This window comes from Kitasatospora sp. NPDC048715 (assembly GCF_043198905.1).
Classification (GTDB): Bacteria; Actinomycetota; Actinomycetes; order Streptomycetales; family Streptomycetaceae; genus Kitasatospora; species Kitasatospora lactacystinica.
Genome location: NZ_JBICVH010000002.1, coordinates 576,262 through 682,274, shown reverse-complemented (window position 1 = coordinate 682,274; position 106,013 = coordinate 576,262). Strand labels below are relative to the sequence as shown.

Annotated in this window: 92 protein-coding genes and 3 riboswitches (1 of these 95 running past the window's edge); of the genes, 31 read left to right on the top strand and 61 right to left on the bottom strand. The window is 75.0% G+C overall.

All coding sequences use genetic code 11. From position 1 onward, the window contains the following. Nucleotides 1-184 precede the first annotated feature (184 nt). Nucleotides 185-829, bottom strand: a complete 645-nt coding sequence (locus ACGFSC_RS06675; RefSeq protein ID WP_359915162.1) for a response regulator transcription factor — start codon at nucleotides 827-829, stop codon at nucleotides 185-187. After that, nucleotides 817-1,986 (bottom strand): histidine kinase, encoded by a 1,170-nt coding sequence (locus tag ACGFSC_RS06670; RefSeq protein ID WP_359915164.1) that lies wholly within the window; start codon nucleotides 1,984-1,986, stop codon nucleotides 817-819. Before ACGFSC_RS06670 ends, ACGFSC_RS06675 begins: the two co-directional genes overlap by 13 nt. A 113-nt stretch (nucleotides 1,987-2,099) precedes the next feature. On the opposite strand from ACGFSC_RS06670, the gene ACGFSC_RS06665 reads away from it, so the two are divergent. The 4 genes from ACGFSC_RS06665 to ACGFSC_RS06650 all read left to right on the top strand — a co-directional run bounded on the left by ACGFSC_RS06665 (nucleotide 2,100) and on the right by ACGFSC_RS06650 (nucleotide 6,031). Next, a complete protein-coding gene (locus tag ACGFSC_RS06665; protein WP_359915166.1) occupies nucleotides 2,100-3,335 on the top strand; it encodes a serine hydrolase domain-containing protein in 1,236 nt (411 codons plus the stop codon). A 72-nt stretch (nucleotides 3,336-3,407) separates the two neighbouring features. Beyond that, nucleotides 3,408-3,776 (top strand): hypothetical protein, encoded by a 369-nt coding sequence (locus ACGFSC_RS06660; protein ID WP_359915167.1) that lies wholly within the window; start codon nucleotides 3,408-3,410, stop codon nucleotides 3,774-3,776. A 68-nt stretch (nucleotides 3,777-3,844) separates the two neighbouring features. Continuing rightward, nucleotides 3,845-5,152 carry a M64 family metallopeptidase gene (locus ACGFSC_RS06655; protein ID WP_359915168.1) on the top strand — a complete coding sequence of 436 codons (1,308 nt, stop codon included), beginning with the start codon at nucleotides 3,845-3,847 and terminating at the stop codon, nucleotides 5,150-5,152. A 276-nt stretch (nucleotides 5,153-5,428) separates the two neighbouring features. Further along, nucleotides 5,429-6,031 carry a hypothetical protein gene (locus ACGFSC_RS06650; protein WP_359915169.1) on the top strand — a complete coding sequence of 201 codons (603 nt, stop codon included), beginning with the start codon at nucleotides 5,429-5,431 and terminating at the stop codon, nucleotides 6,029-6,031. 70 nt (nucleotides 6,032-6,101) lie between these two features. Here the strand turns inward: ACGFSC_RS06650 and ACGFSC_RS06645 are convergent, their stop codons facing one another. The 5 genes from ACGFSC_RS06645 to ACGFSC_RS06625 form a co-directional block, all read right to left on the bottom strand. Then, nucleotides 6,102-8,498: a lamin tail domain-containing protein gene (locus ACGFSC_RS06645; RefSeq protein WP_359915171.1), complete on the bottom strand. Its 2,397-nt coding sequence runs from the start codon at nucleotides 8,496-8,498 to the stop codon at nucleotides 6,102-6,104. A 296-nt stretch (nucleotides 8,499-8,794) separates the two neighbouring features. Beyond that, the gene (locus tag ACGFSC_RS06640; RefSeq protein ID WP_359915173.1) at nucleotides 8,795-9,178 is read right to left on the bottom strand and encodes a hypothetical protein; all 384 of its coding nucleotides are present in this window, start codon (nucleotides 9,176-9,178) and stop codon (nucleotides 8,795-8,797) included. 289 nt (nucleotides 9,179-9,467) lie between these two features. After that, complete coding sequence (locus ACGFSC_RS06635) at nucleotides 9,468-9,983, bottom strand: anthrone oxygenase family protein (protein ID WP_359915175.1); 516 nt, start codon at nucleotides 9,981-9,983, stop codon at nucleotides 9,468-9,470. Nucleotides 9,984-10,255: 272 nt separating this feature from the next. After that, nucleotides 10,256-10,903 carry a hemerythrin domain-containing protein gene (locus ACGFSC_RS06630; RefSeq protein WP_359915177.1) on the bottom strand — a complete coding sequence of 216 codons (648 nt, stop codon included), beginning with the start codon at nucleotides 10,901-10,903 and terminating at the stop codon, nucleotides 10,256-10,258. Between the two features lie 82 nt (nucleotides 10,904-10,985). Next, a complete protein-coding gene (locus ACGFSC_RS06625) occupies nucleotides 10,986-11,822 on the bottom strand; it encodes an NmrA family transcriptional regulator (protein ID WP_380355196.1) in 837 nt (278 codons plus the stop codon). A 773-nt stretch (nucleotides 11,823-12,595) separates the two neighbouring features. On the opposite strand from ACGFSC_RS06625, the gene ACGFSC_RS06620 reads away from it, so the two are divergent. The 6 genes from ACGFSC_RS06620 (at nucleotide 12,596) to ACGFSC_RS06595 (ending at nucleotide 20,408) form a co-directional block, all read left to right on the top strand. Beyond that, nucleotides 12,596-13,801 (top strand): Rieske 2Fe-2S domain-containing protein, encoded by a 1,206-nt coding sequence (locus ACGFSC_RS06620; RefSeq protein WP_359913708.1) that lies wholly within the window; start codon nucleotides 12,596-12,598, stop codon nucleotides 13,799-13,801. 123 nt (nucleotides 13,802-13,924) lie between these two features. Next, nucleotides 13,925-15,526: a serine/threonine-protein kinase gene (locus ACGFSC_RS06615; protein ID WP_359913705.1), complete on the top strand. Its 1,602-nt coding sequence runs from the start codon at nucleotides 13,925-13,927 to the stop codon at nucleotides 15,524-15,526. 349 nt (nucleotides 15,527-15,875) lie between these two features. Further along, nucleotides 15,876-16,694, top strand: coding sequence for an AfsR/SARP family transcriptional regulator (locus ACGFSC_RS06610; RefSeq protein WP_359913702.1), 819 nt, complete (start codon nucleotides 15,876-15,878; stop codon nucleotides 16,692-16,694). A gap of 59 nt (nucleotides 16,695-16,753) precedes the next feature. Then, complete coding sequence (gene fabG, locus ACGFSC_RS06605) at nucleotides 16,754-17,542, top strand: 3-oxoacyl-ACP reductase FabG (protein WP_359913699.1); 789 nt, start codon at nucleotides 16,754-16,756, stop codon at nucleotides 17,540-17,542. A gap of 63 nt (nucleotides 17,543-17,605) precedes the next feature. Further along, nucleotides 17,606-19,906 (top strand): condensation domain-containing protein, encoded by a 2,301-nt coding sequence (locus tag ACGFSC_RS06600; protein ID WP_359913697.1) that lies wholly within the window; start codon nucleotides 17,606-17,608, stop codon nucleotides 19,904-19,906. A gap of 67 nt (nucleotides 19,907-19,973) precedes the next feature. Continuing rightward, nucleotides 19,974-20,408, top strand: a complete 435-nt coding sequence (locus tag ACGFSC_RS06595) for an SRPBCC family protein (RefSeq protein WP_359913694.1) — start codon at nucleotides 19,974-19,976, stop codon at nucleotides 20,406-20,408. 75 nt (nucleotides 20,409-20,483) lie between these two features. Here the strand turns inward: ACGFSC_RS06595 and ACGFSC_RS06590 are convergent, their stop codons facing one another. From ACGFSC_RS06590 to ACGFSC_RS06565, 6 genes are all read right to left on the bottom strand, one after another. Continuing rightward, a complete protein-coding gene (locus tag ACGFSC_RS06590) occupies nucleotides 20,484-21,650 on the bottom strand; it encodes a YncE family protein (protein ID WP_359913692.1) in 1,167 nt (388 codons plus the stop codon). A 399-nt stretch (nucleotides 21,651-22,049) separates the two neighbouring features. Further along, nucleotides 22,050-22,697 (bottom strand): hypothetical protein, encoded by a 648-nt coding sequence (locus ACGFSC_RS06585; RefSeq protein ID WP_359913689.1) that lies wholly within the window; start codon nucleotides 22,695-22,697, stop codon nucleotides 22,050-22,052. Next, nucleotides 22,697-23,329, bottom strand: coding sequence for a hypothetical protein (locus ACGFSC_RS06580; protein WP_359913686.1), 633 nt, complete (start codon nucleotides 23,327-23,329; stop codon nucleotides 22,697-22,699). Before ACGFSC_RS06580 ends, ACGFSC_RS06585 begins: the two co-directional genes overlap by 1 nt. 150 nt (nucleotides 23,330-23,479) lie before the next feature. After that, a complete protein-coding gene (locus ACGFSC_RS06575; protein WP_359913683.1) occupies nucleotides 23,480-24,505 on the bottom strand; it encodes a helix-turn-helix transcriptional regulator in 1,026 nt (341 codons plus the stop codon). A 166-nt stretch (nucleotides 24,506-24,671) separates the two neighbouring features. After that, a complete protein-coding gene (locus ACGFSC_RS06570) occupies nucleotides 24,672-25,553 on the bottom strand; it encodes a hypothetical protein (protein ID WP_359913680.1) in 882 nt (293 codons plus the stop codon). Between the two features lie 124 nt (nucleotides 25,554-25,677). Beyond that, nucleotides 25,678-26,619, bottom strand: coding sequence for a TIGR01777 family oxidoreductase (locus ACGFSC_RS06565; RefSeq protein ID WP_359913677.1), 942 nt, complete (start codon nucleotides 26,617-26,619; stop codon nucleotides 25,678-25,680). A 296-nt stretch (nucleotides 26,620-26,915) separates the two neighbouring features. On the opposite strand from ACGFSC_RS06565, the gene ACGFSC_RS06560 reads away from it, so the two are divergent. After that, nucleotides 26,916-28,166: a cytochrome P450 gene (locus ACGFSC_RS06560; protein ID WP_359913675.1), complete on the top strand. Its 1,251-nt coding sequence runs from the start codon at nucleotides 26,916-26,918 to the stop codon at nucleotides 28,164-28,166. Nucleotides 28,167-28,193: 27 nt separating this feature from the next. Here the strand turns inward: ACGFSC_RS06560 and ACGFSC_RS06555 are convergent, their stop codons facing one another. Continuing rightward, on the bottom strand, nucleotides 28,194-31,460 hold the full coding sequence (locus ACGFSC_RS06555; RefSeq protein WP_359913672.1) for a BTAD domain-containing putative transcriptional regulator: 3,267 nt from the start codon (nucleotides 31,458-31,460) through the stop codon (nucleotides 28,194-28,196). Between the two features lie 248 nt (nucleotides 31,461-31,708). Between ACGFSC_RS06555 and ACGFSC_RS06550 the strand changes: the two genes are divergently transcribed. Then, nucleotides 31,709-32,560 carry a class I SAM-dependent methyltransferase gene (locus ACGFSC_RS06550; protein WP_359913669.1) on the top strand — a complete coding sequence of 284 codons (852 nt, stop codon included), beginning with the start codon at nucleotides 31,709-31,711 and terminating at the stop codon, nucleotides 32,558-32,560. 100 nt (nucleotides 32,561-32,660) lie between these two features. On the opposite strand, the gene ACGFSC_RS06545 is transcribed toward ACGFSC_RS06550, so the two are convergent. The 6 genes from ACGFSC_RS06545 to ACGFSC_RS06520 all read right to left on the bottom strand — a co-directional run bounded on the left by ACGFSC_RS06545 (nucleotide 32,661) and on the right by ACGFSC_RS06520 (nucleotide 42,483). After that, nucleotides 32,661-34,349, bottom strand: a complete 1,689-nt coding sequence (locus ACGFSC_RS06545) for a hypothetical protein (protein WP_359907868.1) — start codon at nucleotides 34,347-34,349, stop codon at nucleotides 32,661-32,663. 433 nt (nucleotides 34,350-34,782) lie between these two features. Continuing rightward, the gene (locus ACGFSC_RS06540) at nucleotides 34,783-35,631 is read right to left on the bottom strand and encodes an ECF transporter S component (RefSeq protein WP_359907871.1); all 849 of its coding nucleotides are present in this window, start codon (nucleotides 35,629-35,631) and stop codon (nucleotides 34,783-34,785) included. Beyond that, entirely contained in the window at nucleotides 35,628-37,271 is a 1,644-nt protein-coding gene (locus ACGFSC_RS06535) for an ATP-binding cassette domain-containing protein (protein ID WP_359907874.1), read from the bottom strand. The genes ACGFSC_RS06540 and ACGFSC_RS06535 overlap by 4 nt, the downstream gene beginning before the upstream one ends. A 4-nt stretch (nucleotides 37,272-37,275) precedes the next feature. Beyond that, complete coding sequence (locus tag ACGFSC_RS06530) at nucleotides 37,276-38,466, bottom strand: CbiQ family ECF transporter T component (protein WP_359907962.1); 1,191 nt, start codon at nucleotides 38,464-38,466, stop codon at nucleotides 37,276-37,278. Nucleotides 38,467-38,476: 10 nt separating this feature from the next. After that, the gene (locus ACGFSC_RS06525) at nucleotides 38,477-39,514 is read right to left on the bottom strand and encodes a hypothetical protein (protein ID WP_392862583.1); all 1,038 of its coding nucleotides are present in this window, start codon (nucleotides 39,512-39,514) and stop codon (nucleotides 38,477-38,479) included. 68 nt (nucleotides 39,515-39,582) lie between these two features. Next, the gene (locus ACGFSC_RS06520; protein ID WP_359907877.1) at nucleotides 39,583-42,483 is read right to left on the bottom strand and encodes a prenyltransferase/squalene oxidase repeat-containing protein; all 2,901 of its coding nucleotides are present in this window, start codon (nucleotides 42,481-42,483) and stop codon (nucleotides 39,583-39,585) included. A gap of 180 nt (nucleotides 42,484-42,663) precedes the next feature. Beyond that, a riboswitch (cobalamin riboswitch) is annotated at nucleotides 42,664-42,805 on the bottom strand. Nucleotides 42,806-42,888: 83 nt separating this feature from the next. Further along, nucleotides 42,889-42,966: riboswitch (cobalamin riboswitch) on the top strand. A 198-nt stretch (nucleotides 42,967-43,164) separates the two neighbouring features. Between ACGFSC_RS06520 and ACGFSC_RS06515 the strand changes: the two genes are divergently transcribed. Next, on the top strand, nucleotides 43,165-44,529 hold the full coding sequence (locus ACGFSC_RS06515; protein ID WP_359907968.1) for a hypothetical protein: 1,365 nt from the start codon (nucleotides 43,165-43,167) through the stop codon (nucleotides 44,527-44,529). A gap of 185 nt (nucleotides 44,530-44,714) precedes the next feature. Here the strand turns inward: ACGFSC_RS06515 and ACGFSC_RS06510 are convergent, their stop codons facing one another. The 3 genes from ACGFSC_RS06510 to ACGFSC_RS06500 all read right to left on the bottom strand — a co-directional run bounded on the left by ACGFSC_RS06510 (nucleotide 44,715) and on the right by ACGFSC_RS06500 (nucleotide 48,096). Continuing rightward, nucleotides 44,715-45,194 (bottom strand): flagellar hook-length control protein FliK, encoded by a 480-nt coding sequence (locus ACGFSC_RS06510; protein WP_359907880.1) that lies wholly within the window; start codon nucleotides 45,192-45,194, stop codon nucleotides 44,715-44,717. Between the two features lie 29 nt (nucleotides 45,195-45,223). Beyond that, complete coding sequence (locus ACGFSC_RS06505; RefSeq protein ID WP_359907883.1) at nucleotides 45,224-46,300, bottom strand: prenyltransferase/squalene oxidase repeat-containing protein; 1,077 nt, start codon at nucleotides 46,298-46,300, stop codon at nucleotides 45,224-45,226. Between the two features lie 96 nt (nucleotides 46,301-46,396). After that, nucleotides 46,397-46,518: riboswitch (cobalamin riboswitch) on the bottom strand. 189 nt (nucleotides 46,519-46,707) lie between these two features. After that, nucleotides 46,708-48,096 (bottom strand): MBL fold metallo-hydrolase, encoded by a 1,389-nt coding sequence (locus tag ACGFSC_RS06500; RefSeq protein ID WP_359907886.1) that lies wholly within the window; start codon nucleotides 48,094-48,096, stop codon nucleotides 46,708-46,710. Between the two features lie 343 nt (nucleotides 48,097-48,439). Here ACGFSC_RS06500 and ACGFSC_RS06495 point away from each other — a divergent pair, with 343 nt between their 5' ends. From ACGFSC_RS06495 to ACGFSC_RS06475, 5 genes are all read left to right on the top strand, one after another. Continuing rightward, a complete protein-coding gene (locus ACGFSC_RS06495; protein ID WP_359907888.1) occupies nucleotides 48,440-48,844 on the top strand; it encodes a rhodanese-like domain-containing protein in 405 nt (134 codons plus the stop codon). Continuing rightward, nucleotides 48,841-49,590: a sulfite exporter TauE/SafE family protein gene (locus tag ACGFSC_RS06490; protein ID WP_359907890.1), complete on the top strand. Its 750-nt coding sequence runs from the start codon at nucleotides 48,841-48,843 to the stop codon at nucleotides 49,588-49,590. The genes ACGFSC_RS06495 and ACGFSC_RS06490 overlap by 4 nt, the downstream gene beginning before the upstream one ends. A gap of 149 nt (nucleotides 49,591-49,739) precedes the next feature. Then, nucleotides 49,740-50,306: a rhodanese-like domain-containing protein gene (locus ACGFSC_RS06485; protein WP_359907893.1), complete on the top strand. Its 567-nt coding sequence runs from the start codon at nucleotides 49,740-49,742 to the stop codon at nucleotides 50,304-50,306. A 226-nt stretch (nucleotides 50,307-50,532) separates the two neighbouring features. After that, nucleotides 50,533-52,968, top strand: coding sequence for an RICIN domain-containing protein (locus tag ACGFSC_RS06480; protein WP_359907896.1), 2,436 nt, complete (start codon nucleotides 50,533-50,535; stop codon nucleotides 52,966-52,968). Between the two features lie 114 nt (nucleotides 52,969-53,082). Then, complete coding sequence (locus tag ACGFSC_RS06475; RefSeq protein WP_359907898.1) at nucleotides 53,083-55,131, top strand: alpha-galactosidase; 2,049 nt, start codon at nucleotides 53,083-53,085, stop codon at nucleotides 55,129-55,131. A gap of 10 nt (nucleotides 55,132-55,141) precedes the next feature. Here ACGFSC_RS06475 and ACGFSC_RS06470 read toward each other — a convergent pair whose 3' ends face one another. Continuing rightward, nucleotides 55,142-55,585 carry a hypothetical protein gene (locus tag ACGFSC_RS06470; RefSeq protein WP_359907901.1) on the bottom strand — a complete coding sequence of 148 codons (444 nt, stop codon included), beginning with the start codon at nucleotides 55,583-55,585 and terminating at the stop codon, nucleotides 55,142-55,144. Nucleotides 55,586-55,793: 208 nt separating this feature from the next. Between ACGFSC_RS06470 and sigJ the strand changes: the two genes are divergently transcribed. Next, nucleotides 55,794-56,750, top strand: a complete 957-nt coding sequence (sigJ, locus tag ACGFSC_RS06465; protein WP_359907904.1) for an RNA polymerase sigma factor SigJ — start codon at nucleotides 55,794-55,796, stop codon at nucleotides 56,748-56,750. A 9-nt stretch (nucleotides 56,751-56,759) separates the two neighbouring features. Here the strand turns inward: sigJ and ACGFSC_RS06460 are convergent, their stop codons facing one another. Further along, nucleotides 56,760-57,962, bottom strand: a complete 1,203-nt coding sequence (locus ACGFSC_RS06460; RefSeq protein WP_359907907.1) for a saccharopine dehydrogenase NADP-binding domain-containing protein — start codon at nucleotides 57,960-57,962, stop codon at nucleotides 56,760-56,762. 6 nt (nucleotides 57,963-57,968) lie between these two features. Beyond that, nucleotides 57,969-59,006 (bottom strand): serine aminopeptidase domain-containing protein, encoded by a 1,038-nt coding sequence (locus ACGFSC_RS06455; protein WP_359907969.1) that lies wholly within the window; start codon nucleotides 59,004-59,006, stop codon nucleotides 57,969-57,971. A gap of 111 nt (nucleotides 59,007-59,117) precedes the next feature. On the opposite strand from ACGFSC_RS06455, the gene ACGFSC_RS06450 reads away from it, so the two are divergent. Beyond that, on the top strand, nucleotides 59,118-59,861 hold the full coding sequence (locus ACGFSC_RS06450; protein ID WP_359907910.1) for an SOS response-associated peptidase: 744 nt from the start codon (nucleotides 59,118-59,120) through the stop codon (nucleotides 59,859-59,861). 20 nt (nucleotides 59,862-59,881) lie between these two features. Further along, a complete protein-coding gene (locus ACGFSC_RS06445) occupies nucleotides 59,882-60,247 on the top strand; it encodes a nuclear transport factor 2 family protein (RefSeq protein WP_359907913.1) in 366 nt (121 codons plus the stop codon). A 66-nt stretch (nucleotides 60,248-60,313) separates the two neighbouring features. Here ACGFSC_RS06445 and ACGFSC_RS06440 read toward each other — a convergent pair whose 3' ends face one another. Then, on the bottom strand, nucleotides 60,314-60,679 hold the full coding sequence (locus ACGFSC_RS06440; protein ID WP_359907916.1) for a DUF1801 domain-containing protein: 366 nt from the start codon (nucleotides 60,677-60,679) through the stop codon (nucleotides 60,314-60,316). Between the two features lie 194 nt (nucleotides 60,680-60,873). Here ACGFSC_RS06440 and ACGFSC_RS06435 point away from each other — a divergent pair, with 194 nt between their 5' ends. Together ACGFSC_RS06435 and ACGFSC_RS06430 are read left to right on the top strand one after the other, a co-directional pair. Next, nucleotides 60,874-61,701, top strand: coding sequence for a creatininase family protein (locus tag ACGFSC_RS06435; protein ID WP_359907919.1), 828 nt, complete (start codon nucleotides 60,874-60,876; stop codon nucleotides 61,699-61,701). A 73-nt stretch (nucleotides 61,702-61,774) separates the two neighbouring features. Then, on the top strand, nucleotides 61,775-62,137 hold the full coding sequence (locus tag ACGFSC_RS06430; RefSeq protein WP_359907922.1) for a S26 family signal peptidase: 363 nt from the start codon (nucleotides 61,775-61,777) through the stop codon (nucleotides 62,135-62,137). A 60-nt stretch (nucleotides 62,138-62,197) separates the two neighbouring features. Here ACGFSC_RS06430 and ACGFSC_RS06425 read toward each other — a convergent pair whose 3' ends face one another. The 15 genes from ACGFSC_RS06425 to ACGFSC_RS06355 form a co-directional block, all read right to left on the bottom strand. Next, nucleotides 62,198-62,632 (bottom strand): hypothetical protein, encoded by a 435-nt coding sequence (locus ACGFSC_RS06425; RefSeq protein ID WP_359907924.1) that lies wholly within the window; start codon nucleotides 62,630-62,632, stop codon nucleotides 62,198-62,200. 13 nt (nucleotides 62,633-62,645) lie between these two features. Then, entirely contained in the window at nucleotides 62,646-64,319 is a 1,674-nt protein-coding gene (locus tag ACGFSC_RS06420; protein WP_359907926.1) for a thiopeptide-type bacteriocin biosynthesis protein, read from the bottom strand. 80 nt (nucleotides 64,320-64,399) lie between these two features. Then, nucleotides 64,400-66,358 carry a TOMM precursor leader peptide-binding protein gene (locus tag ACGFSC_RS06415; RefSeq protein ID WP_359907929.1) on the bottom strand — a complete coding sequence of 653 codons (1,959 nt, stop codon included), beginning with the start codon at nucleotides 66,356-66,358 and terminating at the stop codon, nucleotides 64,400-64,402. Next, complete coding sequence (locus ACGFSC_RS06410; RefSeq protein ID WP_359907931.1) at nucleotides 66,355-68,052, bottom strand: hypothetical protein; 1,698 nt, start codon at nucleotides 68,050-68,052, stop codon at nucleotides 66,355-66,357. The genes ACGFSC_RS06415 and ACGFSC_RS06410 overlap by 4 nt, the downstream gene beginning before the upstream one ends. Further along, nucleotides 68,049-69,269: a lantibiotic dehydratase C-terminal domain-containing protein gene (locus ACGFSC_RS06405; RefSeq protein ID WP_359907934.1), complete on the bottom strand. Its 1,221-nt coding sequence runs from the start codon at nucleotides 69,267-69,269 to the stop codon at nucleotides 68,049-68,051. The genes ACGFSC_RS06410 and ACGFSC_RS06405 overlap by 4 nt, the downstream gene beginning before the upstream one ends. Then, entirely contained in the window at nucleotides 69,262-71,904 is a 2,643-nt protein-coding gene (locus ACGFSC_RS06400) for a lantibiotic dehydratase (protein WP_359907937.1), read from the bottom strand. Before ACGFSC_RS06400 ends, ACGFSC_RS06405 begins: the two co-directional genes overlap by 8 nt. 222 nt (nucleotides 71,905-72,126) lie before the next feature. Then, a complete protein-coding gene (locus ACGFSC_RS06395) occupies nucleotides 72,127-72,300 on the bottom strand; it encodes a thiazolylpeptide-type bacteriocin (RefSeq protein WP_359907940.1) in 174 nt (57 codons plus the stop codon). A 401-nt stretch (nucleotides 72,301-72,701) separates the two neighbouring features. After that, nucleotides 72,702-75,257, bottom strand: coding sequence for a class IV lanthionine synthetase LanL (gene lanL, locus ACGFSC_RS06390; RefSeq protein WP_359907943.1), 2,556 nt, complete (start codon nucleotides 75,255-75,257; stop codon nucleotides 72,702-72,704). Between the two features lie 55 nt (nucleotides 75,258-75,312). Then, complete coding sequence (locus tag ACGFSC_RS06385) at nucleotides 75,313-75,480, bottom strand: SflA family class IV lanthipeptide (protein WP_359907946.1); 168 nt, start codon at nucleotides 75,478-75,480, stop codon at nucleotides 75,313-75,315. 124 nt (nucleotides 75,481-75,604) lie between these two features. Then, nucleotides 75,605-75,772: an SflA family class IV lanthipeptide gene (locus ACGFSC_RS06380; protein WP_359907948.1), complete on the bottom strand. Its 168-nt coding sequence runs from the start codon at nucleotides 75,770-75,772 to the stop codon at nucleotides 75,605-75,607. A 220-nt stretch (nucleotides 75,773-75,992) separates the two neighbouring features. Then, entirely contained in the window at nucleotides 75,993-76,904 is a 912-nt protein-coding gene (locus tag ACGFSC_RS06375) for a squalene/phytoene synthase family protein (protein ID WP_359907951.1), read from the bottom strand. A 100-nt stretch (nucleotides 76,905-77,004) separates the two neighbouring features. Then, complete coding sequence (locus ACGFSC_RS06370; protein ID WP_359907953.1) at nucleotides 77,005-77,508, bottom strand: hypothetical protein; 504 nt, start codon at nucleotides 77,506-77,508, stop codon at nucleotides 77,005-77,007. Between the two features lie 196 nt (nucleotides 77,509-77,704). Next, on the bottom strand, nucleotides 77,705-78,943 hold the full coding sequence (locus ACGFSC_RS06365; protein ID WP_359907956.1) for a styrene monooxygenase/indole monooxygenase family protein: 1,239 nt from the start codon (nucleotides 78,941-78,943) through the stop codon (nucleotides 77,705-77,707). Nucleotides 78,944-79,104: 161 nt separating this feature from the next. Continuing rightward, a complete protein-coding gene (locus ACGFSC_RS06360; protein ID WP_359907959.1) occupies nucleotides 79,105-79,755 on the bottom strand; it encodes a pyridoxamine 5'-phosphate oxidase family protein in 651 nt (216 codons plus the stop codon). Nucleotides 79,756-80,037: 282 nt separating this feature from the next. Beyond that, on the bottom strand, nucleotides 80,038-81,228 hold the full coding sequence (locus tag ACGFSC_RS06355; RefSeq protein ID WP_392862568.1) for an MFS transporter: 1,191 nt from the start codon (nucleotides 81,226-81,228) through the stop codon (nucleotides 80,038-80,040). 207 nt (nucleotides 81,229-81,435) lie between these two features. Here ACGFSC_RS06355 and ACGFSC_RS06350 point away from each other — a divergent pair, with 207 nt between their 5' ends. Further along, nucleotides 81,436-82,206, top strand: coding sequence for a slipin family protein (locus tag ACGFSC_RS06350; RefSeq protein WP_359898434.1), 771 nt, complete (start codon nucleotides 81,436-81,438; stop codon nucleotides 82,204-82,206). Between the two features lie 116 nt (nucleotides 82,207-82,322). Beyond that, on the top strand, nucleotides 82,323-83,687 hold the full coding sequence (locus tag ACGFSC_RS06345; protein WP_359898433.1) for an FAD-dependent oxidoreductase: 1,365 nt from the start codon (nucleotides 82,323-82,325) through the stop codon (nucleotides 83,685-83,687). Between the two features lie 154 nt (nucleotides 83,688-83,841). Here the strand turns inward: ACGFSC_RS06345 and ACGFSC_RS06340 are convergent, their stop codons facing one another. The 3 genes from ACGFSC_RS06340 to ACGFSC_RS06330 form a co-directional block, all read right to left on the bottom strand. After that, on the bottom strand, nucleotides 83,842-84,408 hold the full coding sequence (locus tag ACGFSC_RS06340) for a DUF6529 family protein (protein ID WP_359898432.1): 567 nt from the start codon (nucleotides 84,406-84,408) through the stop codon (nucleotides 83,842-83,844). Nucleotides 84,409-84,412: 4 nt separating this feature from the next. After that, nucleotides 84,413-84,979: a hypothetical protein gene (locus ACGFSC_RS06335; RefSeq protein ID WP_359898431.1), complete on the bottom strand. Its 567-nt coding sequence runs from the start codon at nucleotides 84,977-84,979 to the stop codon at nucleotides 84,413-84,415. 153 nt (nucleotides 84,980-85,132) lie between these two features. Beyond that, the gene (locus ACGFSC_RS06330) at nucleotides 85,133-85,750 is read right to left on the bottom strand and encodes a TetR-like C-terminal domain-containing protein (protein ID WP_359898430.1); all 618 of its coding nucleotides are present in this window, start codon (nucleotides 85,748-85,750) and stop codon (nucleotides 85,133-85,135) included. Between the two features lie 399 nt (nucleotides 85,751-86,149). On the opposite strand from ACGFSC_RS06330, the gene ACGFSC_RS06325 reads away from it, so the two are divergent. Then, complete coding sequence (locus ACGFSC_RS06325; protein ID WP_359898429.1) at nucleotides 86,150-86,356, top strand: hypothetical protein; 207 nt, start codon at nucleotides 86,150-86,152, stop codon at nucleotides 86,354-86,356. A 165-nt stretch (nucleotides 86,357-86,521) separates the two neighbouring features. Here the strand turns inward: ACGFSC_RS06325 and ACGFSC_RS06320 are convergent, their stop codons facing one another. From ACGFSC_RS06320 to ACGFSC_RS06300, 5 genes are all read right to left on the bottom strand, one after another. Then, entirely contained in the window at nucleotides 86,522-88,579 is a 2,058-nt protein-coding gene (locus ACGFSC_RS06320; RefSeq protein ID WP_359898428.1) for a histidine kinase, read from the bottom strand. 149 nt (nucleotides 88,580-88,728) lie between these two features. Then, nucleotides 88,729-89,406 (bottom strand): response regulator transcription factor, encoded by a 678-nt coding sequence (locus ACGFSC_RS06315; protein WP_359898427.1) that lies wholly within the window; start codon nucleotides 89,404-89,406, stop codon nucleotides 88,729-88,731. Further along, nucleotides 89,403-90,773 (bottom strand): sensor histidine kinase, encoded by a 1,371-nt coding sequence (locus ACGFSC_RS06310; protein WP_359898445.1) that lies wholly within the window; start codon nucleotides 90,771-90,773, stop codon nucleotides 89,403-89,405. Before ACGFSC_RS06310 ends, ACGFSC_RS06315 begins: the two co-directional genes overlap by 4 nt. 203 nt (nucleotides 90,774-90,976) lie before the next feature. After that, nucleotides 90,977-91,825, bottom strand: a complete 849-nt coding sequence (locus ACGFSC_RS06305) for an ABC transporter permease (protein ID WP_359898426.1) — start codon at nucleotides 91,823-91,825, stop codon at nucleotides 90,977-90,979. Then, on the bottom strand, nucleotides 91,822-92,778 hold the full coding sequence (locus ACGFSC_RS06300) for an ATP-binding cassette domain-containing protein (RefSeq protein ID WP_359898425.1): 957 nt from the start codon (nucleotides 92,776-92,778) through the stop codon (nucleotides 91,822-91,824). The genes ACGFSC_RS06305 and ACGFSC_RS06300 overlap by 4 nt, the downstream gene beginning before the upstream one ends. A gap of 315 nt (nucleotides 92,779-93,093) precedes the next feature. Here ACGFSC_RS06300 and ACGFSC_RS06295 point away from each other — a divergent pair, with 315 nt between their 5' ends. After that, a complete protein-coding gene (locus ACGFSC_RS06295) occupies nucleotides 93,094-93,486 on the top strand; it encodes a DUF302 domain-containing protein (protein WP_359898424.1) in 393 nt (130 codons plus the stop codon). Between the two features lie 10 nt (nucleotides 93,487-93,496). After that, nucleotides 93,497-94,339, top strand: a complete 843-nt coding sequence (locus ACGFSC_RS06290; protein ID WP_359898423.1) for a universal stress protein — start codon at nucleotides 93,497-93,499, stop codon at nucleotides 94,337-94,339. A gap of 46 nt (nucleotides 94,340-94,385) precedes the next feature. Here the strand turns inward: ACGFSC_RS06290 and ACGFSC_RS06285 are convergent, their stop codons facing one another. Further along, nucleotides 94,386-94,889 (bottom strand): MarR family transcriptional regulator, encoded by a 504-nt coding sequence (locus ACGFSC_RS06285; protein ID WP_359898422.1) that lies wholly within the window; start codon nucleotides 94,887-94,889, stop codon nucleotides 94,386-94,388. Between the two features lie 52 nt (nucleotides 94,890-94,941). On the opposite strand from ACGFSC_RS06285, the gene ACGFSC_RS06280 reads away from it, so the two are divergent. Further along, complete coding sequence (locus tag ACGFSC_RS06280) at nucleotides 94,942-95,808, top strand: alpha/beta hydrolase (RefSeq protein WP_359898421.1); 867 nt, start codon at nucleotides 94,942-94,944, stop codon at nucleotides 95,806-95,808. A gap of 87 nt (nucleotides 95,809-95,895) precedes the next feature. Here the strand turns inward: ACGFSC_RS06280 and ACGFSC_RS06275 are convergent, their stop codons facing one another. The 3 genes from ACGFSC_RS06275 to ACGFSC_RS06265 form a co-directional block, all read right to left on the bottom strand. After that, complete coding sequence (locus tag ACGFSC_RS06275) at nucleotides 95,896-96,879, bottom strand: alpha/beta hydrolase (protein ID WP_359898420.1); 984 nt, start codon at nucleotides 96,877-96,879, stop codon at nucleotides 95,896-95,898. A gap of 193 nt (nucleotides 96,880-97,072) precedes the next feature. After that, nucleotides 97,073-97,423: a DUF6300 family protein gene (locus ACGFSC_RS06270; RefSeq protein ID WP_359898419.1), complete on the bottom strand. Its 351-nt coding sequence runs from the start codon at nucleotides 97,421-97,423 to the stop codon at nucleotides 97,073-97,075. Beyond that, nucleotides 97,420-97,626, bottom strand: coding sequence for a hypothetical protein (locus ACGFSC_RS06265; protein ID WP_359898418.1), 207 nt, complete (start codon nucleotides 97,624-97,626; stop codon nucleotides 97,420-97,422). Before ACGFSC_RS06265 ends, ACGFSC_RS06270 begins: the two co-directional genes overlap by 4 nt. Before the next feature lie 232 nt (nucleotides 97,627-97,858). Here ACGFSC_RS06265 and ACGFSC_RS06260 point away from each other — a divergent pair, with 232 nt between their 5' ends. Both ACGFSC_RS06260 and ACGFSC_RS06255 read left to right on the top strand, forming a co-directional pair. Continuing rightward, on the top strand, nucleotides 97,859-98,641 hold the full coding sequence (locus tag ACGFSC_RS06260; protein ID WP_359898417.1) for an NAD(P)-binding domain-containing protein: 783 nt from the start codon (nucleotides 97,859-97,861) through the stop codon (nucleotides 98,639-98,641). A 172-nt stretch (nucleotides 98,642-98,813) separates the two neighbouring features. Next, nucleotides 98,814-99,902 carry a branched-chain amino acid aminotransferase gene (locus ACGFSC_RS06255; protein WP_359898416.1) on the top strand — a complete coding sequence of 363 codons (1,089 nt, stop codon included), beginning with the start codon at nucleotides 98,814-98,816 and terminating at the stop codon, nucleotides 99,900-99,902. Between the two features lie 96 nt (nucleotides 99,903-99,998). On the opposite strand, the gene ACGFSC_RS06250 is transcribed toward ACGFSC_RS06255, so the two are convergent. The 7 genes from ACGFSC_RS06250 to ACGFSC_RS06220 form a co-directional block, all read right to left on the bottom strand. Further along, nucleotides 99,999-101,597, bottom strand: a complete 1,599-nt coding sequence (locus ACGFSC_RS06250) for a long-chain fatty acid--CoA ligase (protein WP_359898415.1) — start codon at nucleotides 101,595-101,597, stop codon at nucleotides 99,999-100,001. Nucleotides 101,598-101,635: 38 nt separating this feature from the next. After that, entirely contained in the window at nucleotides 101,636-102,589 is a 954-nt protein-coding gene (locus ACGFSC_RS06245) for an alpha/beta fold hydrolase (protein WP_359898414.1), read from the bottom strand. Next, complete coding sequence (locus ACGFSC_RS06240; protein ID WP_359898413.1) at nucleotides 102,586-103,551, bottom strand: beta-ketoacyl-ACP synthase 3; 966 nt, start codon at nucleotides 103,549-103,551, stop codon at nucleotides 102,586-102,588. Before ACGFSC_RS06240 ends, ACGFSC_RS06245 begins: the two co-directional genes overlap by 4 nt. Beyond that, entirely contained in the window at nucleotides 103,548-104,360 is an 813-nt protein-coding gene (gene fabI / locus ACGFSC_RS06235; RefSeq protein WP_359898412.1) for an enoyl-ACP reductase FabI, read from the bottom strand. The genes ACGFSC_RS06240 and fabI overlap by 4 nt, the downstream gene beginning before the upstream one ends. After that, entirely contained in the window at nucleotides 104,360-105,601 is a 1,242-nt protein-coding gene (locus ACGFSC_RS06230) for a beta-ketoacyl-[acyl-carrier-protein] synthase family protein (protein ID WP_359898411.1), read from the bottom strand. The genes fabI and ACGFSC_RS06230 overlap by 1 nt, the downstream gene beginning before the upstream one ends. After that, nucleotides 105,598-105,852, bottom strand: coding sequence for an acyl carrier protein (locus ACGFSC_RS06225; RefSeq protein WP_359898410.1), 255 nt, complete (start codon nucleotides 105,850-105,852; stop codon nucleotides 105,598-105,600). The genes ACGFSC_RS06230 and ACGFSC_RS06225 overlap by 4 nt, the downstream gene beginning before the upstream one ends. Nucleotides 105,853-105,951: 99 nt before the next feature. Further along, nucleotides 105,952-106,013: the end of a radical SAM protein gene (locus ACGFSC_RS06220; protein ID WP_359898409.1), read on the bottom strand. The gene runs 1,057 nt beyond the window's last position; 62 of the gene's 1,119 nt are visible here — the last part of the coding sequence; its start codon lies beyond the right edge, outside the window; its stop codon occupies nucleotides 105,952-105,954.

Genomic DNA, 106,013 nt, shown 5'->3' with positions numbered 1-106,013 from the left:
GCTTCGCTGCCTCGACGGCCTCGGCCGAGACGGTCACGTCCTTCATCAGGTGCTACTTCCTTGATCGGGAGTTACACCGTTCTTTGTACAGACCCTGGGCGTTCCGCGTGGGCGTTCCACCGGGCCGACAGGCGGGGCGGAGTGCGGGACGACCTGCGGGCGGCGGGCCGACCGGCCGGGTTCCTCAGCGGCGGCTGAGGTAGGTGAGGACGGCGAGGACGCGGCGGTGGCCGCTGTCGGCCGGCGAGAGGCCGAGTTTGGCGAAGATGTGGCCGATGTGCTTGTGGACGGCGTTGTCGGTGATGACGAGCCGGGTGGCGATGGTGGTGTTGTCCTTTCCTTCGGCCATCAGGGCGAGGACCTCGCGTTCGCGCGGCGTGAGGGCGGCGATCGGGTCGCGGGCGGGCCGGGTGAGGAGCTGGCCGATCACCTCGGGGTCCATGACGGTGCCGCCGGCGGCGACCCGCCGCAGTGCGTCGGTGAACTCGCTCACCCGGCTCACCCGGTCCTTGAGGAGGTAGCCGACGCCGCCGCGGCCGTCGGAGACCAGCTCGCCGGCGTACTGCTGCTCGACGTACTGGGAGAGGACGAGCACGGGCAGGCCGGGGTGCAGGCGGCGGGCGCGGATCGCGGCGTGGATGCCTTCGTCGCGGAAGCCGGGCGGCAGCCGTACGTCGACGATGGCGACGTCCGGGCGGTGCTCGGTGACGGCGGCGAGGAAGCCGGGGGCGTCCGGGGTGATCGCGGCGACCTCGAAGCCCTTGGCGGTCAGCAGGAGTTCCAGCCCGTTGGCCAGCAGGACGTTGTCCTCGGCGATCACGACGCGCACGGCAGGCTCACGGTGATCGTGGTCGGGCCGCCGCCGGGGCTGTGCAGGTGGACGGTGCCGTCGAGCGCCAGGACGCGGTGGCGGATTCCGGTGATGCCGGTGCCCAGCGTCTCGTCGGCGCCGCCGACGCCGTCGTCGGTGACCTCGATCGCCAGCCGGTCGCCGTCGCGTGCGACGCGGACGGCGGTCCGGGTGGCCCGGCTGTGCTTGGCGGCGTTGGTGAGCGCCTCGGCGATCGTGAAGTAGGCGACGGCCTCGACCGCGGCGGGGACCGTGTCGAGGTCGCCGGAGCCACCGGAGCCGATGTCGAGGGTGGTGTCGATCGCCGAGCGGGACGCCAGCGCGGTCAGCGCCCCGGCGAGGCCGCGGTCGGCGAGGATCGGCGGGTATATCGTCCGGATCACCGCTCTCAGCTCCGTCATGGCCTCCTCGGTGTTCTCGTGCGCTTCCTCCAGGAGCCCGGCCACCAGCCCGGGGTCGTCGCTCAGCAGCTCACGGGCCACGCCCAGCCGCATCGCGATGGCCACCAGCCGGGCCTGGGTGCCGTCGTGCAGGTCGCGTTCGATCCGGCGGAGTTCCGCGCCGTGCGCGTTCATGGCGTGCACCCGTGTCTCGGTCAGGGTCTCCACCCGTTGTGCCAGCCGCGCGGCGGTCGAGGGGGACAGCAGCGCGACGCAGGTCCGGGCGTGCAGGCGGGCCAGCCGGGGAGCCAGCCAGTAGGTCAGGGCCGCGAAGGCGACGGCTTGTGCGGTCCCGAGGGTCAGCGCCGTGCCCCACCCGGTCAGGGGGACACCGGCGGCGAAGCCGCCCGCGCGGGTGCCGGCGGGCAGCGCCCACCACAGGGGCACCGTGACGGCCGTGGTCACGGCGTTGCCCGCGCACAACAGCAGGACGAGGCCGAACGCCAGGGCGGTCACGGTGCAGGCGCAGAGCCAGCCGAGGAGTCGCCACGGGCCGACCCGGACCGGGCCGGAGCGCGGAGAGCCCAGCAGCCGGTCGGCGCGGCGGCGGTGCCAGGACGCCCAGGAGCGGGCCGTGACCGGGACGGCGAGTACGGGCAGCGCCAGCACGGCGACCGCAGCGGTGAGCAGGCTCCCCAACAGGTAGCCCAGACCGCGCCACATCTCCGAAAGCCGACCGGCCCCATGGTGCTTCATCCGCACCAGTCTGGACCATGGGGGCCGGGCCGGGCATTACAGCCCACTACCCTCTTTTATGACGGGTGAGCGGTATCGTCCGGCCTCCCCACCCCGACCTAGCGTCAACGCCCATGACGACTTCACCGATGCGTGCCCCGCGGCGGCGCCACCGATCCGTCCGACGGAACGTCACGCTGGCCGCCGTCGCGGCCGTGACCCTCTCCACCGGCGCGCCCGCGGCGCCGGCCGCCCCGCAGTACGACGACCGGCTCCGGATCCGGCTCCAGCGCGACGCCGACGCGCTCACCGCGGTCGGCGCCACCGGAGTCCAGGCCCGCGTGGTCACCTCCGACGGCCGGAACCTGACCGCCGTCGGCGGCGTCGCCGATCTGACGGGACGCCAGCCGGTGCCCCGGAACGGCTACTTCAGGATCGCCAGCATCACCAAGACGTTCGTGGCCACCGTGACCCTGCAGCTCGCCGGCGAGAACAGGCTCTCCCTGGACGACCCGGTCGATCGGTGGCTGCCCGGCGTGGTGTCCGGAAACGGCAACGACGGTCGCGCGATCACTGTCCGCCAGCTGCTCCGGCACACCAGCGGCATCCATGACGACTACCCGGACTACACCTCGGCGGAGGACTTCCGGCAGCACCGGTCGGACGCGTACACACCCGAGCAGATCGTCGCCCGGGCGATGGCCCACGGCCCGGACTTCGACCCCGACACGGGCTGGAACTACAGCAACACCGGCTACGTCCTGCTCGGGATGATCATCGAGCGGGTCACCGGGCGTCCCTGGCACGAGGAGGTCGGGGACCGGATCGTCCGGCCGCTCGGCCTCGATCACACCTTCCACCCGGGTACGTCCCCCACCCTGCCCCGGCCGCACGCCGAGACCTACCAGAGGTTCGCGGCCGGCGAGCCGCTCGTGGACGTCACCGAGCAGGTCGGCTCGGGCACCAACGGCGAGGCCGGGCTCGTCTCCACCACCGCCGACCTCGACCGGTTCTTCGGCGCCCTGCTCGGCGGCCGGCTCCTGGCACCGGCGCAGCTGGCGGAGATGACCCGGACCGTCGAGGTCGGCGAGAAGTTCGAGCGGTTCATGCCGGGCGCCCGGGCCGGGCTGGGGATCTTCTCGCGCCGGCTGTCCTGCGGCGGGGAGTACTGGGGCCACGAGGGCGGTGACGCCGGGTGGATCAGCACCGCCGGCGTCACCGCCGACGGCCGGCGCAGCGTCACGGTCTCGCTGTCGGGCGTCCAGGCCGCCACCGACGGGGACGTCCTGCGGGTGGCGGAGGCGGAGAACAGGCTGGTCGACGACGCGCTGTGCACGAGTCCGAAGGCGGCCGGCCCCCAGCGCCGGTGACGTCCTCCGCGCGGACCCGTCCCCCGCGTCCCGCCCCGGAACGGCGTTCCCACCGGGCTGGTTCCGTCCGGCATGGACTTCTCCTCCGCCGGAACGGGCGGGCCGCGCCTGGACGCCGCCGCCCTGGCCCGCATCGAACTCGCCGACAACGTCCGGGGATCGCTGCCCTCGGCGGCGGACGCGGGACGGGCGGCCGCGCGCTTCCACGCCGCCGGGTGGCGGGTCCGGCGGTCGGGGTGGACCGAGTTCGAGGTGGAGAACGCGTTCGCCGAGCTGGAGCTGCTGCCGCTGGAGCCCGTGACGTTCACCGGGTTCGTGGACCCCGACCGGATCGACGTCCTTCTCGCGGCGCTGGCGGAGGCGGGCCTGTCCTTCGAGGTCGAGTTCACCGACGCGGACGAACGCGAGCACCTCCATCGCTCGGCCGACTATCCGGCATGACAAATGATTGTCAGGTTATCGACATGGGAAGGGGGCTGGCCACAGACCGCACCTCCGGAAGGACACCCGTGCACCGCACCACCCTCAGGACCACCACCGCCCTGCTCGCCACCGTACTCGCCGGAACGGTGCTGGGGGCCGCACCGGCCTGGAGCCGCCCCGCGGACGGCACCCCGCCGACCCGTCAGGTGGAGGTGTTCGCCGAGGACGGCGGCATCTCCCGCGCCCAGGCCCCGGCCGCCTCCCCCTACCTCGCCGGCCACCCCCAGGGCCTGGCGCCCGTGCAGGGGGACGGCGAGGTCACGGCACTGGTCCACAACGGCGAACCGGCCACCAAGCTGGACGTGGTGGTGATCGGCGACGGGTACACGGCGCAGGAGCAGGACAAGTTCCGTGCGGACGCGGACCAGAAGTGGCGCGAGATGACCTCCGTCGAGCCCTACGCCACCTACCGCTCACTGTTCAACGTCTGGGCGGTGAACGCCGTTTCCCCCGAGTCGGGCGTGACCGGGGACCCGGACCGGGCGACGGTGCGGCACACCGCGCTGGGCTCGTACTTCTGGTGCGACGGCGTGGAGCGGCTGCTCTGCGTGGACGAGAAGGCCGTCGAGTCGTACGCGGCGAAGGCCCCGCAGGCGGACCTGGTGCTCGTGGTGGCCAACACCGCCAAGTACGGCGGCGCCGGCTACAACGACGTCAAGTCCTCGGTCGGCTACGAGGGCATCGCCACCGTGGCGGGCGGCAACGCGAAGTCCGGGCAGATCGCGGTGCACGAGACCGGGCACTCGCTGGGCAAGCTGGCCGACGAGTACGCCTACGACGGCCAGGGGACGTACCAGGGCGACGAACCCGCCGAGGCCAACATCAGCACCCTGACCGCCGACCGGATGCGCGGCCAGGGCACCAAGTGGTCGCGCTGGCTGGGGCAGGCCTCGCCGGACGGCGGCACGGTCGGCACGTACGAGGGCGGCGGCTACTACCCCACCGGGCTCTACCGCCCGACCGAGAACTCGATCATGCGCTCACTCGGACGCGAGTTCAACCTGCCCGGGCGTGAGGCGATGATCGCGGGCTTCTACCGCCACGCCACCCCGCTCACCAGCCCCACCCCCGGCGGCAGCCGGCTCACCCCCGCGGACCGCCTCACCGTCGACCTGCCGGTGCCCGCCACCCGGCTCCGCTGGTACCTGGACGGGCGCGAGCTGCCCCGGCTGAACGGCCGCACCGCGCTGGACCTGGCCGAGCTCAAGCTGACCGGGCCGCGCTCCCGGCCGCACACCCTCACCGCCGTCGCCACCGACCCGACCCCGGCCGTCGCGGACCCGGCGCTGCGCGCGAAGCTGACCGCGAGCCTGTCCTGGGTGGTCACGCGCTGAGACGGGTCCTGGCGTGCCGTTCGACCGGACCGGCACCCGACGGAACCCCGCCCCGGCCCCTGGCACTCAAGGGGCCGCGGCGGGGGTCCGGTCGGGTCGGAGTTCCGGCCGGGCCTTCACAACATCCACCCGAGTTGAGCGGTTCGTGAGGCGGCCGTGACGACACCGTGCTAAAACCTTCGGCGGGCCGCAACTCCCGTTGTCGGCCCGCACGGTACCGCATGTCCCGTTGTTCCCGCGCCGGACCCCGTGTCCGGCCACGACCCTGGGAGAACCATGCCCACCGCACACGCGCACACCCGCTTCGCCCGCCTGCTGCTCGCCGCACTGGCCGCCCTCGCCCTCCTGCTCTCGGGCGCGGTCGCCGCGACCCCCGCGAAGGCCACCACCACCGGCCTCGACGGCTCCTGGGCCTGCGAGGTCCCGGCCGGGTACGTCTACGACCAGGTGTCGATGAACCGCAGCTGCAGCGGCGGCGGCAGCTGGAACTCGCCGCAGTTCCACCTGCGGACCCCGTACGACGGCCTGACGGCCTGTCGGAGCACGCCCGGCTTCGTCTACGACAACATCACCTGGGGTCTCGCCTGCAGCCAGATCAGCGGCGTGCAGTCCAACCAGTACCACCTGCGCAAGCCGGTCGACGGCCTGGTCGCCTGCGTGGGCACCCCGGAGTTCACCTACGACTACCTCGTCTGGGGCACCGCCTGCAACCTCACCACGGGCGGCGGCCAGTCCAACGCCTTCCACCTCCGCAAGCCGTACAGCGGCCTCTGGGCCTGTGACGTCCCCTACGGCTTCACGTACAGCACGACCACCCAGAACACCGACTGCAGCACCTACCGGAACACCCCGTCCACCAAGTTCCTGCTGCTCGGCTAGCGTTCCCGCCCCCACGAACGGTGCCGGTCTCCCCGCGGTTCGGGGAGACCGGCACCGTTCGTCGGGCCCGCTACGGCAGCGGGATGCGCACCACCTGCGGGTCGTGGTCGCTGAGCTGCGTGCTGAACTCGCTGTTGATGTGCACGATGTCGTAGCTGTACGCGGTGGCCGCGAGCGCGCCGGAGATCAGGATGTGGTCCAGCACCTGCGAGTTGCCCTCGTACACGTAGGTGTAGCGCTCGGGCAGCGGCAGGGTGCGCGGCAGGTCGGTGAGCGAGCCGCCGGCGGTGAGGATGTCGGCGGTCTGCGAGAACTCGAAGTCGTTGAGGTCGCCGAGCACGATGACCGAGGCCTTCGGGTCCACGGCCAGGATCCGGTCGGTGAAGTCCTTCACCACGGTCGCCTGGTCGTGGCGCTGGCTCTCCGAGGGGTGGGCCGGCTGCTGGTAGCGGCCGAAGAGGGGCTGGTCGCCGCCCTTGGAGTTGAAGTGGTTGGCGATCACGAAGACCGGCTTGCCGTTCCAGCGGAACTCGCCGGCCAGCGGCTTGCGGCTGGAGTTGAACGCCGCGTTGGCGGGGTCGATCCGTCCGGGCGAGTAGGCCAGCTGCGGCGTGCCGCCCGCGTTCACCACGGAGTCGGCGGTGGTGGAGCCGGCGCCGGGGCGGTCGGTGAAGGAGAGGCCGCGGTCGGTGCGGTACAGGAACACCTGGCGGATGTTGCCGCCGGGCTGCCCGCCGTCCTGGCCGTCCACCGGGTCGATCTCGCGGTAGGAGTAGGAGGGCCCGCCGGCCGCGGTGACGGCCGCGGTGAGCTTGGCCAGGGTCTGGGTGGCGCTCACCGTGCCGTCGCTGGTGGCGCCGCTGTTGTCCTGGATCTCCTCCAGGGCGACCAGGTCGGGCGAGCGCAGGTTGGTGACGATGCCCGTCGCGAGGCCGTCGAACTTGCTCTGCGGGTCGGACGGGGCGAGGTTCTCCACGTTGAAGGTCGCGACGGCGAGCTGGCCGGCCGTCGGCGCGGCGGTGACCTCGGGGGTGGTGGTGCCGGGGGTGACCGTCGGGGTCGCGGTGACCTGGAGGGTGAAGTTGCCGAAGGCGTAGTCGAGGACGCCGACGGTGGCGCCGGTCAGGGTGTCGCCGACGTTGGCGGTCGGGGTGGGGGCGAGCGCCTTCCCGAGGACGACCCGCTCCGGGTTGCCGTCGTTCGCCTGCAGCAGGATGCCGCCCCGGTTGGTGCGGGTGCCGCTGCCCTGCGGGACGACGGAGAGCTCGCCGTACTTGTTGGTCGGGCCGACCACGGCCGCGTCGTCGATCTCGACCCGCATGCCCTCCAGGGACTCCCAGAAGTCCAGGCCGTCGGTGGCGGGCTGGTAGTTCCCCGCGGTCTCGACGTCGCCGGAGGTGACGCCGGAGATGACCGCGGACGGGGGCACCCGCCCGCCCTGGCCGACCAGGGTGGCGGCGGGCAGCGGCGCGTTGTGGGCGACCACCGTGACGGCGGGCGCGGTCAGTTCGGTGATCGACAGGTTGGTGGTGCCGCCGGTGCCGCCCGGGCGGAACTGGCTGACGGTGGCACTCACCGTGACCGAGTCCCCGACCGCGACCGAGGGCGCGCCGGAGGTGTAGACGTAGACGCCCTCGCTGGTGCCGGGGTCGTTGTCGGGCTGCGGGTCCTGGTACCAGAAGCCGTTGGGGCCGACGGCCGTCACCACGCCGGGCACGGCGCTGACCGCGCTGCCGGCCAGCGGGGAGACCCGGGCGGCGCCCTGGATGTCGTGGATGCGGGTGCCGCCGGGGTTTCCGCCCCCGCCGGTGGAGGAGTTGCGCGGCGCGGGCGAGCCGATCACGAAGTCCGTCGCGTTGTTGTCGGTGTCGGTGGCGCCGCCGCCCGCGCGCAGGGCCGCGGTGCCGTTCGACAGGTTGCCGGTCGGCGAGCCCTCGGCGGAGCCGGCGCCGCTGCCGTAACCGACGAAGTCCTTCACCCCGGACTGGGTCGCGCAGCCGGTGGAGCAGGTCAGCGCCGTGCCGTTGGTGACGAGGGCGATCTTGCCGGAGGTCGCGGACATCGCGATCGTGCCGGTGGCGTCCGCCGTCGGCAGCGCGGCGCCGGTTCCGGCCCCGGCGGCCTCCTGGACGAGGAAGTAGTGGCCGGGCGCGATCGTCCCGGAGAGGGTGGTCCGCGACCAGCTGGACCCGGTGGCCGAGGCGTACTGCACCGTCCAGCCCGTGACCGACACCGGCGTGGTGCCGCGGTTGTACAGCTCGACGAAGTCGTTGGCGTACGGGGCACCGGAGTTGCCGCCACCGCCGTACACCTGGCTGATCACGATGTCGGGCGACGCCGCCTGCGCAACGCCGCCGGGCAGCGCCACCAGCGCCGCCACCACGGCCGCGGCGGAGACCGCCGCCGGCGTCCGGCGCCGCACTCGCGCCGCACTCTGGGTGATCCGGGGGTTCAAGGTGCTCCGCATGAGGCTTCCTCCTGACCACCGTCCGGGCTCGTGGCCCGGCGGTGTGACCACGGACAAGAAAGGTCGGGCGCTGCGGTTCTAACAGCGCCACCAGATCCCTACCGGGCGCATCGGGCAACGGCCAGACGTACGGCGGAAGAACGTTTCTACGCGCGACAAGTGGGAGGACGAACTCCGGATGCCCGGAGGCGACTTCCGCTCCTTACGGGGCCGCCGGCCCGACCGGGACAGCGCGGAGCCCGGGCCCGGCAGCGCCTCCGCCGCCGGACCCGGGCCGGTTCCCGCCCGCCGGGTGGTCAGCCCGGACGGTGCTGCCGCGGCGGCGTCACCGTCGGCGTCGCCCGGGGCGGGCGCAGCCGCAGCGGCGCGAGTTCGCGTTCCAGGGCCCGCACGTCCAGCGCTATCCGGGACGCGATCTCGCGCGGGCCGGTGCCGGCGGGCAGCCGGCGCGACCAGGAGCGGGGCTTGGCCGGGCCGTCCTGGACCATGTCGAAGTTGAGCCGCACCACGTCGGCGACGTCGACCAGGCTCACCAGGATCCTGGTGTCCGCGAGGTCGATGCTGACTTCGTTCCCGATGCACGAGCAGGCCACCAGGCCCTCGATGTCCGCCTCCGCCAGGTATCTGGCCAGGGGGACCGCCTTCCCCCGGACCAGAAACGGACGTTCCGCCGGATTCACCGGAACCGCCTCCTCCCCCAGCAGTCGAACGGCGCCTCGGCCGCGGCGCAAGCGCACCGCAACAGACCGGGCCCGGCCTATGCTCCACCACATCCGGCCGGTTCGCCAACTCGGGGTCCCACCAACTGAATTGGGAGAACGCACCGACCCGGCGCACCGGCGCACGCCCCCGCGCACCGACCGGGTCCGACGGCCCGCGGGCAGGGGCGCGCACACGGCCCGGGAACGCGCGTGTGCCCGCCCGCACGAGGCGGACGGGCACAGCGGCGGTACGCGGGACGGGCGTGGCTCAGCGGCCGCCGCGGCCGTTCAGCACCAGGGAGCGGGTCAGGGCGAGCAGACCCCCGGTGCAGAGCGCCGTGCGGAGCATGTTCGCCGGCACCCAGCTGTCCGCGAACCTGGCCCGCACGGCGGCGAAGTCGTGGATCTGCGACGGGTCGCCGGCCGCCGCCAGCTCGTTGTTGAGCGGGATGTTGACGCCCATGGTGACGATCAGCGCCACCACGTACAGCGCCGTCGCCAGGGCCGCCCACAGCGCCGCCCGGCGCCGGCCGGCCTTGTGCAGCAGCCAGGCCGCCAGGCCGGTCGCCGCGAAGGCGCCGACGAAGACCAGGCCGAACAGCCCGTTCTCGATCGACTTGTTGATGTGCTGCATCGCCGTCACGTAGGTACGGTCGTCCCCGGCCGCCAGGCCCGGCATCACCGACACGTCGAAGGCGAAGAACAGCCCGGCCATCAGGCCCATCGCGACGGTGGCACCCACCAGCAGCGGACCCGCGGCCCGGCTCTGTCCGACGCTCTGCACGGAACTCCCCACCCCCGCAACCCCGATGGCCGACGGTGCCGTGTACGACAGCGGAACCGCGGTCTGATCCGAACGCATCTCAGGACCCTCTCACTCTTCCGGCTCCGCGCGGTGCGGCGCCGGCGAACGTGGAACACTCGACACCGCCCACCGTGCGGCGGGCCGCGCAACGAAACCGCGACAACCGGAACCCCGTTCCCCGGCAGGGCACGTGTCGCGTGCCGCGGCGCCGCGCCCGGGGCCGGGGCCGGGGGGCGAGGTTCCCGGTCTCCTCAGAGCACCGGGTCCAGGCCGCGCCGGTACCGCCGGTCCAGGACCGTCCGCCCGAGCAGCCGCACCGGGGCCGGGATGGTCGCCGAGACCGCCCGGACCGAGGCCGCGTCGGCGCCGTCGAACATCCAGGGCTGGAGGTAGGTCATCACCTGCGTCGGCGCGCTCCCGATGATCCGGCGCTCGACCCGCAGGTACTCGTCCACCGGCAGGCCGGCCAGCGCCGGGAAGACCACCGGCTCCTCGTGCCGCAGGTGCTCGCGCACCAGGCTCTCGAACGCCCGGGCCGCCTCGGGGAGTTCGGCCCGCAGGCCGGAGCCCAGAACCCCGGCCACCCGCCGCATCGAGGCGTCCAGCGCCTCGTGGTCCTCCTCCAGGACCCCGCTGCCGTCGAAGCCCGCCACCCGGCCGCGCAGGTACGGCCAGAGGATCTCGTCCTCGCTGTGGTGGTGCCAGTCGATCACCGAGCGCAGCCGCCCGAACCACTCCGCGAGCGCCGCGGAGGAGCCCGCCGTGCCGCGCTGCGCCACGGCGGTCAGCCGTGCCGCGTCCCGGCGCATCGCGACGTGCATCAGGCCGAAGCCCTTGAGCTGCTCGGGCAGGGCGCGGAGCCCGTGCTCGGTCGACCAGATCGTCGTACCGTCCGTCATGACCAGACCTCCAGAGTCCGTTCGGATTATCGACCAACGCCCGCCCGCAGGCGGCCGGTCGGAGCCGCCCGGACGGGTCGGCTCACGCGTTCCACACGCCGGAGGCGGCGGCCTCGCGGGCGTAGTCGGCGAAGTCCCGCGGCTCACGCCCCAGCGCCCGCCGCACACCGTCGCCCAGCGAGGCGTTGCGGCCGTCCAGGATCACCGAGAACAGCTCCGCGAAGTCCGCCGGCAGCCCCGCCGCCTCCAGCACCCCCCGGTACGCCTCCTCCGAAACCGCCTCGAACCGCACCTCACGCCCCGTCGCCCCCGACAACTCCACCGCCACGTCCGCGAACGACAGCAGCCGCGGCCCCGTCAACTCGTACACCTCCCCCGCGTGCCCCGCCTCCGTCAACGCCGCCACCGCCACGTCCGCGATGTCCTCCACGTCCACGAACGGCTCCACCGCACCACCCACCGGCAACGCCAACTCCCCCGCCAGCACCGGCTCCAGGAAGAACGACTCACTGAAGTTCTGGTTGAACCACGCGCACCGCACCACCGTCCACGCGGCCCCCGACTCCATCACCGCCTTCTCCCCCGCCTCCGCGGCCTCCTCACCACGCCCCGACAACAGCACCAACCGACCCACCCCGCGCTCCGCCGCCAGCCGCGAGAACGCCCCCACCGCCTCCACCGCACCCGGGAACGCCAGATCCGGGTAGTACGTCAGATACGCCGCACTCACCCCCTCCAACGCCCCCTCCCACGTCCCCTCGTCGTGCCAGTCGAACGGCACCGCACCCGAACGCGACCCCACCCGCACCCCGAAACCCCGCGCCGCCAACCGGTCCGCCACCCGACGACCCGTCTTCCCCGTCCCACCGACCACCAGCACCACACCGGACTCGACCGCGAGATCCACCACACCAGCCATCACGAACACCCTCATTCCAAGACTCGGAGGAATCACCGGAGACCGATCCTCGAAGGCGCCGGTTGCGCCCGATCGGTTCGTCGTCGTGGCACCATTCAAATCCGCCCTGCCCGGACGATCCATAGCCGCCGCTCTCAGCTCCATGCGCGAGCGTCTACGCCACCGATGCGCCACCGACCAGCGGTGCTCCGCCCGCCCCCGGTCGTCGAGCCACCCGCGGCCCGGGCTCCCCGGCACCCACCACAACACACCGCACCCCCGCCTGAAAGCTCTTTCCAGCGCCTCTCGACCCTTCTTCGACCGCGCGGCGGGAAGCGCCGCGCACGGCGGCCGGAAACGGGCCGGCGGGGAAATCGCGGAGTGGCCGGAAATGAAAGCGCCGGTCCCGGGACCGCGGAATCCGTCGCCGGCACCGATCGTCCAGAGGTACGGGCCCGAAGGGATGCCGCCCGGTGCCGACGGCCCGCCTCCGGCCCGGGCGCCGTCCGCCTCCCCGTTCGACCCGCTCGGCCCCCGCTCGGCCCCCGCGAGGCCCCCGCTCGCCACCGGATCCCCGCCGAGGTGCTCGAACACGCCCGCCCCCCGAACCGGGCGGGCGCCCGGAACCTGTCGAATCCTTGAACGCCCATACCTGACGGATCATCAGACTTGTTGCTGCTTAGGGAGATTGTCCGTGCACGGGCTCCCGTTCCGTGGATAGCATCTGAATTCCATTCTGTTCGAGCGCTAATCGCCTGGGAGGGGCGGCGCCGGACAGACCGACAGGAGACTTCATGCGCGTGTCCAAGCACGTCCACCCCGTCAGCAACCGCCCGACCGCGGCCGACGTCGCCCTGCCACCGGCGCTGCCCTATCCCGACGGCTGGTCCGCACTCGCCTTCTCCGCCGAGCTCAAGCCCGGCACCGTGCTCACCCGCCAGCTCGCGGGCGAGGACGTCGTGCTGTACCGGCTGCGCAACGGCCGCCTCCGCGCGATCCGCCCGTACTGCCCGCACCTGGGCGCCCACCTCGGCCTGGCCTCGGTCGAGGGCAACGACCTGGTCTGCCCGTTCCACCGCTTCGCCTTCGACGCCGACGGCCACTGCGTACGCACCGGGTACGGCACCCAGACGCCCAAGGCCACGCTGACGCAGCTGCCGGTGCGCGAGGTGAACGAGGCGGTCTTCGTCTGGCGCCACCACGACGGCCGGGAGCCGGACTGGGAGATCCCCGCCTGGCACCGGCTCGGCGACGGACGGCAGCCGCTGCGGCACGCCTCCTTCGAGATGCCCGGCTACGCCCAGGACGTCATGGAGAACTCCTTCGACCTCGGCCACTTCGTCACCCTGCACGGCTGGCCCGAGGGCGAGCTGGCGGCACCGGTGGAGTTCGACGGCACCGGCTTCCACATCTCGATGCTGGTCCGGGAGACCTTCCCGCTCCTCGGGATGCGCGAGGTCCACGTCGAGGTGGACGGGTACGGCCTCGCCGCCCTGCACACCGACGTCCACACGCCCTCGCTCGGCCTGGAGATCTGCTCGCTGGTCATGGCCACCCAGGTCGCCCCCGGCCGGATGCAGCTGCGGCAGGCGAGCCGCTTCGTGATGGCGGAGCCCTCCGGGCTGCCGCCGGCCGTCGCCCGGACGGTCAGCCGGGTGGTGACCAGGCTGCTGGCGGGCCCGATGTTCCGGCGCAACCTGGAGTTCACCTCGGCGGACTTCCCGATCTGGTCCACCAAGCGGTACGTCTCCCCGCCCCGGCTCGCCCAGGGCGACGGGCCGATCGGCGCGATGCGGCACTGGGCCCGGCAGTTCTACCCGCCGGACCACCAGGCGCACCTGCCGGGGCCGGCCTCGCTCGCCGACCAGAACGGGCACGGCGCCCACGAGGCGAACGGGCACAGCGCGAACGGACAGGGCACGCCCGACGGCGAGGCCGCCGCGAGCCGAACCCAGGCCGATGCCTCCGGCAAGGCGTCCAGTGGAGCCGCCCGGAGCTGAGTCGGCCCCGGCCACCCGCAGACCCGCACCCGTTCCGCGGCCATCGGCCCGAACCGGAACCGCCCGTCCCGGCGGTACCGTCTGGCGTGGAGTACGGACGGGCGCGGCGAGGGGAGAGTCGGCGTGGAGGCACTGGGGGACGGGGATCCCCGGCAGGTGGGCGAGTACCGCCTGCTGCGGAGACTCGGTGCGGGCGGAATGGGCCGGGTCTACCTGGGCCGGACGGCGGGCGGCCGCACGGTGGCGGTCAAGCTGGTGCACGAACAGTTCGCGGCGGACCGGGAGTTCCGGGTGCGGTTCCGCAACGAGGTGGCCGCCGCCCGACGGGTCGGCGGCCGCTGGACGGCCCCGGTGCTGGACGCGGACACCGAGGGCGCCCGGCCCTGGGTGGCCACCGGGTACGTCGCCGGGCCCTCGCTGGCCGCCGCCGTACGGGAGTTCGGCCCGCTGCCCGTCGCCGCCGTCCGCTCGCTCGGGGCGGGGCTCGCCGAGGCGCTGCAGGCCGTGCACGCCCAGGGGCTGGTGCACCGGGACGTCAAGCCGTCGAACGTGCTGCTGGCGCTGGACGGCCCGCGCCTGATCGACTTCGGGATCACCCGGGCACTGGACGCGGCGACCGCGCTCACCCGGTCCGGCTTCGTGGTCGGCTCCCCGGGCTACCTCTCCCCCGAGCAGGCCGAGGGGCGCAGCGCCGGGCCCGCCTCGGACGTCTTCTCGCTCAGCGCCGTACTCGCCCATGCCGCCACCGGCACCGCGCCGTTCGGCTCGGGAGTGAGCGCGCCCGTCCTGCTCTACCGGGTCCTTCACGAGGAGCCGGAACTCGACGTGTCCGACCGGGAGTTGCACGCCCTGCTGACGGCATGCCTGGCCAAGGACCCGGCCCGCCGGCCCACTCCCGCCCAACTGCGCGAGCGGCTGACGGCCGCCGACCCGACGGCGGGCGAGCGGCTGGAGCGACGGGAGTGGCTGCCGCCCGCGATCGCCGCCGCGCTGGCCGCGCTCGCGGTCGAACTGCTGGACCTGGACAGTGACTCTCCGGCCCGACCCGGCGCTCCCACCGGGCAGTTCGGCCCGGCGGAGCCGTGGCACGCCGCACCGCCGACCCCGGGGACGCCGGCCCCCGGAACGCCCACGCCCGAGCCCCCGGGCACGCCGACGCCGTACTCCCCGACGCGGCCCCCGCCGTACCGGCCCCCGTACGCGCCCCCGCCGCAGCCGACCCGCGGCCGGCCCGGCCCCGGCGTGCTGCTGGTCGCCGCCGTCCTGGCCGTCGCGGCGGCCGGCACCGCGGTGGCCCTGGCCGTGCGCGACAACGACACCGGCGGCAACGGCGGCAACGGCTCCGGCGGCACCCCGCCCGCCGCCACCTCCGCCTCCCCGACGCCGGGCGGCGAGATCCCGGCCGCTTTCCTCGGCTCCTGGCAGGGCGACCTGGGCAGCCAACAGACCCTCGTCAAGCCGGACTTCTCGATCACCATCGCCCAGGGCCGGACCAACGACCCGGTCGCGCAGATCCACAACAACGAGGGAGCGGGCACCCGCTACTGCGACGCGACCGCCAACCTGGTCCAGGCCACCGCGGACCGGGTGGTGCTGCGCACCGCCCCGATGAGCACGCTCAGCGGCTGCGCCGCCGTCCCGTACGACCAGGTGTACACCCGCAATCCGGACGGCAGCCTGCACCTGCTGGTCGGCGGCTTCTCGGGCGACCTGCGCAGGAAGTAGCCCCCGGTTCCACTCGCGGCGGGGCGGCTCCCACTCCCGGGGGCCGCCCCGCCGCTGCCGTCCGCCGGAAGCCGCCACCAGAGCGCCCGGAACCCCGCTCGACGGGCACTTGAGGAATCCGGCCACCGCCGCCGGGCGCAACTAGGGTGCGACGCGTCCACCCCACCATCCCGCTGACTCGAACGCCCTTCCGCACGAACGAGGTTGCCGTCCCCGCGGCGCACCGCTCCCTCCACCGGGTCCACGCACCACGGGTCCCCGCGGCAACGAGTCCCCGCCTTCACACGTCACCGGCTCCACGAGTCCCCGACCCCCGAGTCCCCGACCCCCGCACGAGAGGAGAACCGCCATGCACCTCAGGGTCCTCGGCCCCCTCACCGCCGACCTCAACGGCATCTCCGTCGTCCCCACCGCCGCCAAGCAACGCCAGATCCTCGCCCTCCTGGCGCTCTACCCGAACCGGATCCTGCCGACGGCCACCCTGATCGAGGAGATCTGGGGCGACGACCCTCCCAGACAGGCGCTCACCACCATGCAGACGTACATCCTGCAACTGCGCCGCCGGATCACCCAGGCCCTCGGGCCGACCCCGCACACCACCGCCAAGGACATCCTCACCACCCGGCACGGCGGCTACCAGCTCACCACCCACCCGGACAACCTGGACGTCCACACCTACAACCTGCTGACCACCCAGGGCCAGCACGCCTTCAACCACGGCCAGGACCACCAGGCCGCCACCCACTTCCGCCAGGCCCTCGCCCTCTGGCACGGACCCGCCCTGGTCGACGTCCGGCCCGGCCCGATCCTCACCATCGAGATCATGCGGCTGGAGGAGAGCCGGCTGGTCACCCTGGAACGCCGCATCGACACCGACCTGCGGCTCGGCCGGCACAACGAGCTGATCCCCGAGCTCACCCACCTCACCCACCAGCACCCGCACCACGAGGGCCTGCACGCCCAGGCCATGGTCGCGCTCTACCGGGCCGGCCGGCAGACCAGCGCCCTGACCACCTACCACCACCTGCGGCACCGGCTGACCAGCGAACTCGGCATCCAGCCCTCCCCGCACCTCCAGCACCTCCAGCACGCGATCCTCACCCTGGACCCCACCCTCAACACACCCACCACGGCGCACCCGACCACCTACAACCTGTACTCGGCCTGAGCCCCGTCCGGACGGCCGTCCCCACAGACCTCTCCCAGCCCTCACCCACAGGACGCGTCATGACCACCGCACCCGAGAAACCCCTCGCCCTGATCACCGGCGGTACCCGCGGCATCGGCCTCGCCATCGCCCGCGAACTCGGCAGCCGCGGCCACCGTGTCTTCATCTGCGCCCGCACCGCCAAGGACATCGACCAGGCCCTCGCCACCCTGCGCGACGAGGGCCACCAGGCCCACGGCCTCACCTGCGACGTCCGCGACCCCACCCAGGTCGGCGAACTGATCCGGCACGCGGTGGCCGAGCACGGCCCGATCAGCGTCCTGGTCAACAACGCCGGCCGCACCGGCGGCGGCCCGACCGCCACCACCACCGACGACCTCTGGTACGACGTCATCGACACCAACCTGAACGCCGTCTTCCTGGTCACCCGGGAGACCCTCCGGCACGGCCACATCACCACCACCACGCACCCGCGGATCATCAACATCGCGTCCACCGCCGGGAAGCAGGCCGTCACCCTGGGCGCCCCGTACACCGCGAGCAAGCACGCCGTGATCGGCTTCACCCGGGCGCTGGCCAAGGAGCTGGCACCGACCGGCACCACCGTCAACGCCATCTGCCCGGGCTACGTCCAGACCCCGCACACCGCCAGGATCCACCACGAGTACGCGACCGCCTACAACACCACCCCCGAGACCATCCACCAGCACTTCACGACGCACATCCCGCTCGGCCGCTACACCACGCCCGAGGAGGTCGCCTCGCTGGCCGGCTACCTCACCAGCCCCACCGCGGCCAGCATCACCGCCCAGGCGCTGAACGTCTGCGGCGGGCTCGCCACCCAGTAACCCCCGGCGCGATCCTGGCCGGCCCACGGGAAGGATGAGGGCTCCGGTGCCCGCTGATCAGCCATGACGAACCGTCAGTTCTCCAGCGCACCCGTCACCTTGCGGGTGACCGGCGCCCCAGCGCCCTGCCTGCCCGTCGGCCGTCCGCCCGGGCCGCTGGACGCGGGGGCGGTGCGCGCCGCGCTGGCCGGAACCGCCGCCCGGCCCCGGCAGGCCGCCCAACGGCGCGGCCGGGCACCGGAGTTCGTCCTGGTCCAGCTGCACCGGACGTACCCGGCGCAGGCCCTGCGCGCCGCGCTGCGGACCGTCGCCGCCGAGGACTCCGCCGGGCCCGCGACGGAACTGCTGTGGCAGCGGACGGTGGACGGCCCGGAGGCGCTCGACCAGCTGCTCGCCGACCTCGGGCGCAGCCTGGCCGCCGGTCCCCGGCTGCGGGCGGTGCTGGTCGAGGACGCCGGCCACGGCAGTGCCCCGGGCGGCGGCCGGCGGCTGTTCGTCGGCATCGCGTCCGGCCCGCCCGCACGCGCCGCCGGGGTGCTGGAGGAACTGCGCGAGGCGCTGGCGCACCCGCCGGAGCCGGTCACCGTACCGACCAGCGCGCTCCAGCGGGAGCTGCTGCGCCAGGTCATCGACGCGGCCGAGCCCGCCGGGCGGCACGTCGAGCAGCTGTCCTGGCACTGGCACGGGCCACTGGACACCGAACGCTTCACCGCGGCCTGGCAGTCCGTCTTCGACCACGAGACGGTGCTGCGCGCCGCCTTCGACTGGGACGAGGACGGCACCGACGACCCCTGGATGGTGCTGCACGAGCACGCCGCCCCCGAGGTGACCCGGCACCGGCACGACGCCACCGACTGGAAGGACCTGCTCGCCGCGGACCGCCGGCGCGGCTTCGACCTGCGCCGCCCCGCCCTGCTGCGCGCCACCCTCGTCGACGACCCGCCGCACGCCGAGGACGGCCCCGCCACCAGGGTGCTGCTCACCTATCACCACGCGATGCTGGACGGCTGGAGCGTGCGGCTGCTGCTCCAGTCCTTCTACCGCGCCTACCTGACCGGCGGCGTCCTGCCCGGCGGCGAGCGCCGCCCCGACCTGCGCGACCACGCCCGCTGGCTGGCCGGCCGCGGCACCGACGCCGCACGGCAGTTCTGGTCCACCCGGCCGCCCGCCACCCCCGTCCTGCCGCTCGCCCCCGATCCGCACCGGCGCGGCAGCGGCCGGGCCCGGCGCCGCCTCACCCCGTACGAGGCGGTCCGGCTGCGCGGCTGGGCGGCCGCCTGGGGCGCGGGCGAGAGCAGCGCGCTCCAGGCGGCCTGGGCGCTGCTGCTGTACCGCGCCGAGCAGAGCGACCGGCCCCGCCGCCCGGCCCGGGCGGTACGGGTCGGCTTCGCGGTGACGGTCTCCGGCCGGGGCATCCCGCTGGACGGCATCGACCGGCTGCCCGGCGCCCTGCGCAACCCGCTGCCGATCTCCGTCCGGGTGCAGCCGGGCACCACCGTGCCGCAGCTGCTCGCGGCGCTGCGCGACGGGGTGCTCGACCTCGCGGCCTACGAGTGGGTCGCACCCGGCCAGGCCCACCGCTGGACACCCGGCGCGCGCGGGCAGCGGCCGAACTCCCTGGTCGTGCTGGAGCACCGGCCCGCCACGGCGCACCACCTGCGGCTGGAGACCGACCTGGCCGCGCACGGCATCCACGTGGAGAGCCCCGTCCCGGCCGGCACCCTCACCTCCTACCCGATCACGCTCGCCGCCCACTACGACGCCACCGGCGGGCTGGTCCTCACCACCACCCACGACCGCGCCCTGCTCGCCGACCGGGACGCCGCCGAGCTGCTCGACCAGAGCACCCACCTGCTGCGCTCCTTCCCGGACCTGCCGAGCGGGCTGGGCACCACCGAGGTCCTGCGGACCACCCTGGCCGGCCGGCCGGCGCCCCGGCTGGGCGAGCCCGCGGACACCGGCTCCCCGGGCGGGGATCCGGCCGCCCCGGCGGTTCGGCTGGACATGCTGCGCCGGGCCGCCCGCCCGGGCGCGGGCTGGGTCCTGCTGCTGCCCCCGACCGGCGCCCCGCACACCCGCTACCCCGGCGCCGCCCGCGGCTGGCCGGGCCCGCAGGCCCTCGGCGTGCTGCGCCCCGCCGGGGGCGACCCGCCCGCGGCCGCGTACCGCCCGGTGCTCGGGCCGCTGCTGGAGTCCCGCGCGCCGATCGCCCTGGTCGCCCCGCCGGGGCTCGGGGTCACCGCGTGCGAGATCGCCCGGCTGGGAGCGCCGGCGCACCACCCGCCGCTGGTGGTGCTGCTCGACCGGGGCGGCGACCTGGCCGCGGTGGCGGGCCTGCTGGGCGAGCTGCCGCGACGTCGCTAGAGCCGCCGCGACGTCGCTGGAGCCGCCGCGCTGCGGCCCGGGGCCGGCCGCGGCTAGGGTGACGACCGTGGCCCGCTTCGTCCTGATCCGCCGTACGCCGCTGCCGCCCGCCGAGTGCTGGGAGCGGCTGACGGCCTGGTCCCGGCACGGGGATCGGGTGCCGTTCACCCGGGTCTCCGTGGTGCGCGGCACCGGCCGGGCGGCGGGCGACGTCGTCCTGGCCCGGACGGCCCTGGGACCGCTGCGCTTCGACGACCCGATGGAGCTCACCGGGCTGGTCGCCCCCGGCCCGGGGCGGGACGGGCGGTGCCTGCTGGTCAAACGCGGCCGGCCGGTGCGGGGCTGGGCCGAGCTGCGGGTCCGGGCGGTGGGCGGCGGCAGTGCGGCGGTCTGGACGGAGGAGCTGACGGTCGCCGGCGTGCCGCGACTGCTCGATCCCGTCCTCGCCCGGACGGGGCGCCTGGTCTTCGGCCGGGTGCTGGACGACCTGCTCGGCGCGTAGGCGGCCGGGCCGGAACGGGCACCCGCCGGGTCGTCGGGTGCCTCTGCTTCCCGGCCCGTCGGGGCCGCGGCGGTGTCAGCGGGTGATGATGTCGAGGCCGGCGCGCACCCCGACGGTCGGGGAGATGTCACCGGCGAGGTAGAGGGTGTGGCCGTCGGGGCCGAGGCTCAGGGTGGCGGTCAGTCCCACGCTCGGCGGGTAGGCGGCCTCGGCGGGGACGAGGGCACCGGCCTCGGTGTCGTAGGAGAGGATCACGCTGGAGTAGTACGGGCCGGGTGGGAACGGTGTGCCCGGGCCCATGATGCCGGAGCTCTGGCTGACCACGTAAAGGCGGCGCCCGTCCGGGCTGATCACGGGGGCCCGCAGGGATCCGTGCCCCGGCGCGAAGTGGAAGCCCGAGGTGACCGTGTCGGTCGCGGTGTCGACGATGTAGTCGGAATCGGAGCCGCCGATGCCGTACAGCGTGCTGCCGTCGGGGCTGAGGACCGCGCTGCCGCCGGCCCCGTGGCCCTCGGTGAAGGTTCGGACGGTGGTGAGCGAGGTGGGGGTGGCGGCCAGGTGGACCAGGCCGGCCGCGGTGGTGACGTAGGCGTCCTGGCCGTTGGGGCGCAGGACGATCGAGCCGACACCGAAGTCGGCGAGGTCGAGCGAGGCGGTGAACGCCCGGGCGGCGGTGGAGTAGGCGAGGACGCGGCCCGGCCGGGCGCCGTAGCGCTGCTGCGGCCCGCGCTGGGCTAGGTAGACGCCGGCGCCGTCGGGGGCGACCACGAGGGAGCCGACCGTGCCGGGCACGTACCCGTCGGGGCGCGGCTGGTCCGGGATCGGGACGTCGGCGACGACGGTGTCGTCGGCGGTGTCGACGGTGACCAGGCGGGAGGTTCCGACGGCCGCGTACAGCCGGGTGCCGTCCGGGCTGACGGCCAGCGAGCCGACGTAGGTCCACGGGGTCGTGGACAGGGTGAGTCGGGTGGTGATCGCGCCGGTCGCGGTGTCGACGACCTTGAGGACCGTCGTGCGGCCGCTGTCGTTGTCGATGACCCCGACATAGGCCTTGGCACCGTCGGGGGTGACGGCGGCGACCGGGGCCGACCACCCCACGGTGACGGTGCGGGCGGTCCCGGCGGTCACGGCGCTCCCCACGGCCCCGGCGGTCGCCGGCTGCGCCGCCGCGGCGGCCCCGGGCACGAGCGCCAGCAGCAGCCCCGCGCCGGCCGCCGCGCCCAGCCAACGGGCCCTTCTCATGAGCGATTTCACGAGTTCCTCCCCTTGTGCGCACGATGCGTTCGCATCGGCGGCCGCCAGCGTACGAGGTGGCCGGAGCGCGCCGGGGCGGCCTCGGGGGAGCTGGGCGACAAACGCCGACCCGCAGTAGACGCCGCGTCGAACGTTCCTACGGCACATGACAGGGCGCAGCACGCGCAGGCCCCTACGCCGGGACCGGCGCGGTTCGCGGCTGCGCCGCGGGCGCCCGGCGTCGCCCTCTCCCCCGCTCGGCGTCGGCGGTGCGAGACTCCCCGCTCGGCGTCGGCGGTGCGAGAATCCCCGTCCGGAACGGTCGGCTCGTCGGCGGGGCGGCCGTTCCGTCCGGCCCCTTGCGGGGGCGAAGCGGCCTGCCCCGCCGACGGTGTCACGGACGGGTGGTCAGACGGCCTGGAGGTAGAAGAGGTCCGGCTTGCCGTCCTGGACCACCTGGCGGATCTCGTCGCTGTGGTCCGAGGCGGCGACCCACTTGCCGGAGTGCTGGGCCTGCAGCGCGATCAGGTTGGTGCCCGCCACCTTCGCCACCCGGAACGACTGGTTCGCGGGGATGTCGTCGCCGCAGCCGACCGTGAGGATCCAGGTGCCGCTCTCCGTACCCCACCGGTCGACGGCCATGCACCAGCCGCGCCAGGCGTCCTGGAAGTACACCAGATCGCTGCCGTCGGAGGTGTGCTTGCGACAGACGCGCCACTTCTGGTTCGACTCGTTGCCCCAGAAGTACTGGATGATCGAGCCGTGGTTCCCGGAGGAGAGCGCGACGGTCAGCGGCCGGCTGTTGCCGGCGGTGTTGATGCGGTAGAGCCCGGGATCGCAGGAGTAGCTGCTCGCCGGATCGCCGGTGAGGGCGCCCGCCGACGCGGGGGCGGCCAGGGCCACGGGGGCGGCGGTGAACAGCAGGGCGCCGGCGGCGGCCACCGTGCCGAGGACGTTCAGCGGGCGGCCGGCGCGGGAGCGCTGACGGTGCGGGTGGGGCATCGTGGACTCGCTTTCGCAGTGGGCGGGCCGGGCGGGTTCGGTGGTTCTGGTCATCAGCAGACGAGCCGCGCGCGGGCGGCCGCGCGCAGGGAACCGGGGGTCTCCGGGTGGGCACAGGAGACGGTGCCCAGCTCCGGGACGTCGAAGGTGGTGAAGGAGCCCGGGCCGTTCGGGCTGGTGTTGATCCAGTAGCCGGTACTGCCGGCGCGGGCACAGACGTAGCGCACCCACTGACCGGTGACCTTCCGGGTGCCGCGGTAGAGGCCGTAGTAGCCGGGGCTGTTGAAGTTCACGGTCTCGCTGATGGTGGTGGTGCGGGTGGTCGACTGGGAGTCGGACACCGAGAATCCGACCTTGACGCTCACCTTGGCGAAGATCGCCTTGAATTCGGTGCCGATCTCGACGCTGGAGTTGACCGTGGTGCTCACCGAGGTGACCTCGCTGAGGGTCTTGGTGTAGCTGCCCGTGGTGCCCGGGACGATCGCGACCGCGAGGAAGTCGGTGATGGTCGGCTCGACCCGGGCCGAGACGATGTCGTCCCAGTAGACGTCACGGGCCGGGTCGCAGGTGATGGTCGGCGGTACGGGATCGGCGTGCGCGGGCGCGGCGCCGAGGCCGAGTCCGGTCACCGCGACGAGCGCGGCGACCCCCGAGGTGACGACGGTGCGCCTGGTGCGCGAACTCATGAGCATGCTCCTCCGGTGGAAGGGGTGCGCTGCGAGACGCCATGTACATGACGTGAACCTCGTGAAGGAAATCTTCACGGTCGCGGCGGGCCCCCTCCATCCCAGATTTCTGGGGGGCGCGTGGCGGGGCGCACTCGACCGGGGCGCGGGTCAGAGCCCCTCGCCGAGCATGATCCGAGCGATCAGCTCCTGGCGGCTGCCCACGCCGGTCTTGGTGAAGACCGACTTCAGGTGGTCCTGCACCGTGTACGGCGTCATCGCGAGCAGCCGGGACACGTCCCGGGTGTCGCCGCCGCGCACCAGCAGCAGTGCCACCTCCTGCTCACGGGCGGTCAGCCCGAACGCGGCCAGGTGGAGCGGTATCACCTCGGCCGGCGAGGCGAGCGAGGCCACCACCGTCACCGCGTCCTCCGCCCCGCCACCGCGCAGTGCGGCCCCGTGCAGCAGGTACCACCGCTCGTCCCTGGTCCGCACCCGCACCGGGAGCTGCGGTACGGCCAGCCCGTGCGCCGTCCGGCGGGCATGCTCGGCGGCCATCGCCACGCTGGTCGGGACGGTGAGGGAGCTCGGAGTGGGGTCGGCCAGCCGGGCGAGCAGTTCCTCGGCCGGCCCGGACCGGGCCTGCAGCCGGTTGCGGCGGTCGAGCACCAACACGGCCGGCCCGGGATCCGCCTCCACCGGCGCCCCGGCCGGCACGTGGCACGCCCTCAACGCATGGCCCAGGTGCCGGGCGGCGATGTCGGCGAGCTCGCGGTGTCGCTCCAGGTAGGGGCCGCGGTCCGGGGCCCGCAGGAAGGCCGCGCACCCCCACATGCCGCCCGCCGCGTCGAACACCGCCCGCAGCTCGTCCCCGAACCCGGCGGGCGCGACCTGCTCCCGGAACCGCACGCTCTCCTCGATCCGCCCCCGGGTCGCCCGGCTCAGCGTCTCGGCGTGCACCCCGCTGCGCCGGATCTTGGGAAAGGTCGCGACGTCGTCCGCCCACACTTCGAGGCGTACGGCGTGCTCGAACTCGTCGAGGGCGAGGTCCTCGCTCTGCACCGAGTTCACCAGCCCGGTGGCGGGGTCCGCGGTGTGCCAGCACACCGCGTCGAACTCCAGCACCGGGCGCAGCAGTTCATCCGCCCGCCGGAAGACCTCCGAAGCCGTCAGCCCCGCCCCCGCGAGCTCCCTCATCCCCTCGATCGCCGACCGTGCCGCCACCCCACGAGCCCTGCATCGCCCCATGCCGGGAAGCTAGCATGCCGTTCGCACTCGTACCCACGCGTCCGGGCACGCCGGCCTCCCGCGCACGGAGGTCCGGGTCCGCACAGGATGTCATATCGTCAGAAATGCTCATGGATCATCTGCTTCGCTCTCCGCGCCGCACTCGGGCGGAGGTCCGGCGCCAGTCCAGGTACTGCTGGCGGACGTATGCGCGCGCGTCGTCGCCGTCGGCGGTGACGCCGTCGTGCTCGGTCAGGTGCCCGGCCGCGATCCATGCCCCCACCACCTGCCCCATGTCCTCGTCACCGTCCGCCAGCGCCAGGCGGTCGGCCCGGGCGGCGGTGCGCAGCAGGTACTCGCGCCGCTTGCGGGGCGGGCTCTTGGCGGTGCTGCGGCGGGCGGCCAGGTCCTTCTCCTCCTCCTCGACGCCCGGGGCGTCCGCGTAGGCCTGGGCCGCCGTGGGCACCGGACCGGCCGGCACGGTGCGCACCGGCCGGGACGGCAGCGGCGGCAGCCCGCGGACGTGGAGCACCTCGTTCGCGAACTCCGGCCGGTCGACGGGGAGTCCGCGCCGGCCGAACACGGCGAACAGCTCGGCGAGGGCGCGCGGTTCGGTGCCGCGCGGCAGGTCGTCCCCGGTGACGCCGATCCGGCCGAGCTGCGGGCCCCAGAACCGGCCCGGCGGGTCCGCGAGGCGCAGCCGGAGGGTGACGTGGTGGCCGCTGGTCTCGACCTCCTCCCCGAACTCCATGGCCAGGCCGCGGATCTCCGACCAGGGGTAGCGGCGCGGAACCAGCAGCCGGACCAGGGTGAGGCCCTGCTCGTCCTCCCGCAGCCAGCAGGTGTGCGGCACCGCGACGGCCACCGCGACGGCGATCAGCGCCCCGATCAGGGTGGCCTCGCCCGGGCCGGTGGCACCGGATCCGACCAGCGCGGGCATCGCCACCACGGCCAGCACGAGGCCGATCCCGATGTTGCCTCCCCACTGCCGCATGAACGCCAGCCGTACCGTCCGCATCCCGCCCCCTGCTGTCCCCGGTGTGTGGCTCCACGCTCCCGGGAGCCGCCGGGCCCGGGCAAGCGTCGGCGGAGAGCTGTGACGGCCCCGTGACGAAGCCTCGGCGCCGCGCTTCGACGGCCGGCTACCGCCCGCGCAGCCGCCGGACGAGGTTGCGGGCGGCCTCCGGCCAGCTCGGGTGGTCGAAGGCGAAGCCGGCGTCGAGCAGGCGGGTCGGGACGACGCGCCTGCTCTTCAGCAGCAGCTCGGTGTCGGAGCGCAGCGCGAAGGCGCCCAGCTCGGCCATCCAGCGGGTGGCGGGCAGGGCCAGCGGCATGCCCCAGGCGGCCCGCAGCTCGCGCATGAACTCGCGCTGGGGCAGCGGGTTCGGGGCGGCGAGGTTGACCGGGCCGGTGAGGTCCTCGCGGGCGATCAGGAACTCGACGGCGCGGGCGAAGTCCCGCTCGTGGATCCAGGAGACGTACTGGGCGCCGCCCGCGACGGGGCCGCCGGCGCCGAGCCGGGCCAGCCAGGAGAGCGCGTCGAGGGAGCCGCCGCGTTCGGGGCCGAGGACGGCGGCGGTGCGCAGCGCGACCCGGCGGGTGTGCGGGGTGTCGGCCTCCGCCTGGGTGCGCTCCCAGGCCCGGGCGACGTCGATGCTGTGCCGCCAGGCGGGCGGGGCGTCGGGCTCACTGCCGCCGATCAGGCCGTCCCGCTCGTCGTTGGGGGCGTCGTGGCGGTGGGCGTAGACGGTGGCGGTGCTCATCTGGAGCCAGGACGCGGGCGGGCGGCGGGCGGCCGCGACGGCCTCGCCGACGACCCGGGTCGACCGCACCCGGGAGTCCATCATCTCCTGCCGGTTCGTCTCCGTGTAGCGGCAGTTGATGCTGCTCCCGGCGAGGTTGAGCACGACGTCGGCGCCGTCGATCTCCGCCGCCCAGGTGCCGAGGGTCCGCCCGTCCCAGCCGACCTGCCGGGGCCCGGCGGGCCTGCGGCTCAGTACGACGACCTCGTGTCCGGCGGCGGTCAGGCTCCGGTCGAGCAGCGCCCCGAGCGCACCCGATCCGCCGGGAATGACGACCTTCATGGGCTCCCCCTCGTGCCTCGGTTCCTCGGAACCAGCCTAGCCCACCCTTCTGAACGCGTTCAATTCCACTGCTCGATCCGTTGCCGCTCGATCCTTACTCGGACCCGCCGCCGACCCGCCGACCCCGGGCGACCGACCCGCCGACCGACCCGCCGACCCTGGGCGGCCCCTGGCGACCCCGGGCGACCCCGGGCGACTGAAACCGTGCTGAAACCGCGTTGAAGGCGGACCCCGGCAAGCTCCTGGCCATCGGAAAGCCCGCCACGAGGCGGCAGAGCGCTGAAGGAGCACCCGGCATGACCACCACCCCCGTCCGGCTCACCCCCGAGGACATCGAGAACCCCGCCGGCGCCTACGCCCGCTTCCGCGGACAGCGCGAACTGCCCCAGGTCGTCCTGCCCGGCCTGGACACCCCGGTCCGGCTGGTCACCCGCTACGCCGACGTCAAGGCCGCCCTCACCGAACCGCGGCTGGTCCGGGACCGCACGGGCATCGCCACCCCGGCCGGCACAGAATCCGACCCGCAGGACGAACTGATGGCCGCCGCCTTCGACGGCTTCCCGGCCGAGTACGCCAAGTACCTCTCCGGTCACCTCGCGCTGTTCGACGGCGAGGAGCACGCCCGCCGCCGCGCGCCGCTGACCCGCGCCTTCACCGCCCGCCGGATCGCCGCCCTGCGCGGCTTCGTCGAGCGCACCGCCGACGAGCTGCTGGCCGACCTCGCCGCCCGGGACGAACCGGCCGACCTCCTGGGCGAGTTCGCCTACCCGCTGACCACCCACCTGGTCTGCGAGCTGGTCGGCGTCGAGGAGGCCGACCGGCCCCGGGTCTGCGACTGGATCCGCGACTTCGCGTACGGCGACGGCAGCCGGATGATCGAAGGCCTGGTCGGCATCGTCGACCACGTCAGGGAACTGGTCGCCCGCCGCCGCTCCGAGCGCACCGAGGACCTCGTCTCCGCCCTGGTGCACGACACCCGCGAGGGCGAGCAGCCGCTGGACGAGGACGACCTGATCTCGATCGTCGTCCTGCTGATCAACACCGGCATCACCCCGCCCGCCCTGTTCCTCGCCCACGGCCTGCTCGCCCTGTTCGACCACCCCGACCAGCTGGCCCGGCTGCGCGCCGAGCCGAAGCTGCTGGAGCGGGCCGTCCCCGAACTGCTGCGCCACATCACCCTGGTCCGGATCGGCGCGACCCTGTACGCGGCCGAGGACTTCGAGTTCGCCGGGACGGCGCTGCGCGCCGGCGACCCGGTCACCGTCGCCCTGCTGGCCGCCGACCACGACCCGCAGGAGTACGGCGAGGCGCCCGAACGCCTCGACATCACCCGGGAGTTCGGACGCGGTGACGGCCACCTGGCGTTCGGCCACGGCGCGCACTACTGCCTGGGCGCGGCCCTCGGCCGGCTGGTCACCTCGGTGGTGCTGGAGCAGGTGGTGATCCGGCGGCCGGAGGCGGCGCTGGGAGTCGCCCGGGACGAGCTGGAGTTCGGCCACTGGCCGGCCGACGGCTTCCACCTGCTGCGGCTGCCGGTGCGGCTCTGAGCGGCTGCCGTCGCGGCGGGCCGGGGCTCAGGCGTCCGGACCGCACGGTCGGACGCCCGCCAGTCGGCGGGCCTCGGCCGCCAGGGCGGTGCGGTCCGCCGCCCCGTACTCGGCGATCGCCCGACGGCACTCCCCCGGGTCGGCCCGCTCGGCCTCGGCCCGGGCCTCCGCCGAGCCCATGGTCGGCCGGAAGTTGCGCAGGCAGCGGAACCGCTCGGCCAGCACGACCAGCCGCACGCCCGCCCTGGTCCGCTCGGGATCGCCGTCGCGGGCGCCCCGGTCCAGCGCCGCCAGGCCGAGTGCCAGCAGCAGCGCCCCGGCGAGCGGGCCCTCCACCAGGGCGGCCGGCCGGTCGAGCAGTTCGGTGAGCCGCTCCGGGAGTCCGGTGGCCAGGGCGGCCACCCGGTCCGGCTCGCCGTGCCGGGCGTGCGCGGCCACGCAGGCCGCCACCAGCTCCAGCGCCCAGGACGGGTCGGGGAGGGGCACCGCGGGCGGCTCCGCACCGCGGGCGAGCAGTTCCGTGGGCAGTTCCGCGGCACACGCGAGCAGTTCCGCGGGCGGCTCCGCGGCACGCGCGGCCATGGCGGCGGACCGCCGCCACAGCGCCAGCCCGGTCCGCACCTCGCCCCGGGCGAGGGCGATCTCCGCCCGGGCGCCCAGCTCGGGGGTGAGCAGGTCGACGGCATCGGCCGGCCGGTGCCGCACCGCCAGCTCCAGCCAGTGTTCGGCACCGTCCGGGTCCCCGGCCTGCAGACTGCCGATCACCATGCCCCAGCGCAGGCCCAGCATGTCGCTCCAGTCGCCGAGCCGGTCCAGCTCGGCCATCGCCGCACGCAACAGCGGCAGCGCCTCGGCGCCGCGCTCGCCCTGCAGGTGCAGTTCGCCGAGGCGGGCGAGCGCGAGCACCCGCAGCCAGGGCACCGGCAGCGCCTCGACGGCCGCCAGCGTCCGCCGCGCCGAGGCGGTCGCCCGCTCCGTCTCCTGGGCGCGCTCCCACCGGTAGCCGGCCACCGCCTCGGCCACACCGGCGAGCAGCGGTTCCGGGGCGGCGCACAGGACTGCCAGCGCGCCGCCGTCCGGGCGGCCGTCCAGAGCGCTGTCCGGACCGTCCGGCGTGGAGCCCAGCACCTCGGGGACGGCCGCCATCACGGTGGCGATCGCCCGGACCGGGGTGTCCGGCGCGGCCGGGGGCAGCCGGCGCAGGGTGGCGAGCAGGCGCAGCGCGCCGGTGCCGGTGCCGAGCCCGCCGCCCGCGGCCAGCAGGGTGTTGACGGTGCTCAGCGCGGTGAGGGTGCGCACCGGCTCCAGCAGTTCGGGCCCGGGGCGCAGCCGGGAGACCGGGCCGCCGGTGTCCTCGGCGAGGGCGAGCAGCCGGACGTAGTTGCCCTCGGCGGTCCACAGCCCGGCGAGGACGGCGGCGGTGGCGGCGACCGTCGGCCCGTCCCCGGCGGCGAGGGCCAGGCGCAGCGCGCGGACCAGGTTGTCCTGTTCGGCCCGGACCAGCCGCCACTGCGGCACGGCCGCCGGGCCGAACGGGCCGTCGTGGTGGGCGATGCCGAACTCCCGTGCCCAGGTGAGGAATCCGGCGGTGACGGTCTCGTCCTCCGCCGCCTTCGTCCGCTCGGCCGCGCCGAACTCGCGGACCGTCTCCAGCATCCGGAACCGTCCGCCGCTCGGGGTGTCGGCCAGACGCAGCAGGGACTGGTCGACCAGGTCCTCCAGGACGGTCAGGACGTCGGCACCGGTGCTGCCGGCGGCGCCGAGCAGCCGCTCCGCCGCCTCGGCGGTGAAACCCCCGGGAAAGACGGACAGCGCGCGCAGGGCGGCCCGGCCCGGCGGGTCCAGCAGGTTCCAGCTCCAGTCGACCACGGCCTGCAGGGTGCGGTGGCGCTGCGGCGCGTCGCGCGGTCCGCCGCGCAGCAGGGCGAAGCGGTCGGCCAGCCGGTCGGCGATCCCGGTCACCGTCAGCACCCGCACCCGGGCCGCGGCCAGCTCCAGCGCCAGCGGCAGCCCGTCCAGCCGGGCGCACAGCCCGGCGACCGGACCGGCGGGCAGCTCGACGTCGGGCCGGGCCGCGCGGGCCCGCTGGGCGAACAGCTCGACGGCGGCCGCCCGGTCCAGCTCGGGGAGCAGGTACAGCGATTCGGCGGAGATCCCGAGCGGCGTGCGGCTGGTGGTGAGCACCCGCAGGTCGGGGCGGGCGGCGACCAGCGCCCGCACCAGGTCGGCGACGCCGCGCACCACCTGCTCGCAGTTGTCCAGCACCAGCAGCACCGGCCCGGGGCCCAGGGCGCCGGCGATCCCCGCCCGGTCCCCCGTGCCGAGCGCGGCCGCGACCGCCCCGGCCACGTCCTGGTCGGCGGCCACTGCGGCGAGCGGCACCAGGTGCACCACCCGCTGCGTCGCCGCGCGTGCCACGGCGGCGGCCAGCCGGGTCTTGCCGAGCCCGCCGGGGCCGACCACCGACACCACCCGGGCCACGCCCAGCAGTTCCGCCACCGCGGCGAGGTCGGCTTCCCGGCCCACCAGGGCGTTCGGCTCGTGCGGCACCCCGTGCCGCACCGGCGCCGCCTCGCCGCGCAGCAACTCCTGGTGCAGTTGCCGCAGTTCGGGGCCGGGGTCGGCGCCCAGGGTGTCCCGCAGGCCGCGGCGGTAGCGGTCGTACCGGCCGAGCGCAGCCGCCGCCCCGGTCGTCCGGGCCTCGCTGCGCAGCAGTTCCAGCAGCACCTCCTCGTCCCTCGGCTGCCCGGCGGCCTCCCCGGCGAGCGCCTCGACGGCCTCCGGGTGCCGCCCGGTGCGCGCCAGCGCGAGCGCCCGGCCACGCCGCAACGCCCGGCGGGTACGGTCCCGTTCGACGCGCAGCGCGGACGCCGGGTCCGTCCCGTCGGGGTCGGCGGGCCCGCTCTCGCCTTCCCAGAGCTCCAGCCCCGCCTCGGCCTCGGCGAGCGCCCCGGCGTGGTCCCCGGCCCGCGCCTTCTCGGCGCAGGCGGCGGCGTGCAACAGCACGGCGGAGGCGTCCACCCGCTCCTCCCCGAGCCCCAGCCGGTACCCGGTCGGCGTGCTGACGATCAGGTCCGCCCCGAACTTCGCCCGCGCCCGCGACACCAGCACCTGCAGCGCCTTCTCCGGCCGCTCGGGCCCGTCCTCCGGCCACAGCCCGTCCAGCAGGCTCCCCCGGCCGCACCCGCCCCGCACCTCCCGCGCCAACAGCGCGAGCAGCCCCCGCAATCCGGGGGCGGTGACCTCCTCGCCCCTGCAGGAGACGGTGGACAGTATCCGCAGTTCGATCGTCACCGCGTCAGGCTAGCGATCACCCACGGGCCGGCGTCGCCGGGCTCCGTGACCATCCGCCCGCGCACCGGTCCTGATCCCCGGTCGGCGGACGTGGGCCTTGTGCCGCGGCACTCCGGTGCCTAGGGTCTCGATGTATCGGTTCGATACATCGCACCGATACATCGTGCCGTCCGGGTCGGGTCGACCCCGGTCGGCCGCAGCGCGCTGTGCCCCCACCCGGCACAGACCGCCGATCCGAAGGAGCTTCGATGACGGGGACCGACCGCACCACCGGGCGCCACCAGGACGCCGCACCGGGCCACCTGCGCACCGGGCAGCCGTCCGCACAGGACGAACGGCGGCTGCACAGCTCGTCGTTCGGAAGGGCGGCGGTCGCCTACGCCGAGCACCGCCCGGACTACGCGCGGGCCGCCGTGCGCTGGGCCCTCGAAACCGCGCCGGGCCCGCGGGTGCTCGACCTCGGCGCCGGGACGGGCAAGCTCACCGCCGCGCTGGTCGCGCTCGGCCACGACGTCGTGGCGGTCGAACCCGACCCGGCGATGCTGGCCGAGCTGCGCGGCACGCTGCCGGACGTGCGCGCGCTGGCGGGCAGCGCCGAGGCGATCCCGCTGGCGGACGGCTCCGTCGACGCGGTGGTGTCCGGCAACGCCATGCACTGGTTCGACATGGACGTCGCGGGCCCGGAGATCGCCCGGGTCCTCGCGCCCGCCGGCGTGCTGGCCGGACTGTGGAACGTCTTCGACGACGGAGTCGACTGGGTGGCCGGCCTCGCCCGCGTCACCGGCCCCGCCGCCATCGGTCCGCGCGACGTGCCCGCCGGCTGGCGCACCGAGACGGCGCGGATGCACCTGCCCAGGTCCGGCGGGGGCGCGTGGTTCGACTCGCCGGAGCAGGCGGAGTTCCCGCACGGGCAGCAGCGGACCGCGGAGTCCCTCGCCGCCACCCTCGCGACGAAGGCGGGCGTCCTGGTCATGCCGGAGCAGGAGCGGAAGGCCCTGCTGGACGCCACCCACGCCTATCTCGCCGACCGCCCGGAGACCGGCTCCGGCGAGTTCACCCTCCCGATGCTGACCAGTGTGCTGCGCGTCCGCCGGATGTGAGCCCCGCCGCCGCGCCCGTCCGACGACCGGCGGCCCCCGCTCTCCGGTGATCCGGGAGCGGGGGCCGCCGAAGGGGCCGTCAGCTGTCAGCTGTCAGCTGTCAGCTGTCAGCCCGGAACGCCCCGTGGACGCGCAGGTTGCCGTTGATCGCCACCTTGTCGTCGGCAGTGTGCAGGATCCAGGCGTCCCCGGTCCGGACCGACAGGTGCCCGTTGGCGTTCACCTTCCCGACGAACATCGACTCCCCACCGACCCGCAGGCCGCCGTTGATCGAGATCCGGCCGTCGTCGGTGTGCAGGACCCAGGCACCCCCGTTGCGGACCGACAGGTGCCCGTTGGCGTTCACCTTCTTCTCGAACTCCGACTCCCCGTGGACGACCAGCCGCGGCGGGCCGTCCAGCGTCTCCAGCACGTTGTCGACGGTCAGCCCGCCGTGCAGGGTGAGTCGCTCCTTGACCTGGGCCCGCTGGGTGACCAGGTCGTTCAGGTCCGCCTTGTCGGCGGCGACGGTTCCCCACTGGTTGCTTCCGGCGCCCTGGTACACGTTGAGGCCGGCGGGCGGGAACTCGATCCACCCGTCGCTCGCCGAACGCCCCTGCACCCACTTCGTGTTGACACCGTTCAGATCCGCCTTGTCAGCGGCCACCGTCCCCCACTCCTGCTGTCCGTCCTTGCGCACGTTCACGCCGGACTGCGGGAAGTCGATCCACCCCTTGCCGGAGTCGCGGTCCCCCACCCACGTGGTGTTGATGCCGTTCACGCTGATCTTCTCGGCCGTGACCGTTCCCAGGTCGTTGCCGGCGCCGTGGCCGACCTTGATCCCGTCCGACGGGAACTGGATCCACCCGGCACTGCCGTCCCGGCCCCGCACCCACGCGGCGGTCACGGTGTCGACGTCCGCCGTGGCGGCGGAGACCGTCCCGGGCGCGTCGGAGTCGTTCCGCACCTGCGCACCCTGCGCGGTGAGGACGACCCGGCCCCGGTCCGTCGTCCCCTCCACCCACGGGGTGTGCACCCCGTCGGTCGCCGTCACGCCCTCGAACTCGGGGCTGCGCAGATGGACGGTGGTGGTCAGGATGTAGCCCGGCTGCTGCCGGCTCGGCGAGGTGGCGATCAGGGTGTAGGTGGCGTCCCGCTTCGGCTCCTGGCCCGGCTTCGGCGACCACTGCCAGCCGGCCGCCGTCCCGGTCCTCGGCGGGACCGGTTCCGGGGGGCCGTCCGGGCCCTGGATCTGGTACGTGAGGTCGTCGGGGCCGCTCCACTGCAGGACGACGTCCTTGCCCGCGGCCACCAGGGACGCCCTGGGCCGGAAGTTGCGCGGCACCTTGGGTTCCCGCTTGAGCAGGCTCAGGGTCACGGGGTTCGTCTTCACCCAGGGGCCGTTCGCGGCCCGCTCCGCCACCCGCAGCAGGACCAGGCCCGCCTTGGCGGAGACCGGGAAGCCCTCCAGCACCAGGACCAGCGAGCCGCTTCCCTTGAACACGGAGCGGCCGGGGTCCCGGGCGGCCACCCTGAGGAGACCCGTCGTGGGGTCCCAGCCGACCGTCGGCTCGTCCGCCGGGTCCGTCGCGCTGTTCTGCGCGATCCGCACGGCGACCGCCTTCGGATCCGGCGTCAGGTCGCCGTCCTTCTCCCCGAAGGGCACGCGCACCTCGGTGGAGAACCAGAGCGCGTCGTCGGTGGTCGGATTGGAGACGACGAGGTAAACGGCTCCCCGCGATTCCTCACCCGCCTCCGACACCTGGAGCGGAGCCGGGTCGGTGAGGATTTCGTAGTTCAGATATGCCACCGCTGAAAACCCCCTGCTTCTGCTGTGCGGGCGCTCGCCCCCACGGGCACGGCCCCTGTACCAGCACTGTCCTGCCGGACAGAAAGCGGGGAAGCCCGATTCACCGCATGCGGCGAGAACCGGACCCGCACTGGCCGAAAGCGGGATCGCCCGATTTCCGGCCTCTCGGTTTCCCGGTTTCCCACGCGGCACTTCAGACCCGGAGAATGCGCAATCACCCGGCGGCATCAGCGGTTGTCATCGATTGTCGGCCGTTCGATCCCACTGGTCGGCCCGCAGCAGCGGGGATTCACCCTGCCGGAATTCCGTGGAGGCGCAGCCGGCCCGGGTGTCCGGGCGCGAGGACCGCTCCGGTGAGGACGACGAACCGGGCTCCGTCCATCCTCGCCGTTCGGGGCGTCCCGGGTTTGGGCACGGCATTGACCTTTCCGGTTCACGAGGGCGCCGTCTCCACCGGCCGCGCGGCAGCCGGCACCGCCACGGTGCCGGTGCCGTCCGGGGCCTCGAAGCGCACGGTGGGTTCGAAGTTGGCGCGGCGGGCCGCGCGGCGGAAGACGGTCAGGACGGCGGGCCCGACGACGAGGACGGCGGTGAAGGTGGTGACGGCGCGGCCGGTGTCCCAGCCGAGCGAGGTCGCGAGGTCGAACAGCAGGTAGCGGTGCCACTGTTCGGTGAAGGGCAGACCCGGCAGGTAGGCGATGGAGCTGTTGGGGTCGGTCGAGAACGGCCAGAAGGAGAGGTTGAGCAGGAAGCCGAACAGGTAGCCGGAGAACGCGCCGTAGGCGGCCAGCATCGGCACCTCCACGCGGCGCCGCCGGGCTTTCGGCAGCAGACCGGCGAGCATGCCGACGAAGGCGCAGCCGAACATCTGGTAGGGCATCCAGGGGCCGACGCCGCCGGTGAGCAGGGCGGAGGCGAACAGCGAGGTGCAGCCGAGGGTGAAGCCGAAGCCTGGGCCGAAGACCCGCCCTGCCAGGACGAGGATGAAGAAGACCGTCTCCACTCCGGCGGTGCCGGCGCCGAGCGGACGGAGTCCGGCGTTCACGGCCGACAGGACGCCGAGCATGGCCAGGGCCTTGGCGTCGATGCCTCCGGCGGAGATCTCGGCGATGACGACGGCGAGCACCAGGACCAGCAGGGCACCGAAGATCAGCGGTGGGGCGTAGTTGGAGCCGAACTTCCCGGGGGCGACGAGGAACGGCCAGGTGAAGGCCACGAGCCCGATGAAGGCGGCCAGGGCGACGACGATGCGGGCCCGGCCGGGGATCCGCAGGGCGGTCATCGGGCCGCCTCTGCCGGTTCGAGGGCCTCGGCGACCTGCCGGCCGGTCAGGTAGGGCAGCGGGGCGAGGATCTTGGCGGTCTGCGGGGCGAAGGTCGGTGAGGCAACGATCACTTCGGCGGTGGGACCGTCGGCGACGACCTCCCCCTCGGCCATCACGACCACGCGGTCGGCGGCGGAGGCGACGAACTCGACGTCGTGGGTCGACACCACGACGGCGCGCCCCTCGGTGGCGAGGGCGTCCACGATGCCGGTGAGCGCCTCCTTCGCCTGGTAGTCCAGGCCCCGGGTGGGCTCGTCCAGCAGCACCACCGTCGGTGCGGCGGACAGTTGGATCGCCAGCACCAGGGCCAGCTTCTGGCCCTCGGAGAGGTCCCGGGGGTGGGTGTCGTCCGGGATCCCGGGGGCGAGGCGGTCGAGGATCCGCCGTGCGGTCGGCCCGCCCCCGCGGTCGGCTTCGAGGTCGCTCTGGGCGAGTTCCTGGGCGACCGTTTCCAGGTAGAGCAGGTCGGTGGGGGTCTGCGGGACGAGTCCGACCAGCTGCCGGGCCCGGGCCGCGGGCAGGCGCTTGGGGTCCTCGGCCTTCCCGCCCGCCGTGCCGGTGACCTCCACACTGCCGCGCTGGCGGGGCCCGGAGCCCTGCAGGGCCCACAGCAGCGAGGACTTGCCGGAGCCGTTGCGGCCCATCAGCGCGGTGACCTCGCCCGCGCGCAGCGCCAGGTCGACGTCCCGGACGGCGGCCACCGGACCGTACCGGACGACCACCCCCCGGGCGTCCAGCACCCGTTCCCCCGCCACCGCTGCCCGGCGCGGCGGAGGAACGGGCACGTCGGTGAGCCGCTCGCGCAGGGACACGGCGGCGCGGCGGGCGTCCCGGACGGACAGCGGCAACGGCTGCCAGCCCGCGAGCCGGCCGAGGTCGACCACGGGCGGCGCGATCGCGGTGTCCCGGAAGACCTCCGCCGGCGGCCCGTGCACGACCGTCCCGTCACCGGGCAGGTAGGCGACCCGGTCGGCGTACTGGACCACCCGCTCCAGCCGGTGCTCGGCCAACAGGACGGTCACGCCGAGGTCGTGCACCAGCCGGGTGATCGCGGCCAGCACCTCCTCGGCGGCCGTCGGGTCCAGGGCGGAGGTCGGCTCGTCCAGCACCAGCACCCGGGGGTGTGCGGTGAGGACGGAGCCGATGGCGACACGCTGCTGCTGCCCGCCGGAGAGCTCGTGCAGGGCGCGGTGGCGCAGCTCGGCCAGGCCGAGCAGGTCGAGGGTCTCCTCGACGCGCTTGCGCATGACCTCCGGCGGGATCGCCAACTGCTCCATGACGTAGGCCAGTTCCTCCTCCACCGTGTCGGTGGTGAAGCCGGCCAGTGGATCCTGCCCGACCACGCCGACCACGTCGGCGAGTTCACGTGGCGGGTGGTGGGCGGTGTCGCGGCCGTCCACGGTTACGCGCCCGCGCAGGGTGCCGCCGGTGAAGTGCGGCACGAGGCCGTTGACGGCGCCGAGCAGAGTGGACTTGCCGGCGCCGGTGCGGCCGACCACCAGGCAGAGCTCGCCCTCCGGGATGTGGAGGTCGACGTCGCGCAGGACGGGCGTCGTCGCGCCGTCGTACACCACGCCGACCTGGTCGAATCGGATCACGTGGTCACCTCGGTGTGCGAGCGGTCGGTCCTGGTGGGAGTCGGGCGGAGGCTGCGGGTGTTCGGCCCGGCGGTGGGGAGACGATCCCCGCGGCGCCCGCCAGCAGCAGGGCGAGGACCGGGACGAGCGGCAGGGCCGGCCAGGTCAGCGGGTAGAGCGAGGGGTTCAGGTCGGTGGCGTCGTAGCCGACGGTGGCGAACAGCAGTACGGCGGCGGTCACCCCGCACCCGGCGACCGCCCACTCGGCGGCCCGCCAGCGGTCCGGGCGGTAGGTGGTGCGCCGGACGCGCCGCCCGCCGAGCAGCAGGCCGGCCACGCACAGCACGGCGCCCGCCAGGAAGGCCGGCAGGCCCAGTGCGGCGGGCGCCGTGCCGTCCAGCAGCCCGTACACTCCGGCGCACAGGCCGCACATGCCGAGCAGCATCAGCGCGCCGGTGAGCCGGCGGGAGCGGCGCGAGGCCGTGCCGGAGCGCCCGTAGCCGCGCGAGTCCATGGCGGCGGCCAGGCTGAGCGAGCGCTCCAGCGCATCCTCCAGGACCGGCACCACGATGCCGCGCAGGGCGCGAACGCCCTTGCGTTGCCCGGCGCGCAACCGCCGGGCCCGGGCGACGCGTTGGACGCTCTGCACCAGCTGCGGCGCGACGCTCAGCGACACCGTCACGGCGACGCCCAACTCGTACAGCGCACCCGGCAGGACCCGCAGCGCCCGCTTGGGGTTGGCCAGGGTGTTGGCCGCCCCGATGCAGCAGATCAGGCAGGCCAGCCGCAGCCCGTCGAAGGCCGCCGAGACCGTGGCCTCCAGGGAGACCGGGCCGCCGATCCGGATGCCCGCGTACCAGGCGGGGGTGGGGATGTGCGGCAGGGAGAAGAGCAGGTGGTCGTGCGGGGTGATGCCGGTGGCGAAGACGCAGCGGAAGACCACCCGGATCGCCACCACGGTCAGGGCCACCCACAGGTAGTAGCCGAAGCCGCGCGCCCACGGGGCTTCGCTGCGGCGGGCCGTCACCACATAGCCGAGCACGGCGAGGACGAGCAGGAGCAGCAGCGGGTTGGTGGTGCGGCTGGCCGCCGTCGCCAGGGCGAGCGCCCAGGCCCACCAGGCCAGCGGGTGCAGGTTCCGCGGGGCGCGCCCGCTCCCCGCCGCCCGCCCGGGGACGGACTGCGGGGAAGAGCCGGCGACGGCCTTGTCGAGCATGGTCACCGGATCACTCGGCCCGTCGGCGGCGCAGCCGCGCCGCGATCACGGTGGCCGCCCCGAGCACCACGACGAGGACGACCCCGACCACGGCGGGGACCATCGAGCCGGAGTCGTGCGGGGCGTCGGCCACCGGGTCGGCGTTCACCACTCCGCCGGGTACGGCGGGGGCGGGCGTCGGCGCGGCCACGGCGGGCTGCTCCGTCGGCCGGTCGCTCGGCGTGTCCGTGGGCAGCGCGGTGAGCGGCTCGACCGGTACCGGTGTCGCGGGTACCGGCGTCGACTCGGGCGCACCCGGCGGGGTGATGCCGTCCTCGGGGGTGCCGGCCGTGCCGGGGGGCGTGCCGGGCGCGGGCGGACGGGCTCCGCCCGCCGGGGGCTTGGTGGGAGCCGGGGCCCGACCGGTCCCGGAGCCACCGGTCGTGCCGGTGGACCCGCCGGAGCCGCTGCCGGAACCGCTGCCGCCGGTCGTCCCGGCACCGCCACTCGTCGACCCGCTGCCGGAACCGCCCGAGGCACCGCCGGAGCCGCCCGCGGTGCCCTGGCCCGGGTCGGCCGGCTGCCCACCGGGGCTGGAGTCGTGCGCCCGGACACTGTCGGGCGAGAAGGTCGGGCGGCCCTCGGTGCCCTCGATGTCGGTGCCGCCGAAGATCCACAGGTCGACGCTGCCCGGCTTCGGCTGGTAGAGCATCGCGCCGAGCTGGCTGTACGACCAGGTGTTCTGGCCCGGGTCGGCGTGCCAGTACGACCAGTAGGCGGTGGCCGGGGGCGTCAGGACGCACTTCTCCTGGTCCGGGGTCGGGTACTGCTTGCCGCCCTGGAACCCGCTGTAGCCGATCCGGCAGATGAAGGCCGGGCCGTCGTGGCCGGTGCCGGTGGTCTTCCAGCCGCCCTGGTTGAGCAGGGTGTAGCCGGTGGTGGGAGTGGTGCCGCAGGAGCGCAGCAGCGGACCGCCCCACTTGCTGAAGTCCACGGCGAGCACGACACCGGAGGTGGTGGTGCACTGGTCCATCGGCAACGGCGCCGCGGACGCCGGGGCGGTGCCCACGGCAACACCCCCGAACGCGACGGCCAGCGTCGTGGCGGCTGCGCCCGGCAGCCGGCCGAAGCGCCGGATCACCGGTGACGCCCCGGGCCCGAGGCGGTGCGACGGCGGGCGGCCAGGACGGCCGCGGCGCCGAGCACGGTCAGCAGACCGGCGGCCCCCGTCAGTGCGAGTGCTTCGCTCCCCGTGGCCGCAAGGCCGCCGGTACCGGACCGCCCGGCACCGGCACCGGCACCGGCACTGATGGGAACACCACCGCCGACCGGGCCACCGGCGAGCGGGGCGTCGGACGGACGGGTGGTCGAGCCGTCACCGGGACCGGGCGCGACGGAGGTCGGGGACGTCGTCGCGGTCCGCGTGCCGGTGCCCGTCGGGGTCGGCGTACCGGTCGCGGTCGCGGTGCCCGTGGGCGTGCCGGTCGGTGTCCCCGTGGGAGTCCCCGTGGGCGTGCCGGTCGGCGTCCCCGTGGGAGTCGGCGTCGGCGTACCTCCGAGGTTGCGGCTCAGCGTGCCGAAGGAGATCCCCGTGGCCCCGCCGAGCACCTGTGTGGAGGCACGGACGTCCGAGCCCTGCTGGCCGCCCGAGGCGACGTTGAACCCGCCGTCGCCGTTCTGCTGCCCGGCGAGGAAGTCGAGCGCCTTGGCGATCTGCGCACCGTGGATCGACCGACGGAGCGTCATGCCCTGGATCGCGAGCGCGGCCGAGTTGGTGGAGTCTCCGGCCGCGCCGGGGAATCCGCCGTCGGGAAGCTGCCGCGCGGCCAGCCAGGTGGTCCCCCTGTCGACCGCCTGCGCCGCCTCGTCGCCCGGAACCAGGGCCAGGGCCATGACGGCCATCGCCGTACTGTCCACATCCGAGTCGCCGGTGGCCGGGATCAGGCTCGGCCAGGAGCCGTCCGGGTGCTGCAGGCCCTTCAGGTAGGCGATCGCAGGGGCTGCGCCGGCGGCGTCGCCGGCCCGGAGCTGGGCCATGACGGCGAGCGCCTGGGAGAACACCGAGGTCGCGTAGACGTAGTTGCCGGGGGCGGCGCAGCCGGTGTCCGCGTCGGCCTTGGTGCACACCAGCGCGGCGAGGGCGGCGATCAGGTCGTGGCCGCCGAAGGCGCGCGGGTCGCGGCCCACGACCTCGGCGAGCAGCGCCTCCTTGCCGATGGACCCGCCGCCGGCGTACTCGGTGCCGATGGCCGTCCAGTCGTTGACGGTGCGCTCGCTCGCGTCCTTGCCCTGCTGGTCCAGGAAGTCGACGATCCGGCGCAGCGCGGCGTCGTCGGTGCCGGTGGCGGCCAGGGCGTAGGCGCCGTCGATGGTCAGGCCGAAGTCGGCGAAGGCCGGGAACCCCTCGTAGTAGTGACCGTCGATCAGCCGGGCCGGGTCGGTGAGGTAGGCGCTCCCCTTCGCGGCGTCGGGCTTCCTCCCGGCGGGCGTGGTCGGGGGCGTGGTGGTCGGCGTGGTCGGCGTGGTCGGCGGGGTGGTGGCGCCGTCCGGGTTGTGCCGGACGCTGGTGAGGTCGGTGTCGGTCAGGGCCAGGATGGCCTGTTCGGTGGCGGCGGCGTCCGGGTCGGTGGTCGACTCGTCGGGGCCGAAGCCGCCGTCCTTGCCCTGCCGGGCGGCGAGCCAGGCGGTGGCGGCGGCCTGTCGGGCGCCCTGGCCGGTGGCCCGGAAGGCCTGGGCGGCGCTCGCGGTGCTGGTGGTGTCGCCGGGGGCGCCGGCGTAGGGAAGGAGGGAGCCGTCGGGCTGCTGGCTCGCCGCGAGCCGGTCGGCGGCCTTCTCGGCGGCCGCCTCGTAGCCGGGGGCCGTGCGCAGGGCGAGGACGGCGATCGCGGTGGTGAGCGGGTCGGACTCGCAGTGGTCACCCGCGACGATCATCGAGCCGGCCATGCCGCCGTCGTCGCACTGGAGGACCGTGAACCGGGCGAGTGCCGGGGCGGGTGGGGTGATGCCGGCGCGCTGGAGCGCGATGACCCCGAGGGACTGGACCCAGGGCGAGGCCGCGCCGAGGAAGTCCCCGGCGGCGGTGCACTTCCCGTTCTCCCCGGCTGCCGTGCAGACGTGGTCGGTGAGCGCGGCAAGCGGGTCCCGCCCGCCGAAGGTGCGGGGGTCGCGGCCGGTGCTCTCGGCGACGAGGGCCAGCAGGGCGGCGGCTCTGGTGTCGGGTGCGCCGGCGGGGCCGTCGGGGTACAGGAAGGCATCGATGTGGTCGGCGAGGAAGCCGACCACCTTGCGCAGTGCCGGGTCCTGCGTTCCGGCGGCGGCGAGTGCGACGGCGGTGAGGGCGGTCCGGGGGTAGTCCGGCCCCGGGGCGGCCCAGTTCTCCATGTGGTCGCCGCCGACGAGCTGACCGGCCAGCCAGGCGGCCGCGGCGGCCGGATCACCGATGGGGGACGGCGTGCCGGTGGGGCTCGGCGTCCCCGGGGACGTGGCGGACGGCGAGGCGCTCGCGGAGGGGGACGAGGAAGGCGAAGGGGACGCCGAGGAGCCACCGTTCTTCGCGCGGACCGAGTCCGGGGTGAAGTCCGGCGCCCCGCTGGTGCCCCCGATGTCGGTGCCGCCGTACACCCAGGCCTCGACCTCGCCGGGCTTGGGCTGCTGCGTGCCGGCGCCGAACCGGCTGTAGGACCAGGTCTGTTGGCCGGGTGCGGCGATCCAGTACGACCAGTACGCGGTGGCCTGCGGGGTGTTGACGCACGGCTCCTCGGCCGGAGTCGGGTACTGGACACCGCCGTTGAAGGTCCCGGTGCCGAGTCGGCAGATGAAGGCGGGCCCGTCGTGCTCGGTGCCGGTCGTGGTGAATCCCGCGTTGTGCAGCAGGTTCATCCCCGTCGTCGGGTGGGCGTCACAGCCCCGGACGACCCCGCCGCCCCAGTGGCTGAAGTCGACGGCGACGATCGCGCCCGTCGTCGCCGTGCACTGCTCGATCGGATCGGCTGCCGCGGAGCCGGGGTGGCCCAGCAGGACGGTTCCTCCCGCGGCCACTGCGACGGCCGTGGTGATCAGAAGCGAGCCCAGTTCTCTGCTTCTGTGACGCGTAGGACTGCTGCTGACCCTCACCGGCGACTCCCCGATCGGTCGTCGGGGTCCCACGGCGCAGCCGACGGCTCTCCCCGGCACGGGGCGCCGTCGCGACCGCGTCGTAGTCCACGACGACGCATGTACTCATGAACAAGGCCCCGGCGCAGGCATTCCGGCTCACCGGCCCTTGCGGGCGGGTCTACGGTTGCGGGTCAGCGCCGGAATCGGACCGGCTTCCCCTGACTGCCGAGGACTAAAAAGCGGTTCATCACACCATGTGCTCGGAGTCGTCGTCAACGAGTCGTCATGTCACTTTCGCCACCTCGTAGATCCGTTCACGGGTGCGGTAACGTCCGCGGTGGCCGAGCGGGGGAATCCGGTGCGAATCCGGAGCTGACGCGCAGCGGTGTGGGGCGGTGGTTGCACCGGCCCCGAGCCCGAATGCCCGCGCGGTCGTGCAGCACCAGCACCAGCCCGCCCACGCGATCCGGGCGGCCGCCGCCCCGTACCACCGCGCTCTCGGACGAGCGCTGGGGTCCCGGGGCAGGACCGGCGCGCCCGTCACCCCAAGGAGCCCGTTCCGTGTCCGTTCCCGCGCACTCGCGCTTCGTCTCCTCACGCCTCGCTTCCGCGGCGACCGTCTCGATGGCCGCCTGCGCCCTCCTGATGTCGGCCGTCCCTGCGCACGCCACCGCCTCGCCGAGCCAGATAGCCACCTCCAGGACCACCGGCGTCACGTACCTCAAGTCCCTCCAGGCCGCCGACGGCAGTTACGTCACCGGCGGCGGGCTCTCCAACGAGTGGGCCTTCAGCGCGCTCGCCGCCGCCGGCACCGCCGCGGCCGATGTCGCCCCTGGCGGTGACACGAGCAAGAACGCGCGCCTGGTCTACCGCAACCAGCTCGCCGCGAGCAGTTGGCCGAGCACCTCGCCGGTCGTCACCGACTACGAGCGTGGCATCCTCAACTCCTACGCGGCCGGCATCGACCCCGCGCGGATCGGCCCGGGCCGCAACCTCGTGGCCGACCTCGCCGCCTACTGGCAGACCGCCGAACCCGGCTACTACGGCCCGTCCGCGAACTTCAACGGGACCGTCTTCGGCCTGCTCGCCCTCGGCGGCGCCAAGACCCGGAGCGGCGGACAACGCGTCCCGCAGTCCCTGCTGAACGCCTCGGTCGCGACCGTGCGCGCCAACCAGCACAACGACGGCGGCTGGAACTACAGCAAGGCCGCCGGCGACCCGACCGCGCTCGCCCAGGGCAGCGACATCGACATGACCGGTGCCGCCATGGCCTCCCTGTGTGTCGGCGGCGTCCCGGGCACCGACGCCGCGATCGTGGCCGCGAAGAACTTCCTCAAGGGCAAGCTCGCCTCCTCCGGCGCCTTCAACGCCATGTTCGGCGTCAACACCGACTCCAACGGCTGGGCCGTGTCCGGCCTCAACGCCTGCGGCATCAACCCCCAGGGCACCGACTTCACCAGCGGCACCGGCAAGACCCCGGTCGACTTCCTCGTCGCCCAGCAGTTCAAGCCCGGTGGCGGCTTCAAGTACCTGCCCACCGACACCTCCCCGTCCCCGTACGCCTCCGTCGACGGCCTGCGCGCCGTCGCCGGCGCCGGGTTCACCGCCACCCCGCCGGCGCCGACCACCGCGGGCGAACCCGCCTGGGCCGCCACCACCGGCTTCACCGCGGGTACGGCCGCCCGGCTCGCACTGGTCGTCGACGACGGCACCAGCAACCTCAAGGTCTGCGCCGTCACCCTCACCCCCACCGGCACCACCACGACCCTCGGCGACGTCCTCGACGCGGCGGCCACCGCCACTCCGAGCGGCTGCGTCACCTCCGTCACCCCGTCCACCGGCGGCGGCACCGTCACCGCGCTCAACGGCACCGCGAACAGCGGCTCCTCCACCTGGCAGGTCGGCCTGGACGGCGCCACCGCCACCGCCGCCACCCGGGCCGCCACCGTCCACCTCGGCGACACCGTCTCGCTGAGCTACGGCAGCTGATCCACCGACAGGGCGAAGCCGCGGCGGCAGTCCCGCGGCGGCCGTGCGTGCTCGGCTGCGGCGGTCGGCAGCGTACTGCTGCACGACCACCTCGTCCGGCGCCGGCGGTCACCTCACGCCCGACCCCTGTGCCCCGGCCTCCCTCGTCGGGGAGGCCGGGGCGTCGACGTGTACGGGCAGGCGGGTCAGGGAGCGGTGATGCCGGGTTGGGCGCCGGCGCCGAAGGACCAGCCCTCGACGTCGCCGGGGGCCGGGTTGTAGCTGCCCGCGCCGAGGCCGCTGTACGACCAGGGGCCGCCGTGCTGGGCGTGCCAGTACGACCAGTAGGCGCTGCCGGTGGGGTTGGTGCAGGTTGTCGGCAGGCTGTTGACGGTGCAGACGAAACCCGGGAAGCGCGGGTGGAAGGCGTAGCTGAATCCGGCGCCGGTCAGCGCGGCCAGGCCGCTGGCCGGGTCGCCGAGCGCGCAGCCGGTCTGGATGCCGCCGCCGACAGCGGCGAAGTCGACCACGACCGTGACGCCGGTGGTCCCGCCGCAAGCGGCGGCCCGAGCCTGCGGGGCCTGGACGGCGGAGACGCCGAGCAGACCGGCGGTGAGGGCGGCGGCCGCGGCGATCGAGCCGAGCGTACGGCGGACCGGGCGCGCCGGAGTGAGGGTGTCGCTCATCGGTGAACTCCTCCTGGTGTCGGGCGTGTTCAGTACGCGGCCGGGGCCGGGCAGGCCAGGGTGGGCGCGTCCGGGCGGGCCCCGGCCGCGGAGAGCGTGGCGAGCGGGGTGCCGGCGAGGCCGAGGACGGCCTGTGCGGTGGCCCGGGCGCCGTTGCCCGCGTTGAAGCCGGAGGCGTCGTAGGCGACCGCACCGCGCACGGCAGGGTCGGCCGAGCAGCCCTGCTGGAACTTCACCAGCCGGCTCCAGCCCTTGAGGCCGGCGCCGAAGCGCCCGCCGGCCAGCAGCGCCTGGGTGGCGAGGCCGGTGGTGTTGGCGTTGGACGTGGTCGCCCCGGCGGCCGCGAACCCGCCGTCGGCGTTCTGGTGCGCGGCCAGCCAGCCGAGGCCCGCGTTCGCCTTGGCGGTGCGGCCGGTGGCGGCGAGGGCCTGGACGGCGAGCGCGGTGGCGTCCGGGTCGCCGGTGCAGGTCGCCTGGCCGAAGGAGACGGGGAAGCCGCCGTCCGCGCACTGGCTGTTGGCGAGGTAGTCCACGGCCGCCGCCGGGGCGTCACCGGGCGTGCGGTGCAGGGCGATCAGGGCCAGCGACTGGCCGAAGGCGTTGCTGTAGTCGCCCCACTGGGAGCGGTCCGAGAAGCGGCCCTCGGCGGTCTGGAGCGAGCGCAGCCGGGCCGGCAGATCGACGCCACCGAAGGACGCCGCGTTCCCGCCGCGCACCTCGACGGCGAGCAGCAGCTTGGCCGTCGCGCCCGCGTAGGCCTCGGTGGTGCCGTCGCCGAGGTAGCCGCCGATGACCTCGGGCTTCGCCAGCCAGGCGGTGGCCTTCGCGGCGGCCTCGTCGGAGCCGTGCGAGGCCGCGAAGGCCAGCACGGCGTCGATGGTCAGGCCCTGGTCGGGGTAGGCGGTGCCGTTGAACACGGACTCGAAGTGGTCACCGTCGACGAGCTGCCGGGCCAGCCAACCGCCGGCGGCGGCGTCGGGACGGACCGTCGGCGACGAGGTCGCGGCGGCGGGAGCGGCATGGGCGGTGGCCGCCGCCGGGAACAGGGTGGCGAGGGCGAGGACGGGTATCGCGAGCGGGCCTAGGGAGCGGCGAACGGCGGGCATGGGCTGCCTTTCCGGGCCCGCGCGCAGGGGCCCGGAAGGCGTCGGCGAGCGCCGAGGGGCCAGCGGGCTCCGGCCCGCAGACCACGACGGGAGGAGGGGTGACACACCTCCGCCGACGGGTACTCGGGCTCGCCGCCGACGCGGGGTCGGCGGCCTACCGTTGCGGGTCAGCGCCGGATTCGAACCGGACTTCCCCCATCGGCGGAGTCACAACATGACGGCCCATCATGGCGATGCCCCGAACAGCGGGTCAAGAGACCCCGGGCCCGAATCCCCCGTTGAACAGTGGCCTCGTCATCACCGAGCCGAGGCCGACGAGGCCGACGAGGCCGGCCAGGCCGACGACCTGATCACCACCGACGACGGGGCCGTCCGGTTCGCAGTGAGGCTCGCCCTTGGTCCAGGCCTCATGACGCTTGAGCGGGGTGGGTAAGGGTGTGCCAGGCGCTGTAGCCGCCGAGGAGGTCGGAGACCTCGGCGTGACCGTGGTGGCGCAGCAGGCTGGCGGCGATGGAGGAGCGGTGGCCGCTGGCGCAGTGGACGACGAGGGGGCGGTCGGTGGGGATCTCGTCGAGGCGGCCCGGGAGTTCGGTCAGGGGGATGTGCAGGGATCCTTCGATGGAGCCGGTTTCGCGCTCACCGCAGGTGCGCACGTCCAGGACGGTGGGGGGCTGCGCGTCGGTGAGGGCGGTACGGAGCTGGTCGGCGGTGAGGCGGCCGGCGGGGGCGACCTCGTCGGCGAGGGCGGGCAGGGCGTTGCCGGGGTTGCGCAGGTAACCGGCGATGCGGTCGAAGCCGATGCGGGCGAGGCGGGTGACGACCTCGCCCTCGCGGTCCTGCGGGGCGATGATCGCGATGCTGCTGTCGGGGGTGAGGACGGTGCCGGCCTGTTCGGCGAAGCGGCCGTCGACGGGGACGTTGATGGCGCCGCGGATGTGTCCCGCGCCGAAGTCCTGGGGGCTGCGGGCGTCGAGGACGACGGCGCCCGCGTTACGGGCCTCCTTGAAGCCCTCGGGGCACAGCGGGCGGGCTGCGTTCGCGGGATCGAGCAGCGGGCGGTCCTGCCGGTTGAGGGCGGCGTCGTGGCCGAAGTAGGCGGGGGCGGTGGACTGGCCGGCGGTGACGATGCGGACGAAGGTGTCCTGGTCCATGGGCCGGCAGGCGTAGTTGGTCAGTCGCTGCGCCCCGATGGTGGACTGGCGGTCGGCGGAGAGGTTCTTGCCGCAGGCCGAGCCGGCACCGTGGGCGGGGAAGACGAGGGTCTCGTCGGGCAGAGCGAGCAGCTTGCGGTGGACGCTGTCGTAGAGCATCGCGCCGAGTTCGGCGGCGGTGACGCCGGCCGAGGCGAGCAGGTCGGGGCGGCCGACATCGCCGATGAACAGCGCGTCGCCGGTGAGCACACCGTACGGGACGGTGTCGTCGGGCTGCTCGAAGACCAGGATGCTGATCGACTCGGGCGTGTGGCCGGGGGTTTCGAGGACCTGGACGGTGACGTCGCCGAGTTCGATCCGCTCACCGTCGGTGAGCTTGCGGATGGGGTACTCGGTCTCGGCGCGGTGACCGTAGCCGATCCAGGCGCCGGTGCGGGCGGCGAGTTCGAGGTGGCCGGCCAGGAAGTCGGCGTGGAAGTGGGTGTTGATGACGCCGACGACGGTCAGGCCACGCGACATGGCGTCGGCGAGGTACTCGTCGACGTCCCGGCGGGGGTCGACGATCACGGCCCGGCCGGTGCGTTCGTCGGCGATCAGGTAGGAGGCCTGGGAGAGGCAGTCGAGGTAGTACTGGCTGAAGATCACGGGGTTGTCTCCTCCGGGTCGGGCCTCGGCCTTCTCCTGGTCGGCGAAGCCGGATTCCTGGGCGCCACAGCGCCATCGTGATACCCCCCTCGGTATATTTGCGAGCATACGGCTTCGGGAGCCGATACGGGCGGGGGTATGTCCGAACGATTTCGATAATACCCCCGGGGGTACTATGGTGAAGCCATCGAGGGGGCCGGCCACCGCCGCCGAGCCGATACGGGCGGGGCCGAGGACGCACCGGCCACGCCGCCGTACCGGGCCACCGGGCCCGTACGGACGCCCGCGCCGCCCCCGACCTGCCGGACCACTGCGGTCCGGTCTGCACCACTGGAGACACCGCATGCCTTTGCTGCCGCGCGCCCACGGGTCCGCTCCCCACGAACACCGCGCCCACGGACACCGCACCCCCGGGCGGACCACCCCCGCCGAGGCCCACGAGCTCGCCCGCACCGGCGCCGCCGTGCTGCTCGACGTCCGGGAGGCCGCCGAGTACGCCGCCGGGCACGCCCCCGGCGCGCTGCACCAGCCGCTGATCGGCCTGGTCGCCGGTGTCCCGCTGCCGCCCGCGGCGGCCGGCCGGACCGTGCTGGCGATCTGCCGCTCCGGCCACCGCTCCCAGCGCGCCGCGGAGTTGCTCGCCCAGCGCGGCGTCGAGGTGCTGAACGTGGCCGGCGGCATGAACGCCTGGGCCCTGTCCGGGCTCCCGGTCACCACGCCCGACGGAAGCGCCGGGCACGTGATATGACCACGCTGCTCCTGGCACTCGCCGCCGGCGCGGTGGTCGGGCTCGCCCTGGGCGGGCTGGGCGGCGGCGGCAGCATGCTCGCCGTACCCGCCCTGGTCTACCTGCTGGGCTTCAGCCCGGCGCTGGCCACGACGGCCAGCCTGGTGATCGTCGCCGCGACCTCCCTGACCGGCCTGATCGCCCACGCCCGGGCGGGCCGGGTCCGCTGGCGCACCGGCGCCCTGTTCGCCGCCGCCGGACTGCCCCTCGCCGCGGCCGCCGGGGCGCTGTCCGCCCACCTGCCGGGCGCGCTGCTGACCGGCGCCTTCGCGGTACTGGCGGCGCTCGCGGCCTTCCGGATGCTGAGGCCGCCCAAGGCCGAGGCGCAGGAACGTTCCGCCGCAGGACTCGGCCGCTCCACGGCCGCGGGCGCCGGACTCGGCGCCGTCACCGGACTGCTCGGCGTCGGCGGCGGCTTCCTCGCCGTACCGGCCCTGGTCTCGGTGCTCGCCTTCACCATGGCCGAGGCGGTCGGCACCAGCCTGCTGGTCATCACCGCCAACTCGCTCGCCGCCCTGCTGCCCCGCCTGGGCGCGACCGGCGCGATCGACTGGGCCGTGGCCGCCCCCTTCACCGGAGCCGCGATCCTCGGCGCCTGGGACGGCAAACGGCTGGCCGACAAGCTCAGCGGGCGCACCCTGCGGAAGGCCTTCGCCGTCGCCCTGCTCGCCGTCGCCGCGCTGATGCTGATCACCACGCTCGCCTGATTCACCACGCCGGGCCGATCAGCACGCCGGCCTGATTCAGCACGCTGCGCCGATCAGCACGCCGGGCCGACCACCGCGACGGGCCGACGCCCAGCCCCCGACCCCCCAACCCCCAGCCACACCCCCTTCCGGAGAGGACCCCACCCCCCATGACCACGCCGCTGACCGTCGAGCAGCTCCAGCCCCGCCTCGGGCAGCTCACCCTCATCGACGTCCGCTCCCCCGGCGAGTACGCCGCGGGCCACATCCCCGGCGCCCTCAACGTCCCGCTCGACCAGCTGGACCGCGCCCTGCCCACGCTGCGCGAGGCCGCCGCGCACGGCGAGATCGCCGTCGTCTGCGCCGCCGGGCCGCGCGCCGACAACGCGTGCCGCCAGCTGTCCGACGCCGGCATCCCGACCCTCACCCTGACCGGCGGCACCAACGCCTGGGCCGATGCCGGCCGACCGCTGGACCAGGTGGCCGGCGCCCGCCGGGTGTGGGCGCTGGACCGCCAGGTCCGCCTGGTGGCCGGCTCGCTGGTGCTGGCCGGGGTGCTGATCGACCTCGCCCTGCCGGGCGCCCGCTGGGTCTCCGCGGCCGTCGGCGGCGGGCTGGCCTTCTCCGCGCTGACCAACACCTGCGCGATGGGATCGATGCTCTCCAGGCTCCCGTACAACCGGCCCCGCCCCGGCACGCCGAGCCTGGACGAGACGCTCGCCACCCTGAAGCGCTGAACCCCGTCCCAGGACGTGAAGGCTCCCGCCCACCCCCGTCGGGCGGGAGCCTTCACCATTCGTCCCGGTCACCTCCCGGAAGCCCTTACCGCACATCCCGTTGACGCGACCGAAACAACCATGTGAAATGTCACCCATCACATGCGATGCATCATAGCTCGGCTTTCCCATCTGATTTGAACGTTCCAACGCGACCACCCACCGACCGACCGGAGGTTGCTCAGCCATGCCGCCCCGCCCCCGCGCCTTACCCACCGGTCTCGCCCTCCTGACCGTCCTCACCGCCCAGGCCCTCGGCGCCGCCCCGGCCCCGGCCGCCGCCGGAGCACCGCTCGTCGACGGCGGCAGCTACCTGCTCGGCTCCGCACTGGACGGCTCCTGCCTCGGCCCCCAGTACGCCCAGCCCGCCCCCGGCACCCCGGTGCTCGGCGCGGCCTGCGGACGGCTGCTCAGCCAGCGCTGGCAGCTGCGCCGCACCGGCGGCGAGTACCTCCTGGTCAACGCCGCCAGCGGCCGCTGCCTCACCCTCGGCGGCCCGGACCGCCGCCCCGCCACCGCCGACTGCGGCTCCGCCCCCGAGGCCGAGCGCTTCACGGTCTCCCGTGCTCCGCAGGGCACCTACACCCTCACCGTCCGCGGCACCGACGCCTGTCTGACCGCCGGCCCGGCCCCGGCGAACCGCCACTGCGACAACCGCCCCGCCCACCGCTGGACGCTCACCCGCACCGAGCCGCTGGTCCTCGCCGACCCCGGCTTCGAGCAGAGCAGCGGGAGCGGCGCCCCCACCACCGGCGCCCCCACCGCCGACGGCTCGTCCGCCACCGGCGCCCCCACCGCCGACGGCTGGACCTTCACCGCCCACACCGGCACCGCCACCAACAACCCGCACGGCGGCAGCCGCCTCGCCTACCTCGACGCCGGCCCCGGCTACACGGTGAGCCAGCAGGTCACCGCCGTCACCGCGGGCACCTACGACCTGTCCGCCTGGATCGCGACGGGCGGCGCCGGCGGCAGCCTCTCGGTGAGCGTCAACGGCACCGCGGTGCGCTCCCTGCCGCTGCCCGAGCAGTCCACCTACGCGAAGTACACCCTCCCCCGGGTGCGGGTCGCCGCCGGCGACCGGCTCACCCTCACCATCGGCTCCTCCCCGACGGGCTGGGTCAACGTCGACGACGCCGCCGTCGCCCCGTCCGCCCCCAACGACCCGGTGATCAGCTCCTCCGACCCCGAGGTCGTCGCCCTCTTCGACTGGGCCAAGACCAAGGCCAACAGCTGGGTGCAGCAGCCCGGCGCCACCGGCGTGCTCGACCAGGACGAGAACCACCCCGGCGGCACCGGCACCACCACCTACGACGCCTCCTACTGGGCCGGCTACCCGTTCCGCTCCGCCTTCTACAGCCGTGACTTCGCCCACCAGCTGGTCGGCGCCCACCTGCTCGGGCTGGACGCCGAGAACAAGACCATGCTGCGCGGCTTCGCGGCCTCCGCCACCGACGTCAACCGGCTCTACCCGGTCTGGGCGCTCAACTTCGACGCCCGCAGCTACGCGGCCATCGACTACCGCGGCCCGGACCGCTTCGTCCGCGAGCTGCCCGCGCCGTTCGAACTCGTCCAGCAGGCGGGCGAGGCCTTCCGCTGGACCGGCGACCGGGACTACGCCGAGGACCCGGGCCTGGGCCGCTACGTCCGCAACACCCTCGGCCCGTTCATCGCCGCCCGCCCCGGCCCGGTCGACAACGGCGGGGTGCCGATCCCGCAGGCCACCAGCCGCAGCATCTTCGCCGGCACCGCCAGCTACGCCGAGAACGCCACCCGCACCTACGCCGAGGCGGGCGACGCGGTCGGCGCCCAGTACCAGGCCTACCTCGCCGCCGCGACGCTGGCCGAGGCCCGGGGCGACGCCGCCTCCGCCGCCGGCTACCGGAAGGCCGCCGACCAGTTGCACACGTACGTCAACTCCACCTGGAGCGTGGACGGTTCGCAGCCCGGCGAGGTCGTCCACGGCTACGACACCACCGGCAGGCCGATCACCGGCTGGGGCTACGAGGCGAGCGTGCTGATGCCGGTCAAGCGGCTGCTCGACCCGGGCCCGCGCCGGGACGGCTTCCTCGCCGCCGTCGACGCCGCCGACTCCGGCCCGGAGCGCTCGGCCAACCTGGAGGCCTACACCTACCTCCCGGACGCCTTCTTCGCCAACCACGACGGCACCACCGCCTGGAAGTGGATGCGGCACATCTACGAGAGCACCGGCGAGCCGCACGTGAGCGGCGCGATGCTCAACGGCGACTACCCCGAGGTCCCGTTCACGCTGCTCGCCCAGACCGTCCAGGGCCTGCTCGGCGTCACCCCGGACGCCGCCGGCCACGCGCTCACCACCGCCCCGCAGCTGCCCTCCCCGATGGGCTGGCTCCAGGTCGCGGGCATCCCGGTGGGCGCCGGCACGGTGACCGTCCGCCACGACGGCACCCAGCGCAGCACCGTCACCAACACCGGCACCGAGCGGCTGACCTGGGAGGCCCGCTTCCCCGGGCAGCACGCCCGCGTCACCGTCGACGGCGCGCCGCGCGAGGCCCGCACCACGACCGTCGACGGCGTGACCTACACCTCCACCACCGTGACCCTCGCCCCGGGCCGCTCCGCGACCGCGACCGTCACCGACTGACCCCCACACCGCCCCACCCGCGGCCGGCCGGCCCCACCCGGCCGGCCGCGATCCCCTCTCCCCCCATGAGCTTTCCCGACCAACCGGTCCCCCCACATCCTCAGGAGTGCGCACATGCGCCGAACCCGCCGCCGTCTCGCGGCATCCCTCCTGTCCCTCGCCCTCGCCACCGCCGGCCTGGGAGCCGTCGGCCTCGGCACGGCCGCACCGGCCGCCGCGCTCGGCAACGGCAACGCCCTGACCCCGCCCATGGGCTGGAACTCCTGGAACTCCCTCGGCACCGAGGTCACCCAGGAGCAGGTCGTCCAGACCATCGACTTCATGGCCGCGAACGGCCTGGTGGCGGCCGGGTACGACACCGTCACCATCGACGACGGCTGGTCGCTCTGGCACCGCGACGGCCAGAGCACCGACCTGGTCCGCAACGCCGACGGCGGCATGCAGCTGTACGACAACGCCGGGAACCCGGTCAGCGGCACCGACGGCACCGGCAACGACCCCACCTCCGGCCACCTGATCCCCCGCCCCGACCACTTCCCCGCGCAGACCGTGGACGGGCGCAGCGTCAACGGCATCGAGTACCTGGCCCGCTACGCGCACGGCAAGGGCATGAAGTTCGGCCTCTACGCCACCGACACCTACCTCACCTGCCAGATGCACCCCGGCAGCCTCGGCCACGAGTCCACCGACGCGGCCGACTTCGTCTCCTGGGGCGTCGACTTCGTCAAGTACGACGACTGCCCGTACGGCCCGCAGATCGTCGGCCCGGACGGGCACAACTACTACACCCAGGGCGAGGGCAAGGAGCTGACCCGCTCGGTCTACGCCCGGGTGCAGACCTTCCAGCGCGCCCTGGACGCCGCCTCCGCCGCCCAGGGCAGGCCAAGGGTCACCCTCAGCGTCTCCGCCCAGCCCGCCCACACCGGCGTCCCGTACCTGCTCGCCGCCGACGACCCGGCCCGCACCGACCCGGTGGTCCAGGCCGCCGGGACGGCCCCGTTCCACGCCCCCGGCTACGCGCCCACCGGCGTCTGGTGCGGCCAGGTCGCCAACCTCTGCCGGATCGGCGGCGACCGGGACAGCGAGCTCGACGGGGTGCTCTGGAACGGGCAGTTGCAGACCGCGCTGCAGTACCCGGGCAACGTCCGCCCGGGCAGCTGGAACGACCTGGACATGATGTTCACCGGCTGGCAGGACGTCTACGGCCTGTGGGGCACCACCGACACCTGCGTCTGCCACAAGCCCTTCACCGACGACGAGTCCCGCACCGAGACCTCGATCCTCGCCATGCTCGCCGCGCCGCTGATCTCCGGCGCCGACCTGCGCACCGCCGCGCAGTCCCGGCACAGCGACGGCGGCTACACCTGGTCCACCGGGATCAACGACGCGAGCCTGGCGATCCTGAAGAACCGCGAGGTCATCGCGATCGACCAGGACGGCCTCGCCAAGCCCGCCACCCTGGTCGGCGCCAAGCCGGCCGACGGGCGCGCGCCGGTGGTCCTCAAGCGGCAGCTCGCCAACGGCGACACCGCCGTGCTGCTGGTCAACCAGGACCCGTCGGCCGGCCGCAGCGTCTCCACCAGTCTCACCGAACTCGGCCTCGGCGGCTCCGGCTACCGGGCCAAGGAGCTGTGGACGGGCGCGAGTTCGACCGTCACCGGGCCGATCGGCGCCTCGCTCCCGGCGCACGGCGCGGCCCTCTACCGGCTCACCCCGACGTCGACGGGCGGGCCGTCGGGCGTCGTCGACGACGGGAAGTACCACACGCTGACCAGCGGCGGCCTCGCGCTCTCGCTGCTCGGCTCCTGCACCGCGCCGATCGGCTCGATCACCGACCTGGAGCCCGCGCGCCCCGGTGACGCCGCGCAGCAGTGGACCTTCACCACCAACCCCGACGGCACCGTCCGGATCACCGACAACTGCGCCACCGCCACCCACCGGCACACCGTGCTCTCCGCCGGGAGCTCGGCCGGCTACAGCGCCTACCTGCTCGACCTGTCGCCCGGCAACCCCTGGCAGGAGTGGAAGCTGACGCAGGGCCCGGCCGGCGTCACCGTCACCAACGTCGCCACCGGCCTCGCCCTCGACGCGGGCGCCGGCACCGCCGGCACCCCCGTCACCACCCGCCCGGCCGCCGGCCAGAGCTGGACCCCCGGCTCCTGAGCCGAGCGCGTCAGGAGGACCCGGGGCCGGCCGTCCGCACGGAGCGGGCGGCCGGCATCCGGACCAGCACGGCCACGCTCAGGCCGAAGATCAGCACACCCAGCGGGACGTGGACCGACGGCACGTGCGCGACGCCGAGGACGACCTGCGCCGAGGCCAGCACCAGGAAGCCCGACGCGTGCAGGATCGGGCGGGGCGAGCCGCCGCCCGGCCGCCAGGCCAGGACGGCGGCGAGCACGTACAGCATCGAGGCCCCGTACATCACCCGCGCGCCGATGCCGTGCAGCAGTTCGCCGTAGGAGGTGGAGAGCAGCAGGCCGGCCGAGACCGCCTGGAGGAGGACGGTCGCGGTCTGGAGCGCGACGGAGACCCGCAGGAAGGCCCGGGTGCGCTGTTCCACCGCCGTTCCTGGCACCGTCCCCGTCGCCGCCCTCGCCGTGGTGCGGATGGCCATGTCGTGTGCCCCTCTTCTGCCTCGCGGCGGTTGATCGATAGTGTCCCGGTGATCCGACGACACAGGCCGGCGAAGTGTGAGGCGGGGTCCGTCCCGGGCCGGACATCGCAGGCCGGCCCGTGGTCGGGTCGCAGCGGCGGGAACGGCAGGAGCCGCGAGAGCGGCGAGAGCGCCGGCGGACGAGACGAGGCAGGGAGCGGCCCCGACCATGAACACCCCATCCGAGCCGGTGCGGGAGCGGCCCGTACCGGAGCTGAGCGTGATCGTCGGCGAGCGGCGGCAGCTGATCAACCTCGCCTACCGGCTGCTCGGTTCGCTCGCCGAGGCCGAGGACGCGGTGCAGGAGACGTACGCCCGCTGGTACGCGCTGCCCCGCCGGCAGCAGGAGGCCATCGCCTCGCCGGGCGCCTGGCTGACCACGGTGGCCACCCGGGTCTGCCTGGACCTGCTCGGATCGGCGCGGGCCCGGCGGGAGCGCTACGTGGGCGAGTGGATCCCCGAGCCGCTGCCCGACCGCAGCGAGTGGATCGGCGGGCCGGCCGGCGGCAGCGGCGGACCGGCCGACCCGGCGGACTGGGTGACCCTGGACGAGTCGGTGAGCATGGCCTTCCTGGTCGTGCTGGAGGCGATGACCCCGGCCGAGCGGGTGGCGTTCATCCTCCACGACGTCTTCCGCTACCCGTTCCCCGAGGTCGCCGGGATCGTCGGCCGGACCCCGGCGGCCTGCCGGCAGCTGGCCGCCTCCGCCCGCCGACGGATCAGGGCCGCGCAGGCCCCGGCGACGCCGACGGGCGCGCAGGCCGGTCTGGTGCGGCACTTCAAGGAGGCCTGGGAGGCCCGGGACATCACGGCCCTGATCGCCCTGCTCGCCCCCGACGCCACGATGACCGCCGACGGCGGCGGCCTGGCCGGCGCCGCCCTGCGCCCGGTCCGGGGCGGCGAGCGGATCGCCCAGTACCTGGTCCACCTCGCCGACCGGGCCCCCGGGCTCACGCTCCTCGAACGGACCGTCAACGGCCGCCCCGGCCTGGTGGCCCGGCACGGCGGCCGCACCGCGACGGTGGCGGCGTTCGAGCTGGCGGACGGCCGGATCACCCGCATCTGGGCGGTCCGCAACCCGGAGAAGCTGCGCCCGTGGACGGAGGACGACCCGCACGACGGCTGAGACCCCGGCCTACAGCTCCTCCACCACCTCCACCCCCGGGCACTCCCGCGCCAGGTCGGCGAAGAACCGCTCGCCGTCGATCACCGCCTCCGGCGGGTGCACCCCCGCCGCCCGCACCGTGCCGTCCAGCAGCTGCGCCAGCGCCAGCCCCGCCGGGACGCCCGTGGCCTCCGCCATGTCCGCCAGGAACCGCTCCGCGCCGTCCAGGCGGGCGAGCGCCGCGGCCGGTCGGCCATCGCGCGTTCCGGTGGCGGCGGCGAAGAACGGCGGGAGGGTGCCCGGCCCGCGCATCCGGGGGGCGCGGGCGGCCGCGCGCAGGGTGCGGCGCAGGGTGGGGCGGTCGAGGTCGGCGGCGGCGGTCTCGTTGGTCAGCCGTCCGGCGTCGAGGTCATCGCGCAGCACGCCCAGGTAGGCGGCGGTGCCGACGGAGACCACCATGAGGTTGGCCGCGTCGCCGCCGGGCCGCAGGCTGCGGTGCAGGGTGACCGGCTCCGGGTGGCCGACGGTGTAGGCGGTGCCGCGGTGGCCGCCGGGCAGGTCGAGGGCGACCGGGCGCAGCGGGGGCCGCCGGACCGGCCGGCCGTCCTCCACCGTCGCGACGGTGCCGCTGATCTGCTGCATCCAGTGCACGGCGGCGGCCGAGACCGCGCCGTTCGGGTCGCGCAGCGAGGTGTCGGGCCGGGAGGAGTCGGGCCGGGAGGAGTCGGGCATGGAGCCGACGTCCACCGGCCAGGCGGTGTACACGTCGGCCAGGGTGTCGAGGCGGGCGGCGGCCCGGGCGGCGAGCAGGTTGCTGACGCCGGGGCTGGCGCCCGCGCCGAGCACCGCGCGCACTCCGGCGGCGCGGGCCTCCTCGTCCAGTTCCAGCATCGCGACGGTGGGTTCCCAGTCGTCGCAGATGTCCAGGTAGTGGGTGCCGGTGCGGATCGCGGCGCGCAGCACGTCGAGGCCGTAGCGGTAGTACGGGCCGACGGTGTTCAGCACGGCGTCGGCGTCCGCGAGGGCGGCGTGCAGCTCCGGGCCGTCCGTGACGTCGACCCGGCTCGCGCGGACGGGCACCGGTGCGCCGGCGGCGAGTGCGGCGGCGGCGCGGCGGGCGGCGTCGAGGTCCCGGTCGGCGATCACCAGTTCGTGGACGCCGGGCAGGGCGGCCGCGACCCGGGCGGAGACCCGGCCCATCGCGCCGGCCCCGCCGAGGGCGAGCAGCTTCATCGTGGGTCAGCCCTTCCGGTGGTCGAGCGAGGTCAGGAAGTCCCGCATGCCGTCGAGGTAGCCGGGGGTGAACAGCGAGCGCGGGGCGGCGACGGCCAGGACGGTGCTGCGCAGTTCGGAGTCCTCGACGTCCTTGGGCACGATGTTGTGGGTGGAGTCCGGGAAGCGCAGGACCTGGAGCAGGCCCGGGGTGGTGACGAGGCGGCGGTAGCCGGCCTCGGTGTCGTCGCTGTCGACGTTGACGTCCCGACCGCCGAGGATCAGTTGCACCGGGATCCGGAGCGCGGCGAGGTCCTCGGTCGCGTCGGAGAGGTGGTTGCGCTTGTTGAACGCCCACCGCTCGGGGGTCAGCCCCTCGGTGTCGCCGCCGGCGGCCCGGTACTGCTCGAAGGTCGCACTCGCCCGCAGGGCGGCCAGGTTGCGGTCGCTGCGGGCGACGGCGGCCGCGGTCTCCTCGGGCGAGGCGTGCCGCTCGCCGAGCTCGGCGAGCAGGTTGTAGCGGCCCTGCTGGAGCCAGTTGACGGCGGTGCCGACGGCGATCAGGAACTTGACGTCCGGGGACTGCCGGGCGGCCTTGGGCATCACCCAGCCGGCCTGGCTGGCGCCCCAGAGCCCGATCCGGTCCGGGTCGATGCCGGGCTGGGCCTTGGCCCAGCGGATCGCGGCGAGGGTCTCGTCGACGCGGTCCTGGATGCTCTGGTCCAGCCAGTTGCCGGGGGCGTTGCGGACGCCGGGCTTGTCCCAGGACAGCGTGGCGTACCCGGCCTTCGCCATGGCTTCCCAGAGCGGCCGGTAGAAGGTGTCGTGGGTGGCGTCCACGGGCCCGTCGCCGTGGACGAAGACCACCAGTCCGTACGGTCCGTGGCCGCCGGTGGGGCGGGCCAGCACGCCCTGGAGCGGCTGCTTGCCGCCGGTGACGGTGACCCGCTCCTCCGTGAGGTCGTACTCGTTCTGGTACACCACCCAGCCGCCCGCGCCGACCAGCAGCACGGCCACGGACAGCAGTGATCCCCAGAGCCACCGGCGCTTGCCGAACAGCTTCATATCGTTCACTCGCCAATCGTTCGTTTCTAAAACGACCGTAGCAGATGCGAACGATATACATGGGTCACCCGGTCCCCACCGTTGTCGGTGGGACGTGGGAGGCTGGGAGGCATGTGCGGCCGCTTCGTCTCCACCACCACGCCCCAGGACCTCGTCTCACTGCTCGGAGAGCTCCGGTGGGACCCGGCCGAGACCTTCGCCCCGAGCTGGAACGTCGCCCCGACCGACCCGGTCCCGGCCGTCCTGGAACGCGTCGACCGGGACACCGGCGAGGTGCTGCGCCAACTGCGGCCGCTGCGCTGGGGATTGGTCCCGTCCTGGTCCAAGGACCCGTCCGGCGGCGCCCGCATGATCAACGCCCGCTCGGAGACCGTCGACACCAAGCCCGCCTTCCGCAAGGCCTTCACCGCCCGCCGCTGCGTCATCCCCGCCGACGGCTACTTCGAGTGGCGCGAGGTGCCCGCCACCGCCGGACACAAGAAGTACAAGCAGCCGTACTTCCTCAGCACCGGCAACGTGATGCTGATGGCCGGCCTCTACGAGTTCTGGCGCGACGGCACCCGCGCCGAGGACGATCCGCTCGCCTGGCTGGCCACCGCCACCGTCATCACCACCGACGCCACCGACTCCGCCGGCCGCGTCCACGACCGGATGCCCCTCACCATCGCCCCCGACGACCTCCCCACCTGGCTCTCCCCCGCCCACACCGACCGCGCCGAACTCCACCACCTGCTGCGCCGCCCCGCCGACGGCGACCTGCGCGTCCGCGCCGTCCCCACCACCGTCAACAGTGTCCGCAACAACGGCCCGCAACTGCTGGACCCGGCCGACGACCCGCTCGGACTGGCCGACTGAAGCCGAACCAGGGAGACCGCATGAACCGCACCCCCGCGAGCATCGTCGAGGCAGCGTTCCGCTGCTACCGGTCACAGGACCGGGAGGCGGCCGTACCGCTGTACGCCGAGGACTTCACGTTCACCAGCCCCCAGGACGACCGCATCGGCAAGGAGGCCTTCTTCCGCCGGTGCTTCCCCACCGCCGACCGGTTCACGGAGCAACGGCTGCTGCGGGTGACGCCCGCCGACGGGGAACTCGTCTTCGCCTACTACGAGTACGAGCTGACCACCGGCGACCGCTACCGCAACGTCGAGGCGATCACGGTCCGGGACGGGCTGATCCGGGAGGTGCAGGTCTTCTTCGGCGGCCGGCAGCCGGCGCCGAGCCCGCCCACGGCACCCTGAACCGGCCTCTCCGGATCGTTCCGCCTCGCCGACCCGTCCCGGGCGGCACCCCGGCGCCCGGCGGCGTCAGCAGATCCCGCCGGGCCGGGCCGCGGTGGCCCGGAGCAGGTCCCGCAGCAGGCCGAAGTCGACGTTCTCCGGCCTGCGGAACCGCAGGCAGCCCTTGCCCATGTCCTGCCCGGCCAGCCGTTCCTCGAACGCCTCACGGACGTCACCGCGCATGAGGTAGAAGGAGATGTACTGCTTCTGGCTGGCGAACGCGATCTCCGCGGCGCCGTCCCGCTCGTACGCGGGCATCCCGTACGCCATGACCTCGTCGAAGCCCACCAGTTCCTCCCGGCACAGCTGCCGCAGCGCGGCCAGCACGGCCCTGCGTTCCTCGGGAACCCCGGTCAGGTAGCCGTCGACGTCGCTCGCCCCGCTCTGCACCATTCCAGGAGGCTATGCCGGATGCGGAACCCGCATCAACATTTCAAGCTCCTCCCGGACGTTGTGGGATTCCTCCAAGATCCGGGCGGCGAGCCGGTCGGCGCCGGTGATCACGCGACCGGCCGCCCGGGCGTGAGGATCGCTTCGCAGCGGCCCGGGAAGAGGGCCGGCACCCAGTCGAGGCAAGGGGAACCCGGATGACCCACGGGTACTCGGTGTTCGCGGAGACGATGGCCGACCTCACCTGGCCGCAGGTCGAGGCGGCGGCCGCCAGGGGCGCGCGCGTGCTGCTGCCGACCGGCGTCATCGAACAGCACGGCCCCCACCTTCCGCTCGGCACCGACGCCTACGGCGCCTACCAGCTCTGCCGGCTGGTGAAGACGGAACTGGAGCGGCGCGGGGAGGAGACCCTGATCGCCCCGCCGGTGCACTGGGGGATCAACCAGGTCTCGGCCGGCTTCGCCGGAACCTTCCGCACCCGCCCCGAGACGGCGGCGGCACTGCACACCGACATCCTGGACTCCCTTGCCACGGACGGCTTCCGGCGCATCCACCTGATCAACCACCAGGGCGACCTCGCCCACAACCTGATGCTGCTGGACGTCGTGCGCGAGCAGCACCGGAAGGGCCGCACGGGCGTGGTGCTGGTCGAGCCGGACTTCGTGGCCGACCGGCTCGCCGACGCCGCCGACGGGACTCCCGCGGCCCTGGGCGTGTTCGCGATGCGGCCACTGTTCGAAGGCCTGGAGCTGAGCGGCGAATTGGGCGTGCACGCGGAGGAGATCGAGGCGGCGATGATGATGCGCTGGTTCCCCGAGACCGTCGACCACGAGGCGATGGCCGGGCTCAAGCCGACCGGCCTCGGGACGGACGACCTCGCGGAGTGGCGGAAGGGCGGCGAGCACGCCCGCCGGGTGACCCCGCAGGGCTACTTCGGCGCGCCCTTCCCCAAGGACCCGTTCCTGTTCAGGTTCCATGAGCGGATGGCCCGCGCGATGGCGGACGTGGTGTCCGCGCGGTCGTGAGTGACGGACCGGCGGGCCTGGGGGAGCGAAAAACCGGTTGGGCCCGCACGGGCGGATCTGCCACGCTCGGCGGATGGGTGCATTGGATGGGGTGGCGGCCAGGGTCGCCGGCGGAGCCACCGTCGAGTTCAGGCCGAGCGGTTCGTCGATGGTCCCGCTGATCCGCAGCCGGCAGCTGGTGGCCGTCGCCCCGGTCGACCCGTCCAAGCTGGAGCTCGGCGACATCGTTCTCGCCCGGGTCGCCGGAACCGTGTACCTGCACCTGGTGTCGGCCCTCGATCCGGCCAGGCGGCGCGTGCAGATCAGCAACAACCGGGGCCGCATCAACGGCTGGACCGGCCACGACCGGGTCTTCGGCATCTGCGTCGCCGTCGAGGGCACGCCCCGGGCCGGGGCGGCGGACAAGACCTCGGCTGCCTCCCCCGCCCGGCCCTGAGGCGCGCGGGACCGCCTCGGACCGAGGGCGTGTCTCATCCAGGAGGCCCGTTCGGGGCCGTCAGGAAGAGGTCCCGGTGCCGGGCGGCCAGCGGTGTCCGGCTTCGTGCAGGCGCTGCAGGGCCATGAGGTCGTTGGCCACCATCACCTGGGCCAGCCCGGCCGCCGCGGAGACGACGGCGGGCCAGCCCGGCGAGTCCAGGTAGTCCTCGTCGGGGGCCCGGGCGCCGACCGCCTCCTGGACCGCGCCGTAGGCCGCACCGAGCCGGGCCATCAGCTCGACCTCCTGCTCGGTGCGCAGGCTGTACCCGAGGGACCGCCCCGGATCGTTCGCGTCGCAGAAGTCGTCGAAGAGCACGTGCACGGTGTGGGCGAGGTCCTCGAACTCGTCCCGGTCGAGCCACACCTCACGCTGCCAGGTCGGGCTGGCCAGCGCCACCACGGCGGGCACGACGTGGAGGCGGAACGCGGGGAGGGCGATGCCGTGATCGGTCACGGGCCGAGGGTACTCACTCCATGATCACCGGTACAGTCCCCGGCCGGCCGAGCGGGAGCAGGTACTGGATCGGCTCGCCGAGGTCGTCCAGGCCGAGGAGTTCGTGGGCGAGGTCGTCCTGGAGGCCGCCGAGGGGGGTGGTGCCGAGGCCGAAGGCGGCGGAGGTCAGGAGCAGGTTCTGGGCCAGGTGTCCGGCTTCCAGGACGCCGAGGCGCAGGGCGCGCAGACCGTAGCGGCGGCGCAGCCGGGCGAGGTCGAGGTACACGGCGAGGACGGCGGGGGCCCGGTCGACGCCGATGGCGTCGGGGTCCTCGGCCGGGCGGGAGAGGTAGGAGGAGAGCGCCTTGAGGTCGTCGAGGGCGGGGGCCGGGCCGATCGGGCGCAGGCTGCGGTGTTCGGGGAGGCAGTGGTAGGTGCCGGCGGGCAGGCCGTCGACGGCGAGGGCGAGCAGGCGCAGCCGGACGGTGTGCAGGGCGCCCGCGCTGGGGTACGGGCGGTGGCCGGTGTCGGGGGCGGGGGCGAAGGCGGACCAGAGCAGTCCGCCGAGCGCGCCGGCGGTGAGCGGGCCGGTCAGCGGGCCGCGGGTGGAGCGGCGGGTGCGCAGGGCGTCGGCGAGGGTGACGGGCGGCAGCGGGTCGGCGGGCAGCGGGAGGTCGCCGGGGCGGGGGCTCGGGGCCGGGTCGTGCGGCAGGTCGCGCAGGGCGGTGTCCTCGCCGCGGCCGATCTGGAACTTGCTGCGTTCCAGGTACTGGTGGTCGGGGGCGTGGTGGTCGGCGGGGAAGAAGGTGAACGGCTGTCCGGTCTCCAGCAGGGTGCGGGCGGCGAGGCGGCAGACCGCCCGTTCCTCGTCGGGGCCGACGCCGAGCCGGTTGAACAGCATGTGCAGCTGGGAGGCCCAGATCCACTCCAGGTGCTCCTCGGCCTCCTCGGCGGCCGAGGCGGGCGCGGCGGCCTCGGCGGCCGCGACGGCCCGCATCCGGGCGGCGCCCTCGGCGGCCCGCGCCGCCCAGTCCCCCAGCCAGGGCGTGGCCGTGCCGGCGTCCAGTGCCGCGCGCAGCTCCCGGGCGCGGCGGGCCAGCGTCTCCCGCTGGCGGGCGAACACGGTGTTGACCCGGGTGTGCACGGCGGCGCCCGGCAGCGGCCGGAACTCGGTGACCCAGCGCCAGGCGGCGGCGTGGCGGCGCAGCCAGCGGGAGGCGGCGAGTTCGTCGAGGCCGAGCGCGTACGCGGTGGTGTGGGCGAGGTCGAGGGCGAGCTGCAACCGCTTCTCGGGGGCCGCGCCGAGGGCGTGCAGGGCGCGGACGGCGGCGCGGGTGGAGTGGGTGAACACCTCTTCGGCGATCGGCAGCAGGGCCGCGCCGCCGTAGCGCTCGGTCTCGGGCTCGTACGGGACCTCCGTCACGGTGCCGTGCCCGTCCGCGAACGGGCCGTCGGGCGCGGTGCGTCGGGTGGCGAGGCGGGTGAGGTCGGCGGCGAGGGAGGCGGGCGCCGGGCCCGGGCCGCGGTGGCGGATGCGCAGGTGGGGGCCGCCCTCGCCGTAGCGGATGAAGAACCAGTCGGTGCCGGCGAGCCCGTCCATCAGCGGGGCGAGGTCCTCGGTGAGGAAGGCGTCGGCCTCGCGGGCGGGCAGCGGCAGCGCGAGGTGCAGGCTGTGCCAGGTGGTGGCCGGCAGCGCGTGGGTGGTCATCGTGTGCTCTCCGGTGGGCCAGGGGCGTGTCTTTCGGATCACGTCGGACAAGCGGGCGGCGTGATCCGGAAGACACGCCCTCAGGGGAACGGGTGCGGGTGGAGCGGGAGTTCGTCGTGGCGCAGCGGCGCGGGGGTGCGGCCGAGGCGGTACGGGACCTCCAGCAGGCGGGACAGGCCCCGGGTGCGGCGGTTGGCGTGGCCGAAGGTCATCGGCAGCGTGCCGGGGACGACGACCTTGGCGCAGTGCAGGCCGAGCCGGTCGCGGACGCCGGGCTCGTCCTGGGTGACCACGAGGACCTCCAGGTCCTCCCCGGCCAGCCGGGTGACCGTCCGCTCCAGCAGGTCGGTGAGGTCGGTGACCGGCTCGGGGTCGCCGGGCCAGCGCTCGGTCCAGGGCACCGGTGGCGGGCCGGCGAAGAGGAAGTCGAGGCGGGGCTGGGCCTCGGGCAGGGTGTTGAGGCCGACGTGGTCGTCCAGGGAGACGACGAGCTCCGGGCGCTCCAGCATCGGCCGCAGCCGCTGCGGGTCGCGCGGCCCGCCCGGGGCGGTGGAGCGGTGGGGCGCCTCCTGGACGTTGGTGACCACCTCGGCGACGGCGGAGCGGATCGCCGTCCGGGGGTCGTGGTGGGCTCCGGCGGCCAGGAGGGTGCGCGGGGCGTCGGGGTGGTCGCCGCGGTGGCGGCAGAGGGCGATCACGGCGGGTACGCCGAGGTCGTTGGTGGCGTCGAGCAGGGTGAGGTGGTAGCCGAACAGCTCGGCGCGGTCGGCGAGTTCGGCGATCTGCGGGTCCTCGGTGGGGACGGCGACGCCGGGCAGCGGGGTGCGGGCGTACCAGGCCATCAGGAAGGCGTCGCGCTCGGCGACCTCGAACAGGCCGTAGAGCGCGGCCTCCTGGGGGCTGTTGCCGAGTCCGCAGCCGTTCGAGGACTCGTAGACCACCCGGGGGCGGTCGCGGCCGGGAACCTCCCAGTAGGCGACGCGCTCCGGGACGGCGACCGGGCGGCGGCGGGTGAGCGACCAGCCGTGCACCCAGTCGAGGACCAGCTCGGGGGTGTACGGGGCGGTGGCCGGGGTGGGGTGCCCCTGATGGGGGTCGTCGGGCAGGCCGAGCCGGGCCGGGTCCAGGACGGCGTCCGGGCCCAACTCGCGTGCCAGTTCGGCGTAGGAGGCGCGCAGGACGGTGCGGCGCCCGAGCGGCCGCATGCCGGCGTGCCGTTCCACCGCCTCGAAGAGCGCGACCCGCTCGCTGGAGCGGAAGTCCGCGGCGCGCCCGTACCCGCCGTCGTCGAGCGCCCGGCCGTCGGTCACCCAGGCGGTGGTGAGGGCGAAGGCCGAGTCCTCGGTGCGGAACAGCCGGCGGACCGGGCCGAACCGCTCGTCGTACAGTTCGGCCCGCAACTGCCCCGCGTCGGTGCGGTCGTTGGGCCCGCGCAGGACGGCCGGGTCGGGCAGCGGGCGGGGGGTGGCGGGCAGCCGGGCGGCCTCGGGCGTGTCGGGGGGCAGCGGCCGGCAGACCTCGCAGCCGCCGACGGGGCGGACCCGGTGGGTGGACCAGGTGGCCCGGCCGCCGTGCACCACGTGGACGGTGGCGCCGTCGGCGCTCTCCGCGGCCTCGGGGCTCCCGGCGCTCTCCGCGCTCTCCGCGGCCTCGGGGCTCCCGGCGCCCTCCGCGCCCTCCGCGGCCTCGGGGCCCTTGGCCAGCTCGGCGGCGAGCGCGGTCACGGCCTCGGCGAAGGCCGGGGTGCCGGTGCCGCCCAGCGCCAGGGCCGGGCTCTGCCAGGGCACCCGGCCGCCGGCGGTGGCGAGCCGCTGGTACTCGACGCAGGCGAGGCAGGCCGGTGCGCCGGGGGCGAGCACCGGCCCGACCACGGTCAGCGCGCCGTCCTCGCGCACCGGCACCAGGCGTACGGGGTGTGCCAGGGCGTGCCGGCTGAGCCGGGCGGCCAGGCCCAGGGTCCATTCGGTGAGGTGGACGACGGCGGTGCCGCTCGTGGCGGCCAGCGCCTCGACCGGGGTCAGGACCGGCAGCTCGCTCATGGGCGGCCTCCTTCGGCTGTGAGGGCCGTGAAGCCGCAGCCGTCCAGGGCGTCGGCGAACGGGCGGGCCTCGGGGGTGGCGGGCCGCCAGCGGGCGGTGCGCAGACCGGTGATCCGGACCAGGGCGGCGTGCAGGTCCGCCTCCCGGTCGGCGATGTCGGCGAGCCAGCGGTCGGCCCAGCCCAGGTCGGTCCAGGCCGCCGGGGTCCGGCCGGCGGCGGCGAGCGGGGCGGCGGCGCCGGACAGGACGGTGTGGTGGACGGCGGCGAGGCCGGCGCCCCGGGCCATCAGCCGGGTGAGGGCGGCCAGTGCGGCGTGGGCGACGGCGTCGGCGGGCGTGGCCTCGACCGCCCTTCCCTCCTCCACCTGCGCCAGGTACACCGACTCCCCGGAGAGTTGACGGATCGTCGGTTCAGGTGCTCGGCCGAGCCGGCGGGCCAGGACGCCGTACCAGTGCCCGGCCTGCGGGTGTTCCCGCCAGGCGGACTCGGGCACCGTCCGGTCGCCCCTCGCCGCCCGGTCATCCGGGAGCGGCCGGTCGCCCCGCACCGCCCGGGCGAGCACGGCGCGGCGCAGGGCCAGGCCGAGGGCGTGGTCCGGGTCGACGCCGACCACCGGCACGGCTCCCCCGCCCACCGCCGCCAGGTGCAGTTCGGCGGACCGACAGGCGGCGGCCAGCCGGGCGAGGTCCGTCCGCACCGCCCCGGCCGCCAGCGGGCCGGCGGGGGTGGCGCAGGAGACCAGGGCCACGGGCAGCTGCGGGAGGTCGCCCGCGGAGGGTGCGTCCAGCACGCCCAGCCGGGGGTCACCGAGGGCGTTCACCCGGCGCAGCGCCTCGGCGAGGCTCCCGGGCGGCGCGGCGACGGCCCCGGGGCCCGCCGCCCACGGGTGGTGCTCGGCGTGCGGCGGAGCGGCGTCGGCGATCAGGACGGTGGGGCGCCCGTCGAGCAGCCGCGGATCATCGGCCGGCTCGCCCGGGTCCGGCAGGCCCGCGACGGCACAGAGCAGCCGCTGGGCGCCGGCCGCGGCGAGCAGCGCGAGGAGCACGGGCGGCGGGTCCGCAACGGGGGCGGGTTCCAGCCGGGCGGCGAGCGCCGCCGCGTCCGTCCGGGCCCGGGCCGGGTCGGCGGGCTCGGTGACGAAGCCGCCGTCCGCACCGCACTGCACCGCGACCGCCAGCTCCGTTCCCGCCGGACCGTCCGCCGTGGCCACCACCCGGCCGGCGGGCAGCCCGGGCTCGGCGACCACCGCCGGGGCCGCCGTACCGCCCCGGGCCAGGGCGCGCGCCATCGCGCGGGCCGACGGGCCGTCCGGGTCCGCGGCGGCCACCACCGGGCGGGCGGCCGCCAGGGCCGCCTCCGCACCGCCGGGGTCGTCCGCCACCGCGCCCGGCCAGGGCGGCAGTCGGACCCCGTCCGGGTGGTCCACGAGCAGGCCGTGCTCGCGAAGCCGGGCGGTGACGGTGGCCAGCGCGGCCGCCACCCTCGGCTCGACGGTCGCCTCGACGGCCGCGTCGGCGGCCTCCGCCTGCGGCCCGAGCCGGGCGGCGAGCACCTGCCACAGCGCCGGGAGCGCCCGGCTGCCCTCCAGGGTGACGCTGCTCTCGCGCCCGCGCAGGTGCAGCCCTTCGCGCAGCGGCGTCACCGCCACCCCGGGGCGCAAGCGGGGCCGAACGGCGTCCGGTTCGGCCGTCATGCCGCCCCCTCCAGCTTTGTGCGCCCCGCGCCGCCCGTCGCCCCCGCGGCGCCCGACTGCTCCGGGCCGCCCGGCTGCTCCGCGGCGCCGAGGAGCGTCTGCCAGCGGTGCCCGGTCAGTTCGGGCACGCTGCGCACCAGCAGGTGGGCGGCCAGGTAGCGCTCCATCGGGCGGACGTCGCAGATCGCGAGCAGCCGGTACAGGCCGTTGGTGCCGGCCCGGTTGATCAGGTAGTCGGGACGGTGCCACATCCTGCCGTCGGGGTCGGCGCGCTGCAGCAGTCGGTGGAACTCGCTGTAGCGGGTGCGCAGTTCGGCGTTCCAGCGCTCGGCGGTGGCCGGGTCGCCGAGTGCCTCGGCGCGCTCCCGGTACTCGGCGTGGCGGCCGCCGAGGTCGGCGCCGGCCGTCAGCCGCCGCTCGGCCAGGCTCCAGGCGGTCGCCGACCAGTGCGCCCAGTCCCGTTCCCAGTCGCGCGCGCCGCCGTCGGCGATCCGGCCGACCAGCGCGGTGACCGCCCGGCCGCTCTGCTCCCAGCGGCGCTCGAAGGCGGCCCGCAGGCTGCCGTCCGGGTCCTCGTGGACCAGGAAGTCCTCCAGGTGCGAGAGCACCGAGTAGTGCGCGCCGACCAGCCCGTCCGGGTGCGCGGTGGCGTGTGCCGCGAGCGCCGTCACCACCAGCTGCACCCGCGCCTGCGGGGTGTCGCCGTGCGCGCCGAGGAAGTGGCAGGCCGAGTCGAGGGCGGGCAGGCCGGTCCGCAGCAACTCCTCGCGCAGCTCGGCGGATTCGGCGCCGATCAGCGCCCGCAGGGCGTCTTCGGCGGACCGGTCGGCGGGCGCCGCCACCACGGTGTTGTCCGGCACCAGCGGCGCGTACGGCGGCGCGATCAGCTCCGCGCGTCCGGCGACGGCGGCCTCGGCGAGCAGCTGCTCGTCCGACCGGTCGGCCACGGAGGGGTGCGCGGCCGCCCACGCCCGCAGCGCCTCGGCGGCCCGCTGCGCCGCCCCGGCCACCCGTGCCTCCGGGCCGCGCAGCCGCAGCCGCAGGTGCGGTCCGAACCGCCAGTGCCGCTCGACGTGGGCGGCCAGCCCCTCGGCCGCCGCCTGCCGGGCCAGCGGCAGGACGGCTTCGCGCAGCGCGCGGGCCTTGTCGGGCCGGTAGTGGTACAGGACCACGTCCCAGGCGGTCACGGCCCCTCGGCCGTCGGCCGGGTCACTCATCGGGCGCCTCCTCGGCGATGGCGGTACGGACGGATTCGAAGGCGCCGGCCGCCTGCGCGCTGCCCCGGCCGGGCCGGTACGTCTCCACCACGAGTTCCACGGCCCGGGTCGGCTCCGGGTGACCCGCGATGGCCGGGAGGGCCTCCTCCAGCACCGCGCCGCGCGGGTGCCGGGTGAGCCATTTGGCGAGGTGGCGCAGGTGCAGCGGGTTGCCGAGGTCGACGGGCTGCGGCTTGGGGGCTCGCAGGTGGGCGACGAAGGCGTCGCCGGGCGTGCCCGCGGGGTCGGCCGCGGCCGGTGCGGGGTGGAGGAAGAGCTGTTCGGGCAGGTCGAGCCGGGCCCGCCAGCGGGCGACGGCCGCGGCCGGGACCCCGTCGGGGCCCGCGTCGGCGGCGAGGTCGGCCCGCAGGGCGTCGAGCACTCCGGCCGGCAGGAGCCAGCGGCGGCGGGCGAGGACGACGTGCCGGTGGCGCAGCCGCGGGGTGCGCAGCACGGTGCCGCCGGGCGCGGCGAGGGTGGTGCGCGGCAGCAGCGGCCGGAAGTCGACGACTCCCTCGGGGTGGTCGTTGAGCAGCGGGCCGAGCCGCCGGGGCAGCATGACCGGTGCGAGGAAGCCCAGGTAGAGGACGTCGAGCAGCTCGCCGGTGGTGCGCAGCCGCAGCCGGAGCTGGTCGTCGACCGGGTCGTGCACGAGGTCGAGGTCGGACTCGGCGAGGCCGGTCCACTGTCGGTCGGGGCCGATCTCGTCGGCGAGCAGTCGCGGGTGCAGGTTGGCGTTGAAGCCGCCGACCGGCCGGATCTGGGCGGCGCGGGCGCCGGCGCCGAGGCCGGACCGCAGCTGCCGGGCGACCTCGGTGGCGGCCTGCGGGGCCAGGCCGTCGAGGAAGCGGCTGGTGAAGCGCCCCCAGCCGCCGTAGACGTGGTTGACGCACAACAGGCCGTCCGCGGAGCCGCGTTGGACGAACCAGGAGTAGCTGAGCGGGCGGGCCGCGGTCCAGTGGGGCAGTCGGGCGGCCAGGGCGCGGATCCGCTCGGCGGGGAGCACGAGTTCGCCGTCCTGCTCCGGCAGCTTCGCGAACTCCTCGCGCAGCGCGGCCAGTTCGTCCGGGGGTGTCGGATCCGCCCAGGAGTCCGCCAGGGCGGCAGCGAAGTCCCAGGGGGCGTCGCACACCCCGCCGACGCCGTAGCGGGCGACGAAGCGGCCCCGGGCAGCCCGGCGCATCAGGTGAGCGTGGTCGAACAGCTCGGCGAACGCGGTGAGTTCGGCGAGCGCCGCCCGGTCGGCCGCGCCCGGCCGGGGCTGCGGCGGAGCCGGCGCGTGGACGTCCTCGCTGAGGACGCTGAGCGGCGCGGCCTCCTGCGGCACCGGCCGGCCGGCGTCGGCCAGCAGCAGCCGCCAGCGCTCGGCGAGGACGGCCAGCAGTTCGGGGCGGTGCTCGCCCGTGGTCACGGCCAACTCGGCGTTCTGCAGGTCGAGTTGTTCGATCCGGTGGGCCAGCTCGGCGTCCTGCGGCCACTGCCGGAGCCACCCGGCCAGGCTGCGGAGCGGGTGCCGGTCCTGCGGGTCGACCGGTTCGGTGGGCACCAGCAGCCGGGCCGTGACGAGCTGGTCCACGAAGCGCTGCGCGCCCGGGTCGCCGCCCGGCCGTCCGAGGGCCTCGGCGAGCCCGGCGGCGAGCCGGTCCGGCGGGGCCGGGGTGGCCGCGAGCGAGGCGAGCAGGGCGAGTTCGGGCCGGGCGGCGAGTTCGACCTCCTCCTCCCGGGTGACCAGGAAGCGCCCGCCCGCGAACAGCGCCTCCGCGCGGGCGTAGCGGGCCCGGCCGTCGGCGACCCGGGCCGCGCTGGTCATCCGGTGCGGCAGCGTGCGGCTGCGGCGGGGGTCGTCGAGCAGGGCCTGGACGAGCGCGGTGACCAGCGCCCGGTTCTCCCGGACGCAGGCGCGGGGCTCGCCGGCCGCGGCTTCGCCGTCCTCGGAGGACCAGCCGACGGCGGTGAACCAGGACAGCGGGCTGGTCTTGGCGGTGGCCCGCAGGGCGTGCCGCAGTACGGCGGCCTCCTCCTTGCGCGCCCGGCCGCGCGGCGGTTCCCCGGTCACGCCCGCGGTGTTGGCCACCGCGCGCAGCAGGTCGGCGCTGGTGAGCGCGACGGCCCGGGTGAAGGCGGGCTCCCGGCAGATGTCCGCGAGGGCGGCCCGTTCGGCGGCGAGGGCGGGCGGGACGGCGTCGGCGAGCGCGTCCAGCAGCCGGGCCCGCAGCCGTCGCAGCTCAAGCCACTCGGCGAGCCGCGGGATCCGGCGCGGCAGGTCGGCGAGCCGGTCGAGCAGCGCCGCCCGCGGCGTTCGCCCGTTGTGCAGGTCGCGGCGCAGCGGCAGCACGACCCTGCGGTGGAACTCCTCGTCGTGCCCGGCCCGGCCGGCGTACAGGTCGTCGCAGAGGGCCGGCCGCAGGGCCTCGGCCGCGGCCTCGGCGGCGGCGAGGTCGCGCAGCAGCGCCCGGGTGTGCGCCGTGGCGGCGGACTGGGCGGGCCGGGCGAGCACGGTGGAGCGCACCAGGGCGTGGCGCGCGGCGTACGCGGCCGGAGCCGGTGCGGGGACCGGCGCCCGGGCGTCCCGGGGCGGGGCGGCGCGGTTGGGCATGGGCGGTTCCCTCCGACGGGGCCTGGGGGCGCGTCTCGTGGGACTGGTCGGTTCCGGCCGCGGCGCCGTCGGCCCGACCGGGTCCGCGCGACAGGTCCTGCGGACCCGCGGCAGGCGCTGTGGACGCGGGACGAACCCGGCGCGTCCGGTGGACGCGCCGGGTCCCTCCTGGCACCGTGGCCGCGGCCTCAAAGGGCCCGGCCGACGGGTTCGGGCTGTTCCTTACATGTCCTGCGGCTGCGCGCAGGAGGACGAGGCCTGGCAGGAACAAGAGCCCCAGGAGGCGCCGTTCTCGGGCAGCGCGACGGTGTCGCGCAGCGAGGTGACGGTCAGCTCGCTGAGGTCGAGGTCCTGAAGGTCGAGGCTCTCGACACGGGACGCGGTGATGTCGGACATGGCGTTCTCCCTCACGTTGGCAGGCCTGCCGGTCGAACCGGAAGGACGGGCCTGCGATCAGATGTTGCGGGATGTGCCGGGCCCCCCGTGGGTGCGCCGCCCGCGGGTCGCCCGGACCCGGGCTTCGCACCGCCCGACGGCGACTCTAGGCGGCGGGCGGCGGGCGGCGGTACGGGCCACCGCCACCTTGGCCGGAGCCCGCGCCTGGTCGGCTCAATACCGTTTCCACTCAAGCGGAACCCCAGTCCTCACGGATCCCCGCCCCATCGGCGGGTGCGGTCCACCGGGACGGTCCGGGGCACCGAGGCAGGGGGCGGCCCGGACGGGCGGCCCACGGATCCCTTTGCCGCACAGTGAAACTGACGAAACGTCACCATTCGGCCCGGACCGGTCGGGGCCGGTCAGTGCAGCGGCAGCAGTCCCGGCACCGGGCCGCCGCGCCGGGCGAGACGGCGCAGGAAGGTGGTGACGCCGGGCGTGCCGACCGCCCAGGCCCGGGCCTCCGCGTCCGGCCGGCGGCCGGGCAGCAGCGGCCGGTCGGGCGGGCCGCCGGCCCGGGTGAGGATCAGGGCCGCCAGTTCCTCGGCGGCCGCCCAGTGCCGGGCCTCGCCGGTGGCCACCGCGAGGTCGACGAAGAGGTCCCCGACGCCCGCGAGGCCGCAGCAGCGGAACACCTGCGCGGTCCTCGGGGCGAGCGTCCGGCAGGTGTCGGCCGCCTCGGCGGCCAGGGCGATCAGCGCGTCGTCGCCGTCCCGCCGGCCGGCCTGGACCAGCAGGGTGCCGAGCCCGGCCAGGCCCCGGCACCAGGACAGGTAGCGGCGGGTCGCCCCGGGCGCGCGGGCGGCGGCGGCGATGCGCGGGAGGTCGGCCGCGAGTCCGTCCACGATCTGCCGGGCGGCGTGCCGGGACGCCTCGTCGGGCATCGCGAGCAGGAAGTGGGCGACGCCCGCGCGGCCGTGGGCGAAGCCCTCGGCCAGGGCCGCGGTGCCGGGGTTGGGATCCTCCCCGAGGTCGTCCAGCGGCCGGCCGGCCAGGTCGGCGGCGCAGTCGGCCGCCGCCGCGCGGTGTGCTCCGGCCGCCGGGCCGAGGGCGGCGAGCAGCAGGTGCCCGGTGCCGATGCCGGCGGTGCCGCCGATCTGGTCCACGCCCGTCCCCACGTACCGGCGGTGCCGCGGGGGCTCGGTGCCCAGCGCGGCGGCGGCCTCGGCGAGGAACAGGTCGACGCCCGTACGGCCCTGGTACAGCGAGCCGTCGAGGTGGTCGAGGGCCGGGTGGGCGGCCGTCCAGCGGGCCAGTTCGGCGGCGGCGGCCCGGGCGTCCGGGCGCTCGGGGTGCTGGAGCAGTTCGAGGCCGAGTCCGGCCGCGCCGTCGTACAGCGAGAGCAGGGTCCGGGGGCGCTCCGCGCCGGGGTCGGCGGCGACCAGTTCGCGGGCCATCCGGACGCAGGTGGTGACGGTGTGGTCGAGGGCCTCGGCCGGCCGGCCGCCGCTCCGTCCGCCGGGGGCACCGCGTCGGACCGGGCGGGGTCCCTCCCGCAGCCGGGCCGCCGCGGCGGCGCGGTGTACCGGGTCGAAGCTCAGCAGGCCCTCGACCAGCTCCGCCGCCGGGTGCCCGGGCTCCGGGAGGGCGGCGCGCAGGCAGGCGAGGGTGCGGTCGCGGTTGGTCGCCGGGTCCTGGTCGATCACCACCGGGTCGAGGCCGGTGAGGGCGTGGTGCAGGGTGGCGCCCAGCGCGTAGTGGTCCTCGGTGGGGTCTTCGCCGGTGGCGCCCGGCAGGCCGTACCCGGCGGTGGCGCCCGGGGGGCGGTCGCCGGCCAGGGCGCTCACGCCGAAGTCGACCAGCGCGGGCCGGCCGTCCGGGTCGAGCACCACGTTGGCGGGCTTGAGGTCGCAGACCACCACGCCGCGGGAGTGCACCGCGTCGAGCACGTGCAGCAGCCGGCGCGCCAGCGTCCACCAGTCCCGTCCGCCCGCTGTCCCGGCACCGGCACCGGCACGGGCACTGGCACCGGCGTCGTACGGGCCGGCGGTGAGCACCTCGCGGCGCAGGTCGATCCGGCCGCGGGCGGCACTGACCAGGTACTCGTCGGTGCCGTGCCGGAAGTAGTCGACCAGTGCGGGCACGCCGGGGATCCCGGCCAGCGCGTCGAGCACCCGCTGCTCGTGCCGCAGCCGGCCGCGCGCGTCGGTGCCCGCGCCGTCCTCGGCGACGAAGGCCCTGGCCTGCTTGATCACCACCTCGCGCCCGGTGGCGAGTTCGACCGCGCGGTAGACGTGGCCGCTGGGCGCCCGGGTGATGCCGGCGGTGATCCGGTAGCGGCCGGCTCCGACCCGGGTGGTCGCCGGGCGGGCGGGGGCGTCGGCCGCTTCGAAGGGGTCGTCCGCCCACGGCGGCCGACGGTAGCGGGCCTCGGCCAGTCCGGGGAACAGCGAGCCGTCCGGGCCCGCCATGCCGGCCTGCGCCTCGTCGTCGGTGACGCGGAACGGCCCGTAGCGGTAGTGCACCGGGGCGTCGGGCCGGACGGGGCGGTCGCTCACCACGGCGGGGCCTTCCCGGCCTGCCAGTGCCTGCGCCAACTCCAGCCCCAGGGATCGGACTTCCTCCGGCCGGGGGTAGACCGTGACGGCCTTGCCGACGGCGGCGGCGCCGAGCCGGCCGCTGTTGAGTTCCCACAGTGCCGCGGCGCTCACCGCGAACTTCACGTCGCAGACGCGGCCGAGCAGGATGGGAAGGACGGTGTCCAGCAGGGCCGCGAAGCCCTCCGGTCGGGCGGACAGGTGGAGTTTCCAGCCGTGGGCCAGCTCCGGCATCCGGGGGTCCGGGAGGTACCACCACTGGCCGTCGGTGCGCAGCGGGCGGTGCGGGCCGGGCGCCCGGGCGGCCAGTTCCTCGGCCCGGCGCCGCAGTTCCTCCTGTCCCAGGACCGCGGCGGAGCCGGGGTCGGGCGGTGTGCTCATCGTTGCGTCCTTCCCCGGTCCGCCGTGGTCCGCCGTGCTCCGGGATCCGAAGGGATCAGGAGTTGAACTCGCAGGGGAAGCTGGTCGGGACGTAGGTCACCCACACGTCGTCGATGCAGGCCACGGGGGTGAGGTCGGCGTCGAGCTCGTCCTCGAAGACGATGGCGTCCTCGTCGATGTCCAGCAGGCCGGCGTCGCGGATGTCGGTCATCAGGGCACTCATGGGGGTCCTCCCAATGATTGGAGTTTTGGGTCCTACGTGCTGACCGCGCTCGGAGCCGGGGTCGGGCGGGGCGCTCGTCCTTCCGCCCGTCCCCCGGTCCGCCGTGCCTCGGGATCCGGACGGATCAGGAGTTGAACTCACAGGGGAAGCGGGTCGGGACGTAGGTCACCCACGGGTCGGCGAGGCAGGCCACGGGGGTGAGGTCGGCGTCGAACTCGTCCTCGAAGACGATGGCGTCCTCGTCGATGTCCAGCAGGCCGGCGTCGCGGATGTCGGTCATCACGGCACTCATGGGGGTCCTCCCAATGATTGGGGTCTTTGGGTCCTGCTTGCTGAGCGCGCTCATGCTAGCCAGGCCGCCCCACTCGGGACAGGGCGCCGACCGACCTGCCGGATCGCCTACGACAAAGGGAGGTTCCGTTTGTGGACACCGGCTCCGACGGCTCTCACCGGGGCCGCACACACCGGATCGCCGCCTCCGGGACCGGAGGCGTTCACGGGCCGGCGACCGGTCAGCCGCGCGGGCGGCGCGCCCGGAGGTACTCGCGGGCCAGCAGGCGCAGCGCGGCGGGCTTGGCCGGACTGGCCGAGCGGCGCAGCAGGGCGCCGAGGTCGGCGCGGGCGGCGGCGCTGGTGAGCTCCTCCACGCCGACGATGCAGCGGACCATCGGCCGGTGGGCGGGCGGCACCCGGTCGATGACGGCCCTGCCGTCGGCGAGGGTGCGGTCGGCGCGGTCGAGCAGGGCGGCGAGCAGGGCCCGGACGGCGGGCAGGTCGCGGGCCCGCTCCAGGTCGGCGCGGGTGACGCCGTGCTCCTTCAGGGTCTCTTCGGGGATGGTCAGCCGGCCGTCGGCGAGGTCCTCGGCGAGGTCGTTGACGAAGTCGAGCCGCTGGCTGCCGTCGATGAAGGTGCGGCAGGCGGCGCGGTAGCCGCCCTGGTCGCCGTCCGGGCCGATCAGGCCGGCGACCACCATGAAGCCGGGCAGCGAGTACCCGTCCACGTAGGCCTGGTAGTCCTCCTCGGTGGCGAATCCGGTGAAGTCCAGGTCGGCCCCGGTCGCGGCGAGGAAGTCCAGCACCCGGTCCCGCAGGACGGGGTGGGCGGCGACGCTGTGCAGCAGCGGGCGCAGCTCGGGGTCGTCGGTGCGGCCGGCGGCGAGGCCGTCGGTGACCCGCTTCCGCCAGCGGGCGGACGCCGCCCGGCGTTCGGCGAGCGGGCCGCTGTCGAGCAGGGTGTCGGTGCGGTGCATGAAGGCGGCGGCGGCGATCACGTGCGGGACCATCCGCGCGGGCAGCAGCAGCTCGGTGGCGAGCGCGGCCTCCCGCCGGTAGCGGGCCATCTGCTGCCGCTGCCGGCCGTAGTCGGCCCGCAGGCCGGCCTCCCGCACCCCGGCCGCGTCCAGCGCCCGCTCCCACCTGCCCACTCGGTCCACCCCATCGTTCGTTCGACGGGGCCGAGCGTAGCCGGTGGGAGCGGGAGGACCTATTCGGGGCCCTGCGGCCCCGGGGCCGCGGCGGCGCCGGTCAGCGCTGGCGGATCGTGGCGAAACCGCAGGCCGGGGTGCAGAGGGTGACGATGCCGCTGTAGCGGTGGGTGGTCCGGCCCCGGGTGACGCTGTGCACGGTGTGCTTCTCCCGCAGGTTGAGCTCCCGGCAGCGCGGGCACGCGGCGCCGACCGGATCGCCCCAGGGGCGGTTGGGGTTGAGCTTGGCGATGGAGACGACCATCAGGACGGCGGCCACGCCCGCGCCGCCGAAGCCGATCACCCGCCACACCCCGTTGCCGGACTCCCGACGGTCGATCATCTCGTCGTAGGAGTAGGTGCCCCCGCCGCCGCGGCTGGACCAGATCCGGCACTCGCTGTGCCGGGTCATCGTCTGGCCGTCGCAGGTCGGCGGGGTGTCCGGGTCCGCCTTCCCGACCACCAGGGCCAGGAAGAAGCCGAGTGCGATCAGCAGGCCGAAGACGACCACGGCGACGGTCCGGCTGCGGCCGGTGTGCAGCCGCTTGCGTTCGTTGTACGCCATATCGATCACAGCCTGGGCCATGTTGCCCCCGTCGACCGCCACTGGTCTTCTCCCGTTGTCCACGCCGCCCGCCGGGCCCGGGTGACGGGCCGGACGGGACCCCCGTCCGGGGGCGAGAAGAACCCACCACGAACGGTGCCCGCTTGTCCGGGACTTGGGAAGATCTTGACCCTTCGGTGGTCCGCCCGGCGTCCGCTCAGTCGCCGACGGCGACCGAGGCCAGGTAGGAGCCCGCCCGGGCCGGGTCGAAGTACCACTCCTCCAGGTCCGCCGGCTCGTCGAAGGCGTTGGCGAACCGGTGGGCCACGGCGGGCGACCGGCCCCCGGCGCCGAGGATCTGGAGGACGTGCGGGGGCGGTGGGGCGAGCAGTTGGTTGCTCCAGGTGGTGGCGGGGGCGGCGAGGTGCCAGAACCTGTCGAAGGCCTCCTGCTGGAAGGCCCGGTCGAAGGGCCTGTCGCCGTGGTCGAGGATCGCCTCCAGGTAGACGGCGGCGCACTTGGCGGCGTTGTTGGAGCCCTGGCCGGCGATCGGGTCGTTGAGGACGACCACGTCCGCGACGCCCAGCACCGAACCGCCGCCGGGCAGTTCGCCGATCGGGTGGCGCACCGCCGGGGCGAAGCGCCCGGCCAGGGTGCCGCCCGCGTCGGTGAGTTCGACGCCGGAGCGGGTGCGGTCGTACTCCCAGGGTGTGAAGGTCTTCATCAACTCCAGGGTCACCCGCAGGTGTTCGGCCGGATCGCGGATCCCGTCGAAGGCGTCCGCCGGGCCGCCCGGTCGGGCCTCCCAGATCATGATGTCGCAGGGCCCGGCCTCGGTCAGGGCGGGCACCATGAACAGCTCGCCGACGCCGGGCACCAGGTTGCAGCGCACCGCCGGGTAGTCGTGCTCGGGGCGCGGCCCGAGCCCGTGCACATAGCTGGCGGCCAGCGCGCGCTGCGGCCGCTCGTACGGGGAGCGCGCGTGGTCGCGCTCGAACAGCGAGGCCAGCGCGCCCTTTCCGGAGGCGACCAGCACCAGGTCGTAGGAGCCGGCCAGGTTCTGCAGGTCGGCCGCGGTCACCTGGCGCAGCTCCACCCGGCCGCCGCGTCCGGCGAACAGCTCCAGCCAGGTGGACATCTTCAGCCGCTGGTCGACGGACTGCGCGCGGGCGTCCAGCCGGGCGACCCAGTCGATCGCCCGCTCCGCCTCCGGTCCGGCGACCGACACCCCGAGGCCCTCGATCCGGGGCGCCCGGTCGGCCCACAGGTCGAGGCCGAGGGCGCGCTCGGTGCGCAGCGCGGAGTCGAACATGCACTGGCTGGACATCACCCGCCCGCCGCGCACCTCCTCCGGGCCGCGGTCGGTCAGCACCGTCACGTCGTAGCCGTGGGCCTGCAGCCCCAGGGCCAGTTGGAGTCCGGCCTGCCCGGCGCCGACGATCAGAATTCTGCGCATCGCCCCTGCTCTCCTGGTGGTACGTCCCGGACGGCGGCCCGCACGGCCCGGCCGCCACCGGACTGCTTACCAGTCATCGGGACGCCCGTCCACGGGCCGTGCCGGTGCCCGTCGCCCGCCCTCCTGCCGGAGCTCCCGGGCCCGGCGGGACGGCAGGTGCGTCACCCCGTGACCAGCTGCCGTCCGCTGACCTCCTCCGGGCGGATCCGCACCCAGCGCGGCCGGTCCCCGCCCGCCCAGGGGGCCGCGCCGGGCAGGCCGGCCAGGCGCTCCAGTTCGGCGGGGTCGTCCACGTAGTGCGCGGGGCCGAGGGCGAGCACGCTCCAGCCGCGCCCGAGGTACTCGTCGATGTGGTCGACCTGGAAGGAGACCGCGGCCCCCTCCTCCGGGGAGGCGGCGCCGTGCTCGCCGGTGCGGTAGGCGAAGGAGCCCCGGTCCACCACGTAGTTGACCGGCAGCACCACCGGCCCCGGCTCGACCGGCAGGGCGATCCGGCCGATGCCGTGGTCGCCGACCAGCTGCCAGCACTCCTGCTCGGTGAGGTCGAGCAGCCGGGGGCGCGGGCCGGGGCCGCCCTGGCCGGGCGGGGCGTCGGCGCGGCCGGACACCAGCTCCTCGGGGGTGCTGTCGAGGGCGGCGGCGATCCGGACGAAGCCCCCGGGGTCGAAGGAGGGACCGGCCTCCAGCAGGCACCGCAGGTAGCGGGGAGCCATCGAGGCCCGGTGGGCCAGGGCCTCCTCGCCGAGGCCCAGTTGCTCGCGCCGTTCGGCGATCCGACGGGCCACGACGGCGGGGTCGGGGGTGTCGTTCACAGGGGTGACTCCTCGGCTTGCCGGGGGCCGTCCGGCCGCGTCCGGGTGTTGACCAGGCCGGATCCATCCAAGCGCCCGGCCTGCGGCAAGTCGAGCAACAGCACGGCCCCGTGCGTGTCGGTCCGCGCCCGGGGCCGGCCGCTGCCACCGACGTGCGGTCGACCAGCCGGTGCCACCCGACCGACACGCCGCCCGACCGAGGCGCCGCACCCCGACGCCGCCGGGCGGGCCCGGGCCGCCGCGCTCGCCAGGGCGCTGCCGGAGAGACCCGGACCGGGCCGCTCAGCGGCGGGCGGGCGTGCTCGCCCCGGCCCGGCGGCGGTCCCACCGGGCCGGGGCGAGCGCGGCGAGCATCACCGCCGCCGTGAGCACGAACGCCCACGGGTAGCCCGTCCCGCCCGCGACCGCCCCGAAGGCGGCCGCGCCGATCCCCATCCCGCCGTCGTACGCGACGTTCCACAGCGCCGTCACGGTGCCGTAGCCGGCCGGCGGCACCCGCGCGTACATCAGCGCCAGCGTCGCGTTCTGCGCGACACCGAACCCCGCGCCGAACACCGCGGCGCCGGCCACCACCGCGACCGGGCTGCCCGTGGCGGCCAGCAGCAGCACCCCGGCCGCCGAGACCAGCAGCGCGGGCAGCACCAGCCCGGCCGAGCCCCGGCGGTCCCCGTACCGCCCGGCCAGCCAGCGGGTCAGCGTCGCGGCGCCGGGCTGGACCAGCAGCGCCACCGCGACGGCGGTGGCGGACGGCACGGCGAGCGGCAGGAAGGTGACCAGGATCCCGGCCGCCAGCGCCGTCGCGCCGAACACCGCGGCCGGCCGCAGCAGCGCGCCGCTGCGCAGCCCCTCCCGCACCCCCACCGTCGGCCCGTCGGCCCGGGTGCGGTCCGGCAGCGCCGGGACGGAGGCGACGGCGGCCAGCGGCGCCGCCGCCCCGATCGCGAACACCCAGTCCCAGCCGAGGTGCTGGCCCAGCCAGACGCCGAGCGGCAGGCAGGCCAGGGCGGGCAGCCCGGAGACCAGGCCGACCAGCGCGAGTCCCTCCCCGCGCCGCTCGGCCGGGATGAGCGCGGCGGTCAGCGCCCCGCCCGCCACCAGCGCGACCGCGAAGCCGAGCCCGCGCAGCAGACAGACCGTCACCACCGCCGCCATGCCCCCGGTCCACGCCAGGAGCGGCGTGGGCGCGCCGAGCAGCACCAACCCGGCCGCCAGCACCGGGCGGTAGCCGAAGCGCGCGGTCAGCCACGGGGTGGCCAGTTCGCCGACCACGGTGGCCAGCATCAGCGCGCCGGTGGCCAGGCCCGCCGCGTGCTCGCCGCCGGACTCCTGGGCGCACAGCGGCACGGCGGAGAGCAGCAGGTTGAACCCGACGGAGGTGCCGAGCAGGGAGACGAAGCGCAGCAGCAGTGCCCGCGTCAGCAGTGGCGGCCGGGCGCAGCCGGAGCCCGCCGCGGAGTCGATCGTCGTGGTCACCCGGCGACGCTACCGGCCCGAACAGGCTGCCGGTAGGGCTCACTTCGGCCCGCGGCAGCGGCCCCGCCGACGCTCCGTCGGAATACCCGCGCACGACGCTGTCCACCGCCCCGGCCCGAGCGCATACTGGCCAGCGCGGCTCGCACCGGGCGACGGGGCCACTCCGGTCCCCGGCCCGGCTGTGCCGCGACGGGGGAGGCCGGAATCGTGGCAGTTGTCGTGATCGTCGCCGTGGTGCTCCTGCTCTGGCTGGCGACCGGTGTGCGGGTGGTCCAGCAGTACGAGCGCGGTGTGGTGTTCCGGCTCGGCCGGGTGAGCGGGCAGGTCCGCCAGCCGGGTGTGAGTCTGCTGCTGCCGGTGCTGGACCGGATGCGCAAGGTCAATGTCCAGGTCGTCACCATGCCGGTTCCGGCGCAGGAGGGCATCACCAAGGACAACGTCTCGGTGAGTGTCGACGCGGTGCTGTACTTCCGGGTGGTGGATCCGGTCAGGGCCACCGTGGACGTCCAGAACTACTCCTTCGCCATGCTCCAGGTCGCCCAGACCTCGCTGCGCTCCGTCATCGGCAAGAGCGAGCTGGACGACCTGCTCTCCGGCCGGGAGAACCTGCACCAGGGGCTGGAGGTGATGCTGGAGAGCCCGGCCACCGGCTGGGGCGTGCAGATCGACCGGGTGGAGATCAAGGACGTCAGCCTGCCGGACTCGATGAAGCGTTCGATGGCCCGCCAGGCCGAGGCGGACCGTGAGCGCCGGGCCCGGATCATCACCGCCGACGGCGAGTTCCAGGCCGCCACCAAGCTCGCCGAGGCGGCGAGCAGGATGAGCGAGACCCCGGCGGCGATGCAGCTGCGGCTGCTCCAGACCGTGGTCGAGGTCGCGGCGGAGAAAAACTCGACGCTGGTGCTGCCGTTCCCGGTGGAGCTGCTGCGCTTCTTCGAGGCCTCCGCCGCCGCCCGGGCCGCCGACCCGGGGGCATAGGCCGGGCCTATGGCCCCATAGATCACCACCGCCTACTTCGCAGGTCATCCGTAGGGTTTGCTACAAAGGTTCGGCTAACCTTTGTTGCATCGCGCCCGACCGGAGGACCACTCGTCATGCCCCGCCCGATCCGAGTCGCGATCGTCGGAGCCGGCCCCGCCGGCATCTACGCCGCGGACGCCCTGCTGAAGTCCGACGCCGCCCAGGACCCCGGTGTCTCGATCGACCTGTTCGAGCGGATGCCCGCTCCGTTCGGCCTGATCCGCTACGGGGTCGCGCCCGACCACCCGCGCATCAAGGGCATCGTCACCGCCCTGAACCAGGTGCTCGACAAGCCCCAGGTCCGGCTGTTCGGCAACGTCGACTACCCGAACGACCTCGCCCTGGACGACCTGCACCGCTTCTACGACGCCGTGGTGTTCTCCACCGGCGCGACGGCCGACCGCGCCCTGGAAATACCCGGCATCCACCTCGACGGCTCCTACGGCGCGGCCGACTTCGTCTCCTGGTACGACGGCCACCCGGACGTGCCCCGGACCTGGCCGCTGGAGGCCGAGAAGGTCGCCGTCCTCGGCGTCGGCAACGTCGCCCTGGACGTCGCCCGGGTGCTCGCCAAGACCGCCGACGAACTGCTGCCCACCGAGATCCCGCCGAACGTGCACGAGGGCCTGAAGCGCAACCGGGCCGTCGAGGTGCACGTCTTCGGCCGCCGCGGCCCCGCCCAGGCCAAGTTCAGCCCGATGGAGCTGCGCGAGCTGGACCACTCCCCCACGATCGAGGTGATCGTCGCCCCCGAGGACATCGAGTACGACGAGGGCTCGATCGCCGAGCGCCGCTCGGTCAAGCACGTGGACCTGGTCGCCTCGACGCTGGAGAACTGGGCGATCCGCGACGTCGGCGACCGCCCGCACCGGGTGTACCTGCACTTCTTCGAGTCCCCGGTGGAGGTGCTCGGCGAGGACGGCCGGGTGGTCGGCCTGCGCACCGAGCGCACCGAGCTGGACGGCACCGGCAATGTGCGCGGCACCGGCGGCTTCACCGACTGGGACGTGCAGTCGGTCTACCGCGCGGTCGGCTACTACTCCGACGAGCTGCCCAAGCTGCCCTTCGACCCGGCCTCGGGCACCGTTCCGCACCAGGCCGGACGGGTCCTGGACGGCGACGGCTCGCACCGCACCGCCACGTACGTCACCGGCTGGATCAAGCGCGGCCCGGTCGGCCTGATCGGCCACACCAAGGGCGACGCCAACGAGACCGTCGCCTGCCTGCTGGACGACCACGCCGCCGACCGCCTGCCCGGCGCCGTCGAGCCGGACCCGGCGGCCGTCGAGCAGCACCTGCGCGCCCAGGGCGTCCGCTTCACCACCTGGGAGGGCTGGAAGCTGCTGGACGCCCACGAGCGCGCGCTCGGCGAGGCCGAGCAGCGCGAGCGGGTCAAGGTCGTCGAGCGCGAGGACATGCTCCGCCACAGCGGGGCCTGAGCCCCCGCAGGAGTCCGGGCCCGGACGTCCGAGGGCCCGGGCGGCGCCCTACGGGATCCCGGACGTGTCGGTGATTCGAGGTCCTGATCATTTCGCCCCGCCGAGCCGGTGCTCGGCGGGGCGGTCCGGAGGTACAAGGGCCGCCGGGGACGGCTCACAGACCTGGCACGTGGTAGCCGTTGAGGCGCCAGAGCGCGGCGCTGTACCAGAGCAGGGCGATCAGGACGAGCAGGGCGCCGCCTGCCGTGGGCAGGGCCCAGCCGGGAAGCCGGCGGTGGCGGACCACGATGACCTTGGCGACGAACGCGCCGTAGAGGAAGCATCCGGCGAACGAGTGCAGGGCGATCCGACTGTCCGTCAGCTGCACGCCGTAGGCCCCGAGGCAGTGGTAGGCGATCGGGAGGGACAGCAGGAACGCGGCCAGGCCGACCAGCCGGTGCCCGGTCCGGACCGACCGGGGTGCGGTGGGCAGGCCGGGCAGCCGGCCGTACATCCAGAGCGCCAGCGGGAGCTGGGCCAACGCGAGGCCCAGCAGGGCGGTGCCGAGCTGGGCCTTGAGCTGGTTGGCGTCGTCGAACCGGCGGCCGAAGAGGCTGCTCGCGTAGTCGGGAGTGTGCGCCCGGCCGTACCAGAAGAGGCCGGCCGTCACGGCCACCGGCAGCGATGCCCACAGGAGGCCGGAGGCCCGCCGAGGGCGGGACGACCGTTCGACGCCGTTCATCCGCTCAGCCGCCCTCGACCTTGTTGCCCGAGGTGTTGACCACGTACCACGTGGCACCGAAGGCGCTGGACTCCTCGCCGTTGGTGTCGCCCTGCGCCGTGTCGCCCTCGAAGAAGTAGAGCGGGTGGCCGTTGTAGACGATCTGGGTCGTGCCGTCCTTGCGGGTGCTCGTGGAGAGCTTGGCCTGGTCGACGCCGTTGGCGGCGGTGGGGGTGCCGGTGGTCAGGGCGGGGGGCCAGGCGGTGGCGCAGGCGTCGTAGCAGGTCGAGGTGGGCGAGGTGTCCGCCTCGAACAGGTAGAGCGTCTTGCCTCGGGCGTCGACCAGGATGTTCTGGTACTTGCCGACGGTGGTTGCCGAGACCGTGGCGGCCGCACCGCCGGCTCCGGCGGAGGGGCTCGGGCTCGCGCTCCCCGTCGGGGTCGCTTCGGCGGACTGACTGCCGGAGGGGCTCGCCGCGGAGGTCGGGCTTGCCGCAGGTGTCGACTTCTTGCTGCTGGAGCAGCCGCCGCACACCACGGTGACCAGGGCGACGACGGCGGCCGTGGCGGTCACCGTACGGGAAATTCTCATGGGCTTCTCTCCGGCCGGGGTGGGAACTGGTGCCACCACTTCAGCGCGAACAGGCTCGGCCGCTTCACCAGGCACGCCAGCAGGCGGGCCAGGCGAGGCGACCGTTAACCCTGATGGCCGACGGCAGCGGCCGTGGCCCGGTCCGCGCGCCCGTCAGGGACGGACGATCGGCAGCAGCAGCTCGTCCACGATCTCCGCCGGATCGAGCCGCACCGCGTCCCCGCCGCACATCTTGATCCGGTACAGCATCAGCGCCGGCACCAGGTCGGTGACCAGCGGGGTGACCGCCCCGGGCCGGACCTCGCCGCGGGTGGTGCCGCGGTCCAGCACCTCGGCGATCAGCGCGGTCGTCGGCTGGACGACCCGCTCCAGCACGATCTCCAGGAAGGCGTGCGCCCGCTGGTGGTCGAGCTCGCTCATGACGGCCCGCACGGCGGCGCCGATCTCGCTGACCATCGCGGCGCGCAGCCTGGTGACCACCTCCAGCAGGTCCCCGCGCAGGCTGCCGGTGTCGGGGGCCGGGCCGGACGGCGGCAGGCTGGCCCGCAGCGCGTCCTTGACCAGCTCCTCCTTGGAGGACCAGCGGCGGTAGAGCGCGGCCTTGCCGGTCTGCGCGGCGGCGGCCACCCCCTCCATGGTCAGCCGGGCGTAGCCGTCGGTGGTGAGCTGCTGGAGGACCGCCTCGTAGATGGCGCTCTCCAGCGCCTCGCCGCGCCGCCGCAGCGGGGCGCCCGTCACCGGCCCGTGCCCGGTGTCCGTCTCAGCGGTCATGGTTGCGCACCTTCTTCAGTCGCCTTTCCTCGGTCCCGTCGCTCCACGCGTTCGGCCGCCGTTCCCGGGAAGGTCCCGGGCCGGCCGCGCGAACGGTGAAGCACTTCCCCTGTCGCGGAGATCACCTGGACCCCACTGTCGATGTTAGTGAACGAACCCGTTCCCGGCGTCGCCCCCGGCCGCACGATCCGTTCTGGTGTTCGAGTTGCGATGGGTTTCCCCCTCGATACGCTTCGAGAAGAGGCTCCCTGAGCCCGGACCCGCGCCGCCCCCGGCGCACCCCTTCCGCACGACAGGACCGGGACAGGACCGTGGCCCCATGCGGCTGGGGCGGGACCGGCGGTGGCATGGAGGAGCAGGTCGAAGTGGACCCGCCTGCGGAACCCCGTGGAGGACCCCATGACCGAAAGAACGGCCGGCATGGCGCTGGCAGCCGCCGGCGCCGCCGCGGTCTTCGCCGTGGTGAGCATCGTCGCCGCCGCCAGGGCGTGCAGGTGCCGGATCTCCGGCGCCGAGAGCGCCCCCGGAGCGGAACGGCCCCACGGCCCCAGCTCCGGCACGACCGGCACCAGCCACGGTCGCTGCACACCCCCGAACGTCTGTTGACCCCCTCTTCCCCGTATCCCCTATTCCTGGAATTCCCGTCCCGCCCCCGGCCGTCACCCGTCGCGCCGGGGGCCCTTTCACGTGCCGGGCGCCCGCACCGCGGGTGCACACGGCGCCCTCGCCGCACCCACCGCACCGGACCGCTGCGGACGGGCCGCTCGCCGGTCACCGGCCCGCGGGCCGGCGCGGGAGCACCGCGTGCACCCGGGTACCGCGCCGCAGGGCGTCCACGGTGCAGCTGCCGCCGATCTCCGCGGCCCGCTCGGACATCGACTGCAGTCCCACTCCCGGGTGCACGGGAAGCCCGTGGCCCGGGCCCTGCCCGTCGTCCTCGACGTCGAGCACCAGCCGCCCGGGCTCCGCCCGGACGGACACCGTGGCGCTGGCCGCCTGCGCGTGGCGCAGCACGTTGTTGAGCGCCTCCGCGGTGATCCGGTAGACCGCGACCTCGACGGCCGCGGGCAGCGCCGGCAGCGGGTCGGGCTCAAGCCTGGTGGTGACGGCGAGGTCCGGGCCGCTGAAGGTCTCGGCGAGGCGGCTCAGCGCCAGGGACAGGCCGTAGTCGCCCAGCGCGGTGGGCCCGAGCCGGTCGGTGATCCGCCGGACCTCCCGGACCGCCGAGGCGAGGTCGTCCGCGACCCGGTCCAGCACGCTGGAGAAGAGCGCCGGGTCGTCCACCGCGGCGGCGGCCTGCAGACGCAGCCGCAGGCCGGCCAGCATCGGGCCGAGGCCGTCGTGGATGTCCCGGCGCAGCTGGCGGCGCTCCTCCTCGCGGGCCGCGACGATCCGCTCGCGGCTGGCCCGCAAGTCCTCCATCAGCTGGAGCGAGGCGACGGCCGGCGCGGCCTGGTCCGCGAGCGAGCGCAGGATGTCGCGGTCGCTGTCGTCGAGCACCCGCTGGCCCTGCCGCGGGGCGACGGTGAGCCGGCCGATCTGGTCCCCCCGGTGCACCAGCGGGAAGCCCTCGCCACTGCCGGAGAGCTCCCCGACGGCGGCCAGCGGCCGTTCGCCGCTGCGCGTGGAGACGGTCAACTCCACGCCGGGCAGCCGCAGTTCGTCGCTGACGGTACGGCACAGCACGGCCGGCACCTCCTGCGGGTCGACGGTCTGGCTGACCCTCCCGGCGAGACTGCGCAGCACCTGGTACGGCTGCGCGCGCGAGCCGTAGTACCAGCGGTCGACGAGGCCGGAGGCCCCGCGCACGCCCCGGGGCAGGCCGATCGCGAGCAGGAAGACCGCGGCGACCACCACCAGGGCCCCGAGGCCGCGGCCGGGCATCAGCATGGTGGAGAGCAGACAGGCCACCACCACGAACACCATCGCCAGCCCGGCGGCCACCAGCAGGCCGACCAGGACCCGCCGGGCCGCCCGGTCGAGCCGCCAGGAGCCGTCCCGGACCACGACGGCGGCCAGGGTGATCGTCCACAGTGCCGACGTGACGGCGAACGCGATGTACGAGGGCGTGCTCTGGTCGAAGAAGTAGCCGAGTTCGGCTCCGCCCCACAGCAGGTACACGCCGAGGGCGATCAGGACGTTCTGCCGGCGACGCCGCGACACCCCGCGGATGCGGGCGAGCGGGACGAGCACCACCAGGACGGTCAGCACGACGTACACCACGAGCTGGGCGTCGAGCAGCCGGTCGTCGAGCGCCCCCAGCCAGTTCGCGAAGGCGCTGCCGGCGAACGGGTTGGGCCGGCCGAACACGGTGGCGTCGGAGAAGGAGTAGCCGGCCGGGGCCAGCCTCCACAGGCCCACGGCGGCGATCGCGAACCACCACCACCTGCTCGGCAGCGTCCCGTTCGGCAACCACAGCGGCAGCGCGTGCCACAGGGTGGCACTGACCGCGTAGCCCACCGACACCAGGACCACCACGGCCCCGACCACGTGGGGGCCGCCCCCCTCCACCCACAGCGGGGTCTGCGCGGCGAGCGGGACGATCAGCGTCGCCCCGTACACGAGCAGCACCCAGCCGAGCTGGTTCCCGGGCCGGTGGGCGTGCAGCAGCACCCCGCCGGCGACGGACGCCAGGCCGTAGCCGAGAACCGGTAGGAGACGGGCGGGTGTGGAGATCCCGGGCGTTCCGAGGTGGCTCACCACGTACCCGGCCCACAGGCCGCCGGCCACCAGGCAGACGAGCGCGCACAGCCCGGCCGCGGACAGCTGCCGCTCCGCCGGACCGGACCGTGGCCGCCACCAGGCTCTGTGTGTGCTGTCCGCAGCCATGTCCGCCCTCTCGTCGCCGGGCACCTCCGGATCTCTGCAGTCTGCGCCACCTGTTGTCCCGGGCGCATGAGGCAGCGGCCCCGCAGGCCCCGTGGCGGCCCCGCAGGCGCGGGGCCGGGCCCCGGGCGCGGGGCCCCGCCCCGGGCCGGTCAGACGGGCGGGTTGGGGCGGGTCAGACCGCGGTCGTAGGCGAAGATCACGGCCTGGACGCGGTCCCGGGCACCGATCTTCGACAGCACCCGGCTGACGTGCGTCTTGACGGTCGACTCGGCCAGCACCAGGCGCTGGGCGATCTCGTTGTTGGACCAGCCGTGGGCGATGGCGACCAGGATCTCGCGCTCGCGATCGGTCAGGGCGTCCAGCCGCGGATCCGCGACGGGCTCGGCGCCGGGCGGGCGGACCGGCAGGCGGTGGGCGTAGGCGTCGAGCAGCCGCCGGGTGATCGCGGGGGCGACCACGGCGTCGCCCCCGGAGACGGCGCGGATGCCGGCCAGCAGTTCCTCCGGACGGGCGTCCTTGAGCAGGAAGCCGCTGGCACCGGCGCGCAGCGCGGCGTGCGCGTACTCGTCGAGGTCGAAGGTGGTCAGCACCAGGATGCGGGAGCGCCCGCCGGTCGCGACGATGCGGCGGGTGGCCTCGATCCCGTCCATGCCGGGCATCCGGATGTCCATCAGGACGACGTCGGGGCGCAGGTCGGCGGCCAGCCGGACGGCCTCGCCGCCGTGGGCCGCCTCGCCGACCACCTCGGTGTCGGGCTGGCTCTCCAGCAGCATCCGGAAGCCGTAACGCTGCAAGGGCTGGTCGTCCACGATGAGGACGGTGGTCACGTCGGGCCGCCTGTCGGGTCGGGGGTGAGGTCCGGGCCGGCTCCGGGGCCCGGGCCCGCTCCGGGGCCGGGGTCCGCGGTGGGGCCCGCGCCGGTCGGGTCCGCGCCGGAGGTGGGGTCCGGCCCGGGGGTGAGGTCCAGAACGGCCTCCACGGTCCATCCTGCACCGGGGACGGGACCAGCCGTGACGGTGCCGCCGTACAGGGCCGCGCGTTCGCGCATCCCGGCCAGGCCGTGGCCGTACCCGTCCGTGCGACCGTGCCAGCGGGGGCCGCCGGGCCGGCCGGTGTCCTCGACGCGGATCCGCAGCCGCTCGGCGTCGACGGTCAGCGTCACATGGGCGCGGGTCTCGGGCCCCGCGTGCTTGAGGGCGTTGGTGAGCGCCTCCTGGACGATGCGGTAGGCCATCAGCTGGACCCCGCGGTCCGGTCGGTCCAGGGCGCCGGCGGCCGTGTACACCACCTGAGGGCCGGCGGCGCGGATCCGGGCGCACAGCCCGTCGAGGTCGGCGATGCCGGGCTTCGGCGTGTACTCGGCGGCCTGGTCCCCCTGGTCGCGCAGCACGCCGAGCATCCGCCGCAGTTCGCCGAGCGCCTGCCGGCTGGTGTCCCCGATCAGCAGCAGGGCCTCCCTGCCGCGTTCGGGGTTGGCCTGCGCCGCGTACGCGCCGCCGTCGGCCAGCGTGACGATGACGGACAGGTTGTGGCCGACGATGTCGTGCATCTCCCGGGCCACCCGGGCACGTTCGGTCGCGGTGGCCAGCCGGCTGCGCTGGTCGCGCTCGATCTCCAGCCGGGCGGCCCGCTCCCGCAGCCCGGCGAGCTGGGCGCGCCGCACGCGCACCGCGATGCCCAGGGCCACGGCCGCCGTCGCGGCGCTGAACAGGAAGAACAGGGCGTCGCCGACCGGCAGCCCAGCACCGGAGACGGCCACCGCGACCAGCGCGACGGCCACCGCCATGGCCGCACAGGACCACGCCAGGTGCCGCAGCCGGCCGTGCAGCGCCAGGCTGTAGAGGGCGACCAGCAGGGCGGCGTCGGCGCGCAGACCGACGTCCAGCGACCACTGCAGGACGAAGACGGCCATGATCGTGGCGAAGGCCGCCGTGGGCCGTCGGCGGCGCCACAGCAGCGGCAGCACCAGGCCGGCCTGCAGGGCCATGGTCTGCGGCAGCGGCAGCCGGGCGAGCACGATCCGGTGCTCGCGCCCGCCGGCCTCGACGTGACCGGGAAAGAGGTCGGGCAGGCAGAACAGCAGGAAGGCGAGGGCCACCACCGCGGCGTCCAGCGCCCAGGGGCGGTCGCGGTCCCCCTGTCGAAGCCGCTGGCCGATTCGGGCCAGGCGGGCGAACAGCGGGTGGCCGGACAGGACGTCGGCGGCCGCCGCGTCGGTGGCCCGGGGGTCGGAGGCTCGGGGGTCGTCGGCCCGGACACCTCCGGCCGCGAACGGGCTCGTGGTGGTGGCGTGCTCGCTCACCGGTGGCACCTCCCTGGTCGGCCGGGCTGTCGAGGTCGTGGGTGCGGCGCCGGTTGGTCCCGGCGCCGCGATGGATCGTCTCCGCTCCGAGTCTCTCAGGCGTCGGTGCGCACCAGCCGCACGGCCGCCGCGCCGAGGGCGAGGACCATCCAGCCGAGGAAGACGGCCAGCCCCACCGTCGGCGAGAGCGTGGTCGAGTCGTGGTGCAGGGCGAACATCGCCTCGCCCGCGTGGCTGGGCAGGTAGGGGCTGAGGTGGCTCTGCCAGGCGCTGGGCAGCAGCGAGGTCAGCCCGGGGACCAGCATCAGCGTGGCCACCAGCACCGCGATGCCGCCGGCCACCGAGCGCAGCAGCGCGCCGAGCGCGACGCCGATCACACCGACCAGCGCGAGGTAGAGCCCGGCGCCCAGCAGGCCGCGGACCACCCCGGCGTCGGAGAGGGTCATCGCCACCCGGGTGCCGGAGAGGACGCCGCTGTCGGCGACGAAGACCGCGAACACCCCGACGGTGCCGAGCACCAGCGCGATCAGCCCGTACACGGCGGCCTTGGACCAGAGCACCGGCAGTCGGCGCGGCACGGCGGCCAGGGTCGAGCGGATCATGCCGGTCGAGTACTCCCCGGCGGCGACCAGCACACCGAGGACGCCGAGGGCCAGCTGGGCGAAGTTGGTGCCGAACAGGGAGAGGCTCAGTGTGCTCGCGCTCGCGAAGTCCCGGTCCATCGGACGGCCGGAGGTCATCCGTGACTTGAACTGGTAGGCGGCGATCAGGCCGAAGCCGACCAGGAAGAGCAGGGCCAGCCCGAGGGTGATCCAGGTGGAGCGCAGCGACCACAGCTTCGCCCACTCGGAACGCAGCACCCGCACCGCCGTCACCCGGTACGCGGGGCGTGTGGGCCGCAGGTCGCCGGAGGCGGGCATCGGGCTCGGTGCGATGGTGGTCATGCCGCACTCCTCGGGGTCTCGCCGGCGGCTGCGCCGGCGGCGGTGGTGGTCGTGCCGTGGTACTCGACGGCGTCGCGGGTCAGGTCCATGAACGCCTCTTCCAGGGAGACCGTCCGCGGGGTGAGTTCGAACAGGGCGATGCCCCGCTCGGCGGCGGCCAGGCCGATCTCGCGGGCCGTGCGTCCGCTGACCAGCAGTTCCTCCGAGCCCGCCCGGCCGGTGACCTCCACACCGGGGCCGGCCAGCGCGGTGCGCAGCAGGGCCGGGTCGGCGCTGACCACCTTGACCACGTCGCCGCCGGCCTGGCGGACCAGGTCCTGCACGGTCGTGTCGGCCAGCAGCCGGCCCCGGCCGACGATGATCAGGTGGTCGGCGACCAGGGCCATCTCGCTCATCAGGTGCGAGGAGACGAAGACGGTGCGGCCCTCGGCGGCGAGCGAGGTGAGCAGGTTGCGGATCCACAGCACGCCCTCGGGGTCGAGGCCGTTGACCGGTTCGTCCAGCATCACCGTGGCCGGGTCGCCCAGCAGGGCCGAGGCGATCCCGAGCCGCTGGCCCATGCCGAGCGAGAACGCCCCGGCGCGCTTGCGGGCCACCGACGACAGCCCGGTCAGCTCGATGACCTCCTCGACCCGTCGGCGCGGGATGCCGTGGGTGTGGGCCTGGGCCATCAGGTGGTGGAAGGCCGAGCGGCCCGGGTGGATCGACTTGGCCTCCAGCAGCGCGCCGACCTCCTGGAGCGGCGCCGCGTGCTCGGCGTAGCGGCGGCCGTTGACCCTCACCGAACCGCTGGTCGGGGCGTCCAGCCCGACGATCATCCGCATCGTGGTGGACTTGCCCGCGCCGTTCGGCCCGAGGAAGCCCGTCACCGTCCCCGGCCGGACCGTGAAGTCCAGCTGGTCCACGGCCGTCTTCTCCCCGTACCGCTTCGTCAGCCGGTGCGCCTCGATCATCGCTCACCTCTGTGCTCCGGGGCCGGTCCGTCCGGCCGCCCTCGTGCACCACGCTACGTGCGGAGTCGGCTCCGATCCGTGGTACCGGAGTCCGATCATCGGCGCGCCCGTAGTACCGCGGTACCACCCCGGCACCCCACCGCAGCAGCCGGTCAGCGGTGCTCCGCCAGCACCGCCCGAACCTCCGCCAACAGCGTCCGGTGGTCCTCGCCGTACGTCGCCACCGCCGCGAACACCGCGCGGCCGCTCGCTCCGGGAGGCGGCGGGCGCGGCGTCCGCCGATACTGGGGCCGCCCGGATTCTTCTGGAGGAACCATGGACTACGGTCTCGGCGTACGGCTCGACCGGCCGTTCGCGCAGGCGGTGGAGACGGTCACCGCCGCGCTCAAGGAGCAGGGCTTCGGCGTCCTGACCACCATCGACGTCCGGGCGACGCTGCGCGAGAAGATCGGCGCGGAGATCGAGGACTACCTGATCCTCGGCGCCTGCAACCCCGCCCTCGCCCACCGCGCCCTCCAGGCCGACCGCCGGATCGGGCTGCTGCTGCCCTGCAACGTGGTGGTCCGGGCGGACGGCGGGGCCACGGTGGTGGAGGCCGTCGACCCGCAGACCATGGTCACCCTGGCCGGCCCGGCCGGCGGGCTGGGCGAGGTCGCCGAGGAGGCGGCGCGGCGGCTGAACGCCGCCCTGGACGCGCTGCGCGGATGAGGAGCAGACGATGACCGCACCCGTCGTCGCCGGATTCGACGGCTCCCCCGAGAGCCGCGCCGCCACCGAGTGGGCCGCCCGCGAGGCGCAGCGGCGCGGCTGCCCGCTCGATCTCCTGCAGGCCTGGCCGTGGCCGCACCACGACGTGGTCGGCAGCGAGGAGACCTACCGGCACGCGCTGGACCAACTCGCCCTCCGGGCCGATGAGTTGCGCCCGCTGGCCGGCGTCGGGCCGGTCACCTCGGCGATCGTCCCGACCGATCCGGCCGAGGCGCTGGAGGCGGCCGGGAACTCGGCCGGCCTGCTCGTCCTGGGCTCGCGCGGGCTGGGCGCGGTGCGCGGCTTCCTGGTCGGCTCGGTGAGCCATGAGGTGCTGCGCCGGGCGAGCTGTCCGGTGGTGCTGGTCCGGGCGGAGGCGGTCGAGTCGGACGGCCCGGTGCTGGTGGGCCTCGACCTGACCCGCCCGATGGACGACGTGCTGGCCTTCGCCTTCGACGCGGCCGCCCGGCGCCGGGCCCCGCTGCGGGTGGTGCACGTCTGGTCGCCGCCGGTCTCCAGCCAGTACACGGCGCTCCAGGCCGTCGGCGGACTGGGCGAGCTCTCCTCCGTCGACCGGGACCGGTTCGCCGAGCAGCTGGCCCCCTGGCGGGAGCGCCACCCCGAGGTCTCGGTGACCGCCGACCTGATCCAGGGCAGCCGCTCCGTCGACCTGGTGGACGCGGCGGAGGGGGCCCGGCTGCTCGTGGTCGGCCGCCGCACCCGCCGCACCCTGTTCGGCGCCCACCTCGGCCCGGTGGCGCACGCCGCGATCCACCACGCGGTGTGCCCGGTCGCCCTCGTCCGGCACACCTGAGTGGCGAGGGGGCGGCGAGGGGGCCGCGGCGGAGCGGCGGCCGGCCCTACGCCGGACCGTCGGCCGGCACGTGCGCGGCGTAGAGCCGCTGGAGCAGCCCGTTGAGCTGCCGGCGTTCGGCCGCGGTCAGGGCGCCGAGGAACCGCTCCTGCTCGGCGGCGGCCGCGGCCGCGATCGTCCCGACCAGGGCGCTCCCCCGGTCCGTCGGGGTGACGACGCGGCGGCGCCGGTCGGTGTCGTGCGGACGGCGTTCGACGAGCTGCCGGTCAGCCAGCTGGTCGAGGACCGGGACGAGGTTGCGGGCATCCACGGCGACGAGTTCGGCCAGCCGCCGCTGGACCACCGGACCGTGCCGGTCGAGGGCGACCAGCACGGCGTACTGGCCCTGGGTCAGCCGGTGCTCGCCGAGGAAGGCCGTCCAGGAGCGGGCCGTGAGGGATCCCAGCCGCGCCAGCAGGAAGCCGGTGCCGCGCTCGAAGGCCGGTCGCTCCGGTGCGTCCGGTGCGTCCGGTGCGTCCGGTGCGTCCGGCCGGTCGTTGTCGCCGCTCATGGGGCCAGCCTAGTCAATGGACATGCCTCATGTCGTTTGATAGACATGAATCATGTCTATTGAGCTGCGCCACTCGACCGTGGCCGTCGGCGACCGCTCGCTCCACGTGGTGGAGTCCGGCCCCGCCGACGCCCGTCCCTTCCTGTTCCTGCACGGCTGGCCGGAGTCCTGGCGGACCTGGCTGGGGGTGATGGAGGCGGCCGGCGGCGAGGCCCGGACCATCGCCGTGGACCTGCCCGGGATCGGCGGCTCCACCGGGGCGGTCGAGGGCGGGTCGAAGCGCCGGCTGGCCGGGACGGTCCACGCACTGGTCCGGGAACTCGGTCTCACCGGCACCACCCTGGTGGGCCACGACGCCGGCGGGATGGCGGCCTACGCCTACCTGCGGAGGTTCACCGGCGTCGAGCGCGTCGTCGTGATGAACACCGTGATCCCCGGCGTCGACCCGTGGAACGAGGTGCTGCGCAACCCGTACATCTGGCACTTCGGCCTGCACGCGGTGCCCGACCTGCCGGAGACCCTCGTCCAGGGCCGGCAGGCGGCCTACTTCGACCACTTCTACGACGTGCTGTCGGCCGACCCCGCCCGGATCACCCCCGAATCCCGCGCGGCGCACGCCGCCGCCTACGCGAGCCCCGCCGCGCTCACCGCGGGATTCGATCTGTACCGCGCCTTCCCCCAGGACGCCCGGGACAACGCCGAGGCCGCCGCCGTCCCGGCCGGCACACCGCTGCTGTACGTCCGCGGCGACCGCGAGGGCGGCGACATCGAGGCCTACGCCCGGGGCTTCCGCGCCGCGGGCGTCCGCGAACTCGCCACCGCGGTGGTCGCCGACGCCGGGCACTTCGCCCAGGAGGAGCAGCCCGCCGCCGTCTGGGCCGTCCTGCGCGACTTCACCGCCGCACGGCCGACGGTCTGAGACCCGCCGCCGACGCACGCGGGACGGCCCGGCCGGGCGCGGCCGGCAGGGGACGAGGCCCCTGGCCGGCCCGGCCGGGCCGGCCGCTCAGCGGATGCCGCGCCGGCGGGTGATGCGGGTGAGCACCGAGCCGGACAGCAGCGCGGCGGCGCCGACCGCGCCGACCGCGGCGACGGCCCGCCCGTGGGAGCCGGTCGCCGCGAGCTCGGCCGGGGCCGCGGCAGCGCCACCGGCAGCGCCAGCGGCGGCGCCCGCGGCCTCGCGGATCTGGCGGACGATGTCCTCGGGGTGGGACATCATCGACACGTGCGAGGAGTCGATCTCGACGGTGCGCGACTTGGCGCGCCTGGACTCGAAGCGCTCCAGGTCGGGGGCGATGGCCCGGTCCTGCCGGGAGACGACGAACCACGACGGGATGTCGCGCCAGGCGGCGGCGGTGGCCTTCTCGGCGAACCCGACCTGGGAGACGGGGCGCTGCTCGGCGGCCATCAGCCGGGTGCGGGACTCCGGCAGGTCGGCGGCGAAGACGGCGCGGAACTTCTCGCTCTGGATGTAGAGGTCGACTCCGCCGCCGCCGGTGCCGGTGAAGGGGACGGGGTTGAGCGCGGTGGCGAGGTCACTGCCCGCGAACTTCGTCGACAGTTCGGCCGCGGACTCTCCCACGTCGGGCGCGAACGCCGACACGTAGACCAGAGCCCTGACGTTCGGGTTCCCGGCGGCGGCCTGGGTGATGACGGCTCCGCCGTAGGAGTGGCCGGCCAGCACGATCGGGCCGCTGATGCTCTTGAGCAGACTGGCCACGTAGGCGGCGTCCTCGGTCAGACCGCGCAGCTCGTTGGGCGGGGCGAGGACGGTGAATCCGTCGTCCATGAGGCGCGTGGCGACGTCGTTCCACCCGGAGGCGTCCGCGAACGCGCCGTGCACCAGGACCACCGTCGGCCTCCCGCCGCCGCCCGGCCTGCCGCCGTCCTGGGCGGCCGACGCGGGCGGCGCGGTGGCGGCGACCGCACAGGTCGCGAGCGCCACCACGGCGGCGGAGGAGATCGAACGGCGGGACAGCGATATGCCCATGGTTCCTGCCTTTCAGCGAGGTGAGAGGGGGTTGGAACCACCCTGCTCACACGCTTGTCCGGGCAGCACACCACGCTGCGCACACGGGTGAATCCGCACCGCTGTTCGAGTTTCGGTGCGAGGGCATCCGGTTTCGACGGAGGTCCGCTCCATGTCGATCGACGCGGGCGGACCACCGTTCGGCCCAGCGCGTTCAGAGCTCTCCGGACCTGAACCGGGCCGCCTCGTCCTCCAGGTCCGCCAGGTCGGGCGTGCGGTGGCGGATGGCGCTCACCCACTGGTGGACGAGTGCCCAGAGCTCGGCGAGACGACCGGGGACCGGGGCGCCGAGGAGGGTGAGGAGGCCGGTCGCCGCCGGGTCGCCCTCGTCGCAGGCCGGACAGAGAGCGGTCTCCTTGAAGCCGGTCACCTGCTTCCCGGCCTGATTCGGCCAGGAGTGCGGGTAACGGGCGGTCAGGAGGGCCGGGATTCCGCAGCGTCGACAGGGCGGGAGGACGGCGGTGCGGACCATGACGAGGGGACAGGGTTCGTTGGGAGGCGTCATGCCGGACCCACCCCGGCCTCGGCAGCGACACCGGAGGCGGTCCTCGGGGAGTCGCGGCCGCCGCCCCCGGGTGGGAGGGACCCGCCGATCCGGTCGGGCGGCAGCACCTTGACGGTGCGCCCGCCCCGCGCGCGGGCACGGCCCGGGCTGCGGGAGGAGTCCTCGACGGCGTTCATGGCCTTGGTCCTGCCGAAGGTGTTCACCCGTACGGTCTACCCGTCACCGCGCGTGTCGATGACACGGCGGACGGTGCGGTGTGCCGCCGGTCGTCGAAGAGCCGGCCGCGCGCGGGAGTTCCGGCGGAGCGCACCGGGCCGGTCCGCGCCCGGACCGGCGGCGGCGTGTCGCAGGGCGGCGCGGCGGTCACACTACTGCGGAGAAGATCGCGACGGGCAGGACGAGCTGCCCGTGCGACCACCACGCACACCGGAGGCAGTGACCGTGAAGCGCGTCGGCATCATCGGAGTGGGCGAGATCGGCCGGGCCATCGTGACGGGCCTGCGCCACGGGGACGACCCGGGGCCGGAGGTCCTGCTCTCGCCGCGGGGCGCCCGGACCGCGGCCGAGCTGGCCGAGCGGTACCAGGACGTACGGGTGTGCGCCGACAACCAGGAGGTGGTGGACGGCTCCGAGCTGGTGATCATCGCCCTGCGCCGCCAGGACTGGCGCGAGGCGCTGACCGGCCTGCACGTGCCCGACGACCGGGTCGTGGTCAATGTGGTGCCCGGCGTCGGCACCGGGGAGCTGCGCCGGGTGCTGGCCACCGACGCGGCGGTGACCCACGCCATCCCGCTGCCCACCGTGCGCGAGCGCCGCTGCCTCACCGTGGTACACCCCTCGCACCCCGACGCGGACGCCTTGTTCGAGCGGTTGGGCGGGGCGCTCCCGGTCGCGGACGAGGTCGCGCTCAGCGTCCTGTCCGCACTGACCTCGACCCAGACCACCCACTACGCGTTCCTCACCACGCTCGTCTCCTGGGCCGTCGACCAGGGCATTCCCGCCGGGGACGCCGACCGCTTCGTCCGGGGCATCTACCAGGACGTCGGCCGCTCGCTCGGCGACGGGACCCGCTCGCTGGAGCGCCTCGCGGCCGAGCACGAGACCCCGGGCGGGAGCAACGAGCGCATCCGCACCAGCTGGTTCGACCAGGCCAACTCCGGGGCCCTGCGCACCGCCCTCGACGGCCTGGTCGGCGACCTGCGCACCGGCCACCGGTAGGCCGGGAACCCCGGAATCCCGCGATCCGTCGGCCCCCGCGGGAGCCGGCGGATCGGGGCTCGGCCGGGTCGCGGCGTATCACGTCCGGCTGACGACCGTTAGCATGACGGGTATGGCGCCGGTGATTGGCGTCGGTTCGCACAGATTCCACAATGGTGTCGAGGAGTTGACGATGAGTCGCGCATTCCCTCTGTTCCGGACGACCGATCCCGTCCCCGAGGAGGAGCGACGCACCATCCTCGCCGCACCGGGGTTCGGCAAATTCTTCTCCGACCACATGGCCACGGCCACCTGGACGCCCGCCGAGGGCTGGCACGACCGCAAGGTCACCGCGCTGGTGCCGTACTCGCTGCACCCGAGCGCCGCCGTGCTGCACTACGCCCAGGAGATCTTCGAGGGGCTCAAGGCGTACCGCCACGCCGACGGCAGCGTCTGGCTGTTCCGCCCGGAGTTCAACGCCCGCCGCTTCGCCCGCTCCGCCGAGCGGCTCGCCCTGCCGGTGCTGTCGGAGGAGGACTTCCTCGACAGCATCGGGGAACTGGTCCGCGCGGACGAGGCGTGGGTGCCGGACTCCGCCGACGAGAAGAGCCTCTACCTGCGGCCGTTCATGTTCGCCTCGGAGGCCTTCCTCGGCGTCCGGCCCGCCGAGCAGATCGCCTACTCGGTCATCGCCAGCCCGGCCGGCCCCTACTTCGCCGGCGGCGTCACCGGTATCACGCTCTGGGTCAGCAGCAACTACACCCGCGCCGGGCGGGGCGGCACCGGCGCCGCCAAGTGCGGCGGCAACTACGCCTCCAGCCTGGCCGCGCAGTTGGAGTCCCGCAAGCACGGCTGCGACCAGGTGCTGTTCCTGGACGACACGGGCGGCGAGGGCGACCTGGAGGAGTCCGGCACGATGAACCTGTGCCTGGTCACCTCGGCCGGCGAGCTGGTCACCCCCGCGCTGGGCAACATCCTCGACGGGGTCACCCGGGACTCGATCCTGGCGCTGGCGGGCGAGTTCGGGCTGACCCCGGTGGAGCGCCCGATCACCCTCTCCGAGCTGCGGGCCGGTGCCGCCGACGGCACGATCACCGAGGTGTTCGCCGCCGGGACGGCCGCGGTGGTCACCCCGATCGTCGGATTCAAGGGCGAGGGCTACGAGTTCACCGTCGGCACCGGCTCGCCCGGCAAGCAGACCGTCGCGATCCGCGAGCACATGCTGGACATCCAGTACGGACGCGCCGAGGACGTCCACGGCTGGATGCGGCGGGTGGTCTGACCGCCCCGGGCGGCCCGACCGGGCCGCCCGACCCGCCGGGGCCGACCGGCGCCGGGGCCTGTTCGGCTCCAGCGCCCGCCCAACTCCCGGTCCCGCTCAGCTCTTGAGCCGGCCCGACTCCTCCTCGGGCACGACGACCTCGCGCTTGAGGATCTTTCCGGTCGGCCCCTTGGGCAGCACGTCGACCGTCCAGACCAGCCGCGGGTACTTGTACGGCGCCACCCGCTCCCGGACGAAGCCGCGGATCTCCTCCGGGGTCGCCGAGGCGCCCGCGCGCAGGACCACGGCGGCGGCCACCTCCTGGCCGAGCGTGGGGTGGGGGACGCCGATCACCGTGGCCTCGGCGACCGCCGGGTGCTCGTACAGCACGTCCTCCACCTCCCGCGGGTAGACGTTGAAGCCGCCGCGGATCACGACGTCCTTGCGGCGGTCGACGATCCGGAAGTCGCCCCGCTCGTCGCGCGTGCCGAGGTCACCGGTGTGCAGCCAGCCGTCCCGGACGGTCTGCGCGGTGGTGTCGGGGCGGCGCCAGTAGCCCTTCATCACGTTGTGGCCCCGGATCACCACCTCGCCGACCGTGCCGTCCGGCACCTCGGCGCCCGACTCGTCGACGATGCGCATCCGCACGCCCTCGATCGGGATGCCGATGGTGCCCGCGATCCGCTCCCGGTCGCTCCGGTTGGCGCAGGCCAGCGGCGAGGACTCGGACAGCCCGTAGCCCTCCAGCACCACGCAGTCGAAGCCGGTCTCGAAGCCGCGCAGCACCTCCGGCGGCATCGACGCGCCGCCGCCCAGGCACACCCGCAGCGAGGAGACGTCGTACCCGGCGCGCTGCGGGTGGGTCAGCATCAGGGTGTACATGGTCGGGACGCCGAGGAAGACGCTCACCCGGTCGCGCTGGATCACCGCGAGCGCGGCCTGCGGGTCGAAGCGCCGCACCAGGGTCATGCAGGCCCCGACGGCCACCGCGCAGTTGAGGCCGATCACCTGGCCGAAGGAGTGGAACAGCGGCAGCCCGCCGAAGATCACGTCCCGCTCGACCATCCCCAGCACCTGGACGCCGGCCCGGACGTTGGCCACGATGTTGCGGTGGGTCAGTTCGGCGCCCTTGGGCGCCCCGGTGGTGCCGGAGGTGTAGAGGATGACCGCGGTGTCCTCTCCCCCGCGTCCCGCGGTCCGCGGCGGGCCGTCCGGCTGTTCCGCGAGCGTCGCGGCGAGCGCGGAGGGCTCGACCGGGACCAGCCGGGTGCCGGTGCGCCGCGCGCCCTCGACCGCCTGCTCGGTCCCCGCGTGCCAGGCGAGCAGCACGGCCGCCCCGGCGTCGGCGAGGCAGTGCTCGATCTCCCGGGCCTTGAGCAGCGGGTTCATCGGGACGACCACCGCCCCGGCGCGCAGGATGCCGTAGTACAGCACCGCGAACTGCGGCACGTTGGGCAGCAGCACGGCGACCCGGTCGCCGGGCGCGACGCCGAGCCCGGCCAGCCAGTGCGCGGCCCGGGAGCTGGCCGCGTCCAGGTCGGCGAAGCTCAGCACCTCCTCGTCGAGCCGCAGGACGGGGTGCTCCGGGCAGCGCGCGGCGGTCGCGGTGAGCAGGTCGGGAATGCCGTGCGGGTCGCCGGGGAGGCCGGGCGGCCGGCCGGGGCCGCCGTGCGGCGCGTCGGCGTTTCTGTCGGACGGGTCGGGGACGGCGGGCATGCGGGCGCTCCTCGGGGCGGCGGGGCTCGGTCTCATCGTCATACGGTCGGTCGGACGCCGCCGCGCGGCGCGGCGCTCTCGCCGGTGCGCTCACCGACGCCCTCGCCGGCGCCCGAAGCGACGCCGGCGGCGGCGGCGAGCATCCACGGCGCGATCCGCTCCACCAGCCCGCGGTTGTGCCGGATCCAGCGGAAGTGGTCCAGCGGGCGGCCGTCCGCCTGTTCGGCGGTGTAGCTCCAGCGCTCCACCCGGGCCGAGGGCAGCTTGGCGCACAGGTGGTCGACGGCCCGCGGCGGCGCGAGCTCGTCGCCCTGCACGTCCACGGCCAGCACCGGCAGGTCGACCCGGGCCAGCGCCCGTTCGTAGTCGGTGACCGCGCCGCGCACCCGGTAGCGGCCGGTGCGCATCTGCCGCGCCCAGTCCCGCATCAGCCGGGCCGACTCGCGGCCGCCGAACCCGAACCGCTCGCCCGGCCAGTACCCGACCACCGCCGAGGCGACGATCGAGAACTGGCTCAGTGCCAGCCGTCGCAGGCCCGCCCGCGGGCCGAAGGTCCGGTACCAGGCCGATCCGCTGGCCACCAGCACCGCGCCGGCGAGCCGGGGCCGGAAGACGCCGCAGTGCACCAGGCCCAGCTGCCCGCCCAGGCTGTGCCCGAGCAGGAGGCGCGGCGCGCCCGGGAACGCCCCGGCGACCGCGTCGAGCACCGCCCCGAAGTCGTGCTCGACCAGCTCGCGGAAGCCGAAGGCGACCCCGTGCCGCGGCACCGGCCGGCTCTCGCCGTGGCCGCGCAGGTCGCAGGTGGCCACGCTCAGGCCGGCCGCGTGCAGGGCGCGGACCAGCGGGGTGTAGTGCCGGGCGGCCGTTCCCATCGCCGGCAGGACGATCACCACCGGGGCGGCCGGTTCGGGCCGGGCCAGTGCCCGGACGGTGAGCCGGGCCCCGTCGGGCGCGGCGATCTCGGCGATCACGGGGAACCGGGGGGTCTTCACGGCCGCGCCTCCCGGTCGGCGCCGGCGCCCGGCCGCCAGCCGATCACCCCGGCGCCCCAGGTGATGCCCGCGCCGAAGGCGGCGAGGCCGAGCAGCTTCGGGCCGTCCAGCAGGCCCTCCTCGCGGGCGTGGGTCAGGCCCAGCGGGATCGAGGCCGCCGAGGTGTTGGCGACCCGGTGGACGTTCAGGTAGAGCCGCTCCGGGGGCAGCCCCACCTCCTTCCCGACCGCGCGCACGATCCGGGCGTTGGCCTGGTGGGCGACGAACAGGTCGAGGTCCTCGCAGGTCAGGCTGCGCCGGGCGAGCACGTCCCGGGTGGCGGCGGACATCTTCTCCACCGCGTGGTCGAACACCTCCCGGCCGTCCATCCGCAGCTTGCGGTCGTCCCGGTCGGCGTACAGCAGCGGGATCTGCTCGCCGTCGCTGCCGAGCGAGAAGCACGGTTCGGGCGCGCCGGGCACGTCGGCGACCACGGCGGCCCCGGCGCCGTCGGCCAGCAGCACCGCGGTGCCGCGGTCCTCGTGGTCGGTGATCCGGGTCAGCGCGTCGGCGCCGCAGACCAGCACCGCCCCGGCCCGGCCGGTCTCGATCAGCGCGGCGGCGTGGTCCAGGCCGTAGACGAACCCGGCGCAGGCCGCGTGCAGGTCGAAGGCGGTGGCCTGCGGCATCCCGAGCCGGGCGGCGACCTCCACCGCCACCCCGGGGGTGACCCGGTCGGGGGTGATGGTGGCGACCACGACGTGCCGGATGCTCGCGGCGGTGCGCCCGGCGCTGCGCAGCGCCTGCTCGGCGGCGGCCACCACGAGGTCGGCGAGCCGGCCGTCCGGCGCGAGGAAGCGGCGCTCCTCGATGCCGGTCCGTTTGACGATCCACTCCGGGGAGGCGCCGATCCGCTCGAAGTAGGCGTTGGGGACGACGCGTTCGGGCAGTGCCGCGCCCACGCCCACGATGGCGGCCGTCATGCCGCGCCCCCTTCCGCGAAGGCCGGGCCGGTGCCCATCCGGACGGCGTGCATCCCGCCGTCCGCGTGCAGGATCTCCCCGCTGACGGTGGCCGCGAGGTCGGAGAGCAGGAACAGCACCGGTCCGACCACCACGGCCGGGTCGCTGCGGTCCCAGCCGAGCGGGGCCTCGGCCTGCCAGCGGTCGGCGATCCGGTCGAAGGTGCTGATCGCCTGCCCGGCGACGGTCTCCACCGGGCCGGCCGCCACCAGGTTGACCCGGATGCCGGACGGCCCGAGGTACATCGCCAGGTAGCGGCAGACCGCGCCGAGGGCCGCCTTGCTCACGCCCATCCAGTCGTAGCCGGCCCAGGCGCCGCTGGCGTCGAAGTCCAGCCCGACGACGCTGCCGCGCCGTCCGCCGGCGGTGAGCAGCGGGGCGAGCGCGGTGGCCAGCGAGTGCAGGGAGACGGCGGCGGTGTGCAGCGCCTGTCCGGCGGCCTCGGGCGGGGTGGTGAGGAAGTTGCCGCTCAGCGCCGTCTGCCGCGCGGCGGCGACGGCGTGCAGCACGCCGTCGACCCCGCCCCAGCGCTGCTCCAGTTCCTTGACCAGCCGGGTGAAGTCCTCGGGCCGGGTGACGTCCAGTTCCAGCACCTCGGTGGGGCGGGGCAGGACGTCCGCCGCCTTCTCGGTGATCCGCCGGGCCCGGCCGAAGCCGGTGAGCAGGACCTCCGCGCCCGCCTCCTGGAGCGCCCTGGCGGTGTGCCAGGCGATGGAGTCCTGGTTGAGCACCCCGGTGATCAGATAGCGGCGTCCGTGGAAGCCGAGCATCACTCCTGGCCTTTCGTCGTACCGATCGCGTCGGCTGCCGCCAGCACCAGGGCCGCGTTGTGTCCGCCGAACCCGAAGGAGGTGGAGAGCCCCGCCCGGCGGCCGCCGGGCAGGGTGGGGGCGGCGAGCGCGGTGGCGCGGTGGATCAGGTTCAGCGGGCCGAGCTTCTCGTCGGGCTCGCGCAGCCCGACGGTGGGCGGGGCGGTGGCGTGGCGCAGCGCCTGCAGGGTGGCGATGGCCTCGACCGCGCCGGCCGCGCCGAAGAGGTGGCCGGTGCAGGACTTGGTGGAGGACAGCGGAATCCCTTCCAGGGCCGGTCCGAGGGCCAGCCGCAGCGCCTCGCACTCCGAGCGGTCGTTGAGGACGGTGCCGGTGCCGTGCGCGTTGAGGTAGCCGAGCTGTCCGGGGGTGGCCCCGGCCGCGTCGAGCGCCAGGGTGACGGCGCGGGCCGCGGGCTCGCCGGTCGGGTCCGGGGCGGTGAGGTGGTGGGCGTCGCAGGTGGCGCCGTAGCCGAGCACCTCGCCGAGCACGGTGGCGCCCCGGGCGGCGGCGCCCGCGGCCGTCTCCAGCACCAGGATTCCGGCGCCCTCGCCGATCAGCAGGCCGTCCCGGTCGCGGTCGAAGGGCACCGAGCGGCCGCTCTCGGACAGCGCGCCGGCGGTCCGGAAGGCGGCCCGCACCAGGTCGGAGGTGGAGGCCTCGGCACCGCCGACCACCACCGCGTCGGCGGCGCCGGCGGCGAGCAGCAGCAGGGCGGTGCCGATCGCCTGGGTCGCGCTGCTGCAGGCCGAGGCCAGGCAGAGCGCCTCGCCCCGGAAGCCGTACCGCTGGGCGATCTGCGCGGCTCCGGCGTTGGCCATCATGGCGGGCACCATGAGCGGGGAGACGAAGTCGCCGCCCTGCTGCCGGAGCACCTCGGCCTGGCTCTCGAAGCTCGCCGTCCCGCCGAGCGCGCAGCCGACCACGCAGGCGACCCGCTCGGCGGGGTAGGGCGGCGGGCCGTCCGTCCATCCCGCCTGGGCCAGGGCCTCGGCGGCGGCCACGAGCGCGAGCTGGGTGAAGCGGTCGGTGCGGCGGATCTGCTGGCGCGACAGGTGGTCGGCGGGCCGGAAGTCCCGGCACAGCCCGAGCCCGTCGGCGAGCCCGCTCTCGCCGGCCACCGCGCGCCGGTGCAGCTCGTCGGCGCCGACGCCCAGCGGGGTCACCGCGCCCAGGCCCGTGACGACGGCCCGGGGCGTCACTCCAGCCCGGCCTTGTGGCGGCACAGGGCGAGCACCTCGCCGACGGTGTACAGCTGGTCGAAGTCCTTGGGCTTCACCGGGATGCCCAGTTGCTTGCGGATGGACTGGCTGAGCTCGACCATGTCGAGCGAGTCGATCTCCAGCTCGTCCAGGGCCGCGTCGTCGACGATGCCCTCGCGTTCGACGCCGAGGTCGACCAGGGCGTCGACGACGAAGTTCTCGATGGCGGTGCGGTCCAGTGTGTCGGGCATGGCTCTCCTCGTCCGCGCGGGGCGGCGGTGGCGGTGCGGTGGACGTACGGGCGGTGCCGTGGGGGCGGTGGCCGGGGACGGCGCGCAGGGGCGGTGGGCTCAGGCCGTGGTGCCGGCCTTGCTCGCGTGGTACGGGGCCCAGTGCCACTGGCGCCAGTAGC

Excerpts from the sequence above, each read along its gene's own strand:
- ACGFSC_RS06540 (WP_359907871.1), bottom strand. The coding sequence starts at position 35,631 with ATGACCGCCCTGCGGATCCCCGGCCGGGCCCGCATCGTCGTCGCCCTG.
- ACGFSC_RS06550 (WP_359913669.1), top strand. The coding sequence starts at position 31,709 with ATGACGGGGACCGACCGCACCACCGGGCGCCACCAGGACGCCGCACCG.
- ACGFSC_RS06225 (WP_359898410.1), bottom strand. The coding sequence starts at position 105,852 with ATGCCCGACACACTGGACCGCACCGCCATCGAGAACTTCGTCGTCGAC.
- ACGFSC_RS06590 (WP_359913692.1), bottom strand. The coding sequence starts at position 21,650 with ATGAGAAGGGCCCGTTGGCTGGGCGCGGCGGCCGGCGCGGGGCTGCTG.
- ACGFSC_RS06365 (WP_359907956.1), bottom strand. The coding sequence starts at position 78,943 with ATGCGCAGAATTCTGATCGTCGGCGCCGGGCAGGCCGGACTCCAACTG.
- ACGFSC_RS06330 (WP_359898430.1), bottom strand. The coding sequence starts at position 85,750 with ATGACCGCTGAGACGGACACCGGGCACGGGCCGGTGACGGGCGCCCCG.
- ACGFSC_RS06645 (WP_359915171.1), bottom strand. The coding sequence starts at position 8,498 with ATGCGGAGCACCTTGAACCCCCGGATCACCCAGAGTGCGGCGCGAGTG.
- ACGFSC_RS06405 (WP_359907934.1), bottom strand. The coding sequence starts at position 69,269 with ATGAGTGACCCGGCCGACGGCCGAGGGGCCGTGACCGCCTGGGACGTG.
- ACGFSC_RS06470 (WP_359907901.1), bottom strand. The coding sequence starts at position 55,585 with ATGGCCATCCGCACCACGGCGAGGGCGGCGACGGGGACGGTGCCAGGA.
- ACGFSC_RS06455 (WP_359907969.1), bottom strand. The coding sequence starts at position 59,006 with ATGAAGCTGTTCGGCAAGCGCCGGTGGCTCTGGGGATCACTGCTGTCC.
- ACGFSC_RS06460 (WP_359907907.1), bottom strand. The coding sequence starts at position 57,962 with ATGAAGCTGCTCGCCCTCGGCGGGGCCGGCGCGATGGGCCGGGTCTCC.
- ACGFSC_RS06435 (WP_359907919.1), top strand. The coding sequence starts at position 60,874 with ATGACCCACGGGTACTCGGTGTTCGCGGAGACGATGGCCGACCTCACC.
- ACGFSC_RS06475 (WP_359907898.1), top strand. The coding sequence starts at position 53,083 with ATGCGCCGAACCCGCCGCCGTCTCGCGGCATCCCTCCTGTCCCTCGCC.
- ACGFSC_RS06660 (WP_359915167.1), top strand. The coding sequence starts at position 3,408 with ATGGACTTCTCCTCCGCCGGAACGGGCGGGCCGCGCCTGGACGCCGCC.
- ACGFSC_RS06305 (WP_359898426.1), bottom strand. The coding sequence starts at position 91,825 with ATGACCACCATCGCACCGAGCCCGATGCCCGCCTCCGGCGACCTGCGG.
- lanL (WP_359907943.1), bottom strand. The coding sequence starts at position 75,257 with ATGAGCACACCGCCCGACCCCGGCTCCGCCGCGGTCCTGGGACAGGAG.
- ACGFSC_RS06440 (WP_359907916.1), bottom strand. The coding sequence starts at position 60,679 with ATGGTGCAGAGCGGGGCGAGCGACGTCGACGGCTACCTGACCGGGGTT.
- ACGFSC_RS06570 (WP_359913680.1), bottom strand. The coding sequence starts at position 25,553 with ATGCGGACGGTACGGCTGGCGTTCATGCGGCAGTGGGGAGGCAACATC.
- ACGFSC_RS06485 (WP_359907893.1), top strand. The coding sequence starts at position 49,740 with ATGACCACGCCGCTGACCGTCGAGCAGCTCCAGCCCCGCCTCGGGCAG.
- fabG (WP_359913699.1), top strand. The coding sequence starts at position 16,754 with ATGACCACCGCACCCGAGAAACCCCTCGCCCTGATCACCGGCGGTACC.
- ACGFSC_RS06575 (WP_359913683.1), bottom strand. The coding sequence starts at position 24,505 with ATGAGGGAGCTCGCGGGGGCGGGGCTGACGGCTTCGGAGGTCTTCCGG.
- ACGFSC_RS06415 (WP_359907929.1), bottom strand. The coding sequence starts at position 66,358 with ATGAGCGAGCTGCCGGTCCTGACCCCGGTCGAGGCGCTGGCCGCCACG.
- ACGFSC_RS06505 (WP_359907883.1), bottom strand. The coding sequence starts at position 46,300 with ATGCCCGCCGTTCGCCGCTCCCTAGGCCCGCTCGCGATACCCGTCCTC.
- ACGFSC_RS06430 (WP_359907922.1), top strand. The coding sequence starts at position 61,775 with ATGGGTGCATTGGATGGGGTGGCGGCCAGGGTCGCCGGCGGAGCCACC.
- ACGFSC_RS06285 (WP_359898422.1), bottom strand. The coding sequence starts at position 94,889 with ATGAGCGGCGACAACGACCGGCCGGACGCACCGGACGCACCGGACGCA.
- ACGFSC_RS06650 (WP_359915169.1), top strand. The coding sequence starts at position 5,429 with ATGCCCACCGCACACGCGCACACCCGCTTCGCCCGCCTGCTGCTCGCC.
- ACGFSC_RS06495 (WP_359907888.1), top strand. The coding sequence starts at position 48,440 with ATGCCTTTGCTGCCGCGCGCCCACGGGTCCGCTCCCCACGAACACCGC.
- ACGFSC_RS06275 (WP_359898420.1), bottom strand. The coding sequence starts at position 96,879 with ATGGGCATATCGCTGTCCCGCCGTTCGATCTCCTCCGCCGCCGTGGTG.
- ACGFSC_RS06400 (WP_359907937.1), bottom strand. The coding sequence starts at position 71,904 with ATGCCCAACCGCGCCGCCCCGCCCCGGGACGCCCGGGCGCCGGTCCCC.
- ACGFSC_RS06445 (WP_359907913.1), top strand. The coding sequence starts at position 59,882 with ATGAACCGCACCCCCGCGAGCATCGTCGAGGCAGCGTTCCGCTGCTAC.
- ACGFSC_RS06255 (WP_359898416.1), top strand. The coding sequence starts at position 98,814 with ATGAGTCGCGCATTCCCTCTGTTCCGGACGACCGATCCCGTCCCCGAG.
- ACGFSC_RS06580 (WP_359913686.1), bottom strand. The coding sequence starts at position 23,329 with ATGAGTTCGCGCACCAGGCGCACCGTCGTCACCTCGGGGGTCGCCGCG.
- ACGFSC_RS06490 (WP_359907890.1), top strand. The coding sequence starts at position 48,841 with ATGACCACGCTGCTCCTGGCACTCGCCGCCGGCGCGGTGGTCGGGCTC.
- ACGFSC_RS06320 (WP_359898428.1), bottom strand. The coding sequence starts at position 88,579 with ATGGCTGCGGACAGCACACACAGAGCCTGGTGGCGGCCACGGTCCGGT.
- ACGFSC_RS06345 (WP_359898433.1), top strand. The coding sequence starts at position 82,323 with ATGCCCCGCCCGATCCGAGTCGCGATCGTCGGAGCCGGCCCCGCCGGC.
- ACGFSC_RS06620 (WP_359913708.1), top strand. The coding sequence starts at position 12,596 with ATGCGCGTGTCCAAGCACGTCCACCCCGTCAGCAACCGCCCGACCGCG.
- ACGFSC_RS06600 (WP_359913697.1), top strand. The coding sequence starts at position 17,606 with ATGACGAACCGTCAGTTCTCCAGCGCACCCGTCACCTTGCGGGTGACC.
- ACGFSC_RS06560 (WP_359913675.1), top strand. The coding sequence starts at position 26,916 with ATGACCACCACCCCCGTCCGGCTCACCCCCGAGGACATCGAGAACCCC.
- ACGFSC_RS06480 (WP_359907896.1), top strand. The coding sequence starts at position 50,533 with ATGCCGCCCCGCCCCCGCGCCTTACCCACCGGTCTCGCCCTCCTGACC.
- ACGFSC_RS06340 (WP_359898432.1), bottom strand. The coding sequence starts at position 84,408 with ATGAACGGCGTCGAACGGTCGTCCCGCCCTCGGCGGGCCTCCGGCCTC.
- sigJ (WP_359907904.1), top strand. The coding sequence starts at position 55,794 with ATGAACACCCCATCCGAGCCGGTGCGGGAGCGGCCCGTACCGGAGCTG.
- ACGFSC_RS06420 (WP_359907926.1), bottom strand. The coding sequence starts at position 64,319 with ATGACCACCCACGCGCTGCCGGCCACCACCTGGCACAGCCTGCACCTC.
- ACGFSC_RS06670 (WP_359915164.1), bottom strand. The coding sequence starts at position 1,986 with ATGAAGCACCATGGGGCCGGTCGGCTTTCGGAGATGTGGCGCGGTCTG.
- ACGFSC_RS06610 (WP_359913702.1), top strand. The coding sequence starts at position 15,876 with ATGCACCTCAGGGTCCTCGGCCCCCTCACCGCCGACCTCAACGGCATC.
- ACGFSC_RS06325 (WP_359898429.1), top strand. The coding sequence starts at position 86,150 with ATGACCGAAAGAACGGCCGGCATGGCGCTGGCAGCCGCCGGCGCCGCC.
- ACGFSC_RS06530 (WP_359907962.1), bottom strand. The coding sequence starts at position 38,466 with ATGCTCGACAAGGCCGTCGCCGGCTCTTCCCCGCAGTCCGTCCCCGGG.
- ACGFSC_RS06510 (WP_359907880.1), bottom strand. The coding sequence starts at position 45,194 with ATGAGCGACACCCTCACTCCGGCGCGCCCGGTCCGCCGTACGCTCGGC.
- ACGFSC_RS06300 (WP_359898425.1), bottom strand. The coding sequence starts at position 92,778 with ATGATCGAGGCGCACCGGCTGACGAAGCGGTACGGGGAGAAGACGGCC.
- ACGFSC_RS06270 (WP_359898419.1), bottom strand. The coding sequence starts at position 97,423 with ATGACGCCTCCCAACGAACCCTGTCCCCTCGTCATGGTCCGCACCGCC.
- fabI (WP_359898412.1), bottom strand. The coding sequence starts at position 104,360 with ATGCTCGGCTTCCACGGACGCCGCTATCTGATCACCGGGGTGCTCAAC.
- ACGFSC_RS06385 (WP_359907946.1), bottom strand. The coding sequence starts at position 75,480 with ATGAGTGCCCTGATGACCGACATCCGCGACGCCGGCCTGCTGGACATC.
- ACGFSC_RS06665 (WP_359915166.1), top strand. The coding sequence starts at position 2,100 with ATGACGACTTCACCGATGCGTGCCCCGCGGCGGCGCCACCGATCCGTC.
- ACGFSC_RS06250 (WP_359898415.1), bottom strand. The coding sequence starts at position 101,597 with ATGCCCGCCGTCCCCGACCCGTCCGACAGAAACGCCGACGCGCCGCAC.
- ACGFSC_RS06410 (WP_359907931.1), bottom strand. The coding sequence starts at position 68,052 with ATGACGGCCGAACCGGACGCCGTTCGGCCCCGCTTGCGCCCCGGGGTG.
- ACGFSC_RS06290 (WP_359898423.1), top strand. The coding sequence starts at position 93,497 with ATGACCGCACCCGTCGTCGCCGGATTCGACGGCTCCCCCGAGAGCCGC.
- ACGFSC_RS06515 (WP_359907968.1), top strand. The coding sequence starts at position 43,165 with ATGGCCGCCTGCGCCCTCCTGATGTCGGCCGTCCCTGCGCACGCCACC.
- ACGFSC_RS06380 (WP_359907948.1), bottom strand. The coding sequence starts at position 75,772 with ATGAGTGCCGTGATGACCGACATCCGCGACGCCGGCCTGCTGGACATC.
- ACGFSC_RS06240 (WP_359898413.1), bottom strand. The coding sequence starts at position 103,551 with ATGACGGCCGCCATCGTGGGCGTGGGCGCGGCACTGCCCGAACGCGTC.
- ACGFSC_RS06295 (WP_359898424.1), top strand. The coding sequence starts at position 93,094 with ATGGACTACGGTCTCGGCGTACGGCTCGACCGGCCGTTCGCGCAGGCG.
- ACGFSC_RS06625 (WP_380355196.1), bottom strand. The coding sequence starts at position 11,822 with ATGGCTGGTGTGGTGGATCTCGCGGTCGAGTCCGGTGTGGTGCTGGTG.
- ACGFSC_RS06450 (WP_359907910.1), top strand. The coding sequence starts at position 59,118 with ATGTGCGGCCGCTTCGTCTCCACCACCACGCCCCAGGACCTCGTCTCA.
- ACGFSC_RS06280 (WP_359898421.1), top strand. The coding sequence starts at position 94,942 with ATGTCTATTGAGCTGCGCCACTCGACCGTGGCCGTCGGCGACCGCTCG.
- ACGFSC_RS06565 (WP_359913677.1), bottom strand. The coding sequence starts at position 26,619 with ATGAAGGTCGTCATTCCCGGCGGATCGGGTGCGCTCGGGGCGCTGCTC.
- ACGFSC_RS06370 (WP_359907953.1), bottom strand. The coding sequence starts at position 77,508 with ATGGCGTACAACGAACGCAAGCGGCTGCACACCGGCCGCAGCCGGACC.
- ACGFSC_RS06395 (WP_359907940.1), bottom strand. The coding sequence starts at position 72,300 with ATGTCCGACATCACCGCGTCCCGTGTCGAGAGCCTCGACCTTCAGGAC.
- ACGFSC_RS06335 (WP_359898431.1), bottom strand. The coding sequence starts at position 84,979 with ATGAGAATTTCCCGTACGGTGACCGCCACGGCCGCCGTCGTCGCCCTG.
- ACGFSC_RS06585 (WP_359913689.1), bottom strand. The coding sequence starts at position 22,697 with ATGACCAGAACCACCGAACCCGCCCGGCCCGCCCACTGCGAAAGCGAG.
- ACGFSC_RS06630 (WP_359915177.1), bottom strand. The coding sequence starts at position 10,903 with ATGACGGACGGTACGACGATCTGGTCGACCGAGCACGGGCTCCGCGCC.